Source organism: Massilia brevitalea, from assembly GCF_030711405.1.
Taxonomy (GTDB): domain Bacteria; phylum Pseudomonadota; class Gammaproteobacteria; order Burkholderiales; family Burkholderiaceae_D; genus Telluria; species Telluria brevitalea.
This window is the reverse complement of the sequence record NZ_JAULSI010000025.1, coordinates 1-90292: the sequence shown is the minus strand read 5'-3', so window position 1 is coordinate 90292 and position 90292 is coordinate 1. Positions and strand designations below refer to the sequence as shown.

The 90292-nt window shown below is 65.2% G+C and carries 71 protein-coding genes; 29 read left to right on the top strand and 42 right to left on the bottom strand.

The window, feature by feature from the left end; translation table 11 throughout:
• The 4 genes from QWL29_RS16735 to rpsL all read right to left on the bottom strand — a co-directional run.
• Positions 1–150, bottom strand: a 150-nt coding sequence (locus tag QWL29_RS16735; RefSeq protein ID WP_017455025.1) for a GTP-binding protein, incomplete at its 3' end; no start/stop codon positions are given.
• A gap of 80 nt (positions 151–230) precedes the next feature.
• The gene (fusA, locus tag QWL29_RS16730) at positions 231–2336 is read right to left on the bottom strand and encodes an elongation factor G (protein ID WP_305824009.1); all 2106 of its coding nucleotides are present in this window, start codon (positions 2334–2336) and stop codon (positions 231–233) included.
• 117 nt (positions 2337–2453) lie between these two features.
• The gene (gene rpsG, locus QWL29_RS16725) at positions 2454–2924 is read right to left on the bottom strand and encodes a 30S ribosomal protein S7 (protein ID WP_305824008.1); all 471 of its coding nucleotides are present in this window, start codon (positions 2922–2924) and stop codon (positions 2454–2456) included.
• A gap of 135 nt (positions 2925–3059) precedes the next feature.
• A complete protein-coding gene (rpsL, locus tag QWL29_RS16720; RefSeq protein WP_056336781.1) occupies positions 3060–3446 on the bottom strand; it encodes a 30S ribosomal protein S12 in 387 nt (128 codons plus the stop codon).
• 426 nt (positions 3447–3872) lie between these two features.
• Here rpsL and QWL29_RS16715 point away from each other — a divergent pair, with 426 nt between their 5' ends.
• Positions 3873–5711 (top strand): phosphoethanolamine transferase, encoded by a 1839-nt coding sequence (locus QWL29_RS16715; RefSeq protein WP_305824007.1) that lies wholly within the window; start codon positions 3873–3875, stop codon positions 5709–5711.
• Between the two features lie 100 nt (positions 5712–5811).
• Here QWL29_RS16715 and QWL29_RS16710 read toward each other — a convergent pair whose 3' ends face one another.
• Positions 5812–7407 (bottom strand): MutS-related protein, encoded by a 1596-nt coding sequence (locus tag QWL29_RS16710; protein ID WP_305824006.1) that lies wholly within the window; start codon positions 7405–7407, stop codon positions 5812–5814.
• Positions 7408–7584: 177 nt separating this feature from the next.
• Here QWL29_RS16710 and QWL29_RS16705 point away from each other — a divergent pair, with 177 nt between their 5' ends.
• The 9 genes from QWL29_RS16705 to QWL29_RS16665 all read left to right on the top strand — a co-directional run bounded on the left by QWL29_RS16705 (position 7585) and on the right by QWL29_RS16665 (position 18454).
• Entirely contained in the window at positions 7585–9369 is a 1785-nt protein-coding gene (locus QWL29_RS16705; RefSeq protein WP_305824005.1) for a YbhB/YbcL family Raf kinase inhibitor-like protein, read from the top strand.
• Positions 9370–9682: 313 nt separating this feature from the next.
• Positions 9683–10948 (top strand): efflux RND transporter periplasmic adaptor subunit, encoded by a 1266-nt coding sequence (locus QWL29_RS16700; protein ID WP_305824004.1) that lies wholly within the window; start codon positions 9683–9685, stop codon positions 10946–10948.
• Between the two features lie 29 nt (positions 10949–10977).
• Positions 10978–11700, top strand: coding sequence for an ABC transporter ATP-binding protein (locus tag QWL29_RS16695; RefSeq protein ID WP_305824003.1), 723 nt, complete (start codon positions 10978–10980; stop codon positions 11698–11700).
• 9 nt (positions 11701–11709) lie between these two features.
• On the top strand, positions 11710–13017 hold the full coding sequence (locus QWL29_RS16690; protein WP_305824002.1) for an ABC transporter permease: 1308 nt from the start codon (positions 11710–11712) through the stop codon (positions 13015–13017).
• Positions 13018–13053: 36 nt separating this feature from the next.
• Positions 13054–14286: an ABC transporter permease gene (locus tag QWL29_RS16685; protein WP_305824001.1), complete on the top strand. Its 1233-nt coding sequence runs from the start codon at positions 13054–13056 to the stop codon at positions 14284–14286.
• Between the two features lie 35 nt (positions 14287–14321).
• The gene (locus QWL29_RS16680) at positions 14322–15665 is read left to right on the top strand and encodes a sigma-54-dependent transcriptional regulator (RefSeq protein WP_305824000.1); all 1344 of its coding nucleotides are present in this window, start codon (positions 14322–14324) and stop codon (positions 15663–15665) included.
• A gap of 15 nt (positions 15666–15680) precedes the next feature.
• Positions 15681–16997 carry a sensor histidine kinase gene (locus QWL29_RS16675; protein ID WP_305823999.1) on the top strand — a complete coding sequence of 439 codons (1317 nt, stop codon included), beginning with the start codon at positions 15681–15683 and terminating at the stop codon, positions 16995–16997.
• A gap of 22 nt (positions 16998–17019) precedes the next feature.
• Positions 17020–17622 carry a glutathione S-transferase family protein gene (locus tag QWL29_RS16670; protein ID WP_305823998.1) on the top strand — a complete coding sequence of 201 codons (603 nt, stop codon included), beginning with the start codon at positions 17020–17022 and terminating at the stop codon, positions 17620–17622.
• Positions 17623–17677: 55 nt separating this feature from the next.
• Positions 17678–18454 carry a spermine/spermidine synthase domain-containing protein gene (locus QWL29_RS16665; protein ID WP_305823997.1) on the top strand — a complete coding sequence of 259 codons (777 nt, stop codon included), beginning with the start codon at positions 17678–17680 and terminating at the stop codon, positions 18452–18454.
• A gap of 30 nt (positions 18455–18484) precedes the next feature.
• On the opposite strand, the gene QWL29_RS16660 is transcribed toward QWL29_RS16665, so the two are convergent.
• Positions 18485–19696 (bottom strand): M48 family metalloprotease, encoded by a 1212-nt coding sequence (locus QWL29_RS16660; RefSeq protein ID WP_305823996.1) that lies wholly within the window; start codon positions 19694–19696, stop codon positions 18485–18487.
• 140 nt (positions 19697–19836) lie between these two features.
• Positions 19837–20286, bottom strand: a complete 450-nt coding sequence (locus QWL29_RS16655) for a hypothetical protein (protein ID WP_305823995.1) — start codon at positions 20284–20286, stop codon at positions 19837–19839.
• A 154-nt stretch (positions 20287–20440) separates the two neighbouring features.
• On the opposite strand from QWL29_RS16655, the gene QWL29_RS16650 reads away from it, so the two are divergent.
• Positions 20441–22327 carry an ABC transporter ATP-binding protein/permease gene (locus QWL29_RS16650; RefSeq protein ID WP_305823994.1) on the top strand — a complete coding sequence of 629 codons (1887 nt, stop codon included), beginning with the start codon at positions 20441–20443 and terminating at the stop codon, positions 22325–22327.
• A gap of 286 nt (positions 22328–22613) precedes the next feature.
• Entirely contained in the window at positions 22614–23060 is a 447-nt protein-coding gene (locus QWL29_RS16645) for an AEC family transporter (RefSeq protein ID WP_305823993.1), read from the top strand.
• A gap of 40 nt (positions 23061–23100) precedes the next feature.
• On the opposite strand, the gene QWL29_RS16640 is transcribed toward QWL29_RS16645, so the two are convergent.
• From QWL29_RS16640 to QWL29_RS16590, 11 genes are all read right to left on the bottom strand, one after another.
• Complete coding sequence (locus tag QWL29_RS16640) at positions 23101–23379, bottom strand: hypothetical protein (RefSeq protein WP_305823992.1); 279 nt, start codon at positions 23377–23379, stop codon at positions 23101–23103.
• A 50-nt stretch (positions 23380–23429) separates the two neighbouring features.
• Positions 23430–24959: a hypothetical protein gene (locus tag QWL29_RS16635; protein WP_305823991.1), complete on the bottom strand. Its 1530-nt coding sequence runs from the start codon at positions 24957–24959 to the stop codon at positions 23430–23432.
• Positions 24956–26956, bottom strand: a complete 2001-nt coding sequence (locus QWL29_RS16630) for a DUF4175 family protein (RefSeq protein ID WP_305823990.1) — start codon at positions 26954–26956, stop codon at positions 24956–24958. Before QWL29_RS16630 ends, QWL29_RS16635 begins: the two co-directional genes overlap by 4 nt.
• Positions 26940–27923 (bottom strand): BatA domain-containing protein, encoded by a 984-nt coding sequence (locus tag QWL29_RS16625; RefSeq protein WP_305823989.1) that lies wholly within the window; start codon positions 27921–27923, stop codon positions 26940–26942. The genes QWL29_RS16630 and QWL29_RS16625 overlap by 17 nt, the downstream gene beginning before the upstream one ends.
• A complete protein-coding gene (locus QWL29_RS16620) occupies positions 27920–28819 on the bottom strand; it encodes a DUF58 domain-containing protein (protein ID WP_305823988.1) in 900 nt (299 codons plus the stop codon). Before QWL29_RS16620 ends, QWL29_RS16625 begins: the two co-directional genes overlap by 4 nt.
• Positions 28820–28832: 13 nt before the next feature.
• Entirely contained in the window at positions 28833–29837 is a 1005-nt protein-coding gene (locus QWL29_RS16615; protein ID WP_305823987.1) for an AAA family ATPase, read from the bottom strand.
• A gap of 3 nt (positions 29838–29840) precedes the next feature.
• Complete coding sequence (locus QWL29_RS16610) at positions 29841–30461, bottom strand: DUF4159 domain-containing protein (RefSeq protein ID WP_305823986.1); 621 nt, start codon at positions 30459–30461, stop codon at positions 29841–29843.
• A gap of 14 nt (positions 30462–30475) precedes the next feature.
• The gene (locus QWL29_RS16605) at positions 30476–31813 is read right to left on the bottom strand and encodes a TldD/PmbA family protein (protein WP_305823985.1); all 1338 of its coding nucleotides are present in this window, start codon (positions 31811–31813) and stop codon (positions 30476–30478) included.
• A 127-nt stretch (positions 31814–31940) separates the two neighbouring features.
• Positions 31941–33578 carry a TldD/PmbA family protein gene (locus QWL29_RS16600; protein WP_305823984.1) on the bottom strand — a complete coding sequence of 546 codons (1638 nt, stop codon included), beginning with the start codon at positions 33576–33578 and terminating at the stop codon, positions 31941–31943.
• A 224-nt stretch (positions 33579–33802) separates the two neighbouring features.
• A complete protein-coding gene (locus QWL29_RS16595; protein WP_305823983.1) occupies positions 33803–35137 on the bottom strand; it encodes a TldD/PmbA family protein in 1335 nt (444 codons plus the stop codon).
• Between the two features lie 10 nt (positions 35138–35147).
• Positions 35148–36785, bottom strand: coding sequence for a TldD/PmbA family protein (locus QWL29_RS16590; protein ID WP_305823982.1), 1638 nt, complete (start codon positions 36783–36785; stop codon positions 35148–35150).
• Between the two features lie 325 nt (positions 36786–37110).
• Here QWL29_RS16590 and QWL29_RS16585 point away from each other — a divergent pair, with 325 nt between their 5' ends.
• Positions 37111–37902: a class I SAM-dependent methyltransferase gene (locus tag QWL29_RS16585; protein WP_305823981.1), complete on the top strand. Its 792-nt coding sequence runs from the start codon at positions 37111–37113 to the stop codon at positions 37900–37902.
• A gap of 334 nt (positions 37903–38236) precedes the next feature.
• On the opposite strand, the gene QWL29_RS16580 is transcribed toward QWL29_RS16585, so the two are convergent.
• A complete protein-coding gene (locus QWL29_RS16580) occupies positions 38237–39868 on the bottom strand; it encodes a serine hydrolase (protein ID WP_305824011.1) in 1632 nt (543 codons plus the stop codon).
• Positions 39869–39890: 22 nt separating this feature from the next.
• The gene (locus QWL29_RS16575) at positions 39891–41747 is read right to left on the bottom strand and encodes a M1 family metallopeptidase (RefSeq protein WP_305823980.1); all 1857 of its coding nucleotides are present in this window, start codon (positions 41745–41747) and stop codon (positions 39891–39893) included.
• 273 nt (positions 41748–42020) lie between these two features.
• Between QWL29_RS16575 and QWL29_RS16570 the strand changes: the two genes are divergently transcribed.
• Positions 42021–42596, top strand: coding sequence for a TMEM165/GDT1 family protein (locus tag QWL29_RS16570; protein WP_305823979.1), 576 nt, complete (start codon positions 42021–42023; stop codon positions 42594–42596).
• A 3-nt stretch (positions 42597–42599) separates the two neighbouring features.
• Here the strand turns inward: QWL29_RS16570 and QWL29_RS16565 are convergent, their stop codons facing one another.
• Positions 42600–43526 (bottom strand): PfkB family carbohydrate kinase, encoded by a 927-nt coding sequence (locus QWL29_RS16565; RefSeq protein ID WP_305823978.1) that lies wholly within the window; start codon positions 43524–43526, stop codon positions 42600–42602.
• A gap of 8 nt (positions 43527–43534) precedes the next feature.
• Positions 43535–44149: a glutathione S-transferase N-terminal domain-containing protein gene (locus QWL29_RS16560; protein WP_305823977.1), complete on the bottom strand. Its 615-nt coding sequence runs from the start codon at positions 44147–44149 to the stop codon at positions 43535–43537.
• 145 nt (positions 44150–44294) lie between these two features.
• On the opposite strand from QWL29_RS16560, the gene purB reads away from it, so the two are divergent.
• Positions 44295–45674 carry an adenylosuccinate lyase gene (gene purB, locus QWL29_RS16555; protein ID WP_305823976.1) on the top strand — a complete coding sequence of 460 codons (1380 nt, stop codon included), beginning with the start codon at positions 44295–44297 and terminating at the stop codon, positions 45672–45674.
• A 229-nt stretch (positions 45675–45903) separates the two neighbouring features.
• Here the strand turns inward: purB and QWL29_RS16550 are convergent, their stop codons facing one another.
• Positions 45904–47868, bottom strand: a complete 1965-nt coding sequence (locus tag QWL29_RS16550) for a TOL_0244 family TonB-dependent receptor (protein WP_305823975.1) — start codon at positions 47866–47868, stop codon at positions 45904–45906.
• Positions 47869–48067: 199 nt separating this feature from the next.
• On the opposite strand from QWL29_RS16550, the gene QWL29_RS16545 reads away from it, so the two are divergent.
• From QWL29_RS16545 to QWL29_RS16535, 3 genes are read left to right on the top strand one after another with little or no spacing between them, the layout of a single operon-like run.
• Positions 48068–48601, top strand: a complete 534-nt coding sequence (locus QWL29_RS16545) for a cytochrome b (protein ID WP_305823974.1) — start codon at positions 48068–48070, stop codon at positions 48599–48601.
• A gap of 10 nt (positions 48602–48611) precedes the next feature.
• Positions 48612–49163 carry a YceI family protein gene (locus tag QWL29_RS16540; protein WP_305823973.1) on the top strand — a complete coding sequence of 184 codons (552 nt, stop codon included), beginning with the start codon at positions 48612–48614 and terminating at the stop codon, positions 49161–49163.
• A gap of 21 nt (positions 49164–49184) precedes the next feature.
• Positions 49185–49754 (top strand): YceI family protein, encoded by a 570-nt coding sequence (locus QWL29_RS16535; RefSeq protein WP_305823972.1) that lies wholly within the window; start codon positions 49185–49187, stop codon positions 49752–49754.
• Between the two features lie 159 nt (positions 49755–49913).
• Here the strand turns inward: QWL29_RS16535 and QWL29_RS16530 are convergent, their stop codons facing one another.
• Entirely contained in the window at positions 49914–51410 is a 1497-nt protein-coding gene (locus QWL29_RS16530) for a hypothetical protein (protein ID WP_305823971.1), read from the bottom strand.
• 320 nt (positions 51411–51730) lie between these two features.
• On the opposite strand from QWL29_RS16530, the gene QWL29_RS16525 reads away from it, so the two are divergent.
• The 3 genes from QWL29_RS16525 (at position 51731) to QWL29_RS16515 (ending at position 55670) form a co-directional block, all read left to right on the top strand.
• Positions 51731–52000: a GlsB/YeaQ/YmgE family stress response membrane protein gene (locus tag QWL29_RS16525; RefSeq protein WP_020656446.1), complete on the top strand. Its 270-nt coding sequence runs from the start codon at positions 51731–51733 to the stop codon at positions 51998–52000.
• Between the two features lie 99 nt (positions 52001–52099).
• Positions 52100–53377, top strand: a complete 1278-nt coding sequence (cls, locus tag QWL29_RS16520) for a cardiolipin synthase (RefSeq protein WP_305823970.1) — start codon at positions 52100–52102, stop codon at positions 53375–53377.
• 133 nt (positions 53378–53510) lie between these two features.
• A complete protein-coding gene (locus QWL29_RS16515; protein ID WP_305823969.1) occupies positions 53511–55670 on the top strand; it encodes a S46 family peptidase in 2160 nt (719 codons plus the stop codon).
• A gap of 62 nt (positions 55671–55732) precedes the next feature.
• On the opposite strand, the gene QWL29_RS16510 is transcribed toward QWL29_RS16515, so the two are convergent.
• Positions 55733–56371 (bottom strand): hypothetical protein, encoded by a 639-nt coding sequence (locus QWL29_RS16510; protein ID WP_305823968.1) that lies wholly within the window; start codon positions 56369–56371, stop codon positions 55733–55735.
• On the bottom strand, positions 56368–56718 hold the full coding sequence (locus tag QWL29_RS16505) for a hypothetical protein (protein WP_305823967.1): 351 nt from the start codon (positions 56716–56718) through the stop codon (positions 56368–56370). The genes QWL29_RS16510 and QWL29_RS16505 overlap by 4 nt, the downstream gene beginning before the upstream one ends.
• A gap of 513 nt (positions 56719–57231) precedes the next feature.
• Between QWL29_RS16505 and QWL29_RS16500 the strand changes: the two genes are divergently transcribed.
• The gene (locus QWL29_RS16500; protein WP_305823966.1) at positions 57232–58320 is read left to right on the top strand and encodes an alpha/beta hydrolase; all 1089 of its coding nucleotides are present in this window, start codon (positions 57232–57234) and stop codon (positions 58318–58320) included.
• 2 nt (positions 58321–58322) lie between these two features.
• Here QWL29_RS16500 and QWL29_RS16495 read toward each other — a convergent pair whose 3' ends face one another.
• Positions 58323–60803, bottom strand: coding sequence for an MASE4 domain-containing protein (locus QWL29_RS16495; RefSeq protein WP_305823965.1), 2481 nt, complete (start codon positions 60801–60803; stop codon positions 58323–58325).
• Between the two features lie 165 nt (positions 60804–60968).
• Positions 60969–62438, bottom strand: coding sequence for an APC family permease (locus QWL29_RS16490; RefSeq protein ID WP_305823964.1), 1470 nt, complete (start codon positions 62436–62438; stop codon positions 60969–60971).
• A 188-nt stretch (positions 62439–62626) separates the two neighbouring features.
• On the opposite strand from QWL29_RS16490, the gene QWL29_RS16485 reads away from it, so the two are divergent.
• Both QWL29_RS16485 and QWL29_RS16480 read left to right on the top strand, forming a co-directional pair.
• Positions 62627–63088 carry an RrF2 family transcriptional regulator gene (locus QWL29_RS16485; protein WP_305823963.1) on the top strand — a complete coding sequence of 154 codons (462 nt, stop codon included), beginning with the start codon at positions 62627–62629 and terminating at the stop codon, positions 63086–63088.
• A 186-nt stretch (positions 63089–63274) separates the two neighbouring features.
• Positions 63275–64468, top strand: a complete 1194-nt coding sequence (locus QWL29_RS16480) for a globin domain-containing protein (RefSeq protein ID WP_305823962.1) — start codon at positions 63275–63277, stop codon at positions 64466–64468.
• Between the two features lie 269 nt (positions 64469–64737).
• Here the strand turns inward: QWL29_RS16480 and QWL29_RS16475 are convergent, their stop codons facing one another.
• From QWL29_RS16475 to astC, 9 genes are all read right to left on the bottom strand, one after another.
• Positions 64738–65607 (bottom strand): head GIN domain-containing protein, encoded by an 870-nt coding sequence (locus QWL29_RS16475; RefSeq protein ID WP_305823961.1) that lies wholly within the window; start codon positions 65605–65607, stop codon positions 64738–64740.
• A gap of 129 nt (positions 65608–65736) precedes the next feature.
• Entirely contained in the window at positions 65737–66855 is a 1119-nt protein-coding gene (locus QWL29_RS16470; RefSeq protein WP_305823960.1) for an NADH:flavin oxidoreductase/NADH oxidase, read from the bottom strand.
• A 1278-nt stretch (positions 66856–68133) separates the two neighbouring features.
• Positions 68134–69129 carry a succinylglutamate desuccinylase gene (locus tag QWL29_RS16465; protein ID WP_305823959.1) on the bottom strand — a complete coding sequence of 332 codons (996 nt, stop codon included), beginning with the start codon at positions 69127–69129 and terminating at the stop codon, positions 68134–68136.
• A gap of 3 nt (positions 69130–69132) precedes the next feature.
• Complete coding sequence (locus QWL29_RS16460; RefSeq protein WP_305823958.1) at positions 69133–73839, bottom strand: NAD-glutamate dehydrogenase domain-containing protein; 4707 nt, start codon at positions 73837–73839, stop codon at positions 69133–69135.
• 318 nt (positions 73840–74157) lie between these two features.
• Positions 74158–75501, bottom strand: a complete 1344-nt coding sequence (gene astB, locus QWL29_RS16455) for an N-succinylarginine dihydrolase (protein ID WP_305823957.1) — start codon at positions 75499–75501, stop codon at positions 74158–74160.
• Positions 75502–75515: 14 nt separating this feature from the next.
• Positions 75516–76985, bottom strand: a complete 1470-nt coding sequence (gene astD, locus QWL29_RS16450) for a succinylglutamate-semialdehyde dehydrogenase (protein ID WP_305823956.1) — start codon at positions 76983–76985, stop codon at positions 75516–75518.
• Complete coding sequence (gene astA / locus QWL29_RS16445; RefSeq protein WP_305823955.1) at positions 76978–78012, bottom strand: arginine N-succinyltransferase; 1035 nt, start codon at positions 78010–78012, stop codon at positions 76978–76980. Before astA ends, astD begins: the two co-directional genes overlap by 8 nt.
• A 10-nt stretch (positions 78013–78022) precedes the next feature.
• A complete protein-coding gene (locus tag QWL29_RS16440) occupies positions 78023–79045 on the bottom strand; it encodes an arginine N-succinyltransferase (RefSeq protein WP_305823954.1) in 1023 nt (340 codons plus the stop codon).
• 99 nt (positions 79046–79144) lie between these two features.
• Complete coding sequence (gene astC, locus QWL29_RS16435) at positions 79145–80389, bottom strand: acetylornithine/succinylornithine family transaminase (RefSeq protein ID WP_305823953.1); 1245 nt, start codon at positions 80387–80389, stop codon at positions 79145–79147.
• A 219-nt stretch (positions 80390–80608) separates the two neighbouring features.
• On the opposite strand from astC, the gene QWL29_RS16430 reads away from it, so the two are divergent.
• On the top strand, positions 80609–80875 hold the full coding sequence (locus tag QWL29_RS16430) for a hypothetical protein (RefSeq protein ID WP_305823952.1): 267 nt from the start codon (positions 80609–80611) through the stop codon (positions 80873–80875).
• A 181-nt stretch (positions 80876–81056) separates the two neighbouring features.
• Here QWL29_RS16430 and QWL29_RS16425 read toward each other — a convergent pair whose 3' ends face one another.
• Positions 81057–81998, bottom strand: coding sequence for a GlxA family transcriptional regulator (locus QWL29_RS16425; RefSeq protein WP_305823951.1), 942 nt, complete (start codon positions 81996–81998; stop codon positions 81057–81059).
• 21 nt (positions 81999–82019) lie between these two features.
• Complete coding sequence (locus QWL29_RS16420) at positions 82020–82922, bottom strand: DMT family transporter (protein ID WP_305823950.1); 903 nt, start codon at positions 82920–82922, stop codon at positions 82020–82022.
• Between the two features lie 121 nt (positions 82923–83043).
• Between QWL29_RS16420 and QWL29_RS16415 the strand changes: the two genes are divergently transcribed.
• The 3 genes from QWL29_RS16415 (at position 83044) to QWL29_RS16405 (ending at position 84707) form a co-directional block, all read left to right on the top strand.
• Positions 83044–83514, top strand: coding sequence for a MarR family winged helix-turn-helix transcriptional regulator (locus QWL29_RS16415; protein ID WP_305823949.1), 471 nt, complete (start codon positions 83044–83046; stop codon positions 83512–83514).
• The gene (locus QWL29_RS16410; RefSeq protein WP_305823948.1) at positions 83511–83792 is read left to right on the top strand and encodes a hypothetical protein; all 282 of its coding nucleotides are present in this window, start codon (positions 83511–83513) and stop codon (positions 83790–83792) included. Before QWL29_RS16415 ends, QWL29_RS16410 begins: the two co-directional genes overlap by 4 nt.
• An 81-nt stretch (positions 83793–83873) precedes the next feature.
• Entirely contained in the window at positions 83874–84707 is an 834-nt protein-coding gene (locus QWL29_RS16405) for an HDOD domain-containing protein (RefSeq protein WP_305823947.1), read from the top strand.
• A gap of 678 nt (positions 84708–85385) precedes the next feature.
• Here the strand turns inward: QWL29_RS16405 and secF are convergent.
• From secF to yajC, 3 genes are all read right to left on the bottom strand, one after another.
• A complete protein-coding gene (gene secF, locus QWL29_RS16400) occupies positions 85386–86405 on the bottom strand; it encodes a protein translocase subunit SecF (RefSeq protein ID WP_305823946.1) in 1020 nt (339 codons plus the stop codon).
• Between the two features lie 12 nt (positions 86406–86417).
• Positions 86418–88295 (bottom strand): protein translocase subunit SecD, encoded by a 1878-nt coding sequence (gene secD / locus QWL29_RS16395; RefSeq protein ID WP_305823945.1) that lies wholly within the window; start codon positions 88293–88295, stop codon positions 86418–86420.
• Positions 88296–88356: 61 nt separating this feature from the next.
• The gene (yajC, locus tag QWL29_RS16390; protein ID WP_441295510.1) at positions 88357–88692 is read right to left on the bottom strand and encodes a preprotein translocase subunit YajC; all 336 of its coding nucleotides are present in this window, start codon (positions 88690–88692) and stop codon (positions 88357–88359) included.
• A gap of 420 nt (positions 88693–89112) precedes the next feature.
• On the opposite strand from yajC, the gene QWL29_RS16385 reads away from it, so the two are divergent.
• A complete protein-coding gene (locus tag QWL29_RS16385) occupies positions 89113–90213 on the top strand; it encodes an NADH:flavin oxidoreductase/NADH oxidase (protein WP_305823944.1) in 1101 nt (366 codons plus the stop codon).
• Positions 90214–90292 lie beyond the last annotated feature (79 nt).

Here is a 90292-nt window from a genome sequence, read left to right as displayed (position 1 = left end):
GATCTGGTCGTATGCTTTTGCTTCGCCGCCGAATTTCTTCGACAGGACGGTAGCGATTGCTGCGGTCAGCGTGGTCTTGCCGTGGTCAACGTGACCGATGGTGCCGACGTTGACGTGCGGCTTGGTCCGCTCGAATTTACCTTTTGCCATTTTGATCTTCCTTTAAAAGAACGATTTATTTATTTAGTTATTGTAGCCGCGGCGGACACCCGCCGCGGCCGATACTTCAATTACTTGGCTTTTGCGGTCACGATTGCATCGATGACGTGCTTCGGCGCTTCCGAGTAGTGCTTGAATTCCATCGTGTAGGTTGCACGGCCCTGGGTCGCCGAACGCAGCGAGGTCGAGTAACCAAACATTTCCGACAGAGGCACTTCGGCTTTGATGATCTTGCCGCCGCCGCCTGGGATTTCGTCCATGCCCTGCACCATACCGCGACGCGACGACAGGTCGCCCATCACGTTACCGGCGTAGTCTTCCGGCGTTTCCACTTCCACCGACATCATCGGCTCCAGGATGACTGGCGATGCTTTACGGCAGCCGTCCTTGAATGCCATCGAACCGGCCATACGGAACGCGTTCTCGTTCGAGTCGACGTCGTGGTACGAACCGAAGGTGACGGTGACCTTGACGTCGACGACTGGGTAACCAGCCAGCACGCCGTTGGTCAGGGTTTCGCGCACACCTTTTTCGACCGCAGGGATGTATTCGCGAGGAATCACACCGCCCTTGATGGCGTCGACGAACTCGAAGCCCTTGCCCGGTTCTTGCGGTTCGATGGTCAGGACTGCGTGACCGTACTGGCCGCGACCGCCCGACTGCTTGACGAACTTGCCTTCGACATCGGTGACTGCCTTGCGGATGGTTTCGCGGTAGGCAACCTGTGGCTTGCCGACGGTTGCTTCGACGTTGAATTCACGCTTCATGCGGTCGACGATAATTTCCAGGTGCAGCTCGCCCATACCACCGATGATGGTCTGGCCCGATTCTTCATCGGTACGCACGCGGAACGACGGATCTTCCTGTGCCAGGCGGTTCAGCGCCAGGCCCATTTTTTCCTGGTCGGCCTTGGTCTTCGGCTCGACGGCCTGCTGGATGACCGGCTCAGGGAAGACCATTTTCTCCAGGGTGATCACAGCCGTTGGATCGCACAGGGTTTCGCCCGTGGTCGCATCCTTCAGGCCGACCGCTGCGGCGATGTCGCCGGCACGGACTTCCTTGATTTCTTCGCGCTGGTTCGCGTGCATCTGCAGGATGCGGCCCAGGCGTTCCTTCTTGCCCTTGATCGGGTTGTAGACGGTGTCGCCCGAATTGACCATGCCCGAGTAGACGCGGAAGAAGATCAGCTGGCCGACGAACGGGTCGGTCATGATCTTGAATGCCAGCGCAGCGAATTTCTCGTTGTCGTCGGCCTTGCGGGTGATCGGCTGGTCATCTTCATCGGTACCCGAGACTGGCGGGATGTCGATTGGCGATGGCAGGTATTCGACCACGGCGTCGAGCATGGCTTGCACGCCCTTGTTCTTGAACGCGGTGCCGCACATCATCGGGACGATTTCCGATGCGATGGTACGCTGGCGCAGGGCGGCCTTGATCTCTTCTTCCGAGAGTTCGCCTTCTTCCAGGTACTTGTTCATCAGCTCTTCCGACGCTTCAGCGGCGGTTTCGACCAGCTTTTCGCGCCATTCGTTGGCTTGGTCGACCAGTTCCGCAGGGATGTCGCGGTAGTCGAACTTCATGCCTTGCGAAGCGTCGTCCCAGATGATCGCTTTCATCTTGACCAGGTCGACCACGCCCAGGAAGTTCTCTTCCGCGCCGATCGGGATCTGCAGAGGGATCGGGTTGGCCTTCAGGCGCGCGCGCATCTGGTCGTAGACCTTGAAGAAGTTCGCACCGGTACGGTCCATCTTGTTGACGAAGGCCAGACGTGGGACTTTGTACTTGTTAGCCTGGCGCCACACGGTTTCCGACTGTGGCTGCACGCCGCCGACTGCGCAGTAAACCATGCAGGCGCCGTCGAGCACGCGCATCGAGCGTTCGACTTCAATGGTGAAGTCGACGTGGCCCGGGGTGTCGATGATGTTGATGTGGTGCGGCTCGAAGTTACCGGCCATACCTTTCCAGAAGCAGGTCGTCGCTGCCGAGGTAATGGTAATGCCGCGTTCCTGCTCCTGCTCCATCCAGTCCATCGTCGCCGCGCCATCGTGCACTTCGCCGATCTTGTGGTTCACGCCCGTGTAGAACAGGACGCGTTCGGTGGTGGTGGTCTTACCAGCATCGATGTGAGCGGAAATACCGATATTGCGGTAGCGCTCAATGGGGGTCTTGCGTGCCATAATTTTTCCTAAATCTTTGAATGGACAAAACCGGGCGGCATCTTGGTGATCAAAATGTGCCCGGCCTGAACAACAGATACTGCAGGGCCGCACTTCCGTAGAAGATTGGCCAATTTTTTAGAAGCGGAAGTGCGAGAACGCTTTGTTGGCTTCAGCCATACGGTGCACTTCGTCACGACGCTTCATCGCGCCGCCGCGCATTTCTGCGGCTTCCATCAGTTCACCACCCAGGCGTTGTGGCATGGATTTTTCGCTGCGCTTGTTTGCGGCTTCGCGCAACCAACGCATGGACAGCGCCATACGACGAACTGGACGAACTTCAACTGGCACCTGGTAGTTGGCGCCGCCGACGCGGCGGGACTTCACTTCCACCATTGGCTTGGCGTTGTTGATCGCAGCTGCGAACACTTCCAGCGGGTCCTTGCCCGATTTGGTCTGGATGTATTCGAACGCACCGTAGATGATGTTTTCTGCGACCGATTTTTTACCGGACAGCATCAGGACGTTGACAAACTTGGCGACATCGGTGTTACCGAATTTTGGATCCGGCAGGATATCGCGCTTGGGTACTTCACGACGACGTGGCATTTCAATTCCTTCCTATCTTCAGTTGAGTGCTTTTTCAGCACTCGCGAAAGACCCTCATGATCTTTCACTTACTCGGCCTCGCGGCCGGCTCAACTTAACTTTTCAATGTGACCTGTCGATGACAGGGCCGCAGGATTACTTCTTGGCGCCGGCCTTGGCGCGCTTTGCACCGTACTTCGAGCGAGCTTGCTTACGGTCTTTCACGCCCTGGGTATCCAGTGCGCCGCGGACCATGTGGTAACGCACACCTGGCAAATCCTTGACACGACCGCCGCGCAGCAGGACAACGCTGTGCTCTTGCAGGTTGTGGCCTTCACCGCCGATGTACGAAATGACTTCGAAACCGTTGGTCAGGCGAACTTTGGCGACTTTACGCAGAGCCGAGTTAGGCTTCTTCGGGGTCGTGGTGTACACACGGGTGCAAACACCGCGCTTTTGCGGGCAGTTTTCAAGTGCCGGCGACTTGCTCTTCACAACCGCAGCAACGCGCGGCTTGCGAATCAGTTGATTGATGGTTGGCATCGTTCCTAATCCAACAAAGTACTACAGTTGATGACCCGAACCGCGCAAAGGCGACCCGGGGACTGAAACCTAGTCCCGTTAAGACTGACAGCGGAGGCGACGAAAGCCACTCACCGAAAAGGAGCGGCTGCGAGAGCGTATACGATTGCCAGAATAAATCGAGAACTCGCGAGTATAGACTTCCCGCAAACTGAGGTCAACCGGTTTACTGGCGACGACGGGGGACGACCGGTCGAAAGCGCCGGTAAACGCCGTGGTGTGTGGTAGTCCTGACACAAGCGCCGATGCCTGGCAGAAGTGCCTTGCACGGCAGGAATAGCCTTTCCGGCGATAAAGATCGGATAATAGCCGACTTTCCTCTGCCGCCACTGCTCATCCCTGCTCATGCGTTTGCCTGTACGCCCGCCGCTGCGTTTGCCGCTGTGTTTGCCATTCTCTCCGGCGACCCTGTACCTCGTGCTTACGTATGCGGTGCTGTCGGCGATCCCCTTCTTCCCTCTGCTGCTGGGCTTGCCAGTCACGCGGCCGCTGCAGGTGCTCGGCGTCGAAGTCATCGCCTGGATCGCGGCCTGGGCCCTGTTCAAGCGCCCGGCCTGGTTCCATCCGCTGCTGCTGCCGGCCTTCCTGGCGCTGCCCACCGAGCTCTACTTATATACCTACTACGGCCAGGGCATCTCGACCCACCACCTCGGCATCATGGCCGAGACCGGCCCATTGGAGGCCATGGAATTCCTGGGTTCCAAGGCCTGGCTGCTGGTGGCGGTGCTGCTGGGCGTGCTGGCCTGGTGGGGCAGCAGCTGGCGTGCCGCCTTGCGCACCCGTGCGCTCGACTGGCGAGATGGTTCGCGCTGGGTGGTGCTGGGCGTGCTGGGGCTGGCGCTTGCCGTGTTTGCCTACGAAAAGCAGGTTGGCGTGGCGCCGGAACCGAAGCCTGCCGTTGCCTCCGCCGCGCGGGTACACCTGGCCGCCGCCGCCAGGCCAGCCGCATCGGCTACCGCGTCGGCTTCGGCTGATGCTTCAGCCGCCTCCTGGAGCGCGCCGCGCTTGCCGGGCTGGGCCAGGTTGCCGGTCGAGCTGGACGCCTTTGCCCGCTCCTGGCCCTTCGGCCTGGTGGCGCGCGGCGTCGACTTCTATAAAGAGCGCCAGTACCTGGCCGATCTGAACCGGCGCAGCGCCGCCTTCCGCTTCGACGCACGCCAGGCCGACCCGGCCAACGCCCCGGACGTGCTGGTGATGGTGCTGGGCGAATCGGCGCGCTACGACCGCTGGAGCATCAACGGCTACACGCGCGAGACCAATCCGCTGCTGGCGAAAGAAGAGAACCTGGTGCCGCTGCAGGACCTGATTACCTCGGTATCGGCCACGCGCCTGTCGGTGCCGGTCATCATTTCGCGTAAACCCGCGATGCAAAGCCTGAAGGACGGCTTTACCGAAAAATCCTTCCTCACCGCCTTCAAGGAAGCCGGTTATAAAACGTACTGGCTGTCGAACCAGATCTCCTTCGGCAAGTTCGACACGCCGGTGTCGGTGTTCGCCAAGGAAGCCGACACCGTCGAGTTCCTGAACCTGGGCGGCTTCACCACGCGCTCGAACCTTGACGAAGTGCTGTTCAACCCGCTGGCGCGGGCCTTGCAGGACCCGGCGCCGAAGAAGCTGATCGTGCTGCACACCCTGGGCAGCCACTGGAACTACGCGCACCGCTATCCGGCGCAATTCGACAAGTGGACGCCCTCGCTGCGCGGCGTCGACAAGCCGGTGGTCACCGACGACGCCATCGAGCCAATGATGAGCAATAGTTACGACAATTCGATCCTGTACACGGACTGGTTCCTGAGCCAGGTGATCGCCAGGCTGAAATCGCCCGAGAAGGCGGCGGCCCTGATGTATGTAGCCGACCACGGCCAGACCCTGTACGACAAGTCCTGCGACCTGGCCTTCCATGGCCATAACACGCAATACGAATTCCACGTGCCGGCCTTTGTCTGGTATTCGGATGTGTATGCCGCGCTCTATCCGGCCAAGGTGGCGCAGCTGAAGGGGCACCGCAAGGCGCGGCTGTCGACCGAGAACGTGTTCCATACGCTGGTGGACCTGGGCGACATCCGCTATCCGGGCGAGCGCCTGGAATGGAGCATCGCCAGCCCGCAGTGGAAGCGCCACAAGCGCTATGTCGACAGCTATGGCTGGACCGACTACGACAACGCGCGCATGCGCGGCGATTGCCGCGAGGTGATCGACAAGGGGACGCCGCTGCCGAGGAAGTGACACGCGGCGGATTCGTGTAGGGTGGGCACTTGTGCCCACGCGTGACGCTGGCACAGCCAACACTGCTCATCGTTCACGCGTGGGCACAGGGGCGCCCACCCTACGCCGGTGAATTCAACACATGCGCACCCGCCTCGGGCTGGCCTAGATACGACTCCAGCCAGGCCGCCACCTTCTGCGCCTTGCCTTCGATCTCCGCGCCAAAGCCCTGCGTCGCCAGCAGCGCGATGCCGTTCGTCTGCGCCAGCACGCCCGGCGCCAGCACCAGCTCGCCCTGCGCGTCACGCCCCAGGCACAAGGCCTCGAATCGATGCTCCAGCAATGAGGCCAGCACCAGGTTGTGCGACGACACCACCACCCGCGCCCGCGCCGCCAGCGTGTCGAGCACCGCCGCGCTCGACGCCACAGACTCCACGTGGTTGGTGCCCCGGAAGATCTCGTCGATCAGGCAGATGCCCGGATGCGGCCCCTCGGCCGCGGCAATCAGCTCCTTCGCCCGGCGCAGCTCGGCCATGTACAGGCTCTGGCCGTCGAGCAGCGAATCCTCGTTCTGCATGCTGGCATACACCGGCAGCGCCGGCAGCCGTGCGCGGCGCGCATGGCAGAAGCCAAAGGCGCGCGCCACTACCAGGTTCAGGCCCAGCATGCGCAGGAAGGTGCTCTTGCCGGAACCGTTCGGCCCAGAAATAAAGGCCCCCTTCTCTTCCAGCGCCACCGACAGCGCGGCCGGAGACGCCAGCAGCGGATGCACGCCGGCCTCGATCTCGATCGCCCCGCCGCTGCGCTCGGCCCAGCACCACGCCGGTGACGCGAGCAGCGTGCGCGCCAGCGCCAGGTCGGCCTCGGGCTCGGCGCAGGCCAGATAGCACCCAATCAGGAAATCGCGCTCCGCGAACACGATGGCTTGGGTACGGTAATAGTGCTTGACGTTGGAGAGCATGAACCAGTCGCCATAGGCCCCACCGTCCTGGCTCATGCGCGCGAACATCGAGCGCGCCAGGCTGCGGCTGAGCTTTGCTGCCTGCTGCGCGCCATCGCGCAGTGACGCCGGGGCTGCAAGGTCGCGCGTACCGACGGCACTGCTGGCCAGCAGCAGCATCTGCAGCGTGTTCAGCGCCCGCTTCCAGGCCTCGACGCGCTCGTGGTAGCGCATTTGCCCGGCGATCAGCAGATACAGCACGCCGGCCGTGGCCAGCCAGGACAGCGGCGTGAGGATAACGCCGGCAACCGACGCCAGCAGCGCCAGCGGCAGCAGCCAGGTCCAGCGCAGCCAGGCCGGCGGCGCGGACGCCTTCCCTTCGAACAGCAAAGCCGCCGTTTCAGTGTCGGCATCGCGCAAAGGGCGCAGCGCCGCCTCGAGTTGCGTGCGCCGCGCCGGATCGGCCATCAGCGCGCGCAGGCGTTCGGCCTGGTCCGCGCATTGCGCATCGTTCGCGCCGCCGCGCAGTCTCCGGTACAGGGCCTGCTTGCCGAAGATGCTCACGCCGCCGCCCAGGCGCTCGTGGTAGCGCGGCAGCAGCAGGTCGTTCCAGGTCTGGTCGTCGAGCGCGGCCTCACCCGTGGGCGCTACCCGGTGCAGCTGGGCGATGTCGCTGTCGGCAAACGGATAGTCGATCGGGGCCGCGTCCGGCCAGGCAAGCAGGCTGCGCGCGCCCCTCCTGAACGAGTCGAACAGCGTGGCGGCAAAGGCGGTCATGGTCGGTTCCAGGGAAAGTGGGGAAGTATTCCTGTCCCCATCTGTGGACAAGTTGACAAAAATCAACAGCGAGCGGACTCATCCAATGTTCGTTCCCCCACATACTGCCGCGCGCGTCTCTGGCACGATGAACCGACCAATACTCACACGACGACATCGACACGAAAGGACGGCACGATGAAACGCGCACTCGCGGCTCCCCTGATGGGCCTGGCCATTTCGGCCGCCTATGCCCAGCAAGGCGACGGCACCCAGTTCTCCACCAACATCAACATCTGGAAGCCGAACAAGGTCGAGCCGACGACGGAACGCATCCGCGCCATCAAGGCGCCGGGCGGCTTCAGCGTTACGCCCTTTGCCACCGGCCTGAAGAACGCGCGCATCATCGCGGTGGCGCCGAACGGCGACGTGTATGTGAGCCGGCGCGACCAGGGCGACGTGCTGCTGCTGAAGGATGCGAATGGCGATGGCCGTGCCGATGGTGCGCCGGTCACGGTGGCCAACCGCGCCGGCGCCCACGGCCTGGCGATCCGCGACAACAAGCTGTACCTGATTACTGCCAAGGAGCTGTTCGTCGCCGACATCCAGTCCGACGGGCGCCTGGGCGAGCTGAAGATGCTGATCGGCGATTTGCCCGACGCCGGCCAGCACGCCAACCGCACGATCGCCTTCGGCCCGGACGGCATGCTGTACATCAGCGTCGGCAGCACCTGCAATGCCTGCAACGAGAGCAATCCGGAAAACGCCACCCTGCTGCGCGCCTCCCCGGACGGCAAGCAGCGCAGCATCTTCGCCAGCGGCCTGCGCAACCTGATCGGCTATGCCTGGCATCCGCAGACTGGCGAACTGTGGGGCTTCGACCACGGCATTGACTTCCTGGGCGATAACCAGCAGCAGGAAGAGCTGAACAAGATCGAGATGGGCAAGCAGTACGGCTGGCCTCACGTCTTCGGCAACAACGAGGTCTACCCGCAAAGTACGCCGCAGGGCGAGATCAGCAAGGAAGAATGGAAGAAGCGCAGCACGCCGATGGTGCTGGGCTACACCGCGCACGCGGCGCCGATGCAGTTCGTCTTCGCCGACAAGAGCGCCTTCCCGGCGCAGTACCGCGGCGACGCCTTCGCGACCATGCGCGGCTCGTGGAACCGCAATCCGGCTTCCGGCTACGAGATCGTGCGCGTGCGCTTCGAGAATGGGCAGCCGAAAGGTGTCGAGCCGTTCGTCACCGGCTTCCTGACGGATGGCGGCAAGACGCACATCGCGCGGCCCGTCGGGCTGGCGTTTGCCAAGGATGGGGCGCTGCTGATGGCGGACGATGCGAACGGGGTGATCTATCGCGTGGCCTATACCGGGTCCGGGGCTTCGGCGCCGAGCGGTGCGGCTGCGGTGCCGCCCGCCGGGCCGATGGAGCAGCAGGCGAACAAGGGGAATGGCGTGCCGCTGGCGAACAAGCGGGCGGAGACGCAGGCGTCGGGGTCGGTGACGGTGACGTCGTCCAGCTTCCGCAGTGGCGGCATGATGGACCAGAAGTACAGCGAGTACGCCGATGGCGTGTCGCCGGCGCTGGCGTGGAAGGCGGTGCCGGGGGCGAAGTCGTACGCGATCATTGCGGAGGACCCGGATTCGAAACCGGTGGCGCCGTTCGTGCATTGGCTGGCGTGGAATATTCCGGCGAATGTCACCAGTTTGCCGGAGGGCGTGCAGGAGCAGCCGCGGCTGACCGATCCGGATGGGGTGCTGCAAGGGCGGAACACGCGCGGATCGGTGGGGTATTACGGGCCGAAGCCGCCGGTGGGCGAGGCGGCGCATCCGTATCACTTCCAGGTATATGCGCTGGACGCGATGCTGGAGGTGCCGTTCGGGTCGGACCGGGATACGCTGCTCAAGGCGATGCATGGGCATGTGATGGGCAAGGGCGAGATCGTCGGGAAGTATGGGCAGAAGCAGAAGCCGCAGAAGTGATGTCGTGATGGGGTTGTAAAAGCCCCATTGCGAATGTCGTGGGGCTGTTGCCTGTGCCGTTATTGGTTTGCTCGATCCGCGTGGGCACGAGTGCCCACGCGGATTCAACACACCGATAACATCACAGGCGACAGCCCCATTACCGCCCGTACACCACGCGGACACGCCCGTGTCCGCGAACGACCGCCGCCCCCGCCGCGGACACCCCGGACACGTCCGCCCGCACCCTCACTCCATGAAAAATCAATGACTTAACCCCTGGCACGGATCGTGCAATAACGACTGCATACAACGTCGTCAAAACGCACACACCATGATCCGCGATACCTCCCACCAGGACGCCGCCGTCACCGCGCCCCCGTCCCACAAACTCAAGCGCCCTGCGTTGTTCGTCGGCGCAGCCGTCGTGCTGGCGGCAACCGCCGCCCTGCTCTTTTCCAACTGGAGCAGCGCCGGCCACTCCGTCAGCGCCAGCCGCCTGCGCATTGCCGAAGTCGGCCGCGGCACCCTGTTGCGCGATGCCTCGGTCAACGGCCGCGTGGTCGCAGCCGTCAGCCCGACGCTGTTCGCCACCGCCCCCGCCATCGTCAACCTGCAGGTCGCCGCCGGCGACACGGTCAAGAAGGGCGACATCCTCGCCGTGCTCGAATCCCCCGATCTGTCCGACGCCCTCAAGCGCGAGCAATCCACCTACGAGCAGCTGAAAGCCGAAGTCGCGCGCCAGCAGATCCTCTCGCGCAAACAAAAGCTGCTGGCCCAGCGCGAAGCCGACACCGCCGAGATCGACCGCCTGTCCGCCCAGCGCACCCTGGAACGCTACGACAGCGTCGGCCAGGTCGGCATCATCGCCAAGATCGACTATCAAAAGGCCAAGGACGCCCTGAACTCGGCCCAGATCCGCGCGCGCCACGCCAGCCAGGCCGCCAACCTGGAAGGCGACGACGTCGCCCTGGCGATCCGCACCAAGGCCAACGAGCTGGAACGCGCGCGCCTGTCGATGGCGAACGCCCAGCGCCGCGTCGACGAACTTACCGTACGCGCGCCGGTCGACGGATTCATCGGCACCCTGAACGTCCAGAACCGCATGGTGGTGGCCGCCAACGCGCCGCTGATGACCCTGGTCGACTTGTCGCGCCTGGAAGTCGAGATCGAGGTCCCGGAAACCTATGTCTCCGACCTCGGCCTGGGCATGAACGCCGAGATCACCCTGCCCGCCGGCAGCGCCACCGGCAAGCTGACCGCGCTGTCGCCGGAAGTGGTGAAGAACCAGGTGCTGGCGCGGGTGCGCTTCGACGGCGCGCAACCGAAGGGCCTGCGCCAGAGCCAGCGCGTGTCGGCGCGCCTGCTGATCGAGGAAAAGCCGAACGTGGTGATGGTGCAGCGCGGCCCCTTCGTGGAAAACGAAGGCGGACGCTTCGCCTACGTGGTGCGCGATGGCGCCGCGGTGCGCACCCCGATCCGGATCGGCGCGACCAGCATGTCTGCGGTCGAGATCGTGTCCGGCCTGAAGCCGGGCGACCAGGTTGTAGTCTCGGGCACCGACGCTTTCAAGAACGCCGCACGCGTCACCATCAACTGACAACAACGAATAACCCGAAAGGACATCCCATGCTGCGCATGACCAAGCTCTCCAAGGTGTACCGCACCCACATGATCGAGACCCACGCCCTGCGCGGCTTCGAGATCGACGTCAAGCAGGGCGAGTTCGTCACCGTGACCGGCCCTTCCGGCTCGGGCAAGACCAGCTTCCTGAACATCGCCGGCCTGCTCGAGGAATTCACTTCCGGCGAATACATCCTCGACGGCGTGAACGTGAAAGGGCTGGACGACGCCGCGCGCTCGCGCCTGCGCAACGAAAAGCTCGGCTTCATTTTCCAGGGATTTAACCTGATCCCCGACCTGAATTTGTTCGACAACGTCGACGTGCCGCTGCGCTACCGCGGCTTCAATGCGCGCGAACGCAAGGAACGCATCGAGGATGCGCTGGCAAAAGTCGGCCTGGCCTCGCGCATGAAGCACTACCCGGCCGAACTGTCCGGCGGCCAGCAGCAGCGCGTGGCGATCGCACGCGCGCTGGCCGGTTCGCCCAAGCTGCTGCTGGCCGACGAACCGACCGGCAACCTGGATACGCAGATGGCGCGCGGCGTGATGGAACTGCTGGAAGAGATCAACGCTGCCGGCACCACCATCCTGATGGTGACCCACGACCCCGAGCTGGCGGTGCGCACCCACCGCAACGTCCACATCATCGACGGCCAGGTGTCCGACCTGGTGCGGCACGCGCCCTCGCTGGTGGATGCCGCGGCCGCATCGACCAGCGCGACTGCATAAGGAAGCGCCATGTTTGCCTACTACTTCAAGCTCGGCCTGCGCAATCTGCGCCGCAACCCGGCCCTCACCGCGCTGATGGTGCTGATCCTGGCCGTCGGCGTGGCGGCCAGCGTCTCCACGCTCGCCATCCTGCACGTGATGTCGGGCGACCCGATCCCCGGCAAGAGCGAACGCCTGTTCGTGCCCTTCGTCGACAACGGCCAGCCCGAGGAAGGCGCCACCTACGACCAACCCGAAGACATGCAGCTGTCCTACCAGGACGCGATGAACCTGCTGCGCAAGCATCCGGCCGAGCGCGCCACCGCCATGTTCGGCACCGGCATGCCGGTCGAGCCGCCGCGCAAGGACATCCCGGCTTTCCAGGCCTACGGCCTGGCGCCGACGCGCGACTTCTTCGCCATGTTCGAGGTTCCCTTCCTGCACGGCCAGCCCTGGAGCGCGGACGACGAAACGCGCGGCGCGAACGTCGTCGTACTCAATCGCACGGTGGCCGAAAAACTCTATGGCGACGCCAACCCGGTCGGCCAGCGCCTGGTCATGAAGGGCGAGCCCTTCACCGTGGTCGGCGTGCTGGGCGACTGGAACCCGATGCCGCGCTACTACAAGCTGATCGGCAGCGGCCCGGCCACCGGCGAGGAATTCATGATCCCGCTGGCCACCGCCGTGCGCAAGGAACTCACGCCCTACGGCAGCGTCAATTGCAGCCAGACCCGCGATCCGGGTTACGCCAGCCTGCTGGCCTCGGAATGCACCTGGGTCCAGGCCTGGTTCGAGACCCGCTCGGGCGCTGATCGCGCCGAGCTGCAATCCTTCCTCGACAACTACGCCAATGAGCAGCGCAAGCTCGGCCGCCTGAAGCGCAATGCGCCGAACCGCCTGTACGACGTGATGGAATGGATGGAACAGCGCAAGGTGGTCGGCAACGACACCCGGCTGTCGGCCTGGCTCGCCTTCGGCTTCCTGGTCCTGTGCCTGGTGAACACCGTCGGCCTGCTGCTGGCGAAGTTCTCGGCGCGCGCATCCGAAGTGGGCATCCGCCGCGCGCTGGGCGCCTCGCGCCGCGAGATCTTCCAGCAGTTCCTGATCGAGACCGGGGTGATCGGCCTGGCCGGCGGCCTGCTCGGCCTGCTGCTCGCCTTTGGCGCGCTGGCGCTGATCGGCATGCAGAGCCGCAGCATGGCGGCCATGGCGCGCATGGACTGGGAGATGCTGGGTATGACCTTCGTGATCTCGATCTGCGCCGCCCTGGTGGCCGGCCTGCTGCCGACCTGGCGCGCCTGCCAGGTGACGCCGGCCATGCAGCTTAAATCCCAGTGAGCACAATGAACGCCACCCCATAACGAGAGACCGACCATGGAAATCCGACCCATCCTGTCCGCGCTGTTGCGCAACAAGACCGGCCCGCTGCTGGTGGCGATGCAGGTCGCCCTCAGCCTGGCCATCCTGGCGAACGCCCTGCACATCGTGAGCGAGCGGCGCGAGGTGGCCGCCCGGCCCTCGGGCCTGCTGGACGAAGCTTCGACCTTTTATTTTTCGGTGCGTAACCTGAACCAGGACACCCCGGAGCAGATGCTGGCCACCATCAAGCGCGAGCTGGAGGTGCTGCGCGCGGTGCCCGGCGTGGTGTCGGTGGCGCAGGTGTCGCAGATGCCGATGTCGCAAAGCGGCGGCACCACCAGCGTCGCCGCCGACTATCGCCAGCAGCGCGAGAGCGGCTATGCCTCGACCTATTTCAGCGGCGATTCGCTGGTCAAGACCTTCGGCCTCAAGCTCGTCGAGGGACGCGACTTCCTGCCGCAGGAAGTCCCCGAGGTGAACGAGCAGACCAATGCCGAGGTGCCGAAACTGGTCATCCTCACCAAGCCGCTGGCCGACAAGCTGTGGCCGGGCGCCTCGGCCGTCGGCAAGACCATGTACTTCGGCACCGGCGACGGCGCCACCGGCGCCCAGGTGGTGGGCGTGGTCGAGCGCCTGATGAGCGCCCACGCCGAGCTGAGCGACACCGGCATCTCTTCGCTGATCATGCCGGCGCGCCAGTACGGGGGAGGCGGCGCCATGTACGCGCTGCGCAGCGAAGCCGGCCAGCGCGACCGCGTGATGCAGGAAGCCGAACAGGCGCTGCGCAAGTCCTCGGCCACGCCCATGATCCTGCGCATCAAGACCGTCGAGGACGACCGCAAGGACCGCTACCGCGCCGACACCGCGCTGTCGTGGATGCTGGTCACGGTCAGCGTGCTGCTGCTCCTGATCACCTGCAGCGGCATCGTCGGCATGGCCAGCCTGTGGGTCAACCAGCGCCGCAAGCAGATCGGCGTGCGGCGCGCGCTCGGCGCCCGCAAACTCGACATCCTGCGCTACTTCATCCTCGAGAACGTGATGATCACCAGCGCCGGCGTGCTGGGCGGCGTGCTGCTGGGCGTGGGCCTGAATGCGCTGCTGGTGTCGCGGCTGGAGATGTCGCGCCTGCCGCTGCCCTACCTGGTGGCCGGCGCCGTCGTGTTCTGGGCGATCGGCATCCTGTCGGCCTATGGGCCGGCCTGGCGCGCGGCCGGCATCTCGCCGGCGCTGGCCACCCGCAGCACATGAGCGCAGCACCTGAAGGCAGTGCTATGCTGGCGCCCATGCCCACTGTACTCATCATTGACGACAACGCCGCCGTCGGCGTCGCCCTCGACGTGCTGTTTTCGCTGCACGACATCGCGGCGCTGCACGCGGCCTCGCCCGAGGAGGGGCTGGCGCTGCTGGCGCGCGAGCCTGTCGACCTGGTGATCCAGGACATGAACTTCACGGCCGACACCACCTCGGGCGAGGAAGGCGTGGCCCTGTTCCGCGAGATCCGCGCGCGCCATCCGGACCTGCCGGTGATCCTGCTCACCGCCTGGACCCATCTCGATGCGGCGGTCGACCTGGTGAAAGCCGGCGCCGCCGATTACCTGCCCAAGCCCTGGAACGACGAGCGCCTGCTGGCCACGGTGACCAACCTGGTCGAACTCGGGCAAGCGAACCGCGCGCTGGCGCAGCGCGTGGGACGCGAACGGCGCGAGCGGCGCGAGCTGGAACAGCAATACGATTTGCGCGGCCTGGTCTGGGCCGATCCGGCCACCGAGCGCGTGCTGCAGCTGGCCTGCCAGGTGGCGCGCGCCGACGTGCCGGTGCTGATCACCGGCCCGAACGGCACCGGCAAGGAGCGCATCGCCGAGATCATCCAGGCCAACTCGCAAGTGAAGGATGGCCCCTTCGTGGTGCTCAACTGCGGCGCCCTGCCCTCGGAACTGATCGAGGCCGAATTGTTCGGCGCCGACGCCGGCGCCTACACCGGAGCTTCCAAAGCGCGCGAAGGCAAGTTCGAGGCGGCCGACGGCGGCACCCTGTTCCTCGACGAGATCGGCAATTTGCCGCTGGCCGGGCAAATGAAGCTGCTGCGCGTGCTGGAGACCGGCCGCTTCGAGCGCCTCGGATCGAACCGCGAGCGGCAAGTGAAGGTGCGCGTGGTCAGCGCCACGAATGCCGACCTGGCGGCGATGATCCGCGCCGGGACCTTCCGCGAAGACCTGTTCTACCGCCTGAACGTGATCGAGCTGCGCCTGCCGCCGCTGGCGGCGCGCCCGGGCGACATCCTGCCGCTGGCCGCCAGCTTCCTGGCGCCGGGCAAGCAGCTGGAGCGCGGCGCGGAAAGCGCGCTGCTGGCCCACGCCTGGCCCGGCAACGTGCGCGAACTGAAGAACGTGATGGCGCGCGCCACCCTGCTGGCCCAGGGCGAACTGATACGCGTGGCCGACCTCGGCCTGCCGGCGGCTACGGTGGCCGCGTCGCCGGCGCTGGAAGCGGAACCCGACCGCGACGCCATCGCCGCCGCCCTGGCGCGCGCCGGCGGCGTGGTGTCGCAGGCGGCCGCCGAACTCGGCCTGTCGCGCCAGGCCCTGTACCGGCGCATGGAACGCCTCGGCATCGGGCGCGGCGCCTGATTCGGCCGGCAAGCGATGCGCCTGTCCCTCGTCACCCGCTTTTCCGCCCTGGTCGGCACCTTGCTTGCGCTGGGCATCGTGCTGGCCCTGGCGCTGGATTACTTCCTGCCGGGCCGCCCGCTGCTGGTGTTCGTGCTCTGCCTGGCCTGCGTGGTGCCGCTCTCCATCATCACGGTACGCGCCCAGATGCAGCCCATCCTGTCGCTGTTCCGCGCACTGGAGGGCACGGTCAGCAGCTACCGCGACGCCGACTTTTCCTTCAGCCTGCACTGGCCCCAGAACGACGAGCTGGCCGACCTGGTCGCCTCGCACAATGCCCTCGGCGACGTGCTGCGCGAGCAGCGCCGCGACCTGGTGCAGCGCGAACTGCTGCTCGACACCATGGTGCAGAACACGCCGGTGGCGATGCTGCTGGCGGCCGACCTGCCGCAGCGTCCGGGCACGGTGGTGTATGCCAACCTGGCGGCGCGCCAGCTGCTGGCCGATGGCCGCAAGCTCGAAGGCCACCGCCTCGGCGACCTGCTCGACAGCGCCGCCCCGGCCTTGCGCGAAGCGCTGGCGCGCGGCGGCGACGGTCTGTTCACGGCCGGGGAAGGCGAGGACGAAGAGGTGTACCACCTGGCGCGCAGCCACTTCAGCCTGAACGGGCGCAGGCACGAACTGCTGCTGCTGCGCCACCTGACGGCCGAACTGCGGCGCCAGGAAGTGCAGACCTGGAAAAAGGTGATCCGCGTGATCAGCCACGAAATCAACAACTCGCTGGCGCCGCTCGCCTCGCTGGCCCGCTCCGGCGCGGAACTGGTGCGGCGCGGCCAGACCGAGCGCCTGCCGATGATCCTGGACACCATCGGCGAACGCACGCGCCACCTGGAAAGCTTCATCCTCGGCTACGCGCGCTTTGCCAAGCTGCCCGCGCCGCGCATCGACGCCTGCGCCTGGCCCGAACTGGTGGCGCATCTGCAGGCCCAGGTGCCGTTCCGCGTGGTGGGCGGCCTGCCCGAGGAGCCGGCCCGTTTCGACCGCGCCCAGATGGAGCAGGCCCTGCTCAACCTGCTGAAGAATGCCCATGAATCGGGCTCGCCGCCGGACGCCGTGGAACTGCAGGTGCGGCGCGGCCAGGACCTGCTGCGCATCGACGTCGCCGACCGCGGCAGCGGCATGAACGAGGCGGTGCTGACCAACGCCCTGGTGCCCTTTTATTCCACCAAGCGCAGCGGCACAGGCCTGGGCCTGGCGCTAGTGCGCGAAATCGCCGAAGCCCACGGCGGACGCGTGCTGCTGGCCAACCGCGAAGGCGGCGGGCTGGCGGTGACCATGATCCTTCCCACCTGAACCATTCACACGGAGCCGCCGCATGCTGAAGATTGTTGGAAAAGCCAGCTCGATCAACGTCCGCAAGGTGCTCTGGACTTGCGCCGAACTCGGCCTGCCTTTCGAACGCGAGGAATGGAACGACGCGGCGCATGCCGCACTGAACCCGAACCGCATGGTGCCGGTGCTGGTCGATGGCGACCTGGCACTGTGGGAATCGAACACGATCTGCCGCTACCTGTGCACGCAGTACGATGGCGAAGCGCTGCTGCCGCGCGAGGCCGAACCGCGCGCGCAGGTCGAACAGTGGATGGACTGGCAGGCCACGGAACTGAACACCGCCTGGCGCTACGCCTTCATGGCGCTGGTGCGCCAGAGTCCCGCCCACGCCGACGCCGCGCAGATCGACGCCAGCAGCGCCAGCTGGAACCGCCATATGGGCATCCTCGACGCCCGGCTGGGCCAGACCGGCGCTTACATAGCCGGCCCCGATTTCACGCTGGCCGACATCGTGCTCGGATTATCCGCCAACCGCTGGCTGATGACGCCGATGGCGCGCCCCGATTATCCGCACGTCGCGGCCTGGCTCGGGAAACTCGAAGCGCGTGCAGCCTGCCGCCTGTACGGCCGCAACGGCACGCCCTGAAACGGACAAACGCGGTGCTCTGGTAAGATCGGCCTTCACCGCCGATCCCTGCACCATGTCCAAGCCGCCTCCCTTCGATCCCCGTTTCGCCCAGCCAGGCCACCCGCCCGCCACCATCACCGAGTTCGGGGGTGTGCGCTCGCTGCATCTCGGTACCTCCTGGGAACAGGGCGCGATGCGTATTGCACGTCCGGATGCAATCGAGCTCGAATACGTGCAGATGATGATGGCCTGGCTGCTGTTCCTGGATGCGCCGCGCCACATCGTGCAGCTGGGCCTGGGCAGCGCGGCGCTGACCAAGTTCTGCCACCGCCGCTTGCCTGAGGCACGGGTGACGGCGGCCGAACTGAATCCGAACGTGATCGCCATCTGCCGCGCGCTGTTCGAGCTGCCGCCGAACGACGCGCGCCTGGATGTGCGCGAGATGAACGCCCTCGACTTCGTGCTCGACCCGGCCAACCACGGCAAGGTGGACGTATTGCAGGTGGATCTCTACGACGAGGAAGCGCGCGGCCCGGTGCTCGACACGCCGGAGTTCTACCAGGCCTGCGTCGACTGCCTGGCGCCGAACGGCATCATGACCACGAATGTGTTCGGCGACTTCGCCAGCTACGACAGGAACCTGGACGCGATGCGCGAGGTGTTCGACGCCGTGGTCTGGCTGCCCGAGGTGCACGACGCGAACATCGTGGTGATCGCCTTCAAGGATGCGCCGCAGATCGATTTCGCCGTGCTCTACGAGCGCGCCGGCGAGATCAAGCGGCGCTACAACCTGCCGGCAAAGGACTGGGTGAATGGCCTGAAGGAGTGGATGCGCGACCAGGCCGAGTAGTTGCCAAGTCCAGGCCGCGCGCCTGGAGCCTTATTGGCATTGCGCCGGCAGCGCCTTCGGCGCGATTCCCTCGCCGCTGCAGCTCCACGACACCTTCCCCTCCTTGTCGACCGACGGCTCGAACACCAGCACGCCGGCGCCCTCTTTCGTCTCGATGCTGGTCAGCACGCGCAGCACGGCGTTCTGCGGATCGATTGCGATCTCGCGCACCTGGCCGCCCGGATTGGCCGCGATGCCGGCCTGGGCCAGCGTCGGGATGCGGCCATGCTCGGCCAGGTAGCTTTCGACCTTGGCGCTGGCCTGCTGGCCGGTGGCGTAGGCGCCCATCACGACCGCCTTTTGCGTGTACTCCTGATAGGCCGGGATGGCGACCGCCGCCAGGATGCCGGCAACGGCCACCAGCGCAATCAGTCCACCGAGGCTGCCGGCAGCGGCGCCACCCAGGCGCGGTACGAACAGCGCCAGCAGGGTGGCCAGGAAATGGCGGCGCGGCTGCCGGGGTTCCTGGCCTGCGGCCAGGGCGCGTATCGCAGCCATGCGCTTGACCAGCCACGGGTAGTCGCCCACCAGCTCATGGAAGGACATCCAGAAGCCCTCGGTGTCGCGCGACTGCGCGATGAAGGCGCTGTTGTTCATGGTGCGCCAGCGCTTGCCGCCGGCGGCCAGGGCGGCCATGCCGAATTCGGCGTTCACCGGCTGCTCGCAGGCCGCCAGGCCGTGGCGGTCGCAGGTGTACTCGCGGGCGCGCGAATAGGCCGCACCGATCAGCGGCAGCACCGAGGCCGGCAGCAGCACGGTGCCCCAGCTCAGGTGCTTGCGCTTGATGTGGCCGATCTCGTGGCCGATGTAGAAATTCAGGGCATCCGGGTTGTCGTGCAGGCCGTCGACCACGTCCGAGTACAGCACCAGGAAGTCGCGTCCCAGGAAGCGGGTGGCAAAGGCATTCAGCGAACCGCCCATCTGCAGCAGGTAGGCGTCGGGCACCCGCTCCTGGCCGAGCTTGGCGCAACAGGCGTTGATCTGCGCGTCGAGATCGGGGAACTGGTCGGCGGTGATGCGTACGGCATTGCCCTTGATGTAGGAAATCAGGGCAGACTGCGCAAAGCAGTAAAACAGGAAGAACATCACCGCATACCCGACCACTGCCCCGCCCATGCCGGCCACCAGGCCGGCCCAGACGATCAGCGACAACACCAGCATCACAACGAACAGCGAGCGTTCGTTCTTGTACACCAAATCCATTCGATCCCCTTCGATTGTCTGATTATTATTACAACCTGGCAACTTTACAGTATTGCAAAGTAGAAATAAACAACTGGAAGTAGGAGGTGTTGTCGCTTAGATACAAGCTATTCGTGAAGACGCGTTTTGGAACAGCCTGATTATTTTTTAACCAGCCTGATCAAGGTTCTGCCATTCGCCATGGTCTCGAACGGGACGATGCGAAACACCGCTTCGTCGCGCGACAAGGGCTGGACTGCAGGCACCGGCACGAAGTCGCCATTCGCGCGGCTGTGGCGCACATAGCGCACGACCCGTCCCTGCGCCATGAAGGCCAGCGACATCTCGCCATCGTCCATGGATTCGAAGGGCACGGTGCGTTGGCACTCGTCGGCCTGCACGCCCAGCACGCCGCAGGCCCGTGCGCGCGACGTGTAGGGTTCGAAAATGACTACCCGGTCCCACTCGAAACGCGTGGCGTCGGCCAGGCGCAACGTGGCCGGCTTGTCCGCGCGGACCAGGCGCCCGATCGCCACGCTGGTATCGGATGCATCGGAACAGGCCGCGACGGCGAACGCGGTGGCCACGAACAGGACGGGGATGGAGCGCATGCAGGGGCTTTTGTGTTGACGGACAAGCAATGTAGCCTTGTTGCCCGGTAAAGACAAATACAGGCTGTGTTTGTTTCCGCACCGAACGCAGTCCTGCCCCGTCTTATGCTGGGGTCGTAACGCAGCCGCCGGTTGCACCTTGCAAGTGAAGATCATGAACACGCCCCGCTCCGCCACCACCGACACCCGGACCAACGAGGATCCGGCGTCGTCAAACGACAAGCGGCGGGCCGCTGCCTTGTCCCTCGCCGCCTGGAAGCAGTTCGTGAACGTGGCCAGGCCCTACTGGCTGGGCGACCAGAAACGAACGGCCTGGACCCTGCTGGTGCTGCTGATCGTGCTGATGCTGGTCGAGACCAAGCTGGCCGTCATGCTGAACGACCAGGCCGGCGAAATGACCTCGGCGCTGGCGGGCCGGAACGGCGACCGCTTCTGGAACGCGGTGCGCGCCTGCCTGCTGGTGCTGGCGTTTGCGGTGCCGGTGTATGCCTTCTATTACTACATGCGCGACCGCTTCGCCAACCAGTGGCGGCGCTGGCTCACCGGCCGCTTCCTCGACGGCTACCTGAAAGAGCGCAAGTACTACGCGCTGGGCGCCAACAGCGAGATCGACAACCCCGACCAGCGCATCAGCGAAGACATCAACACCTTCACCGGCCGCTCGATCCATTTCCTGCTGATCTTCCTCGGCTCGATCATGCAGCTGGTGGCCTTCAGCACCGTGCTGTGGTCGATCTCGCAGGTGCTGGTCGGCGTGCTGGCGGTGTATGCCATCACCGGCACCGTGGTCGCGCTCTACGTCTTCGGCAATCCGCTGATCCGGCTGAACTTCTGGCAGCTGCGGCGCGAAGCGGATTTCCGTTTCAGCCTGATCCGTCTGCGCGAAAACGCCGAGTCGATCGCCTTTTATCGCGGCGAAGCGCAGGAGCGCGCCCACATCGACGGCAAGTTCGACAGCGTGATCCAGAATTTCGCGCACCTGATCCGCAAGCAGTGCTCGCTGAACCTGTTCCAGCGCACCTTCAGCCAGCTGACCCTGGTGCTGCCCTTTATCATCCTGGCCCAGGGCGTGCTGTCGGGCGAGCTGGAAGTGGGCCGCGCCGTGCAGGCGGCCGGCGCGTTCACCGCGGTCCTGAGCGCGGTCGGCGTCATCGTCGACAACTTCGAGAGCCTGAGCCGTTTCGTGGCCGGCATCGGCCGCCTGCAGGGCTTGTCGGCGTTGGTGCTGGCCGATGCGCCGCCTGAAGCGCCCGCCGCCGGCCCGCACCCATGCATCCAGATGCGCCCCGGCGCGCACCTTGCGCTGGAAGCGCTGACCCTGCATCCGCCGCAATCGGAACGGGTGCTGATCCGCGAGCTGAACCTGGTCCTGAAGCCCGGCGACGCCCTCCTGATCACCGGCGACAGCGGCTGCGGCAAGAGTTCGCTGCTGCGCGCGATCGCGGGCCTGTGGAACACCGGCAGCGGCACCATCCAGCACCCGCCGCTGGAAAGCTGCTTCTTCCTGCCGCAACAGCCCTACCTGCAGGCCGGCACCCTGCGCAGCCAGCTGCTCTACCCGAGCGGCGAATCGAGCCTGGACGACGCCGCGCTGCTGGAGATCCTCGACCAGGCGCACCTGCCGCACCTGGCCGCGCGCGTCGGCGTCCTGGACGCCATGGAGGACTGGGAAAAGCTGCTGTCGGTCGGCGAACAGCAGCGCCTGGCCTTTGCCCGCGTGCTGGTGCACCGGCCTGCCATCGTCATCCTCGACGAAGCGACCAGTGCGCTCGACAGCGGCAACGAAGCCTCGCTGTATGCGCGCCTGCGCGCAAACGGCACCACCCTGATCAGCATCGCCCACCGCGCCGCAGTCCTGCGCCACCATACGCACGTGCTGCGCCTGCTGGGCGATGGCGCATGGGAGATGCATGACGCCGAAGGGTATCAGTTCGATGGGGCGGTCGTGCCGCTGCGTGGCAGCAGTGGCGGGACTGGCACCGGTACGGGCGCCAGCCTGCAGCTGGTTCCACCGGCGCCGGTGATGGCGGCTGCCGGCTGATTTCCGCCCCGTCAAACCACGCTACGCTTCGCCAGTCTCGGCCGCGCCAGGGTATCCTCTCGTGCTGTCCTGCGTTTTCGCCAACAGACGGAGTTATCCATGCGTGGCGCACGCTGAACCTGCTCTTTCCGGTCGTCCTCCTTGCCGGACTCGGCGCACTGCTGGTGCGCCTGCCCTGGCTGCGGTCTTCCTGGCAGGCCGGCGTAACCGAACTCAGCGCGAAATGCCTGGTTCCGGTCCTGGTGTTCGCCAGCGCCTACCCTACCCTACCGGCATTCCGGCCTCGATGTCATGGGCAACCCTGTGCGCCTTCTACCTGCCCCTGGCCCTGGTCTTTTGCGGCGCCCGCTTCCTGGCAAGGGGACGCGGCGCCGGCGCGGCGACGGCGCTGGCAGCGACCTATTCGAACACGGTGTTCATGGGTGTGCCGGTGCTGGTCCAGGTACTGGGGCCGGATTGCCTGCAGTTCGCCTATCCGGTGATCGCCTTCCACAGCCTGTTCTGCTTCACGCTGTATCACTTGGGCGATGACGAGGCGCCGGGCCGGCCGCCTTGGCGCGGTGCTGGTCGTGCTGGCATCCTGCCCGGTCGGCATCAATGCCGCCTTCGTGGTCAACCGGTCCGAAGGCGGCGCGCAGATCGTCAACGCGGCGATCCTGTTGTCGAGTCTTCTGTCGGCGGCGACGGTTCCGGGGTGGTTGTGGCTGCTGCATCCTTGAGCGCAAATCCTTAACCGGCAGTGACGTTTGCTACGACACGCCGTCCTGCTCCGGTCATCCCAAGGGAATGGTATTGAAATAGTGTTGCAGCACCAGGAGCATCGCTGCCACGCATGCGGCGTCGGCACCGACATTTAAGACCTTGACGAGTCTGTCAACAGTTTGGCGCCCTGGCCAGGTAGCGCTGACAAACGTGATCAGAAACTGTAGCGCCATGGCGACGGCGAAAAGCTTTATCGGCAGCGGCTTGGCGGTGACAAAACCGAATGCGGCAAACATCAGGACCAGCAACAGCAGAAGGAAAGAAACAACAGCCGACCATATCGTTTTCATAAACACTTTCGATGCTTACGTTCTCTGGCGCACGGATTGTCACGACGCCATCAGCGCCGCTCGCGCCACCACAGGCCGAGCATGGCCAGCGCGAACACGAGGCCGAACGGCCAGCCCGGCAGCGTGCCCCGGGTTTGTTCGGCCGCCACCGGCGTGCGCGCCGCATAGCGGGCCGTGGCGTCGCGCCGCTCGGCCGCTTGCCACTGCGGCCAGTCGCCGGGCGCATACACGTAGACCTGCCCCACCGCCGGCTTGATGCCCTGCGTTTCCATGCGCAGCCAGCCAGCCTGGCGCGGCCATACAGCCACGCAGGACGCATCGACGCGGTCGCCCCGGCGCTGCCAGGCCAGGGTCTGGTCCAGGGCCGGGAAATGGACCTTGCCCGTTACGCCCTGCGCGCAGATCTCGGTACGCTGGCCGGGCAGCGGCATCTCCTGCGGATCGAGCCAGTGCACTTCCTCGACGCGCTGCACGCCGAGCGTGTCGAGCACGCCCTGCCACCACAGCGCCAGCGCGCGCGGCTCGGCAATTGCCTGGCGGTGCCAGTCGGCGGCGCCGAGCCAGCCGATGCGGCCCTGGCCCCAGGCACGCGCCCACACGGCGTCCTTGCCGCTCCAGGCGCCGGCCTGCATGCTAGCCGGGTTCAGGGGCGCCGCCGTCAAGGCCAGCGAGCCGACCGTGGCATCGGCCGGCTGCGCACGCAGCGCCAGTTGCACGCTGCGCGACCAGACCGCGCTGTCGTTGGCGTTCCCGCCCAGTACCAGCAGCGCGGCGCCCGCCTTCACTTCTTCCAGCAGGGCGCTGCGCGCGGCGCCGGATGCACGTTCGAACCAGGCGGCGTCGATCAGCAGCAGGCCGGGCTGGTCCATCTTCTCGCGCGCGGTTTCGCTGCGGGTGACGGCTTTGCCAAGCGCCACCTGCCAGTCGATGATGGCATGGCTGCCGGCCAGCAGTTCGTTCAGCACGCGCAAGTCGAACGACGGCGCGCTGAAGCGGCCGCGCACCTGCAGCGGCGGCGTTGCGCTGACGACGACCGGCACCGGACCTTCGGTCACCAGCTTGCCTTGCGCATCGAGCAGGCGCGCCTTCAACTCCAGGGTTTCGGCCAGCGGCGGCAGCCAGTCGACCGTGAGCGCGCCGTCGCCGCGCGCCTCGGCCAGCACCTGTCCGTTTTCGGCCAGCAGTTGCAGGCGTGCCGGCGTCTTGTCCGTGCGCTGCACGGTGAGCGTGAACATGCGGCCCAGCGGCAGATGGCGCGGAAAGTCCAGGCGCAGCGTTTCCGACGCTGGCGGCGTCCAGGACAAGGGACGCGCCGGCAGGTCCTGCCATTGCGCGGCGCGCAGGCCGTCTCCCTCCAGGGTCAGGGCACGCACGCCGTCGAGCGTCGTGGGCGGTTTCGCGGGGTCGATGGCCAACGTGGTGCCCAGCTCGCCGGGCAGCTTCCAGCCGGTGGCCAGCAGGAACAGCGCGCCGGTGGCAATCGCCACCAGCAGCGCTTCAAACAGGCGCCGGCGCCACAGGTACAGCAGCAGGCTAAGGACGCCGATGATGACAATCGAGGCGCGCAATTCGATACTCACTTCGGCTCTCCTTTCGCATCTCTCTGATGCCAGGCCTTGGTGAACGGCGTCTGCGCCACCGGTTTCGCTTGCAGGATCACCGGCGCCTGCGCGACGCCGGCGCGCAGCCAGGCGCGCAAGGCCGGGCGGCAACGCAGGCAGCCGTCCGCCACGTCCTGGATCGCACGCTGGGCGGCCAGGCGCTGTTCGTCGTCAACCAGGCGCTCGCGTACCCAGTCGTGGGCGGTACGCGTCCACAGCGCCGGCAACGGTCCCTCGTTCAATAACGCCGTCACCAGTTCGCGCAGCGGCAGCGGGATCGCATCCTGGGACTCGCCCTGCTCGCGCCGGTAGCTGGCCGCGCCGACCACGTCGCCCGTCATGCGGATATCTTCCTTGATCGGCGGCGGCACGAAGGCGGTCTTGTGCAGGTAGATGCGGTCGGCCTGCTGCAGTTCCTTGATCGCTTCCAGGGCCTTGAGTTCGGGCGCCAGCGCGGTTTTCGGGGTGATGGCGCGCAGGGCCTTTTCGGCGTCCCACATCGCTACCAGCGCACGGCGCAGGATTTTTTTCGTTCCCTCGTCGTACATCGTCGCGTTCTCGGCTTCGTCGTGAGCATGGCCGAATTCGTGCAGCACGTCCAGCGGCTTGCCGGGCGCGGCGTGGTCGTCGTGGTCGTCGTGCTCTTCCTCGCCGCCGAACAGCGTCGATTCCTCGCCCAGGAACTGGCCGTAGCGGCGGCGCAGCTGGGCCTGGTCGGCGGCAATCGCCTCGCTGCGCGCGCGCACCTCGCCCGCGTTCATGCGGGTTGCTTTCATGTCGGCGATCAGCTGCTCGGTGTCGATGATGATCTGACGCTGGCTGCGCAGGCTCTGGGGCTTGACCAGCATCGGCATGGCCGAGGTCTGCTCGTCTTCTTCCTGTTCCGGCGCGGGCAGGCGCAGGGTATAGGTAGGCGACTGCACGGTGTGCGGTTTGGCGGCGTTGTCGACGGCGCGCACAAAGAAGTACAGCTCGTCGCCCGGCTCCATGCCCAGTTCCGCCAGCGTCCACTGCCTGGACCAGTTGCGCACGCGCGGGTCGTTCGATGCGGGAATCGGCAGCTCGCTGTCGGTGAACTTGATGTTCTCGCCGCTGCCGCGCGCCAGGGTCAGGTGCAGGGTGGCGCGGCGCACGGCGTAGTCGTCGCGCACCGTCAATGCCATGGCGGCGCCCTTCGCCTCGGGCTTGAGTTCCTGGATCATCTGGGTCGGTTGCGAGACCGTGATCTGCGGCGGCGCATCCGGGATCACCTTCAGCGTGTAGCGCGCGCCGCGCCAGCGCCAGAACAGCGATTCGGAAGCGCTCAGTTCCGCGCACTTGTCGCCCACGTTCAGGGTGCGGCCGTCGCTCAGTTCGAGGATGGTCTGGCCGGCTTCAGGATTCTTCAGGCACCACGTGGTCTTGCTCCCCTCCGGCAGTTCGAGGTGGCGCGGTGCGCCTTCGCTGCGTGCCAGGCCGGTGTAGAAAGGCGGAATCGCAGTGACGACCAGCTCCGGGACCACTGCGGCCTTGGCAACCGTTGCCGGCTTGCCCTGTGCTTGCGCTGTCGACGCCGCAGCGCCCTGCTGGCCGACGTACCAGACGATGGCGGCAAACACCAGCCAGGGCGCGAGCCAGCTCAGGCCCATGTCGACGTGGCGGCGTACGATGGCGCGCACCGTGCGCGCGTCGAGGCGCTCGGCGATGCGCGCCAGCAGGCGCTCGCGCTGCAGCTTGGCCAGCGGCGTGTCGGCATCGACCAATAAAGCGCTGCTGTCTTCCAGCTCGGGCATGTCGGCATCGAGCCAGCCGATCCAGCCAGCGTTGACGCGCTGGCGCAGGCGCGCGCCATCCCACATGCACCACGCGGCCCAGGCCAGCAGGCCAGGCAGCAGGCGCAGCGACAGCCAGGGCAAGGCGCCCAGTACCCACAGCGGCAGGCGCCGCAACAAGGCGGCACGCCAGATGCGCCGGGCGATGTCAGCGTCGGCGTGCATGGGTCACTATCCTCTCAAGGGCAAACAGGGCGACCAGCGCCATCATCAGGAAATCGCGCAGCGCGCCGTCCGCATGCTGCGCTGCCGGCACGCTGGATGCGGCAAAGGTATGTGCAGGCGCGGTATAGGCGCGCGGCGCGTAATGCAGGCTGCGCCAGCTTTCCAGCAGGCGGCGTGCGGCTGCCGGGTCGGCTGGCGGCCAGGCGCTTGAGGTCCACAGGCGGCCGCGCGCGCTATCGGCGTAGCGGATGCCATCGACGCTTGCCGCCTTGTTCAGTTCCGGGAAGGCGGCGGCATCCGCCGCCCACCACAGAGGCGCGCGCATGGATGCCGGCGGCGCCTCTGGTTTGTCCCAGACGATCAATTCGGTTTTCGCACCCGGCGCGGCATCGACCACGGCGCGCAGGGGGCCGTCCAGGGCCGCGAACATGCGGCGCCACTCGCCTGCCCGTTCGCTGACGATGGCCACGTGTACCTCGGCCGCTGCGGCAGGTTTCGCCAGCGTGCGCAGTTCGAGCGGATGGCGGAACTGCGGCAGCACGGCCGGCATCGGGATATCGCCCAGCACCAGCAGGCGCGCGTCCGGTTTCCATTCGCGCTCATGCGCGCGGACCCAGCCCAAGACCTCGGCTGCTGGAAGCGGCAGGCGCGCCCCATCCTTGAAGCCGGCCTGCGCTACCTGCTGCTCGACCCAAGCGGCATCCGTGCCCTCCGCCACCACGACCGTATTTCCGCGCCAAGGCAGCACCGGGTCGGCCAGCCAGGCGATCAGGCAGGCCAGCAGCAGGCAGCGCACGATCATCAGGATCACGTCGGCCCAGCGCCACACGCGCATCTGGCGCGGCTCGGTGCGCGGCAGGAAGCGCGCACTGGCCAGCGGCTCTGCTGCAACCTGGACGCGCTTCTTGCGATGCCACCAGATCGGCAGCAGCAAGGTCGGTAAAGCGAGCCACCACAAACTGTTCATTGCCGCCCTGCTTGGTGTAAATGCGGCCGCAGCCATTTGCGCAACACCTCACCCGGCGCCTGTTCGATGCGCGCATTCACCAGCGGCACGTCGCCGGCGCGGCAGGCCGCCGTCACGCTGGCAAAGTGGGCCTCGCGCTTGCGCAGGTAGCCTTCGCGCAGGTCGGCGCCAAAGCGGAACACGCCGCCGTCCTGTTCAGGATCGCGGTAGGCCGGGTCGGCATCGAAACCGCCCGTGCACTCGGCCTCGGTCTGGATGCAGGCCAGGCGCACGTCGTGGCGCATGTGGCGCAGGCGCAGCAGCGCTTCCGACAAGGGTGAAGGAAAATCGAGGAAGTCGCTGGCGGCGAACACCAGCGACGGTGCACCTGCAAAGCGCAGGCCGGATTTCAGCGCGGCGGCATCCGGCAACGCGCCTTCGGCCTGCGCCGCGTTCAAGCGCGCCAGCACGCGCTGCAGCTGGCGTGGCCCGCGCGCGGCGGGCGTGAACTGTACGCGCCCTCCAGACAGCACCACCAGGCCAAAGGCATCGCCCTGGCGCTGGGCAATCGCCGCCACGCAGGCGAGCAGCGTGCGCGCATAGGCGAGCTTGTCGAGGCCGGGAATGCTGCGGCTCGGCTCCATCATCGACGCGCTGGCGTCCAGCACCAGCCACAGGGCGACGTGACTGTCGCGCTCGGCCTCGCGCACATAGTAACGGTCGGCGCGCGCCAGCAGCTTCCAGTCCACGCGGCTCCACTCGTCGCCCGGTGCATAGGCGCGGTACTCGGAGAACTCGACGCCGGAGCCGCGTTCGCGGCCGGCGTGGATGCCCTGCCCCAGCCCGGCCAGCACGTGGCGGATGACGAGGTCGAGGTTGGTCGTGTGCGCGATCAGCGCGGAACTTGTCAGACCCATTGCTGAAGCCAATTCAGTCGACCTTGATCTCGCCCCGCAGCGCCTGCAGGATGTCGGCCATCGCCACGCCATCGGCCTCGGCTTCGAAGTTGCGCAGCACGCGGTGCGCCAGCACCGGCATCAACATGGCGCCAATGTCGTCGCGCGTCACGGCCAGGCGGCCCTGCATCAGCGCGCGCGCTTTCGAGGCCAGCACCAGTGCCTGGCCGGCGCGCGGACCGGCCCCCCAGCCGACGTGCTTCTTCACCGCGGCCACCGTCGTTTCCTGCGGCCGCGTGGCGCGCACCAGGCGGGTGGCGTAGCGCACCAGATGGTCGCCGATCTCGATGTCGCGCACCAGCTGCTGCAGGCGCAGCAGCGTTTCCACGTCCATCGCGGCTTCGGCATCCTGTAGCGCAGACTTGGTGGTCGCCGCCACCATCATGACCTCTTCGTCTTCGGTCGGATAGACCACGTCGATGCGCAGCAGGAAGCGGTCGAGCTGGGCTTCCGGCAGCGGATAGGTACCGCTCTGCTCGATCGGATTCTGCGTGGCGAGCACGAAGAAGGGACGCGGCAGCTTGTGGGTGGTGCCGGCAAAGGTGACCGAGCGCTCCTGCATCGCCTCTAACAGGGCGGACTGCGTCTTGGGCGGCGCGCGGTTGATCTCGTCGGCCAGCAGCACCTGGGTGAATACGGGGCCGGGCTGGAATCGGAAGGAACGCTGGCGCGTGGCTCCGTCTTCTTCCAGGATCTCGGTGCCGACGATATCCGAGGGCATCAGGTCGGGCGTAAACTGCACCCGGCGGAACTGCATGTCGGTGGCCTGGGCCAGCGACTTGACCAGCAAGGTCTTGCCGAGGCCCGGCACGCCTTCCACCAGCGCGTGGCCGCCGGCCAGCAGGCAGGTAATCAACAGCTCGACCACGTTTTCCTGGCCGATGATCACCCGGCCCATGCTTGCCTTCAGTGCGGCGGTCTTGGCCACCAGGCTTGCCACTTCCGCTTCATTCCACGCTACCGCATCTTGTTCAGCCACCGCTTACGCCCCTAACGCATATTGAATGATGTTCACCGCAAAGCGGGTGTTGTCTACCGCGAGAAACCGCTTGTTGCGGAAGTCGTAATCCCACTCGCAGCCATAGTCCTTGTTCGAGTACAGCACGCGCACGCGCCCGCCAATCTCGATCGCCTTCAGGTATTCGTGCACCAGGTCGTCGCCCCAGCCGTTCAGCTCCACCGAGGTATTCGGCGGACCGTCGAACTTGAAGAAGCTGGAATAGACAGCGTGGTTGTTCGGTATCTTCTTCAGGGCCGTGGCCCCGAAGATCTTCGCCATCTCGGCCTCGAACGACTTCGCGAACAGGCCGTCGATGTCGTGGTTGCAGTCGTCGACAAAAACGAAGCCGCCGCCCTTCACGTAGCGCTCGAAGTTCTTGCGCTCGGCCGGGGTGAACTGCACCAGCTTGTGCCCGGCCAGGTAGCAGAACGGCGCTTCCAGCATCTTCGGGTCCGACAGCGACACCATCCGCTCGGCCGGATCGACCTTCAGGGTGGTGTACTCGACCAGCGAATTGAGCACGTTGCTGGGCATGCGGATGTCTACGTCCCAGTCGCCCGACTCGTACATCAGGCGCGTAAAGTAAAAATCGAAACGTGCCATTCTTGAGCTTGAAGTTATACCGCGTCCGACAGCGACGTGAAGTTGAAGTCGCGTACCTTCATCGGCGGCAGCACCATCTGGTACGGCACCTCGTCGCCGCCGATGACTTCCGGCTTGCCCAGTTCATCGACGTTGTTGAGGATGCTGATCGGGCTTTCGTTGAAGCGGAAGTTCTTGATCGGGTACTTGATCTTGCCGTTCTCGACGTAGAAAGTGCCGTCGCGCGTCAGGCCCGTCAGCAGCAGCGACTGCGGGTCGACCATGCGGATGTACCAGGTGCGGGTCACGACCACACCCTTCTTGGTCGAGGCGATCAGCTCTTCCAGCGACTTGCTGCCGCCGGCCATGATCATGTTGCCGTGGCGCGCGGTTGGCGCCACGCCCTGCTTTTTCGCCCAGTACAGCGAGTAGTCGAGCGAGGCGATGCGGCCGTTCTTGATGATGTCGGTGCGCTTGCGCGCCAGGCCAGTCTGGCCATCCCAGGGCGCCACCGGCACGTCCGGGTTCCACGGGTCGGCCCAGACGTTGATCTGCTCGTCGAACAGCTTGTCGCCCAGGCGGTTCTTGCCACCGGATTTGGTGAGGAAGCTGCGGCCTTCGTCGGCGTCGCGCGCGTCGAAGGCGCCGAACATGTTGCCCAGCACTTCAGACGTCGCTGCCGGCTCCAGGATCACGGTGTAGCGGCCCGGCTCCAGCGCTTTCGCATCGACCGAACGCAGCGCCTTTTCAATCGCGACATTCGCCGCTTCGCGTGCGTCGAAACGCGATGCGTCGACCGCCGAGCGGGTAACCCAGCCCGAGCCGCGGCCGTCTTCGGTGCGCACGGTGCAGGTGTAGGCGAGATCGGTCATTTCCTGGAAGCCGAACACGCCGTTCGAATTGGCCACCGCGTTGAAGCGGGTGCTGTCGTTGAAGAAGCCGGCGCAGACCAGCTTGTTCTTCTTGGCGGCCTCGATGCTGTAGGCCGCCACTTGCGCGCGGTATTCCGGATCGATGGCGGCGGTGGCACGCACAAACGTCGGCGTGGCCTTGTATTCCTGCTTGCCGACGGCCGGCATGAATTCCGGATTTTCCGGCGCCAGGCGCGCGAGTTCCTCGGCGCGGCGCACGGCTTTCTCTAACGACTTGTCGTCGAACTCGTTCAGCTGGGCGATGCCCGATTTTTTACCGAAGGCGACTTGCACCGTCAGGGTCATGTCTTCGTTCAGGCCGGCGGTCGAGATGCTGTTGCGCGCGAAGCGCACGTTGCCGGCGCGGTTGCCGCTGATGTCGACGCTGCATTCATCGGCTTTCGAAAAGCCCATGACACGGTCGCAGATGCGTTTTGCTTCTTCCTGGTTCAGCTGTTTCATGTGTTTTCCTCAACCGATCTTGCGTGCGGTGTTGATGACATTGATGCCGTTGAAGCGCGTGGTGCTCGACCCGTGCGAGACCGCGCTGACCTGGCTCNTCCTGGTTCAGCTGTTTCATGTGTTTTCCTCAACCGATCTTGCGTGCGGTGTTGATGACATTGATGCCGTTGAAGCGCGTGGTGCTCGACCCGTGCGAGACCGCGCTGACCTGGCTCGGCTGGCCCTTGCCGTCGAAGAAGGAGCCGCCCATGCGCCAGTCGCGTTCGTCGCAGATGGCGCTGCAGGCGTTCCAGAATTCCTGGGTGTTCGACTGGTAGGCCACGTCTTCCAGCGGGTTCGTGATCTTGCCGTTCTTGATCTCGTAGAACAGCGTGCCGCCGAACTGGAAGTTGTAGCGCTGCTGGTCGATCGAGTAGGAGCCGCGGCCGACGATGTAGATGCCCTTCTTGACGTCGGCGACCATCTCGTCCGGTGTCAATTTCGCTTTGCCGGCGGCCAGCGACACGTTCGGCATGCGCTGGAACTGCACGCTGCTCCACGAATCCGCATACGAGCAGCCGTGCGATTCTTTTTCGCCGATGATGTGGACCTGGTCGCGCGTGGCCTGGTAATTCACCAATACGCCGTCCTTGATGATGTCCCATTCCTTGGCGCGCACGCCTTCATCGTCGTAGCCGATCAGGCCCAGCGAACCCGGCGTGGTACGGTCGGCGATGAAGTTCACGCGCTCGGCGCCGAACTTGAATTTCTTCGTCTGCCATTTATCCAGCGTAGCGAAACTGGTGCCGGCGTAGTTGGCCTCGTAGCCGAGCACGCGGTCCAGCTCCGTCGGGTGGCCGACGGCTTCGTGTATGGTCAGGAACAGGTGTTCCGGCGCCAGCACCAAATCGTACTTGCCGGGTTCGACCGATTTTGCGCTGAGCTTTTCGCGTGCCTGCTTGCCGGCGAGGCGGGCGTCTTCCACTACGTCGTACGATTTCGTGTACAGCGTGGTCACGCCGCCGGCGGCGCGCACCTTGTCTTGCGCGCGCACATCGAAGTATTCGTAGCCCATGCTCACCGGGGCGCCGAGGCCGCCGCGCGAGCGGAACTTGCCGGTGGCCTTGTCGACCGCGGTGGCGGTGATCGGCGCCCACAGGCGGTGGATGTCCTGGTCGATGTAGGAACCGTCGGTGGAGGCGAAGTACTTTTGCTGGTTAATCTGGAACAGGTTGGCCGTCATGAAGCTGGCGCCCGCCTCCAGGCCGACCTTGTTGGCGGCGATCAGCATGTCGGCCTTTTCCTTGACCGGGACCGCGCGCCAGTCTTTCTTGATCGGCGTGGCCCAGCTGACTTCGCCCACGCCCTTGACCGGCGCGAGTTGCACCGGCTCGGTTTGCAGGCGGGCATTGGCCTTGGCAATCGCCACGGCCTGGCGCGCGGCGGCGGCCACGGCGTCGGGGTGCAGGCTGTTGGTGGCGGCGAAACCGTAGGCGCCGCCGGCGATCACGCGCACGCCGACACCGGTCGATTCGGTGTTGGTGATGTTCTCGACGTTCAGGTCGCGCGTGGTGATGAACTGGTTCAGGTAGCGGCCGATGCGTACGTCGCAGTAGGACGCGCCGGCTTGCGTGGCGGCGTTCAGGGCGGCGTCGGCCAGGGATTTCTTGAAGCTCAGCGCCATCGGGTTGAGCAGGTCTTCGGCGGCGATGGCATTGCCGAAGATCGGGACCAGCATGGCGCCCGCCGTGCCGGCGCCGATTTTTAAGAAGCTACGTCGTTCCATCTTGTCTCCATATCGTGACCTGTGCGGTCACGTTTTTCGTAGGGTGGGCACTCGTGCCCACGCGGTACGACACGTCCATGTCGAAACCGAACCGCGGTGCGCCGATGTCCGGTGCAAATGGATATGCGGCCGTTCATGCGCCGCATCCGCGTGGGCTCGAGAGCCCACCCTACGATGCGCGACCGATTACCGGCTGGCAGCCATCGGCACGCGCTCGTTATTGCTTACACCGCGTCCGACAAGGACGTGAAGTTGAAGTCCCGTACCTTCATCGACGGAATCACCATCGGGTCCGGGCCTTCGTCGCCGCCGATCACCACCGGCTTGCCGATTTCCTCGATGTTGTTCAGCAGCGCCACCGGACTTTCGTTGAAGCGGAAGTTCTTGATCGGGTGCTTGATCTTGCCGTTCTCGATGTAGAAGGTGCCGTCGCGGGTCAGGCCGGTCAGGGCCACCGATTGCGGGTCGACCATGCGGATGTACCAGGTGCGGGTAACCAGCACGCCCTTCTTGGTGTTGGCGATCAGTTCGGCCGTGGTTTTATCCGTGCCGCCCATGATGTAGTTGCCGGCGCCGCCGATCGAGCGCACGCCCTTTTGCTGGGCCCAGTAGCGCGAGTAATCCATCGACGCCACGCGGCCGCCCTTGATCAGGTCGATGCGCTCGCGGGCGCGCATGGATTCATCCCACGGCAGCACCGGCACGTCCGGATTCCATGGGTCGGTCCAGATGTTCACCTGTTCGTCGAACAGCTTGTCGCCCAGGCGGTTCTTGCCTCCGGCCTTGGACAGGAAGCTGCGGCCTTCGTCGGCGCGGCGCGCGTCGAAGCCGTTGAACATAAAGGCGAGCAAATCGCTGGTGGCGGCCGGTTCCAGCACCACGGTGTAGCGGCCCGGTTCCAGCGCCTTGGCATCGACCGAGCGCAGCGCTTTTTCGATGGCGACGTCGGCCGCCTCGCGCGGATCGAATTTCGCCAGGTCGCGCGCCGAGCGCTTGACCCAGCCCGATCCGCGGCCGTCTTCGGTGCGGATGGTGCAGGTGAAGTCGAGCGAGGTCAGGACCTGGTGGCCGAAGACGCCGTTCGAATTCGCGATGGTCTCGAACGAGGTGGTGTCGGTCAGGAAGCCGGCAGCGACCAGGCCCTGCTTGCGGCAGGCCTCGATGCTGTAGGCGGCGGCCTGGGCGCGGATCTCGGGGTCGATGTCGGCGGTCTTCTGGACAAAGGTGTTCGATTGTTTGAACGCGGCCTTGGCGACGGCCGGCATGAACTCCGGGTTTTCCGGCGCCAGGCGCGCCAGCTCCTCGGCGCGGCGCACCACCCGTTCGAGCGACCTGTCGTCGAACTCGTTGATGCTGGCGGTGCCCTGGCGCTTGCCGAAGGCGACGCGCACGGTGATCGACGTGTCGTCGGTCAGGCCGGCGGTGGACACGGCATTCCGGGCGAAGCGGATGTTGCCGGCGCGTTTGCCGCCGATGCTGACGATGCATTCGTCGGCCTTGGTCAGCGACAGTACGCGGTCGCAGATGCGCTTGGTCTGTTCCTGGGTCAGGATGGTCATGTGCGTTTCCTTAACCGATCTTGCGGGCGGTGTTGATCACGTTGATGCCGTCGAAGCGCGCGGTCGACGACCCGTGCGACACGATGGAAATCTGCGGTGGCTGGCCCTTGCCGTCGAAGAAGGAGCCGCCCATGCGCCAGTCGCGCTCGTCGCAGATGCCGCTGCAGGCGCTCCAGAATTCCTGGGTGTTCGCCTGGTAGGCCACGTCTTCCAGCATCTCGCCGATCTTGCCGTCCTTGATTTCGTAGAACAGCTGGCCGCCGAACTGGAAGTTGTAGCGCTGCTGGTCGATCGAGAAGGAGCCGTCGCCGACGATGTAGATGCCCTTCTTGATGCCCTTGACCATCTCGTCCGGCGTCATTTTCTTTTTGCCGGCCGCGAGCGACACGTTCGGCATGCGCTGGAACTGCACGTTGCTCCACGAGTCGGCGTACGAGCAGCCATGCGATTCCTTTTCGCCGATGATGTGGGCCTGGTCGCGCGTGGCCTGGTAGTTCACCAGCACGCCGTCCTTGATGATGTCCCACTGCTTGCAGCGCACGCCTTCGTCGTCGTAGCCCACGGCGCCGAGCGAACCCGGGGTGGTCTTGTCGGCGACGATGTTGACGATCGGCGAGCCGTACTTGAATTTCTTCGACTCCCATTTGTCCAGCGTGGCGAAGCTGGTGCCGGCGTAGTTGGCTTCGTAGCCGAGCACGCGGTCGAGTTCCGTCGGGTGGCCCACCGATTCGTGGATGGTCAGGAACAGGTGCTCGGGGCTGAGCATCAGATCGTACTTGCCCGGGGTGACCGACTTGGCCGTGAGCTTGCGCTTGGCGTCGCGGCCGGCGGCGCGCGCGTCTTCGACGATGTCGTAGGAGTGCGTGTACAGGGTGGCGACGCCGCCGGCGGCCTTGATCTTGTGCTCGGGGCGGGCATCGAGGTATTCGTAGCCCATGCCGACCGGTGCGCCCAGGCCGGCGCGCGAGCGGAACTTGCCGCTGGCCTTGTCGACCGCGGTGGCCGTCATCGGCGCCCACAGGCGGTGCAGGTCCTGGTCGATGTAGGAGCCGTCGGTGGAAGCGAAGTACTTCTGCTGGTTCACCTGGAACAGCATCGACTGCATGAAGTTGGCGCCGCCGTCCATGCCGGCCTTGTTGGCGGCGATCAGCAGCTCGGCCTTGTCCTTGATCGGCACGGTGCGCCAGTCCTTCTTGATCGGCGTGGCCCAGGCCACTTCACCGACGCCCTTCACCGGCGCCAGCTGCACCGGTTCGGTCTGCAGCTTGGCGTTGGCCTTGGCGATGGCCACGGCCTGGCGCGCGGCGCCGGCGATGCCGTCGTTGGTCATGTCGGAGGTGGCGGCAAAGCCGTAAGCGCCGTTCACGATCACGCGCACGCCGACGCCGGCCGATTCGGTGTTGACCACGTTCTCGACGTTCAAATCTCGGGTGGTGACGAACTGGTTCAGGTAGCGCCCGATGCGCACGTCGCAGTAGGAAGCGCCGGCCTTGGTGGCGGCGTTCAGCGCGATGTCGGCCAGCGCCTTTTTCGCCGATGCGGCCATCGGATTGAGCAGCTCTTCGGCCGCGATTGCGCGGCCAGCCACCGGGATCAGCATCGAGCCAAAGGCGATGGTGCCGATGTTGAGGAAGGTACGACGTTCCATTCTGTCTCCTGAATTCAAGCTGCTTCTGGGGCGGCGTTCATACGGACCGTGCCGCGTATGTATATGGTGAACTCGTGGCTGCCGGCGTTGTGCGCGCATCGGCAAACTGCTGAACATTATCAGCAACCAAACGTTTTGAATAGGCAATCTTCACCCGCGATACAAACTGGCTACACGCCTCGCTACGCGGGTGCACACCGGTGCCACATACGAGGGCGTATTTGTATTGACACTCACCCCGGGAGTGCACGCGGATTCGCTTGACTGTGCGGTATGCATGCCTGATCATCGGGCGCGACCCACAATCACAATGGAGACGACACCGATGAAACGACTGATCCTGGCTGCCCTGTTGGCCACCGGTATTGCCGGCGCGGCACAGGCCGACGATGCACTGAAAACCGCCATCGCCGGCGAGCACCGCGCCGCCACCAACAGCGCGCGCGACGTGTACCGCCACCCTTACGAAACGCTGACCTTCTTTGGCATCAAGCCGACCATGACGGTGGTGGAACTGGTGCCCTCGGGGGGCTGGTACACCGAGATCCTGGCGCCCTACCTGCGCGACAAGGGCAAGCTGATCGGCGCTGGCCAGGCCGTCGCGCCGGGCAATCGTTACGGCGAAGCGTTCAAGAAGAAGCTCGATTCGAACCCGGCGCTGTACGACAAGGTCGTCACCAGCGTGTTCGAGCCGCCAAGCCGCTACGAGATCGCCCCACCGAACAGCGTCGACATGGTGCTTACCTTCCGCAACCTGCACAACTGGGTCGGGTATGGCGACGATTCGGTGAAGACGATTTTCAAGGAAATCCACAAAGTGCTGAAACCCGGTGGCGTGCTGGGCGTAGTGGACCACCGGCTGCCGGTGTCGATGAAGCAGGACGAGAAGGCGTCGAGCGGCTACGTACACGAGTCGTACGTGATCAAGATGGCCGAGAGCGCGGGCTTCAAGCTGGCGGGGCGTTCGGAAGTGAATGCGAATGCCAGGGACAAGGCCGACCACGACAAGGGCGTGTGGACGCTGCCGCCAGTGCTGGCCAATAAGGACAAGGACCGCGAGAAGTACATCGCGATCGGCGAGAGCGATCGGATGACGCTGAAGTTCGTGAAGCAATAAGTGAACGGGGCCGATGGCCCCGTTTTTGTTTGACCAGCAGGATGAGCAGAGACGTGCAATTCGTTCGACACGCAACGCTGGCTATCGTAGGGTGGGCACCCCGTGCCCACGCGGACGTGTGATACATGTTGGCTGCGTTTGATGCCGGCGCTCCGCGCAGAGTTGGCAGTCGCCGGAGATAGACGTTAGCGCCTATTCTTTGAGACACGCTGTCTCGCTTCCCTCAGCGCGCCCAAAATCCGGCCGCCGATGACATCACGTTCCGCGTGGGCACGGAGTGCCCACCGTACGATTGCAGCCAACAATGAAAACGGGGCCGCAGCCCCGTTTCGTTTTACTTCTTCGCCGCTGCCTTCACCGGCGTGAACAGCAAATCATGGAAGTCGTAGCTGAAGTCGGTCTCCTCCGACACCGCCTTCATCTTCACATGATCGATGCTGCCGTCGTGGTCCAGCGAGAACGTCGCGTACGCATCGGCGTTGAAGTTACGCTCCTTCCAGCGCACGATGAAGGTGTCGTGCTGGAAGTGTTCCATCTCGCCAGTCAGGTCCGGCGTCTTCGAAAACGACATCACCAGCTTGTTCCCGTTGCGCTTGACGTTCATGATGCCGTACCACGGGTCCTCGTACTGGCCTTCGTAGGCCGACAGCGCCAGCGATGGCCTGGAGGTCGATGCGCGCGTGGTCGATGCCGACTTCAGGCGCGCCAGTTCCTTGGCGTGCGCTTCTTCCTCGACGTCGGACACCAGCTTGATCCAGTCGGTCGGCGTGGCGCCGGTCATGTACTGGTCCATCAGGCGGTACTGCAGCGCGCTCAGGGCGCCGCCGCTTTCGGCATTCGTCAGGATGGCGATGCCCAGCTTCGATTCCGGCACCAGCAGCACGCGCGAATAAAAGCCCTGCAGCGCGCCGCCGTGCATGGCCACCAGCTGGCCCTTGTAGTCGCGCAGCTGGAAGCCCAGGCCGTAGGCGTAGAAGTTCGGCTTGGTGGACGCCAGCGGGCCTTTCGGGGTGCTGATCTTCATCGGCGTTTGCGCGGTCCACATCTCGCGCGACTGCGCCTCGGTCCACAGGCGCAGTTCCTTGCCGTCGGCACCCTTGGCGCCAGCCACGCGGCCGCCGTCGAGCAGCACCTGCATCCACTTGGCGATGTCTTCGGCATTCGTGTTGATGCCGACTGCGCCGACCGCGTTCGCCACCGGCATCGACTTCACGGCGCTGATCTTGTCCTTGATCTTGCTGTGCGCGTTGGAAGCGTTCGGGTTGCCTTCGTTCTCCGCCAGGCTGGTGGTGGTCGTGCTCATGCCGACCGGGTTCAGGATGCGCTCGCGCACCGTGTCGCCCCAGGATTTGCCCGACTTCTGGGCGATGATCTTGCCGGCCACGATGTACAGCAAATTGTCGTAGGCGTAGCTGCTGCGGAAGCTGGTGGCCGGACGGATGTAGCGCAGCTTCTCGATGATCTCGTCGGTGCTGAAGCTGGTGGTCGGCCACCACAGCAAATCGCCGGCGCCCAGGCCCAGGCCGCTGCGGTGGGTCAGCAAATCGCGCACCGTCATTTCGCGGGTGACGTAGGCGTCGTACATCTGGAAGTCCGGCAGGTGCTTGACCACCGGGTCGTCCCATTTCAGCTTGCCTTCGTCGACCAGCATCGCCAGGGCAGCGGCCGTGAAGGCTTTCGAGTTCGATGCGATCTCGAACAGGGTCTTGCCGTCGACCTTGGCCGGCTCGCCGAGCTTGCGCACGCCGAAGCCGCGCGCGGCGATCACTTTACCGTCCTTGACGACGGCAATCGCGATGCCGGGCACGTCGAAGGCCTTCATGGTGCGGGTAACGTCCTGTTCGAGGTCGTAGGCGCTGGCTGGCGCGATGGCTGCGATCGCCGGCGCTTGTGTTTGAGCGTAGGTGCCGGCGGCGGAAAATGCGATCAGGATTGCTGCGGCAAGGTGTTTGAAATGCGGTTTCATCTGTTGCACTCTCTAATTCCTTTTATTGTTTGGCCATCTGTTTGTCGACGCTTCCCTGCGTTTCAGGGTGATAGCGTTCGCGTGCGGATTTGTAGACGTTCTCGGCCCAGGCGCGGTCCTCGGCATTCGCGCGCAGCGCGGCGTACAGCGGCACCACGAACTTCTGGCGGCCGACGCTCATCAGGAAGGCGTTCATCTGCGGGCGGATGTCGCGGTAGCCGGCGTGCACGGCGGCGCGGTAGAAGCGGAAGGCGACTTCGTTGTTGCCGGTTTTCGCCAGCCTAAAGGCGGTATCGAGTTCCTTCAGGCGCTTGGCGTCGGCCTGGCTGTCGATGTCGTTCAGGAACTTCATCCACTCGGCGGCCGTCCACGCTTTGGTGTCGAGCTTCGCGGTCGGCAGCGCGCCCTTGATCCAGGCGGCGGTCGAGGCATCGAGTGCGGCCAGGCGCTGCGACTTGGCGTGTTTGGCGCCCGCCGGGATGCCGGGGCCGTACAGCCATTCGTCGAGTTCGGCGTCGCTCATCACCTTGGGGTGCTCCGCCAGCAGGTTGGAACGCAGGTAGGCGATGAACTGGTCGGTGGTCACGCTCTGGAAGGCGTGGCTGTCGAACCAGCCGCGCAGGAAGGGGTCGAACACGGCGCGGCCAGCGCGTTCTTCCAGCGTGCGCAGGAGCCAGGCACCCTTCGGATAGGCCAGGCCCTCGTCGGTGTAGGTGGCCGAGCCAGTATCGGCGGCGCGTGTGATCAGGGCCTGCTTGGCTGGCGGGATGTCTTTCAGCGAGTCGATCGCTTCTTCCTGCTCGAGCTGCAGGTTCATCAGCGCGACTTCTTCGCCGTACAGCACTTCGAGGATGCGGGTGGTCACGTAGGTAGTAAAACCTTCGTTCAGCCACCAGTGCTTCCACGAGGCGTTGGTCACCAGGTTGCCCGACCAGCTGTGCGCCAGTTCGTGGGCGATCAGGTCGACCAGGCTGCGGTCGCCGGCGATCATGGTCGGCGTGAGGAAGGTCAGGCGCGGGTTTTCCATGCCGCCGATCGGGAAGGACGGCGGCAGCACCAGCATGTCGTAACGTCCCCAGCGATAGGGGCCGTAGAGCGACTCGGCGGCTTCGACCATCTTTTCGGTGTCGGCCAGTTCGTAGGCGGCGGCCTCCATGCGCTGCGGCTCGGCGTAGACGCCGGTGCGTCCGCCCAGGGTGCGCGCTTCGAGTTCGCCGATGCCGATGGCCAGCAGGTAGGACGGAATCGGCTGCGGCATGTTGAACTTCCAGCCGCCCTTGCCGGTCGCCTTCGGGTCGTTATCGGCGCTCATCACCACGCGCAGGCCGCTTGGGGCTTCGATGCGGGCGGTGTAGGTGAAGCGCACCGATGGCGTGTCCTGCACCGGCACCCAGGAGCGGGCGTTGATCGACTGCGACTGGCTGAACATGAAGGGACGCTTGCCGGACAGGGTCTGGGCAGGCGTGAGCCATTGCAGGGCGCTGGCGGTGGGGGCGGTGCGGTAATGGATGCGCACTTTCGGCGACTGCGCGGCCAGTTGCACGTGCAGGGCCTGGCCTTTCTCTTCGTCGAATTTATCGAGGGTGTATTTCACCGGGGTCCAGCGGCCGGCTGCGTCCTGGGCTTCGATCTTCGAGATCGTCAGTTCGCGCGTGTCGAGATCGAGGGTGCGGGCGGATTTGTCGAGCCAGTCGAGCGAGAGTTCGGCGTAGCCGGACAGGGTCTTCTTCGCGAAGTCGGCCTTCAGGTCCATGTGCAGGGCGCGGGTGCGGACCTGGTCGTAGTTGGCGTAGCTTAAGGGGTCGAGTGCGAGGGCCTGGGCGCTGGCCGTGCCGAGGATGGCGCACAGGGTGGCGCGCAGCAGGGTACTGGTTTTCATGGTGTCTCGGTGGTGTTGGTGGCCCGGATCGTGGCCGGGCGGGCGCTGGGCAGGATAGCACTTTCGAATCGGTGGGGAAAGCGTGGGGGGAGTGCCTGGTGGGTTCGAGAACCCACCCTACCGAACGTTTTGTTCAACATTCAAAGGATGTACCGCGTGGGCAGTAGGGCTGGCTAGATGCCAGCACTACGAGTGCCCACCCTACAAACCCGTATTGACGCGCTTTGACTGGTCTGACTCTGCTATGATCCGCGCTTTTGCACGCACCATTTTATGGATGCCTTCCTGGTCGCTACCGGCATCGTCGGCCTCGCTGAAATCGGCGACAAGACGCAGCTCCTGGCCTTTCTGCTTGCCGCGCGCTTTCGCCGTCCGCTGCCCATCGTTGCCGGCATCTTTGTCGCTACCCTGCTGAACCACGCCTTTGCCGCCGCCGTCGGCGCGCTGGTGAGCGAGCTGCTGGGGCCATCGGTCATGCGCTGGGTGCTGGGGCTTTCGTTCCTCGGTATGGCGGTGTGGGCGATGATTCCCGATGAAGTCGACGAAACCGAGGCCTCGCTGGCCAGGTTCGGCGTGTTCTTCACGACCCTGCTGGCGTTCTTTGTCGCCGAGATGGGCGACAAGACGCAAGTCGCCACCGTGGCGCTGGCGGCGCGCTACCACGAGATCGCGGCGGTGGTGGCCGGCACCACCCTCGGCATGATGCTGGCGAACGTGCCGGCGGTGTACTTCGGCGAGCGGATTGCGAACAAGATTCCGCTCGGCCTGGTGCACGGGATTGCGGCGCTGATCTTTGCGGCGCTGGGTGTGGCGACGCTGCTCGGCGCAGGCGCAGGGTTCGGGTTTTAAAAACTACCGCCAGCGGCTCATCCACTTGTCGTAGAAGCCCAGATCGCGCGGTACGGCGCCGGTGACGGCGCAGATCGCGCCGGCGAATTCGTTGGCGCGCACCAGCGTCAGCTCCAGCGGCCAGCCGCGCGCGCGGCCGAGCAGGAAGATCGCCGAGAACGCATCCCCTGCCCCCACCGTGTCGATGACGAAGGGCGGCGCCGGCGTGTCGCGGGTGTCGATCGTGGTGCCGTCCCTGCCGAAGTACACCGAGCCGCGGTGGCCCAGCGTGACGATCAGCGCCTGCAGGCCGAACATCTGCAGCAGGCCGGCGCAGGCCGAGCGGGTTTCGCCGGCGGCCAGCGGCGGGTCGTTCGGGCCGAGCTGGAAGTACCACTGGAACAAAGCCTGCAGCTCTTCCTCGTTCACCTTCACGATATCGGCCGCGTGCAGCGCGTGGAACACGGTGCGCTCGGCGTACTGGCCTTCGCGCAGGTTCAGGTCGAGGAAGCGCGTGGCCCCGGTAGTGGAAAGCAGTGCCTGCAGCGTGCCGCGCGAGCGTTCGCCGCGCTGGGCCAGGGTGCCGAAGTAGATCGCGGACGGGTTCACCGACGCCATGGCCGCCAGCGCCGCCTCGCGCTCGATGTAGTCGTAGGCCTGGTTCGGCACGATCACGAAGCGGTGGCCCTTGGCCAGGCGCTCGACCAGCACGCGGCCGGTTTCCTCGATGGCGTCGCCCTGCAGGCCGGCCTGCGACATGGCGAAGCGTTCGAATTCGGCGCGCACGCTTTCGCCGTTGCGGTCTGCGCCGACACGCGTGATCATCAGCTGCGGCGCCATGAAGGCGGCCAGGTGGCGCGCGACGTTGAAGGGTGCGCCGCCCACCACCTGCTCGGTGGCGAAGTCGTCGACCAGGGCTTCGCCGAAGACGACGGTCGCCGTTTTGTCCAAGGGGCCGCTCACGCTTCGAAGGGCACGGTGTCCTTGAAGGACGCGCGCTCGGCGAGCTTGTCGTGCAGGCGGGCCAGGTTCGGATGCTCGCCGCGCCAGTCGATTTCCGGGAAGCGGAAGGTCAGCCAGCCCAGCGCGCAGCCCACGGCCACATCGGCCAGCGAATAGTTTTTCCCCATGCAGAAGGCGCCGTCGCCGAGCTTCTCGGACATCACCTGCAGGCCGGCCGTCACCTTGCCCAACTGGCGCGCTATCCACTGCGGGCTTTGCTGTTCCTGCGGGCGCAGTGTGCGTTCCAGGCGCACCAGCACGGCGGCATCGAGCACGCCGTCGGCCAGCGCTTCCCACACTTTCGCGTCGGCGCGGTCGCGGCCGTTCGGCGGCAGCAGCTTGCACACGGGCGTGAGGGTGTCGAGGTATTCGGCGATCACGCGCGAGTCGTAGAGCGCGCTGCCGTCTTCCATCACCAGGCAAGGCACCTTGCCGAGCGGGTTGGACTGGTGGACCTGGGTCTCGGCGCTCCACACGTTATCGAGCGCGAACGCATAGTCGAGCTTCTTTTCCGCCATCACGACGCGGACCTTGCGTACATAGGGACTGGTGGTCGAACCGATGAGTTTCATGGATGCTCGGAAAGGATAATTTGATAAGAGTATAACATTGGCCCTGCCGCGGAAAAGCGCCGCGGCAGCCGCTTTCGCCATGCCTGCAACACGGGGCGCGGGCCAGTCCAATGGTAAAATCGACGTTTTTGCACGGACGCCCGCCATGACCGCTACCGCCCCACTTTCCTCCCTGTCGGCCCTGTCGCCGCTCGACGGCCGCTACGCCGCCAAGACCGACAAGCTGCGCCCGATCCTGTCCGAAGCCGGCTTCATGCACCACCGCGTGAAGGTCGAGATCTCCTGGCTGCAGGCGCTGGCCCAGGCCGGCTTCGACGAGATCAAGCCGTTTTCGGCTGAAGCAATCGCCCACCTCGACAAGATGGCGGCGGACTTCAGCGAAGCCGATGCCGCGCGCATCAAGGAAATCGAGGCGGTCACGAACCACGACGTGAAGGCGGTCGAGTACTGGCTGAAGGAACAGGTGAAGGACGTGCCGGAACTGGTGGCGGCGTCGGAATTCATCCACTTCGGCTGCACCTCGGAAGACATCAACAACACCTCGCACGGCATGATGCTCAAAGCCGCGCGCGACGGCGTGATCGTGCCGGCCCTGCAAGGCCTTGTCAGCAAGCTGACCGAGATCGCCCACGTGAACGCCGAGCTGCCGATGCTCTCGCGCACCCACGGCCAGACCGCCAGCCCGACGACGCTGGGCAAGGAATTCGCCAACGTGGTGGCCCGCCTGCAGCGCGCCGTGAAGCGCATCGCCGACGTCGAAATCCTGGGCAAGATGAACGGTGCGGTCGGCAACTACAATGCCCACCTGTCGGCCTACCCGGGTTTTGACTGGCAGGCGTTCTCGAAGGACGTGATCGAATCGCGGCTTGGCTTGACGTTTAATCCGTACACCATCCAGATCGAGCCGCACGACTACATGGCCGAGATGTTCGATGCCATCGCGCGCGCCAACACGATTTTGCTGGATTTGAACCGCGACATCTGGACCTATGTTTCGCTGGGCTACTTCAAGCAGAAGCTGAAGGCCGGCGAAATCGGTTCGTCGACCATGCCGCATAAAGTGAACCCGATCGACTTCGAGAACTCGGAAGGCAACCTGGGCCTGGCGAACGCCGTGCTGCGCCACATGGCCGAGAAGTTGCCGGTCTCGCGCATGCAGCGCGATCTCACCGATTCGACCGTGCTGCGCAACATCGGCGTCGGTTTCGGCTACGCCCTGCTGGCTTACGACAGCTGCCTGCGCGGCCTGAACAAGCTGGAAGTGAACGCGGCCCGCCTGGCAGCGGACCTGGACGCCAGCTGGGAAGTGCTGGCCGAGCCGGTGCAGACCGTAATGCGCCGTTATGGCATCGAGAACCCGTACGAGCAGCTGAAGGAACTCACGCGCGGCAAGGGCATTACCCGCGAAGCGCTGCAGGAATTCATCGGCAAGCTGGCGATTCCGCAGGACGCCAAGGAACTGCTGCTGGCGATGACGCCGGCGAACTACACCGGGATTGCGGCGCAGCTGGCCAAGGCGATCTGAGTTTCGGTGACTGAATAAAAGCCCGCGTCAGCGATGACGCGGGCTTTTTTTATTCTGATCGCGAACCTTGCCGGGTTTGTAGGGTGGGCACTCGTGCCCACGCGGTAGAGCCGCTGGTCAGCCGCAAAACACGCGACGATCCATGGCAGCCAGTCATCGGGAAGCTTTCGACATGCATCCGTGGTACCGCGTGGGCCCGAGGGCCCACCCTACGAACCCCACCGCCGCATCAACGCGTCCACACAAGCTTGACGCCCACGCGCCTTTCCAGCTCCAGCCTGGTCGCCACCGGCCCATACTCCCCGTGGCTGCCGTTCAGATTCTGCCCCACTACCGACAGCTCCAGGTTCGGCCGCAAGCGCCAGCCGAAGCGCGCGTCCACCGTCCAATACCCCGGCACGCCAGGATTCTCCAGCGCCGCCACCTTGCGCAGCGCCACCTCCAGCTCACGCCGTTCGTCGAACGCATAGTTCGAGCGCAGCTGCAGCGTATGCTCCGGGTCCTTGCCCGCCGTGCCCGGCCCCGCCGCATCGTTGCTGCCCGCCTTCAGGCGCAGCCGCTCGTGCAGCGCGGTGAACCCGCCCGACAGGCGCCAGGCGCGACTCAGCTGGTAGCTGCCCCACATCTCGATGCCGGTCGCCCTGCCCTCCATCAGGCTGCCGAAGCTGAGGAAGGTATAGGTCGGGTCGATTTCCTGGGTGCGCAGGTGGTCGTAGTCGTTATGGAACAGCGTTGCCGAATACGACAGCCCCGGCAGCGGCTGGCCGCGGTAGCCGAGCTCGAACACCTGCGCCACCTCGGAGCGCACCTGGCGTCCACCCTGCAGCAGATAGGGCGGGCGGCCGGGGATGTAGGCGTCCACATCGAGCCGGGTCGGCGCGCGCACCGTGCGCGACACGGCCGTCCACAGCGTGTGGTGTGGGTCCATGCGCCAGGACAGGCGCGCGGTCGGCAGGAATTCGTTGCCGGTGTAATCGTTGCGCTCGATGCGGGCGCCGAGCGTCAGGTTCAGGTCCGGCCGCAATGCGATCTCGTCCTGGGCAAACAGGCTGGCCCAGGTCTGCTGGTCGCGCGCCGGCAGGAAGGCGATGGCCTCGCTGTTGGTGACGCGGTCCCAGCTGTGACGGTAGTTGGCGCCCCACACCAGGCTGTGCGCGCCGTACACCGGCAAGGTGTGCTGGAACTGGACATCGGCAATCGACAGCGATTCGGTAAAGGTGGGCGGCACTTCGCGCCGTGTGCGGTCGAGATAAGCCTGCATACCCAGGCTGCCGCCATCGGCGAGCGCATGCTGCCAGCGCCCGGTGAGGTTGGCGCCTTCGGTGCGGATGTCGCCCAGGCGCAGGTCGGCGCCGCTGACGGCGATCGCCCCCGGCTCCGGCTGCTCCAGCGCCCCGCGCACCACGTTGCCGTTGACGCTGAAGGTGTCCGCGCCGCGCTCCCAGTCGCTGCGGAAGCCGACCTGCGCCTGGCGCCAGGCATCGTTCACGCGCGCGCCGCCGGCCAGGTCGCCGGCGGAGCGGTGCAGCGCCTTGCCGTACACGCGCCAGCTGGCATCGGCGCTGCGCCCGCCCTGGCGGAAAGCCAGGTCGGCGCCGTCGCTGCCCGCGCCCAGCACGGCCAGGCTGCCCTGGGTCTCGCGCGCCGAGCGGGTCGTGATGTTGATCACGCCGTTCACCGCATTCACGCCCCACATCGTGCCGCCCGGCCCGCTGATGACTTCGATGCGCTCGACGTCTTCCAGCATCACGTCCTGCATGTCCCAGAACACGCCGGAAAACAGCGGCGCATACACCGAGCGGCCATCGATCATCACCAGCAGTTTATTCGGGGCGCTGTTGTTGCTGCCGTTCAGGCCACGCGCGCTGATGGCGTAGCCGTAGCTGCTGATCTGCGCCACCTGCAGGTTCGGCGCCAGGCGCAGCGCTTCGGGCAGGCTGCGTGCGCCGGCGCGGCGGATGTCCTCGGTGGTGATGACGAATACCGCGGCCGGCGCATCCTGCAGGCGCTCGGGTTTCCTGGAGACGGAGGTGACCTGGATGTTCGCCAGCTCCTCGATGCTCAGGTCGGCGAAATCGGCTTGCGGCGCCGGCAGCGCTTGCGACGCGACGGCCTGCGCGGACGTGGCGCCCAGCGTCATGGCGACCCAGACGGCCAGCGCGCGCGGACGCAACAAGAACAAGGGATGATGCATGACTTCCTTTACACGGTACGATGGAGCCGCGTCCAAATTATAAATTCACGCTTGCCTCGATTTTACATTCAGCGGCTTCACGGCTGTGCACGTTTAACAATCCATGCTAGTGTACAGAAAGAAACAACCGCCTCTCCCACATTGGCGTGGCTTTTTGTTATAGTCAGGCGCTCACCAGTACGAACACGGACAATCGACCATGCAGCGTTATTCTTCCGTCGCCATCGCCCTGCACTGGCTGATCGCCATCCTCATCATCGGCACGTTTACGCTCGGCCTGGTGATGACCGACATTCCCGGCCTCACGCCCACCAAGCTGCGCTACTTTTCCTGGCACAAATGGGCCGGCGTGACGGTACTGGCCCTGGCCGCGCTGCGCTTGCTGTGGCGCCTGCGTTCGCGCCCGCCGGCTTATCCGGCCCACATGCCCGCCTGGCAGCGCCATGCCGCCCATTCCCTGCACGGCCTGCTCTACGTGCTGATGTTCGCCGTGCCCCTGTCCGGTTATTTCTACAGCCTGGCGGCCGGCGTGCCGGTCGTCTATTTCGGTCTGTTCCCGCTGCCCACGCTGATCGAGGCCGATGCGGCCCTGAAGCCCACGCTGGACGCCCTGCACTACTGGCTCAACATGCTGCTGGCGGCCCTGGTGGCCCTCCACGTGCTGGCCGCGTTCAAGCACCTGCTGCTGGACCGCGACGGCGTGATGCAGCGCATGCTGCCCTTTTCAAAATAAGGAGTTCACCATGACACCCCTGCGCACCCTGCTCGCCGCCGCCCTGTTCACCGCCGCTGCCGCCCACGCTGCCCCGCTGAAGACCGATCTCGCCAAAAGCAGCGTCTCGGCCACCTTCAAACAGATGAACGTACCGGTCGAGGCCAAATTCAAGACCTTTGGCGCCCAGATCGACTACGACGCCGCCAAGCCGGAAGCCGCAAAGGCCACGGTCGACATCGGCACCGCCAGCATGGACCTGGGCGACCCGGAATATAACCGCGAGGTTGCCAAGAAAGAGTGGTTCAATACGGCGCAGTTCCCGAAAGCGACGTTTGTTTCGACTTCGATCAGGCCAGCCGGCGCGGACAAGCTGAACGTTGCCGGCAAGCTGACGATCAAGGGCAAGACTGCCGACGTGAACTTCCCCCTGACGGTGAAAACGGCAGGCAAGCAGCAGGTGTTCGAGGGCCAGTTGCCGATCAAGCGCCTGGCTTTTAACATTGGCGAAGGCGAGTGGAAAGACACCAGCATGGTCGCCGATGAAGTTGTCATCAAGTTCCGCGTCACCGCGGGCCAATAAACCCAACCAAGGGATGTACACATGAAACTCAAGTTCCTCGTCGCCGCCACCCTGGCCACCAGCGCCACCCTCGCCTTTGCCGCCACCGATACCTACGAGATCGAGCCAAACCACACTTACCCAAGCTTCGAAGCCGATCACATGGGTATCTCGGTCTGGCGCGGCAAGTTCACCAAGACCTCGGGCAAGATCACCCTCGATCGCGCCGCGAAGACCGGCAGCGTCGACATCACCGTGGACATGAACAGCGTCGACTTCGGCCACGAAAAGATGAACGAGCATGCGCGCAAGCCAGACATCTTCGACGTCGCCCAGTTCCCGACCGCGACCTTCAAAGGCAGCAAAGTGCGCTTCAACGGCGACACCCCGGTGGCGGTCGAAGGCCAGTTCACCCTGCACGGCGTGACGAAACCGCTGACCCTGACCATCAACAAGTTCAAGTGCATCGACCACCCGATGCTGAAACGCGAAGTCTGCGGCGCCGATGCCTCGGCCACTTTCCAGCGCAGCGATTTCGGCGTGAACTTCGGTTTGCCGCGCTTCTCGCCGGAAGTGAAGCTGGCGATTCAGGTGGAAGCAATCAAGCAATAATATGTAGGGTGGGCTCTCGAGCCCACGCGGTGATCGCTATCGCTCCGATTTCGCACCGGATGATCTTGCGGCTAATTATCACCGCGTGGGCTCTAGAGCCCACCCTACAAAAAAAGCCCCGCCACCCAAAGGTGACGGGGCTTTTTTACGTCCGGCTAATTACTTGCCGTCGCGGTCCGAGTCACCTGGAATCGCGCGCTCGACGCGGTCCCAGGCGGCGCGGCTGGCGACCTTGGCGTGATCCCACGACAGGCGCGAGGAGCCACGGGTGCTGTTCCACTCGTCCGACAGGTAGGACTCGTTCTGGTCGTAGCTGCCTGGGTAGCGGCCCTTGCCGTTGTAGCCCAGCGCGTAGGCCGGTGCGTAGTCGTCGTAGGTGTAGCCCGGGGTGTAGTGCGACTGGGTCTGGTAGTTGTTGCGCCAGTAGTCGTCTTCATGCGCTGGATTGACCAGGCCGCCGACGCCCTTGCCGGCCATGCCGCCGACAGCCGCGCCGATGCCGGCGCCAACCACCATGCCGACCGGGCCGCCCACCGCGCCCACCGCTGCGCCAGCCGCCGCGCCGCCGCCGGCGCCCACGCCCTTGGCCAGGTTATGGTCGTGCAGTTCGTCGCCAGGCGCCGAGTTCGCCACTTCTCCCACGCCCTTGCCGGCTGCGCCGCCAGCCAGGCCGCCAATCACGGCGCCGGCAGCCATGCCGACCGGGCCGCCAACTGCACCCACCGTGGCGCCAGCCACTGCGCCGCTGGCGCCGCCGACGCCTTGCGCCAGGTTATGGTCGTTCAGGTCGTCGGTCGCTTTTGGATTGACCACTTCGCCGGCGCCGCGGCCAGCTGCGCCGCCTGCCAGGCCGCCGACCACGGCGCCTGCCGCCATGCCGATCGGGCCGCCCACGGCGCCGATTGCCGCACCGGTGGCTGCACCGGCGCTGGCGCCGACGCCCTTGGCCAGGTGGTGTTCGGCGAGATCGTCGCCGGTTTTCGGATTCACGACTTCACCGGCGCCCTTGCCGGCGATGCCGCCGGTGACCGCGCCGATGGCCGCACCGGCCACCATGCCGATCGGGCCGGCTGCCGCGCCGATACCGGCGCCAACCAGCGCACCCGCCGTGCCGCCGACGCCGGCGCCGATCACGTGCGAACCGCCGCTTTCGGTCCACGAGCGGTGGATGTGGGCTGCGTCGTCGTCGGAACGGGCGTTCACGCCCATCAGGATGCCGCCGTTATGGATGCCTTCTTCATAGTGCTTGGCGCGCTCTTCCGGAATACCGGCGCCGATCAGTGCACCGATCAGGCCGCCGGTGATGCCGCCCGCGCCGGCGCCGGCCAGGGCCGCTGCCAGCGGACCCGCCACGACCAGGCCGACACCCGGCAGCACCAGCGTGGTGCCGACTGCGGCGATACCGGCCAGCACGGCGCCGATGGTGCCGCCGATGCCTGCGCCGATGCCCGCGCCTTCGGCTGCTTTGCTGCCCAGTTCAGTATCGGTGTCGCTGAAGTGGGTCTTGCGGGTCGAATCCGACATCATCAGGTTGACGTCGTCACGGCCATAGCCGCGGTCGGAAATCGAACCGTAGGCGCGCTCGGCGCTGGCACGATCGGGGAACAGGCCGGTGACCATGCGCGAATTCTGGTTGTTGTTGGTGTCGTAGCTCATGATGAATCCTTTCAAAAAGGGTCTGACTCGGTGTCGGGGTGCAACGCACTTGTCTGTCAGGCGTTGCCAGTCCGTGAACAATATGCCTGCCGAGCTATGCCCTTCTGTTCGTTCACGCACTCTGCCCAAGACATTCCAAGCGACAACTAAACCGGCATCCGGATCGGGATCAAACACCGCTTTGAAACATACGCACCAGATTCGTCGTCTAACGTTACTTGCCGCACCGACCCGCTTGGTGCGGAATCCGTAGACTTTTTCACATGGCCACTCAAACAATTGGCCTCAGGTAGATTTTTTCACTATGAGGAGGAACTAAAATGCTATTCATTATCTGGATCGTTGTCGGTGGTATCCTGGGCTGGCTTGCAAGCATGGTCATGAAGACCGATGCTGAACAAGGCATGATTCTGAACGTCGTGGTTGGTATCGTCGGCGCCTTCCTGGGTGGCTGGCTGCTGTCGCCACTGTTCGGTTCGGGCACCATCAATTCGGACGACTTCAGCGTGTCGTCGCTGCTGGTTTCCTTCCTGGGCGCTGTCATCCTGCTGGCCATCGTGAATCTGCTGCGTCGCGGCCGCGTTCGCTAATAAAGTGGCAAGCAATCGATAAAAAACCAACGCCCTCACGCGTTGGTTTTTTTTTCGCCGAATTCATCCAGGCTCTACCACGTTTTACCAAGACTGCCTATGCGCGCCAGAATCCTTACCATCGTCCTGATCACCAGCATCGTCACCCTGCTGGCCGGCTTCCTCGCCCTGAATTTCATGCCGAGCGAAAAGCAGATCGAGACCCAGCTGACGCGCCAGTACGATATCCACGACGCCCAGTTCCGCCGCTCGATGGGCGTGCTGCTCGGGCCGCCCATCATCGAGGGCAACAAGGTCGATGTGCTGTTGAACGGCGACCAGATCTTCCCGGCCATGCTGGATGCGATCCGCCAGGCCAAGACCAGCATCACCTTCGAAACCTATATCTATTGGTCCGGCACCATCGGCCACGAATTCCGCGATGCACTGGCCGAGCGCGCCCGCGCCGGCGTCAAGGTGCACGTGATGCTCGACTTTGTCGGCAGCATCAAGATGGACGACGACTCGCTGAAAACCATGCGCGACGCCGGCGTGCAGGTGCAGCGCTACCACAAGCCGGCCTGGTGGAAGCTGGCGCGCATGAACAACCGCACCCACCGCAAACTGCTGATCGTCGACGGGCAAGTCGGCTTCACGGGCGGCGTCGGCATTGCCGACCAGTGGCGCGGGAATGCCCAGGACGACGAGCACTGGCGCGACACCCATTTCCGCGTCGAAGGCCCGGTGGTCGGCCAGATGCAGGCCGTGTTCACCGATAACTGGACCAAGGCCACCGGCACCGTCCTCGACGGCCCCGATTATTTCCCGCCGCTCAAGGCGCGCGGCGAGATTCCCGCGCAAATGTTCTCCAGCTCGCCCACCGGCGGCAGCGCCAGCATGCACCTGATGTATTTGATGGCAATCACCGCCGCGCGTCAGTCGATCCTGCTGTCGGCCTCCTACTTCGTGCCGGACGAACTGGCGATCAAGGCCCTGGTGGCGGCCGCCAAGCGCGGCGTCGACGTGCGCATCATCACGCCGGGCAAGGACATCGATTCCGACCTCGTGCGCGTGGCCTCGCGCGAGCGCTGGGAGCCGCTGCTGAAGGCCGGCATCAAGATCGCAGAATTCCAGCCAACCATGTACCACGTAAAAGCGCTGATCGTCGACGACATGATGGTCTCGGTCGGTTCCACCAACTTCGATAACCGCTCGTTCAGCATCAACGACGAAGCCAACCTGAACCTGCTGGACCCGGCCTTTGCCAAGTCCCAGCGCGAGGTCTTCGACGACGACTGGAAACGCGCCAAGCCGATCACGCTGGAGGCCTGGCGCAATCGGTCGATGACCGAAAAACTGGCCGGCGAACTGGCCTCGCTGCTGGGCTCGCAGCTGTAACGTGCTGTCATTACCGCGTGTCACGAAACGGAAATAGTGGTTGACGCGGCAACAGTGGAGTACCCATACTCCGGGGTGCTCCGCGGAGCCCGCCGTACCAGAAGCAACCACTACAACCATCCCTGACACGCGAATGAAAAAGACCCTTCTCTCGCTCGCCATCCTGACCAGCTTCGCCGCACAAGCGGACGAAGGCATGTGGATGCCGCAGCAGCTGCCACAAGTAGCCCAGCAACTGAAAGCCGCCGGCCTGGAACTCGATCCGGCCACCCTCACCCAGCTGACCGAATTCCCGATGGGCGCCATCGTGAGCCTGGGCGGTTGCTCGGCTTCCTTCGTGTCGCCGCAGGGCCTGGTCATCACCAACCACCACTGCGTGTACAACAGCGTGGCCGTCAACTCGACCCCTGAACGCGACCTGCTGGCGAATGGCTTCCTGGCCAAGACCCTGGGCGAAGAAGTGCCGGCCGCGCCGGGCAGCCGCGTCTTCGTGACCGAGGAAGTGACCAACGTCACCGACCAGATCATCGACAAGAAAGTGGCCAGGCTGAACGGCAAGGCGCGCATCGACGCGATTGAAAAGAATCAGAAGGAAATGGTTGCCGCCTGCGAGAAGACCCCGGGCTACCGCTGCACCGTGGCCAGCTACTACGGCGGCCTCGAGTTCTACCGCCTGAAACAGCTGGAAATCCGCGACGTGCGCCTGGTACACGCGCCGCCATCGGGCGTGGGTAAATTCGGTGGCGACACCGACAACTGGATGTGGCCGCGCCACACCGGCGACTACGGTTTCTACCGCGCCTACGTGAGCAAGGACGGCAAGGCCGCCGACTTCGCCGCCGACAACGTCCCTTACGTGCCGAAGCACTTCCTGAAGCTGGCCACCGAAGGCTCGAAGGAAGGCGATTTCATCATGGTTGCCGGCTACCCTGGCCGCACCAACCGCCACCGCCTGCCGTCGGAAGTGCAGTACACCTTCGACTGGAACTACCCGGCCTTCGTGCAAGCCTCGGGTGAAGTGCTGGCCATCATCGAACGCGAAACCAAGAACGACCCGGCTGCCAAGCTGAAGTACGCTGGCCAGATCGCCAGCGTCAACAACTACTACAAGAACCGCAAGGGCATGCTGACCTCGTACAGCGAGAGCGACTTCCTGCAGCGCAAGACCGCCGAACACACTGCCCTGAAGGCATGGATGAACAGCGACGCCGCGCGTAAAAAGCAGTTCGGCGCCGACATCGATACCGCCGAGAAGCTGATCGCCGAGCGCGACGCCCACACCAAGCAAGGCTTCTACCTGGGTTACGCCCAGCCGCGCTTCCTGAGCTCGGCACGCAGCCTGTACCGCCTGGCCAACGAGCGCACCAAGCCGGACGCCCAGCGCAAGTCGGGCTACCAGGAACGCGACATGGCGCGCGTGACTTCGGTCATCACCGGCCAGGACCGCACCTACGACGAAAAAGTCGACAAGGCGCTGGTCACGAACTTCCTGACCAAGTACCTGGCCCAGCCAGCTGCCGAGCAGGACAAGGCCTTCAACGATGCCCTGGGCATCCGCGCCGGCATGAGCCAGGACGAACTGAAGGCCGCGCTGGACAAGGCCTACGCCGGTTCGAAGCTGGCCAACAAGGAAGAGCGCGTGACCTGGCTGAAGAAGTCGCCTGCCGACTTCAAGGCCAGCAACGACAGCTTCATCAAGGCAGCCGTGGCCATGTATGACGCCGACCTGAAGGACGAAGCCAAAGAGGAAGAACTCTCCGGCAAGATCCAGAAGGCCTACGGTGGCTACATGAAGGCCAAGATCGCCTACATGAACAGCAAGGGCCAGGCCGTGTATCCGGACGCCAACGGCACCCTGCGCGTGACCTTCGGCAAGATCATGGGCCGCGACCATGGCGCCGACGGCACCGGTTCCTGGACCGCGTTCACCACCGTCAAGGGCGTGGTCGCGAAGAACACCGGCGAAGGCGAGTTCAATGCACCGGCAGCCCAGCTGGCCGCGATCAAGGCCAAGGACTTCGGCAAGTACGTCGATCCAACGCTGAAGACCGTGCCGGTGAACTACCTGGCGACGCTGGACATCACCGGCGGCAACTCGGGTTCGGCAGCGCTGAACAAGCGCGGCGAACTGATCGGCCTGGCCTTCGACGGCACCCTGGATTCGATCATCTCGGACTGGGACTTCAACGCGGCCAATACCCGCGACATCCAGGTCGATGTGCGCTACATCCTGTGGAACATGAAGCACGTGGATAAAGCCGACAACTTGCTGAAGGAAATGAACGCGCTGTAATCCAGGCCGTTCGTTAAAACGAAAGCCACGTTGCCGAAAGGCGCGTGGCTTTTTTTCATGGCTTATTGCCCGTCCCAGGTGTACCAGGATTTCTTTCCGATACTGACGTCGACCAAATAGAGGGCGTCGTCCGGATCGTCGCAATGTTCCACGCACTTGATGCGAAGGAGAGACCGTAGATTGCGCTTGGGGACATCCAGAAACTGGTCGCTCTGGGAATAACGCATCAGTTCGGCACGCAGTGTCTTTCGCCCTTTCGGCGACAGGTCATACCACCCGTTCTGGTTTCCTACCCAGGGAACCCACCCACCGGCCTGGAAGCGTGCCTGGACTTGTCCCAGGATTTCCACGGCTTCAGGAAAGCGGCGCGCTTCCAGCATGGGCGAGGTCGAAATCGTTTCGAGAACGGACTTGCCAAAGGTAAGCGCGGCGAACGTCGTTGGAGGCAACTCGAAGCCATGGCGGGGATCGACGAACTTGATGATGACGGCAGGCTCGCGCACGTCGATTGTGGCAAATCCCGTGTCGGCAGTTGGCGCCATCCCGTGGGCGCGTGTCGGATAGCTGGACCGCTTCACAACCTCATCGTAGGACATATCGATATCGACAACCAGCACGGTCGGCTTCGGCGGATTCACCAGGAACACCGTGAATGCGATGCCGAGCAACGCAACAGGCAGCCACATCCATTTCGCACTCATGACACGCCGCCTCCATGATAGATATCCGATATCGCCTTTTCCACCAGGGGCCGCGCGCTGCTCTTCAACAAAAGGCTGAACTGTCGTGCGGTTCGGATGACGAAAGCCATGCGGTCGTTTTCGTCCCACAGATGAACCGAAGTCAAACGCGGTAGCCAGCTCGTGAAGATGCCATTCGGCTTGCATTGCGCCGATAATGTCAGCTGTATCTCGGCGGCGCCGCGCAGTCCATGCACCCAGGCGAACTGGTTTGCATCCAGGGCGAGTCGGGTGTCCTTGTCGTTGATGATTTCTGCGAACGGATATCCGAATTCGAGCCGCTTCTTCGCATCTTCGGGCCAGCGCACCTTGTCCTTGATAATGGCTGCTCATCGGATGCGCGGACCAACTGCAGCGGCGCGGCCTCGGTCTTGGCGGCGCTCGCCTGCATGTGGAAGAGTACGGCGTCCAGCGAGCTGCCGCTTGCACCGGCGCCGTCCACAAGCTGGCAGTTGTGCTGCTGGTTCGCGACCAGGCGTGGCGGCGGGCTACAGCCGCACAGGCACAAGTCGTGTTCCAGCGCATACGGTACCCCGTTGTACGACATGAAGGACGACGCAGTCTTTACCGTGCCGCCAGCCGTGGTCTGTGCGCCGAGCAAGATGAGATAGCGTTTGGGCATGCCGATTCCTGGGTCAGGTTCAGGGCATTCGGTTCAGGTCGGGCAGCCCAATCTAACGGAGACGGTTTCCCATGCATTGATGCGATGCAAGCACAATGCACCGTTCGCCGCCGCCATTCCTCCGTTCGCCGCAAGCGTGCCCCGCCCACGTCCAGCACCGGCGTATGCTGTGCACTCGACCGTTTGCCCGCGAGGCCCTATGAAGAACGCCCTGCTGTTCTGCGTCGCCCTGCTCAACCTGCCCCTTGCCCTGGCCCAGGACAGCGGAGCCGAGAAGCAACTTGCCAACGCCCGCGCCGCCATCGCCGACCTGCAGCGCATCGTCGCCCCGGCCGGCATCGAGGAATCGTACAAGACCACCATCGGCGGCATCGACCAATGGCTCAACGTGCGCGGCCAGGACCGGACCAATCCCATCATCCTGTTCGTGCACGGCGGCCCGGCCGCGCCGATTACGCCGACCATGTGGGAATTCCAGCGCCCGATCGAGGAATACTTCACCGTGGTGCACTGGGACCAGCGCGGCGCCGGCAAGACTTACCTGGAAAGCGCGCCGGAGAAGGTGGCGCCGACGATCCGCATCGAACGCTACGTCGACGACGCCATCGAAGTGGCCGAATACGTGCGCAAGCGCTACGGCAAGCGCAAGCTGATCCTGGTGGGGCACAGCTGGGGGACGATCGTCGGCATGGGTGCGGCGCTGAAGCGGCCCGATCTGTTCCACGCCTACGTCGGCATCGGCCAGGTGATCAATACGCGCGAAAACGAGCGCATCAGCTATGAGTACGCCGTAGAGCAGGCGCAGCTGCACAAGAACGAGGAAGCACTGAAGGAGCTGGCGTCGATCGCGCCCTACCCCGGCACGGCGCCCATCACGCGCGAACGCATCATCGTGGCGCGCAAATGGCCCCAGCATTACGGCGGCCTGAGCGCGTTCCGCAGCAACTCCACGTATTACTTCAACGGCCCGCTGCTCTCGCCCGACTACGACGCGGCGCAGGTGAAGGCAATCGACGCCGGCAGCCTGTTTACGCTCGGGCGCCTGCTGCCGGAATTCGTGCAGGTCGACTTTTCACAGGTCAAGACCTTCCCGATCCCGGTGGTGATGTTCCTCGGCCGCCACGACTACACCACGCCCACCCAGCCGACGCTGGACTGGCTGGCGCAGGTAAAAGCGCCGTCGAAGCAGGCCGTGTGGTTCGAGCGCTCGGCGCACATGGCGCCCTGGGAAGAGCCGGGCAAGACCCTGGTCAGCCTGCTGCACCATGTACGCCCGCTGGCGGACTAGACTCAGGCCGCCACAGCCACAGCCTGCGGCGCGGCGTCCGACAGCATGTTGCGCACCGCCGCCGCCAGCTCTTCGCGCGCATACGGTTTGCTGAGCAGGGTCACGCCTTCGCCCAGGCGGTCGTTGCGGATCACGGCGTTTTCGGTGTAGCCCGAGGTGAACAGCACGCGGATGCCGGAATGGCGCAGACGCGCATGCGCGGCCAGGTCGGTACTGCTCATCGTGCCCGGCATGATGACGTCGGTGAACAGCAGGTCGATGTGGGGCTCGGCGTCGAGCACGGGTGCGGCGGCGTCGGCACTGGCCGCTTCCAGCACGCGGTAGCCAAGCTGGCCCAGCATCGCGGCAACGTTGGCGCGGATCTCGGCTTCGTCGTCGACCACCAGGATCGTCTCGCTGCCGCCCGTCACCGCCCCGGTTTGCTCCTGCTTGCGCCCGCTGGCTGCCTGTCCCGTACGCGGCAGCAGGATATGCACCGTGGTGCCCTGGCCGGGTGCGCTTTCGATGTCGATGTGGCCGCCGCTCTGCTTGACGAAGCCATAGGCCATGCTCAGGCCCAGGCCGCTACCCTTGCCCACGCCCTTGGTCGAGAAGAAGGGCTCGAAGGCGCGCGCCTTGACCTCTTCGCTCATGCCGGTGCCGCTGTCGTGGAAGGACAGGCGCACGAAGCCGGCATCGCCTTCTTCGCCCGGGCTATTGATGCCGGACACCACGAAGCGGCCACCCTCGGGCATGGCGTCGCTGGCGTTCAGCACCAGGTTCAGGATCACGTTTTCCAGCTGTTGCGGATCGGCCTCGACGTTCCACAAGTCCGGGGCGAAGTCGAAGGCGACCTCGACCCGCTCGCCCAGCGCGCGCTTGAGCAGCACATCGATGCCATCGAACACGTCGGCCAGGCGCACAGGGATGGGCTGCAGCGGCTGCTTGCGGGCAAAGGCCAGCAATTGCGACGACAGCTTGGCGCCGCGCCGCACCGCCGTCTGTGCCGACTGGCAGCGCTCGGTCACCTTGGCGTTGGCGGCGCTGAACATCTTGATCAGGTCGAGGTTGCCGTTGATGATGTGCAGCACGTTGTTGAAATCGTGGGCCACGCCGCCGGTCAGCTTGCCGATCGCCTCCATTTTTTGCGCGTTCATGAGCGCGCTCTGGGTGTCTTCCAGCGAGCGCGTGCGTTTCTGGACCAGGCTTTCCAGGTGGCTCTGGTGGCGCTCGAGTTCGATGCGCGCCAAGTGTTCCTCGGTCACGTCCTGGCCCTGGATGAAGACGCCGGCCAGCTCGCCGTCCGGCCCCAGGTTGGGCTGGAACAGCACGTCGATGATCACTTCCTCGACGGCCCCACCAGCGCGCTGCAGCTGCAGTTTCATGCCGCTTTCGACGTGCGGCTTGCGGCTGTCGCAGACCTGCTCGATCAGCTCGAACCAGCCCTGCCCTGCAAGTTCCGGGAGCGCCTTGCGGATCGGCCTGCCGACCAGCTCGCGCGGGCCCACCAGGCGGCGGAAGGCCGCGTTCACGATCTGCAGGTGACACTCGTCGCTGCCGAGCATGGCGACAAAACCCGGAGCCTGCTCGAACATGCTCAGCAGGCGCGCGTGCTCGCTTTCCAGGCGTTCATGCGCCTGGGCCAGCAATTGCGCGTGCTCGGTGGCGCGCAGGTACACGCGGTTGATTTCTTTCAGATACAGGCCCAGCATCACCAGCGCGGCGAACAGGGCATTCAGGCGGCCAACGTACCAGCCGACCGACAGACGCGTGCCGCCCGCCATGGTGATGGCATTGTCAAAGGCGAGCGCCACCATGGCCACACCGATCCAGGCTGCAATCGGTGTGCGGAAACGGGTGGCGCGCCACATCATGATCAGCGCCGCCATGATCACGGCCTGGATGAAGGGTGCGTAGCCGCTATGCGTGATGCGGTTGAAGTCGCCGTTGATATCGACGATCGGCAGCGCCGCCTCAAACACGGTCACCGACGCCAGCGTGACGCCGACGATGACGCCGGTCCAGCCCAGGGCGCGCAGGAAAGCGGCGCGGGTGTCATCCACGCGGCGGCCCGGCGCGCGCAGCTCGGCCAGGGCGTAGCAGAACAGCATGCCGGTCGCGCCCAGGTGCCAGTAGAACCACAGCCAGCTGGTGGTTTGTCCGCCGCCCAGCAGGCGCTCGCCGGGCACAAAGGCGCCCGGCACCGACAGGAACTGGGCCAGCAGGATCAGCCCCGTGTAGACCGAGCCGCTCCACAGGTAGAGCACGGCATGGGTGCGCGTCTGCTTGAAGTAGCCGTAGAGCAGGTAGGCGGCCACCGTGTAGGCGACGATGATGGTGCTCTGGTAGGCCGGCAGGAAGGCGGGAATCGCCGGCCACTTGTCGGCCGCGATTGGCATCAGCGCCAGGGTCAGTACCGCAATGGCCAGTGCCGTGAGCGCCGCATAGCGCTGGAAAGGCAGGAGCGCAGGCGCGCTGCCGAGAGTAGTGTGAGTGTCGTTCATACTCGTCCTGATGATGGAGATCTCAACCCGGGCGAGACGAACAATGTCAACGGCAGCCGTGCAGAATGTCGCAGACTAACACTTATTTCACAATGTTCGTCATATTCATCATTCCTATGGGAAAATAAACGCCGCGTCTGGCGCGGCGTTTTTTATGCAAGGAGCTTAGTTCTTCCGGTTCAGCCGGCTATGCCGCACGCTGTACAGGAAATAGGTCGCCACTGCCGCCACCATCCAGATGATGAACACACGGTAGGTTGCCAGCGGCAGGTCCTTCATGATGTAGAGGCAGGCCAGCACCGACAGGCCCGGGATCACGTAAGGGCCGAACGGCACCTTGAAGCCGTGCTCGGCGCCCGGGCCCTGCTTGGCGCGGATCACCGGCACCGCGATCGACACCACGATAAAGGCGGTCAGCGTGCCCATGCTGACCATGTCCCAAAGAAAAGTAGCATCGACCAGGCCGGCCACCAGGCCCACCACCAGGCAGACAATCAGCGTGTTCGACACTGGCGCACCGGTGCGCGGATTGACCTTCTGGAAGGTCTTCGGGATCAACCCGTCGCGGCTGATGGCGTACAGGATGCGGGTCTGGCCGTAGATCGTCACCAGGGTCACCGAGAACACGGAAATCACCGCGCCGGCCGACAGCACCAGCGCCGGCCAGGCCTGGCCCGTCACGTTCTGCAGGATCACCGACAGCCCGGCCTGCTGGCCTTCGAACAGGTGGGCCGGCTGGGCGCCCATCGCGGCCATGGCCACCAGCAAATAAAACACGGTGACGATGATCAGGGCCGCCAGGATACCGATCGGCACGTTGCGGCGCGGGTCCTTCACTTCCTCACCGGCGGTGGCGATGGTGTCCAGGCCGATGAAGGAGAAGAACACGGTGCCGGCGGCAGCGGTCACACCGGCCATGCCGGCAAAGCCCTTGCTGTTATCGGTATTGAAGAAAGGCGTGAAGTTATTCGCGTCGAAGCCGGTAAAGGCAATCGCCGCGAAGAAGGCCAGGATCGCCAGCTTGATCACGACCATGACGGCGTTCGTGGTCGCCGATTCCTTGGTGCCGCGTATCAGCAGGATGCAGCACATGATCACCAGCAGCACCGGCGGCAGGTTGAAGTTGCCGGAGTGGACGGTCAGGTTGCTGTGGTCGGATACGAACATCGGCGAACGCAGCGAAGCCGGTATCTCCCAGCCAAAGGCGTTCTGCAAGAAATTGTTCAGGTAATCAGACCAGCCGATCGCCACCGCGCTCCCCGCCAGCCCGTATTCCAGCAGCAGGCAGGCCGCCACGATGAAGGCGGCGAATTCGCCGACGGTGGCGTAGGCAAACGAGTAGGACGAGCCCGAGGCCGGCACGCGCCCGGCCAGCTCGGCGTAGCACAAAGCCGTCAGGCCGGCGGTGAGGGCCGCGATCAGGAACGACAGGATGACGGCCGGGCCGGCTTTCGGCACCGCTTCGACCATGGTGAAGAAAATGCCGGTGCCGACCGTGGCGCCGACGCCGATCATGGTCAGCGGGAACAGGCCCAGCGTGCGGTTCAGGCCGGCGCCGCCGTGGGCGTGGCTGTCCTCGTGTGCGCGCTCAGCCGGTTTGGTGCGAAACAGCTTCTGGCCCAGTGTCAGATTCACGAAATGTCCTTTGGTCACGCGAAGAGCGCGATCTGAATAATGAAAACGGCTGAGCACATGCCGACAGCCAAAGTTCGCGATTATAGGACTGTTCTAGGGTTGTTGAGAAAATAGTTTTCAGAAAATATGCATTGCAGATGCGTATTTATCAGCCTAGAATATCCGGGTTACTTTCTGAACGGCATCTGATGCGTCTGACCCGCTTTTCCGACATCGGCCTGCGCGTGCTGATTTACCTCGAGCGCGCCGGCGAACGCCCGCACCCGGTGACGGTGGCGGAGATCGCCACGCAGTTCGACATCCCGCTGAACCACCTGGTGAAGGTCGTGGGCCACCTGGCCCGCGCCGGCTGGGTGCGCGCCATGCGCGGCCGCAACGGCGGCCTGCGCCTGGCCGCCGACCCGCAGCTGCTCACCGTTGGCCAGGTGCTGCGTGAGCTCGAAGGCGACGAGGAACTGGTCGACTGCGAAGGCACCAAGTGCGGCCTCAGCCTGGACTGCCAGCTGCGCGGCGCCTTGCAAGCCGGCATGCGCGCCTTCTACGCCGAGATGGACCGCTACACGCTGGCGCGCATGACCGAAGGCGGCACTGGCGAGCAGATCGTGCGGATGCACAAGATGTTCTGGAGTGGCGCAGGAGGAACAGCGTAGGGTGGTTCTCGAACCCACCGATGTACGCAAATCCTTAGCTCGTAGGGTGGGCCGGGCCGCGCAAGGCACTTGTGCCCACGAGGTACAACACCTCCGCACTCGCTCCATTATTTTTTCGCCAGACTCCGCACTGGCATTTTTTAACACTTTAAATATGCACTTCATTTGCATGAATAAGGAAACAACATGATCTCCGCCGCTTCCCGCCCCTACATCGATGCCAGCGTCCCGGTCCTGCGCGAGCACGGCCTCGCCATCACCAGCCTGTTCTACAAGAACATGCTGGGCGAGCACCCGGAACTGACGCGCCTGTTCAACATGGGCAACCAGGCACGTGGCGCGCAGCAGCAATCGCTGGCCTCGGCCGTGTTCGCCTACGCCGCGAACATCGGCACGCCGGAAGCGCTGGGGCCGGTAGTCAAGCGCATCGTGCACAAGCACGTCTCGGTCGGCATCCGCGCCGAGCACTACCCGATCGTCGGCCGCCACCTGCTGGCTTCCATTTCCACTACCCTGGGCGAGGCCGCGACGCCGCCGCTGCTGGCTGCCTGGGCCGAAGCCTATAACTCGCTGGCGAACCTGTTGATCGCCGCCGAAGCCGGGATGTACAGCACCGCCGGCATCGAGCCGGGCCAGACCCGTCCGATGCGCGTGACGGAAGTAACGCGCGAGAGCAACAACGTGCTGTCGATCCGCTTCGTGGCCGACGATGGTCAAGCGCTGCCCCCCTTCCAGGCCGGCCAGTACGTCAGCGTCGCCGTCGATTTGCCAGGCGGTCGCCACCAACTGCGCCAGTACAGCCTGTCCGACGCGTTTGGAAAGGAGAGCATGCGCATCTCGGTCAAGCGCGAGGATGCACTGGCCACCTCGCCGGCCGGCGAAGTGTCGAACTGGATCCACGCGAACGTGCAGGTCGGCAGCGTGCTGCAGGTGACGCACCCGTTCGGCGAGTTCACGCCGGATACCGAGTCGGATGCGCCTATCGTGCTGCTGTCGGCGGGCGTCGGTATCACGCCGATGGTGTCGGCGCTGAACCGCATCGCGCTGGTGAATCCAGGGCGCCGCGTGATCTTCGCACATGCGGCGCGCGATGCGCGGCATCATCCGCTGCAGGCCGACGTGGCGGCGGCGCAGGCCATCATGCCGAATCTGCAGGTGGCGACCTTTTACGAGGAAGTGGACGGCGAAGCCGGCGTGCTGGCCGGACGCATGGAGCTAGCGCGCCTGCCGCAGTGGGACGTCGATGCAGCCGAGATATGGGTGTGCGGTCCCTTGACATTCATGCAGGCGCAGTGGCTGGCGCTGCTCGATGCCGGCGTGCCGCCTGCGCGCCTGCACCGCGAAGTGTTCGGGCCGGAGTTGCTGGATCACTTGTTGTAATGCTCGAACGGTCGAGACCTGACCCGTACGGTGGGCACTCCGTGCCCACGCGGTTACGTCCGTCTCCTTTCACTACGTGCGGTGAAATGTCGCTCGCGCGGTATGCAACGGCCACGAACAAAGCGTTCGCGGCTCGCAGATATGTTGCGAGCGAACCATCACGGCACGTGGCCAAATAATTTAAGCACGTAACCGCGTGGGCACGGAGTGCCCACCGTACGGGATACGCCGCGTAGCGGTGTCCGATGGATCCGAGACACCCTGTCCGCTTACATCACCTGCACGCCACGTCCGCTGACCGTGCGCTGCGCCGGCTGCCCGTACACGCGGATCGGTCCCGAGCCGCTGGCCTGCGCCACCACCGACTGGCGCACCGTGGCCGAAATGCCGCCCGAGCCGCTGCTGCGCAACTCTCCCTGCTCGCTGCTGAGGTTCATCAGGTCGACGCTGCCCGAGCCGCTCACGCTCACGTTCAGGCGCTGCACGGCGCCACTGGCTTCCACGCTGCCCGAGCCGCTGACCGAGGCGCGCGCATACTCGCCGCGCACCTCGCCCACGCTCAGGCGCCCGGAACCGCTCACGCCCATGCGCGCGCTGCCGGCGCGCAGCGCGCTCGCTTCGATCTTACCCGAGCCGGCCACGCTGGCCTCGAGTTCGGCGACGTCGCCAACCAGGCGCGTCACGCCCGAGCCGCCCTGGCGCACCTCCAGCGGATCGCCCTTCAAATCGCGTACGGTTACCTGCCCAGAGCCGCCGGCGCGCAGCTCGGTCAGGCGCGGCGTGGTGTAGATGACCTTCAAGGGCGTGGTGCTGCGCAGGCGGGCCTCGGTGCCGATGTGCAGGGTCGAGCCGCGCGTCTCGGTCTGCACCAGGCGCACCAGGTTGCTGTCGCCCTCGACCACCAGCGACGGCGCCGCGCCGACCCGCACCTCGACGATCATCGACCCGCCCACCGTCAGGCCGGTCAGGGCCGCCACGCTGCGCACGTCGCGTGTCGCAACGCCGTCACCCTCCACCGTCTTGCCGCTGAACGGCGTGTGGACGGTGTAGTCGCTGCCCGGAGGACCGGCAACGATGATGCAGCCACCCAGGGTGGCAGTGAGAGCGGCTGCACAGGCAATGGCGAGCAACGTACGCATGGTGGGACCTTTCTGTTGTGATGGAGCGCCGCAGCGCCGATGTTGTCACTCTAGATAATGCCCACCCCGCTGTCGCGCATGCTGCGACAGACTGCACGTTTGCCGGGTCGAAACGTGCAAAGGCGCGGATCAGCGTTGCCCGAGCCGCGTGTCGCCGAACAGGTTCTTGAACTGGTGCGGCTGCGAGCGCCAGTACTGCTGCGGCGCGGCCACCTGGGCGCCCAGCTCGGCGGCGGCGTGCCATGGCCAGCGCGGGTTGTAGAGCATGGCGCGCGCCAGCGCCACCATGTCGGCCTGGCCCGATTGCAGGATGTGCTCGGCCTGCTGCGGCTCGGTGATCAGGCCCACGCCGACCGTCGGCATGCTCGTTTCGCGCTTGATCCGTTCGGCAAACGCGATCTGGTAGCCGGCGCCAACCGGGATCTTCTGCTGCGGCGACAGTCCGCCACTCGACACGTGGATGAAGTGGCAGCCGCGCGCCTCCAGCGCCTTGGCGAAGACCACGCTCTCTTCCAGGTTCCAGCCGCCCTCGACCCAGTCGGTGGCCGAGATGCGCATGCCGACGGCCATGGTCTCGGGTACAGCCGCCTGCACCGCCTCCAGCACTTCCAGCGGATAGCGCATGCGGTTTTCCAGCGAGCCGCCATATTCGTCCTCGCGCCGGTTCGACAGCGGCGACAGGAACTGGTGCAGCAGGTAGCCGTGGGCGCCGTGCAGCTCGATGCCGTCCAGGCCGAGGGCAGCGGCACGGCGGGCCGCATCGACGAAGCCCTGCTTGATGCGCGCCAGGCCGTCGGCATCGAGCGCCAGCGGCACGGTTTCGCCTTCGGCGTGCGGCACGGCCGATGGCGCCACCGTCTGCCAGCCGCGTTCTTCATCCGGCTTGATGTTGGCGCCACCAAGCCACGGCGCCGCGCTCGACGCCTTGCGGCCCGCATGCGCCAGCTGCACCGCGACCTTGATCGGCGAATGGCGGCGGATGGCAGCGACAATGGGTTGCAAGGCCTCGAGGTGGGCATCGGTCCACAGACCCAGGTCATCGGGCGAAATGCGGCCCTCGGGGGTGACGGCGGTGGCCTCGACGATCAGGAGCGCCGCGCCGGACAGGGCCAGCTGGCCGAGGTGGATCATGTGCCAGTCGGTGGCCAGGCCTTCGTCGGCCGAGTACTGGCACATCGGGGCGATGGCGATGCGGTTCGACAGCTCCATCGGCCCGAGTTTGTAAGGGGAAAACAACATGCTGCTCATGGACGGCTCCGGTCTTGTGCAAAGCACAAAGTCTATCGGAGCTTGTTCAATTGTGCAGATGCAAGGGAGTTTTTGGGGTGCGGGATGCGAAGTGCGGGGTGCGGGGTGCGGGGTGCGGGGTGCGGGGTGCGGGGTGCGGGGTGCGGGGTGCGGGGTGCGGGGTGCGGGGTGCGGGGTGCGGGGTGCGGGGTGCGGGGTGCGGGGTGCGGGGTGCGGGGTGCGGGGTGCGGGGTGCGGGGTGCGGGGTGCGGGGTGCGGGGTGCGGGGTGCGGGGTGCGGGGTGCGGGGTGCGGGGTGCGGGGTGCGGGGTGCGGGGTGCGGGGTGCGGGGTGCGGGGTGCGGGGTGCGGGGTGCGGGGTGCGGGGTGCGGGGTGCGGGGTGCGGGGTGCGGGGTGCGGGGTGCGGGGTGCGGGGTGCGGGGTGCGGGGTGCGGGGTGCGGGGTGCGGGGTGCGGGGTGCGGGGTGCGGGGTGCGGGGTGCGGGGTGCGGGGTGCGGGGTGCGGGGTGCGGGGTGCGGGGTGCGGGGTGCGGGGTGCGGGGTGCGGGGTGCGGGGTGCGGGGTGCGGGGTGCGGGGTGCGGGGTGCGGGGTGCGGGGTGCGGGGTGCGGGGTGCGGGGTGCGGGGTGCGGGGTGCGGGGTGCGGGGTGCGGGGTGCGGGGTGCGGGGTGCGGGGTGCGGGGTGCGGGGTGCGGGGTGCGGGGTGCGGGGTGCGGGGTGCGGGGTGCGGGGTGCGGGGTGCGGGGTGCGGGGTGCGGGGTGCGGGGTGCGGGGTGCGGGGTGCGGGGTGCGGGGTGCGGGGTGCGGGGTGCGGGGTGCGGGGTGCGGGGTGCGGGGTGCGGGGTGCGGGGTGCGGGGTGCGGGGTGCGGGGTGCGGGGTGCGGGGTGCGGGGTGCGGGGTGCGGGGTGCGGGGTGCGGGGTGCGGGGTGCGGGGTGCGGGGTGCGGGGTGCGGGGTGCGGGGTGCGGGGTGCGGGGTGCGGGGTGCGGGATCGTAGGGTGGGCACTCCGTGCCCACGCGGTTACGTGTTCGTCCTTTTGCCAGCGGCGGCGAATATTCGCCCGCGGCGTCAAGGATGGATGATGAGCCAACTCGGCGCCCAGGAGACGCCGTCGGGATGCCAAGGGCATGCCATCATTGGGCGTCAACAATGATCGGCGTTCCGCGTGGGCAGTAGGGCTGGCTAAATGCCAGCACTACAAAGTGCCCACCGTACGACATGCCCACCGCACGGAAGGCGCGGCCAAAATAAAAAAGCCGCGGTCTCTCGCGGCTTCGGTCTTAGCTGACGCGCACCACCATCAAGCCGGCACGCAATCCCACGCGCACATCGGGATTCGGAAACACCACCAGCTCCTCCTCATGGAACACGGTGTACACCGTCTCCCCATCCGTGGCGATGACCTCGCCGCGCTTGAGCGAAGCGAAGTTCGGCGTCTCTTTGGAAAACCCCATGGTGAAGCCATCCGACAGCTTCACCACTTCCTGCGCCACCTTGAACACATGCGGCGCGGCCCTGGCGGCAGGCGCCGGCAGGCCACGCAATAAGGCATCCAGCGCTGCCGAGGCATCGGCAAACTGGGCCATGTCGTTCTGCCCCAGCGTGCCGACCCGCCCCAGTTCCACCGTGCTGCCGGCGGCGCCATGGTATTCGCACGAATAGTAGCTGTAGGTGCCGGCCGATTTCGGGTTCATGATGACGGCCTGGATCGCCGCCTCGCCCAGCCACGTGATCAAAGCCGCCTTGCGCTCCTCGGCGATCAAATCCGGCACGATCGCGAACATCGGATAGTGCGAGGCGCGGATCGCGGTGTGCAGATCCAGGTGCCAGCGCACCGGACCGGCAGCTTCGAAGAAGGCATCGGTAGCGGCGATGATCTCGTCCGCACGCGCGCTCTCGAAGGTGCCGGCCAGCGCACCGCGGTCCGACTTGAACATGCGGTTCAAGTCGGCATCGATGAAACGCTTGCCGGCGGCGATGGCGTCGATATTCCCGACGCAGAGCATCAGGTCCACCGCCAAGGCTTGCGCCTCACGCGACAACGCCTCGATCACGTACGCGGCCATTTCGATCGGCCCGGTCTCGTCGCCGTGCACGCCGACCGACAGCAGTACCGCCGGCCGCGTACCAGCGCCACCCCTCACCGTCAGGATGCCCTTGGCAGGCGTCCCGACGGTAAACCCCGCGTCCGCGAAGCGCTGCGCGACCGTGCCGAAATCGGCCTCGGCCAGCGCGCGCACCGCGTCCGGCAATGCAGCCTGGTCGGGTGCGCTCATCGCTTATGCCGCCAGGCGCTCGGGGTTCGAGCCTTCCGACAGCGCCCAGACGTCCAGCATCGCCTGTTCGAGGTCGGTGACCGCTGCGTAGCCGGTCAGGCCACGCTCGGCCGCCACCGCTTCGACGGCCGCCAGCGCATCGCCGCTGCCGGCACGCTCGATCACCTGCAGAAGCAGGCGCTGCTGGGTGCGGCGCAGTGCCTGCATCGCGTAGTTGCGCAGCTGTTCCTGCGACTTGCTGGTGGCCGGCAGCTTCAGGCCGCGCTCCAGCGTGTCGATGCCGGCACGCTCGCGCAGCGCCATGCCCACTTGCAGGAACTGGGCCAGCGACATACCGGCCGGGCGCTGCACCGACACCGCGGCGAACAGGAAGGTGGCCAGCGACTCGATGGTCTCGACCGCCTTCCAGGCGCCAACGAAGTTCTTGCTCAGGCCAGCGTGGCCATCGGCTTCCGACTTCGCGTGATGCAGCTGGCGCAGCTGGTCGCCGTTGCTGAACAGGGCCGACAGTTCGTCCATGCCGTCGGCGCCTTGCGGCAGCGACAGCACGCCTTCCATCACGGCGCGCAGCAGTGCACGGGTGCGCGCATCGACCGCGATCGACACGTCACGCGGCACGTTCAGCGCGTCGGCATCGAGCGCGTCGAAGATCGGCGCCAGTTGCAGCGCCGACCAGCCACGGCCCCAGGCCTTGACCACTTCGGCGTCGTCGATGCGGTGCTCGGCGGCCAGGTCACGAATCATCAGCGGACCGCAGCGGTTCACCGCTTCGTTGGCGAGCACGGTGGCCAGGATGGTGTTGGCCAGCGGGTGATCCAGCGGATCGCGGGTGGCGACCAGCTGCGCCGGGAAGTAAGGACGCAGCACGGTGTCGGCCCATGGCTCGTCGGTCAGCGGCAGCGCGGCCAGGATGCGCTTGAAGCGGTTCTTGACGTTGGCTACCACGACCGCCAGTTCCGGCGCCGTCAAGCCTTCGCCCTGTGCCTTGCGGCGCTGCAGCTCAACGTCGGTCGGCAGCTGTTCCAGCTCGCGCGACACGGCGCCTTCGCTTTCCAGGCTGGTGATCAGCGCGGCGTAGGCGTCGACCGTCGAGGCGTTCGATTGCGCCTGCACTTCGCGCGTCAGCAGGTGGGTCTGCTGGGTGTTGTCGCGCAGGACCAGCTTTTCGACGTCGCCGGTCATCTCGTTCAGGATGCGGTTACGGTCGGCTTCGGGCAGCTTGCCGAGGTTGACTTCAGTGTCCAGCCAGATCTTGATGTTCACTTCATGGTCCGAGCAATCCACGCCGGCCGAGTTGTCGATCGCATCGGTGAAGATGCGGCCGCCATTCAGTGCGAACTCGATACGGCCGGCCTGGGTCGCGCCCAGGTTGCCGCCTTCCGACACCACCTTGCAGCGCAGTTCGTTGCCGCTGACGCGGATGCGATCGTTGGCGCGGTCCTTCACTTGCGCGTGGGTCTCGGTCGAGGCCTTGATGTAGGTACCGATGCCGCCGTTGTAGAACAGGTCCACCGGGGCCAGCAGGATGCGGTGCATCAGCTCTTCCGGCGCCAGCGCGGTTTCCTTGATGTCCAGCGCAGCGCGCACTTCAGGCGACAGCTCGATCGAACGGGCCGAACGCGGGAACACGCCGCCACCCTGCGAGATCAGCGACTTGTCGTAGTCTTCCCACGATGAACGCGGCAGCGCGAACATGCGCTGGCGTTCGGCGAAGGACACGGCGACGTCCGGGGTCGGATCGAGGAAGATGTGGCGGTGGTCGAACGCGGCCAGCACTTTCAGCTGGCGCGACAGCAGCACGCCGTTGCCGAACACGTCGCCCGACATGTCGCCCACGCCGACCATGGTGATCGGGGTGGTGCTCATGTCGTGGCCCAGTTCGTAGAAGTGGCGCTTGACGGCTTCGAACGCGCCCTTGGCGGTGATGCCCATCTTCTTGTGGTCGTAGCCGTTCGAGCCGCCCGACGCGAACGCGTCGCCCAGCCAGAAGCCGCGCTGCACGGCGATGCCGTTGGCGATGTCGGAGAAGGTTGCGGTGCCTTTGTCGGCAGCGACCACCAGGTAAGGGTCGTCCTGGTCGTAGCGCACGGTGTTCTGCGGCGGCACGATCTCGCCGCGCTCGCGGTTGTCGGTCACTTCCAGCAGGCTGGAGATGAACAGGCGATACACGGCTTCGCCTTCGGCTGCCACGACTTCACGCGCGGCGTCCTTCGGCATCTGCTTGCAGACAAAGCCGCCTTTCGAGCCGGCCGGCACGATGACGGCGTTCTTGACCATCTGCGCCTTCACCAGGCCCAGCACTTCGGTGCGGTAGTCTTCCATGCGGTCCGACCAGCGCAGGCCGCCGCGGGCGACCGGGCCGCCGCGCAGGTGCACGCCTTCGAAGCGGCGCGAGAACACGTAGATCTCGCGGTAAGGACGCGGCTCCGGCGCCAGCGCCAGGTTGCTCGTGTCGAACTTGAAGATGATCTTCTCGCCGCTGTTCTGGAAGTAGTTGGTGCGCACGGTGGCCAGGGCCAGGTCAACCAGGGCCGCCATGATTTCCTCGGTGTCGGCGTGGTTCACGCTCGACAGGCCGGCCTTCAGCGCGCTCAGCTTGGCGCTGCCGGCGTCGTGTTCCGACTGCGACAGCGCAGGGTCGAAGCGCTGCACGAAGCCGCCCACGAATTCCTTCACCAGGGCCGGCTGCATGCGCAGGGTCTCGGCCATGTAGCGCACCGAGAACTTCGAGCCCAGCTGGCGCCAGTAGCTGATGTAGCCGCGCACCAGCTGCACTTCGCGCATCGACAAACCGCCTTCGATGGTCAGGCCGTTCATGCGGCCGTCTTCGGCTTCGTCGTTGAACAGCGCGGTGAACAGCTCTTCGGCGACGGTGGCGATGCCGGCCTTCACCAGCTTGGCGCCGCTTTCGTCGTCCACTGCCAGGGCGGTCACATGGTGACGCACGCCGTCGGCGGTGGTGATCGCCCAGGTCTGTTCGCGGTCGACGGCGATGCCGGCGTTCTGCAGCGCTGGCAGGATGCGCGACAGCGACGGCACGTTCTCGTTCGAGTACAGGCGGATCGAGGCGTCGCGCGCGGCATTGCCTTCGCCGCTGCCCGGCTCGATGCGCACGGCCACGCGCTCGTGCTGGCCAATGTTCAGCATGGCCTGCAAATCGCGGAAGGCGACGTCCGGCGCGGTGGCGGTGACGAACGACACCGGCAGGTTGGTGCCGAGCTTGCGCAGGCTGCTGCGCCGGGCATGGTCTTCCACGCCGCCGGTCATGGCGGCAAAGCGGTCGTGCCAGCCGTCCAGCACGGCCAGCAGCGGCTGCTGGATGTCGGTTTCCAGGTCGAGCGGATTGCGCGCGGCGTGGGCGATCAGGTAGACGCGGGCCAGCGGGCCGTCGGCCACCAGGGTCTGCACGCGCACGTCATGCGCACCCGAGCTGTCCTTCAGGGCTTGCGCCAGGGCGGCGGCAACGGCGGCGCTGTAGCGCTCGCGCGGCAGGTAGACCAGGGCGTTCAGGTGGCGGCCGTACACGTCGCGGCGCGCGAATACTTTCGGGCGCGGCTGCTTGTACAGCGACACGACCGAGCTGCACACCTGCGCCAGCCATTCCGGATCGGCTTCCAGCGCTTCGGTGCGCGGCAGCGACTCCAGGATTTCCAGGAACTTCTCGGCGCGGAAGCCTTCCTGGCGCACGCCGGCCAGGCTCAGAACCTTGGCCACGCGGCCGCGCGCGAACGGCAGGCGCGCCAGCGGAGTCGAGGTAGCGGCGCGGGTGAACAGGCCGACGAAGCAGTGCTCGCCAAGGATGTTGCCTTGGGCGTCGGTGTGGCGCACGCCGATGAAGTCCAGCGGCTGGTCGCGGTGCAGGGTGCCTTCGACGTCGGCCTTGACGATCGACAGGGTCTCGGCGCGGGCGGACAAGGTAGCCAGTTCGCCCGGGATGTTGGCCAGGCAGGTGCCGTAGACCGGGTGCGCGGTGTCCTTCAGGACGCCGATGCGGCTCGGGATGTCGCGCACCAGCTGCGGCTGGCCAGCCTGCACTTCGTAGTAGGCGTAGCCGAAGGGCTCGAAGCCTTCGTTCTTGGCCCATTCGAGGAAGGCGGCCACTTCCTGGCCGGCCGGGGTGCCGTGGGCGCTGGCCGCGGCGGCGACTTCGGTCAGGCGGTCGCCCATGGCGACGGCGTCGCGGTGGACGACGGCGGCGTCGTTGGCGACCATGCGGATGCGCGCGGTCAGCGCGTCGAGTTCTTCAAAAGCGAGTTCGTCGTTCAGCAGGACCAGGACATAGGATTCGAGCGGCGCGCCGGCGGCGCCGACGGTGGTGACAACGCCGGCTGCGTCACGCTGGACCGGCAACACCGCGTTCATCACGCCGGCAGCCAGGATGCGCTCCTTGCGCAGGGCCATGACGAAGGAATCGACCAGGTAAGGCATGTCGTCGTTGACGATCAGCAGGGCCGTGGCGGTGCCGCCCTTGGTGTCGTTGTAGCGCAGCTGCGCGATCTGGCAACCTTGGGTGCGCTTCACGGCCTGGGTGAAGCCGTCCCACAGGACGGGCGCCAGGGCTTGCGGCGCGGTGTCGGCCAGGTCTTCCTCGTCGAGCGAGCGGATCCAGGCGGTGATCAGGGCCGTGACCGGCTCGCTGGCGCCGGCTGCCGGCTGGTTGGTCACCAGGGCCAGGGTCTGGGTGCGCAGATCTTGCGTCATGTCGTTCATTGTTGCTTCTCCAAGCTTGATGTTGTCGCTTGCGCGCGCTACGGCTTGTGGCTTTGCGTGCACCGGCGTTTGGTGGGCGGGGTTGTCCCGTCCAGGTCCTTGGCTTCCTTGTCCTGGAAGCGTGTAACTCGTTGATCGTTTCGACGATGGCGCGGTGTGCGCCGGGCGTCGGTTCTTTGCTGCTCTATCTCTGTGCTGCTGTCGTACCGCGTGGGCACGAGTGCCCACCCTACAACAGCGATGTATTTACCATCCGTTCATCCACCGTAGGGTGGGCTCTTGAGCCCACGCGGTCTTACCGGTTGATCATCGGCGCAATCAACCGAAATCGTACAACCCCGGCAAACCGAGAATCCGCTCCAACGCTTCGAGCGCCGCATGACACTCGATCGCCAGCTGCGGATCCATCAAATCCTTCGGCTCCACGCGGTCGCGGTAATGCTTCTCGACCCACTCGACCAATTGCGCGTACAAGACTTCGGTCATGATCACGCCACCGTGCATGCTTGCCGCCTGCTCGTCGGTCAACGCCACGCGCAAGCGCAGGCAGGCGGGCCCGCCGCCGTTGCGCATGCTCTGGCGCAGGTCGAATTCGATCAGTTCGTCGATCGGCCCGCCGCTCGTCACCAGCCCGTTCAGGTAGCGCGCCACCGCGTCATTCTCGCGGCATTCGTGCGGCACCACCAGCGCCATCTTGCCGTCCGGCTTGGACAACAATTGGCTGTTGAACAGGTAGCTCGCCACCGCATCCGCCACCGGCACCATGCCGGTATCGACGCGCACCGGCACGACATCAAAGCCGACGCCGCCCGCCGAACGGCGCAGCGCATCGATCGTCGCCGCTTCATCGGCAAAGGCCTGCTCGTGATAGAACAGCACGTTGCCGTTGCCGACCGCGATCACGTCGTTGTGGAACACACCCTGGTCGATCACGTCCGGGTTCTGCGAAGCAAACACGGTACGCGATGCATCCAGGCCGTGCAGCCGCGCCACGGCCTGCGACGCTTCCAGGGTCTGGCGCGCCGGGTATTTTTTCGGTGCAGGCGCCGACGGATCGAACTCGACCCGGCCGTACACGAAGAACTCGACACCCGGCGCGCCATGGTCGGCGGCAAAGCGGGTATGGTTCGCCGCGCCTTCGTCGCCGAATGCCGGCGTGGCCGGCAGCGTGTCGTGCACCACGAAGTGGTCATGGTCGGCAAAGATGTGGCGCAGCGTGCGCGTGGCCTGCACGTGCTCTTCCGAACGGTGCAGCTTGTTGTTCAGGTTAGCGGCGGTGAAGTGCACGCGGCCGTCGCGGGTGTCGGCCGATGGGCTGACGGTGGCGGCGTTCGCGGTCCACATCGGCGCGGCCGACCAGGCGCAGGAGAGAATGACAGGCGCCTCGCGCCAGGCTTGCGCCAGCACGTCGGCGTCGGTCCCCGAGAAGCCGAGGCTGCGCAGCAGGCGGAAGTTCGGACGCGCCTGCGGCGGCATCACGGCCTGGGCGAAGCCGCGCGCAGCCAGGGCGCGCATCTTGGCCAGGCCCTGCAGGGCGGCCTGGCGCGGGTTCGAGGCGCTCTTCACATTGCTGAACGAAGCGACGTTGCCGAACGAGAGGCCGGCGTAGTTGTGGGACGGGCCAACCAGGCCGTCGAAGTTGTATTCGCGCGCGTTAAACATGTTTACAAGCTCAATTAAAAACTCAGGCCAGGCGACAGCTTGGCCGGCATTTCCAGTTCGGATGTTTCGATCGAAGCGACCGGGTAGGCGCAGTAATCCGCCGCATAGTATGCGCTCGGACGGTGGTTGCCCGATTTACCCACGCCGCCGAACGGCGCCGAGCTGGCCGCGCCCGTGGTCGGACGGTTCCAGTTGACGATGCCGGCGCGGGCGCGCACGGCGAAGCGCTTCCACAATTCCTCCGACGGCGACAGCAGCGCAGCGGCCAGGCCGAATTCGGTAGCGTTCGCCACGTTCATCGCGCTGTCGAAGTCTTTGACGCGATTGACCTGCAGCAGAGGGCCGAACCATTCTTCGTCCGCGATGCCCTGTGCATCGGTCACATCGACGATGCCGGCCGTGACGAAGCCGGCGTTCGGGTCGAGCTGGCGCATCTGCAGCAGCACCTTGCCGCCCTTCTGCGCCATCTCGGCCTGCGCCTGCACCAGGCGCGCTGCCACCGCGCTTGATACCACTGGCCCCATGAATGGCTGCGGCTCGGCGTTCGAGGCGCCAACCTGCAGTTTGCTCGCCACTTCCACCAGGCGGTCGATGAAAGCCTGGCCTTGCGGCGTGTCCTGCACGATCAGGCGGCGCGCGCAGGTGCAGCGCTGGCCGGCCGAGATGAAGGCCGACATCACCGCGTGGTGCACGGCCGGATCGATGTCCTGGACGTCCCACACCACCAGCGGATTGTTCCCGCCCATTTCCAACGCCAGCATCTTGCCCGGCTGGCCGCCGAACTGTTTATGGAGGGCGGCGCCGGTCTGGCTGCTGCCGGTGAACAGTACGCCGTCGATCAGCGGATTGGCGCCGAGCGCGATGCCCGTGTCGCGGCCGCCGTTCACCAAATTCAGCACGCCCTTCGGCAGGCCGGCCTGTTCCCACAGCTGCACGGTTTTCACGGCGGTGCGCGGCGCGTATTCGCTCGGCTTGAACACCACCGTGTTCCCGGCGATCAGGGCCGGCACGATGTGGCCGTTCGGCAGATGGCCAGGGAAGTTGTACGGGCCATACACGGCGAACACGCCGTGCGGACGGTGGCGCAGCACGGCGTTGCCGTCAGCGACCTTGGCATTGGTTTCGCCGGTGCGCGCGCCATACGACTGGACCGAGATGTCGATCTTGTTGGCCATCGTCGCCACTTCGGTGCGCGCTTCCCACAGCGGCTTGCCGACTTCCTCGGCGATGATCGCGGCCAGTTCTTCGCTGTGCTCCTTCAGCAGGTCGCGGAAGCGCATGCAGATGGCGGTGCGTTCTTCCAAGGGCAGCAGTGCCCAGCCTTCGAAGGCGTCGCGCGCGGCCTGCGCGGCGCGCGCCACGTCGTCTGCGTTCGACTCCTTGCTGGTCCAGGTCTGGCGCCCGGTGGATGGATCGATGGTCGCCAGTTCCGCACCGCTGCCGGCGAGCCAGTCGCCGTTGATGTAGTTCGACAGATTAGCCATTGTTCTTCCTAACGTTGAGTGACAGCGTGCGCACCGGGTCGCCCGCTTCGCAATGCAGCAGCGCCAATTCCTCGGCCGACAGGATCGCCTCGGTACCGTCGATCGTAGTGTGGGCCAGCACCATGCGGAAATCGTGCAGCTTGGTGTTCGAGACCAGCAGGCATTCGGTCTCGCCTTCGGGCTTGCCTTCGACGGCCACGCGTAGCACGCTGTCGCGCACCGAGCGCAGGTCGGACACGCGGCCCTGCAGCACCGGGCCGGCGTCGAAGATGTCGACATAGCCGTCGTAATGCATGCCTTCCTGCTCCAGCAGCTTGCGCGCCGGCAGGGTCGAGCGGTGCACCTGGCCGATGACTTCGCGCGCCGAATCCGGCAGGTATTCCACGTACAGTGGCTGGCGCGGCATCAGCTCGGCGATAAAGGACTTCTTGCCGATGGCGGTCAGGCCGTCGACATGGTTGAAGTCCATCTTGAAGAAGTGGCGGCCCAGGCCTTCGTAGAAGGGGCTGGTGCCGTCTTCCAGCAAATAGCCGCGCATCTCGGCGATGATCTTCTCGGTGAACAGCTGCTGGAACTGGGCGATGAACAGGAAGCGGCTTTTCGACAGCCACTTGCCGTTGTAGCCGCCGCTGCGGTAATCCGGCTGCAGGAACAGCGAGCACAGTTCGGTGGCGCCGGTCAGGTCGTTCGACAGGTACAGGGTTTCCATGCGCGTGAACACGTTCAGCTCGCGGCTGGAATGCACCAGGGTGCCGATGCGGTAGTTATAGAACGGCTCGGTCAGGCCGACCGCGCCCTTGATGGCGCAGATGCCGGCCAGGCGGCCGTTCTCGGTGTCTTCGAGCACGAACATGTAGTCGCGCTCTTCGGGCGGAATCGATTCGGAGAACGAAGCGACGGCGCATTCCACGCGGTCGCCCAGCATCTTGCGGTCGGGTTTCAGGGTGGTCATGCCGCTGCCGACCTGGGTGGCCAGGTCGATCAGGGCGTCGAGGTCGGAGGCAGCGATGGAGCGGATGACGAGCATGGTGCCTCTCTCAGATTCTGACGCAGATGACGGTGTCGCCCGGCGCCACGCCCAGCGCCTGCTGGATGTCAAGCGGCAGGCAGATGGCGTCGGAGGTATCGCAGGGCGGGCAGGCCACGGTGACGGCGCGGAAGCGGTCGGCGCTGGTGGCCACCGCGTAGGTGACGGTGGCGCCATTGCCGCGCGACGCGGTATCGACGCGGCGCTGCTGCGACCCACAGAACGAGCGCAGCGACAGCTTGTGCGCCGCCAGGATCGGGCCGCCGTCGAAGATGTCGACATATTCGTCCGCTTCGAAGCCCTCTTCGGTGAGCAGCTTGAAGGCCAGCTGGCCGCTCGGATGGATCTGGCCCATGGCCGCCTGGGCGTCGCCCGGCAGCAGCGGCACGTAGACCGGATAGTGCGGCATCAGCTCGACGATGAGGGTGCGGTTGCGCGCCCCGCCGATGATGCGCTCGGCCTCGAGGAAATCCATCTTGAAGAACTTGCGGCCCAGCGCATTCCAGAACGGCGACTGGCCGTCGCCATCGGTCACGCCCGGCATCGGCACGAAGAAACGGTCGCCGAAGCGGTGCGGCGCCAGCGCCGCGTACAGCAGGCGTGCACGCGACAGCAGCGCGGCCTCGATGCCGGCGCGTTCGCGGTCGCGCAGGTTGAAGCCGGCCAGCTGCGAGCAGGCGGTCAGTTCCGAGCACAGCGTGAGCGCATGCACGCTGTGGCTGATGTTCAGGTCGCGCGAGACTTGCTGGATGACGTCGTTGCGGAAGGCGAAATAGGTGCCGTTCGAGCCGGCCGAGGCGTGTACGGCGGCGGTGCCGACGACTTCGCTGCTGGCCGTGTCTTCGAGCACGAACAGGTAGGACTCTTCGCTCGGGATATCGACCTGCGCCGCAAACGACGCAATGGAGCGCTCGACGAATGCCGTGATCGCATCGCGCGTGCGCGGCAGCGTGTGCACTCCCGGCGTCGTCACGGCGGCCAGGCTCTCCAGCGCGCCGATATCCGACAGTTCTACCGGACGGACAACATACATGTGAACTCCCCCAAAAACCCCATCAGTACGAACGGCCATGGCCCGCGCTGCTCAGCGGGCCATGGGTTACAGCGACTTATGTATGCGGCTTTTCGCGGATCAGGCGGCGGCCAGGAACTCGTCGACGGCGGCGCGCATGATGCGGTCCGCCTCAAGAATCTGTTCGTCCGAGACGATCAGCGCCGGCGCCAGGCGCACCACGTCGAAGCCGGCCACCAGCAGCATCAGGCCCATCTTCTCGGCGACCTTGGTCAGGTCCTTGGCGCGGCCCTTGTAGCCTTCGGCCATCGGCAGGCCGATGAGCAGGCCCATGCCGCGCGCCTTGCCGAACAGCTGAGGATAGTCGGCGGACAGCTTATCCAGGTTGGCGAAGATCTTGGCGCTGGCATCTTTGACGCGCGCCAGGAAGGCCGGCTGGTTGATCGTTTCGATCACGTTCAGCGCGACGGTCGTGGCCAGCGGATTGCCGCCATAGGTGGTGCCGTGCGAACCGACGTTGAAGTGCTCGGCGATGGCGTTCGTGGTGAGCATGGCGCCGATCGGGTAGCCATTGCCCAGGGCCTTGGCGCTGGTCAGGATGTCCGGCGTGACGCCGGTTTCCATGTAGGTGTACAGGGTGCCGGTACGGCCCACGCCCGACTGCACTTCGTCGAAGATCAGCAGCGCGCCGGTCTTGTCGCACAGTTCGCGCAGGGCTTGCAGGTAGTCCTTGTCGCCCGGGATGACGCCGCCCTCGCCCTGGATCGGCTCGACGATCACGGCCGCCACGTCATCGAGGATGGCGGCGCGCGCCGCGTCGATGTCGTTGTACGGGATGTGGTTGATTTCCTGCGGCAGCGGCTCGAAGCCTTCGGTGTATTTCGGCTGGCCGCCGACCGAGACGGTGAACAGGGTGCGGCCGTGGAACGACGACAGGCAGGAAATGATGCGCGACTTGTGCGGGCCGAACTTGGTGTGCGCATATTTACGCGCCAGTTTCAGGGCCGCTTCGTTCGCTTCCGCGCCCGAGTTGCAGAAGAAGGCGCGGTCGGCGAAGGTGGCTTCGGTCAGGGCCGACGCCAGGCGCAGCACCGGCTCGTTGGTGTAGCCGTTGCCCAGGTGCCAGAGGGTGTTGATCTGCTTGGTCATCGCATCGACCAGCACCGGGTTGCAATGGCCCAGGCTCGAGACGGCGATGCCGGAGGTGAAGTCGAGGTAGTGCTTGCCTTCCTGGTCCCACACGTCCAGGCCCGCGGCGCGCACCGGCACCATCGCAGCCGGAGCGTAGGTCGGGACGAGGACTTCGTCGAAGGTCTGCCGAGTGACAGGCCGCGTTGTGACACCCGAATCAAGCTTTGCGTTCATGACTTTTTCCTCATCCTAAGTTCGTGACAGGCGCGCCAAGGGCCGGGCGCCGAGTCTGGTCATTATAGGAAGGGTACCAGGCAAGTTCTTGCAGAAGTGCGACGGGGATTTTCATTTTTGGCCGGAAGTAAATGCGGTATCCGCGCATCCCGCGATGAGGCACGGCAAGCCCTGCGCGCTGTAGAATTATCAAATTCACCACTCAACCTGCGGATCGCCATGCGCCCACCACACAACCGCACGAAATTCATCCTGCTGCATCAGGTTGTCGTGCTTGTATTCGGCGGCTTGCTTGCCATTGGCGTGGGCTCGCCGTTTCCGCCATTTTTCCTTGCACTGGCGCCCTTGCTGGGATTGCTGGAAGCGCAGCCGCGAGATAAGCGGACTTATTGGATCAGCGTGGGCGTAGCCTTGGTGGTCGTTTGCGCGGCTGCGGTGGGAATTTTCTATCTTGCGCTGACAAGCTATGCACGCGGGCGCTGGTGAGTAGTGAGCGTCAAAACGTGCGGTCTCGTGCGATATCGCGGTATTGCGGAAGCGTCCTGCCCCGACCCGCTCACGCTTGAGCGCGCCATGTCGACGATCGAGGAGCATCATCCGGACGAACGTATCCGGGTCGAACGCAGCACATTCTAGTCAGCAGCACATCGGGACACGCTACAGGTGCTTATTCGGCCAGTCGCCGCTGCCGCTCTTCCCGCGGCGTATTCCCGAACAGCGCCCCGAACGCCGTCGAAAAATGCGACCCCGACGAAAACCCGCACATCAGCCCCACCTGCACGATCGAGTAATTGGTATCGAGCAGCAGCTGCCGCGCCCGCGTCAGACGCAGCTCCAAGTAATAGCGTGACGGCAAACTGCCGAGATACTGCTTGAACAGCCGCTCCAGCTGGCGCCGCGACACGCCGGCCAGCTGGGCAATCTCGTCGGTCGACAGCGGTTCCTCGATATTCGCCTCCATCAAGGTTACCGCCTCGGTCAGCTTCGGCTGCAGCGCACCAAAACGCGCCTGCAGGGCCACGCGCTGGCGCTCTTCTTTGCCGCGCACGCGGTCGACGCAGAGGATTTCCTTCACTTGCGCCTGCACGGTCGAGCCGAAAATGATGTCGATCAAGGTCAGCGCGAAATCCACGGACGCTGCCCCGCCACAGCAGGTCAAACGTTCGCCTTCGATTTCGTAGAGGTTCGGGGTGAAAACGGCCTGGTCGGCGCGGCTGTCGGCGCCGGCGTACAGCGACCATGGCAGCGCGGTGCGCACGCCGTTCAGCGCGCCCGCCTCGGCCAGCCACAGCACGCCGGCGCCCACGCCGCCCCAGAAGGGCGCGGCGCGGCAGCGCTCGACCAGGGCGCGGAAGTTGGCGGGCTTCAGGCCGGCCTGGGCTTCGTCGGCGGCGAGCAGCACCAGGTGCCAGTGGCGCTGGGCGTCGCTGGTGAATTTGTCGGGGCTGCGTACGTCCACGTGCAGGCGTTCGGGGCCGAGGATCTTGGCGGCCAGGCGCAGGGGCTGGGCCAGTCCCGACCAGCTCATCGTGTCCGGCTCGCCGGCGTTGATGAGCAGCACGCGCAGCGGCTTCTCCTGCGCCAGGCGGGACAGTTCAGCTTGCTGCATGCGGACGAATCGGGAGGTTGTTCACTCGGGAGCAAGCGCGGCGGATGGCCGGCGTTCGGAATTCCATTGACTGACTATCATACCGGAGATCAACAACAAGCCACCGAGCCAGCCCCGCGCCGTCAGGGCTTCGCCCAGCCAGAAGTAGCCGAAGAAGGCCGCCGCAGCCGGCTCGAAGGCGTACACCACCGCCGCTTCGTTGGCCGAGGTGCGCGACTGGCCCCAGGTTTGCAGCGAGATGATGGCGGCGGTGGCCACCACGCCCAGGTAGGCGAAGTTCCAGCCATGCTGGCCGAGTTGGCCGAACACACCGTCGAGATAGGCGGACCGGGCCACGGCCTCCATCGGCATTTCGCGCGCCAACAGCCACAGCGCGGCGCACAGGCCGACCGTGCCGATCTGGGCGGCGGTTACGGTGAGCAGGCGCGTGGCGCGCCGGGTCTGCACTTCCATGACCTTGATGTAGACGCCGAAGCACAGCGCGCTCATCAGGGCGAGCGAATCTCCCGTTCCCCAGGCGCCGCCGTCCCAGCATAAAGCGGCCAGGCCGGCGATCGACATCACCAGCGCCAGCACGATACGGCGCTCGGGCAGGCGCCCGGCCAGTACGCCCAACAATGGCACGACCAGCACGTTCAGGCCGCAGATGAAGGCGTTGCGGTTCGAGCTGGTCAGGGCCAGGCCTTCTACCTGGAACACGAAGCAGAAAAACAACAAAGCGCCGAGTATGGCGCCGGCACGCATATCTGCCAGCTTGCCGCGCCACAGGAAGGGCGACAACAATACGGCGGCAAGGACAAACCGCACGAGAATGATCCAGACGGCCGAGAAATGGCCGGTCAGGTCTTTCATTGCCGGGAAGGTCGTGCCCCAGACCAGCGTGACGAGCAGCAGAGCGAAGATGCCGTGGAGATGGCGGGTCATGGAAGGCGGTGCGGAGAAAAGCGGGTATGGTACGCGCCTCGGCCATAAGAAGCTATCTGAGATAGCTTCTAACAGCGAACCGTCGTCGCCGAAATGCTGCTCGCGGATATAATCTCGCTTCATGGGGGAACGATATTTAAAAAGCGTCCGCTTGCTGGCCGAATGCCTGCAGGGCTTCGAGCGGTATTCGGGCGAATCCGTGCGCCAGTATGGTTTGACGCACGCGCAATTCGACATCATCGCCACGCTCGGTAATACCAGCGGCATGAGCTACAAGGAACTCGGCGAACGCACCTTGATTACCAAGGGCACGCTGACCGGCGTCATCGAGCGGCTCGAACAGAAACACCTGGTGCTGCGCGAACGCAGTACCGAGGACAAGCGTTCGTATTTCGTGCGCCTGACCGATGCCGGCGACGCCGTGTTTCGCGAGGTGCTCCCGAAGGTGGTTGCACACGGCAAGCAATTGTTTGAAGGTTTCAGCGATGCCGAATTCGACGAGGTCGACGGCGCTTTGAAAAAATTGCGTGAGCGGATACTCGGGGCAGGACGCCCCTCCCCTTCATTAACACAACAAAAGGAATCATCTTGAAAACTTCCCTGATCGACGGCAAGAAGCCGGCCCATTTCGACAAGCACATCATTGGCAATATCCTGCTCGACGTGGCGCCGGAAGCCGAAGTGCGCGAGGAAGCCATGCTGATCGGCGTGCGCAACGAAGACGGCGAGATCTACCGCCTGATCGGCGCAACCAAGCTGAACAGCTTCATGAACGCCGTCGAGGAACTGTTCGACCTGGGCCTGGTCGACGAACTGCAGGACACCGAAGAGCCGAAGGAAGACTGCGACGCCATCTTCAGCGAGCCTTGAAGGCAGCGCCGGCGTTGTAAATAGATGCTCTGAGGCAAATAACCCCGGAGTGTGGCTGTTCGCAGGGAGTATAATTTTTCGATGGACAGACTAGACGCCCTCAAGAGCATCGCCGCCCAGGCCATCCGCGGCGAGCTCAGTTTCCCGACCAACGTCGACGCCACGCTCAAGCTGCAGCGTGCGCTCAACGATCCCGACTGCCACGCCGATGCGGCGGCGCGCCTGGTGCAGGCCGAGCCGCTGCTGGCGGCGCGCACGGTAGCGATTGCCAACTCCGTCACCTACAACCGCGCCGGCAACGACGTGACCAACGTGCGCGCCGCGGTGCAGCGCGTGGGCTTCCGCACGCTGGGTGCACTGGCGGCGTCGGTCATCGTGCGCCAGCTCAGTAGCGAGATCACCGATCCGGTACTGCGTACCAAGGCCGATCAATTGTGGCGCCACTCGGCACACGTGGCCGCGCTGGCCCAGGTGATTGCGCGCCGGGTGTCGTTCGTCGATCCGGAGACGGCGATGTTTGCCGGCATCGTGCACGAGGTGGGTGGCTTCTATCTGCTGTCGCGCGCGCACGACTATCCGGGGCTGCTGGAAGGCGGCGCCGAGGACTGGCTGGAGCATGGCGAAGTGGCGATCGGCCGCGGCGTGCTGCTCAAGCTGGGCGTGCCGGCGCCGGTGATGGGGGCGATCGAAGCCATGTGGAACGGCATGCGCGCGCTGCCGCCGGAGACCCTGGGCGATACCTTGTTGCTGGCGAACGATTTGTCGCCGGCGCAGTCGCCTTTGCTGGAACGGCCAGGGGCGACCAGTGTGCAGGCGGCGGCGACCATTGATTTTGCGGTGGGGGACGGGACCCTGGCGCGGATCATGGAAGAATCGGCGGAAGAGGTGCAGAGCCTGACGTCGGCGTTGTTGTAGGTTTTGGTTTTTTAAAACCGTACGCGGCGGTTAGTGGGGCTGTTGCCTGTTAGCGTTATCGGTGTTTTTGATCCGCGTGGGCACGAGTGCCCACCCTACAGGACACGCTGCGTATCCGGTTTTCGTATGAACTCGCTGTTAGCGGTGATGGTTTGTGTATGAACTCGCCGATAACGGTAACCGTAGGGTGGGCACTCGTGCCCACGCGGATTCAACCCACCGATAACGCAACAGGCAACAGCCCCAATAGCGCCCGCCACCCCGCCCTTCGCAAATCCACCCCACAAAAAAAATGCCCACTCCAAACGGAGCGGGCAAAGTCCAAAACTAGGGATGTCCTGAAAGAGACAGCTCCACTATAGTTCCCGGTTCCCGCACACTCTGTGCGCCATTTCACATTTATGTGACATTTTTATTTTATTCGCCGCGCAAGCAAACCGGGCAAAAAAAACCCGCTCCAAACGGAGCGGGTGAAGTCCAAAACTAGGGATGTCCTGAAAGAGACAGGTCCACTATACGGTCCACCCCTCCCCACTCTCTGTGCGTTAACTCACACAACTCCAGGAAATGTCACATATCGACAAATTCCTTGTAAAAATCGAGGTGTGGAAATGTTCAGCGAATAAAAAAAGCCGCTTCGGCCTTCACCGTGGCGGCTTTTTCATGCGCAGCAAATAATTACACCACGGCGCCGTCGGTCTCGTCCTTTTCCTTGACCGGCTTGATCAGGTCTTCGCGCTTCACGCCGAACCACATTGCCAGCGCGGCAGCCACGAACACCGACGAGTAAATACCGAAGCAGATACCGATCGTCAGCGCCATTGCAAAATAGTGCAGCGACGGGCCGCCGAAGAACAGCATCGACAGCACCATCATCTGGGTCGAGGCGTGCGTGATGATGGTACGCGAGATGGTGCTGGTGATTGCGTGGTCGATGACCTCGGTCACGCTCATCTTGCGCTGCTTGCGGAAGGTTTCGCGGATACGGTCGAAGATAACGACTGATTCGTTCACCGAGTAACCCAGCACCGCCAGGATCGCCGCCAGCACCGTCAGCGAGAATTCCCACTGGAAGAAGGCGAAGAAGCCCAGGATGATGACCACGTCGTGCAGGTTGGCCAGGATCGCGGCAACCGCGAATTTCCATTCGAAACGCACGGCCAGGTAGATCACCACGCCGACCACCACCATGATCAGCGCGTGCAGGCCGCTTTCGGCCAGCTCGTCGCCGACCTGCGGGCCGACGAAGTCCACGCGCTGCAGGCTCACCACTTCGGCGCCGGCCGCATTCGCGCAGCTGGTGCGTTCGATCTGCTGGCCCTTCTCCGTCACGCTGATCTGTTTCGGGGTGCCGCCTTCCGAGGCGCAGACCGCCTTGAAGGCTTCGCCCGACACGGTCGAGCCGGCTGCAGTCTTCACCGGAGGCAGGCGCAGCATGATGTCCTGGGCGGTGCCGAAGCTCGCCACTTCCGGCGCTTCATGGCCGATCGAACGCAGGGTCGCGCGGATTTTTTCCTGGTCGGCCGCATGCGGATAACGCAGTTCCATCACGGTGCCGCCGGTGAACTCCACCGAGAAGTGCAGCGGCTTGGTGATCAGGAAGAACACGGCAGCCACGAAGGTCAGCGCCGAGATCACGTTGAAGATCAACGCGTGGCGCATGAACGGGATGTCCCGTTTGATTTTGAAAAATTCCATGACAGTTCCTCGTTATTTCTTTTCAGCGGGCAGGCCCGGAGTCCAGACCGTACCGACCGACAGCTTGGTCACTTTCTTGCCGCGGCGGCCGTACCACAGGTTCACGAAACCGCGCGAAACGAACACGGCCGAGAACATCGAGGTCAGGATGCCCAGGGTGTGCACCACGGCGAAGCCGCGCACTGCACCGGTACCGAAGATCAGCAGCGCCAGGCCAACGATCAGGGTGGTCACGTTGGAGTCGAAAATCGTGTCCCAGGCGTGGCTGAAACCATGCGTGATCGCCTGTTGCGGCGTCGCGCCGGCACGCAGTTCCTCGCGAATACGCTCGTTGATCAGCACGTTGGCGTCAATTGCCATACCCAGCGCCAGTGCGATTGCGGCGATACCCGGCAGGGTCAGGGTTGCCTGCAGCATCGACAGCAGGGCCAGCAGGAACAGCACGTTGGCGGCCAGCGCCACGGCGCTGAAGACACCGAACATGTGGTAGTAGATGATCATGAAGACGGCAATCGCCACGAAGCCCCACAGGGTCGAGTGCAGGCCGCGCGAGATGTTTTCGGCGCCGAGCTGCGGGCCGACCACGCGTTCTTCGATGAATTCCATCGGGGCCGACAGCGCGCCCGAGCGCAGCAGCAGGGCCAGTTCGTTGGCTTCCTGGGCGTTGCCGATGCCGGTGATCTGGAAGGTCGAACCCAGTTCGCTCTGGATGGTCGGGGCCGACGGCACCGTGTACTTGCCCTTTTCTTTCAGCAAAATCGCCATGCGCTTGCCGACATTTTCGCGGGTCACCAGGCGGATCTTGCGGCCGCCGTCGCCGTTCAGGTCGACAGACACGGCCGGCTGCTGGTTCTGGTCGAAGCTGGCAACGGCGCCGGTGATGTAGTCGCCGGTCAGGATGATGTCCTTCGACACCACGACCGGGGCGCCGCGGCCTTCGGTGAACAGTTCCGAGTTCAGCGGAATCGTGCTGGAGAGTTCGGTGCCCGGGGTCACGCTGTTGTCGACCAGGCGCAGTTCCAGGGTGGCGGTGCGGCCGATCAGGTCTTTCGCACGGGCCACGTCTTGCACGCCCGGCAATTGCACGATGATGCGGTCGGCGCCCTGGCGCTGGATGACCGGCTCGGTCACGCCGAGTTCGTTGATCCGCTTCGAAAGGGTCGAGATGTTCTGGTTGACGCCTTCCTCGACGATGCGCTTGAGTGCATCGGCTTTCATGGTGGCGATCAGTTTCAGGTCGGTACCGTCGGCGGCGTCAGCCAGGGTCAGGTCGGCCATCTGCTTGCCCAGCACGGTGCGGGCGGCGGCGCGGGTCTGTTCGTCGCGGAAGGACACTTCGATGGCGTTGCCGTTGCGCTCGATACCGGCATGGCGCACGTTGGCGTCGCGCAGGACGCTGCGCACGCTGGTCTGGGTGCTCTTCACGCGGGTTTCGAGCACGGCTTTCGAGTCGACCTGCAGCAGGAAGTGGACGCCGCCGCGCAAGTCGAGGCCGAGGTTCATCGGCAGCGCGCGCAGGGACTGCATCCAGGCCGGGGTGTTCTTCACCAGGTTGACGGTGACGATGTAATCGGGGTCGCTGGCGTCACGGTTCAGCTGGCGCTCGAGCGCGAGCTTGGCCTTGAACTGGGCATCGGTGGTGTCGAAGCGGGCACGCACGGCGGTCGAGTTGCCGGAGCCGTCGAGCGTGACCTGGTTGGCCGGAACACCTTCGCGTTTCAGCACGTCGGCAATCTGGGCCGAGGTGTCGCTCGTGATCTTGACCGTGGTTTTGCCGGTCGTCACTTGCAGCGCCGGCGATTCGCCGAAGTAGTTGGGCGCCGTGTACAGCGCGCCCAGCAGGAGCGCGACAGCGATCAGTATGTATTTCCAGAGCGGATAGCGATTCATGATGTTCCAGCGTTCTATGTTGAGCGGCGTGCGGCCCTTGATCTGGGCCGCGGCGCTTGGCTTACAGGGACTTCAGGGTGCCCTTCGGCAGCAGCGTGGTCACGGCGTTCTTTTGCACCACCAGTTCGGTGTTGGTTGCAATTTCCAGGGTCACATAGGTCTCGGCAACCTTGGTCACACGGCCCAGGATGCCGCCGGCGGTGACCACTTCGTCGCCCTTGGCGAGCGCGTCCATCATGGCCTTGGCTTCTTTCTGGCGCTTCTGCTGTGGGCGAATCATCAGGAAGTACATGACCACGAACATGATCAGCAGCGGAGCGAAGGTCGTCAGGTTGCCCATCAGGCCAGGATCAGCGGCTGCAGTGGTGGTTTGCGCGTAAGCGTTGGAAATGAACACAAGGACTCCGATTATGAGATGAAAAAAACAGCGCTGTATTCTAGCACCGGCGCACTGCCAGCGGCCATTCCGCCGCATGTGGGGTTGGCTGTAAAAAATGCAAGTAGGAAATTCACAACAACGGGGGGTGTATGACTGGGGCTGCAGCGCATGCATACCGGCTGCTGGGGTTGCCCTTGTAGGGTGGGCACTCGTGCCCACGCGGTCGTACCTTTGCGCACCGTAACGGTCGAGCTCGCAAGGTTCGACTGATCACCTGGGGTACCGCGTGGGCACAAGTGCCCACCCTACGGAAAGTGAACGCTCACATTTAAGCGTCTCCAGCGAAGATTCCGACACGCGGTTATCATCCCCGTCCCGCGCCGCCAAGCTCAACGGCCGCGCCTGACCAGCTTATTTTTACAGAAGATCCCCACTCCCATGTCAGCACTTTTCACCCCCTTCACCCTCAAGGGCGTCACCCTGCGCAACCGCATTGCGGTGCCGCCGATGTGCCAGTACAGCGCCACCGATGGCTACACCAACGAATGGCACACCACCCACTATGAAAGCATCGCCCGCGGCGGCGCCGGCCTGGTGATCGTGGAAGCCACCGGCGTCTCGCCTGAAGGCCGCATCACCCCGGGCTGCCTGGGCCTGTGGTCCGACGAGCACGTGCCGGGCCTGGCGCGCATTGCCGCCGGCATCAAGGCGGGCGGCGCCGTCGCCGGCATCCAGATCGGCCACGCCGGCCGCAAGGCCAGCGCCCAGCGTCCATGGGAAGGCGACGACCACATCCCGACGACCGACCCGCGCAGCTGGGAAACCATCTCGCCGTCGGCAGTCGCCTTTGGCGCCAACCTGTCGCAGGTGCCGAAAGAGATGACGATTGCCGACATCGAGCGCGTGAAGGCCGACTTCGTCGCCGCCGCACGCCGCGCATTGGAAGCGGGCTTCGAATGGCTGGAACTGCACTTTGCCCACGGCTACCTGGGCCAGAGCTTCTTTTCAAGGCACGCCAACCAGCGTACCGATGCATACGGCGGCGACCTCGCCGGCCGCAGCCGCTTCCTGCTCGAGACACTGGCCGCCGTGCGCGCCGTCTGGCCAGACAATCTCCCGCTGACCGCGCGCTTTGGCGTGATCGAGTTCGACGGCCGCGACGAAGAGACGCTGGACGAAGCGATCGAACTGACGCGCCAGTTCCGCGCCGCCGGCCTGGACATGCTCAACGTGAGCGTCGGCTTCTCGACCCCGGATGCGAACATTCCATGGGGCTCGGGCTTCCTGGCGCCGATCGCCGAGCGCGTCAAGCGCGAAGCCGGGCTGCCGGTGGCATCGTCGTGGAATATCGACTCGCCGGCGGTGGCGAACCGCGTGGTGGAAGAAGGCCAGATGGACCTGGTCATGATCGGCCGCGCGCACCTGGGTAATCCGCATTACACGTATGCGGCAGCCAAGGCGCTGGGCCTCGACAAACCGTCGTGGACGCTGCCGGCGCCGTATGCGCACTGGCTGGAGCGCTATCGCGCGGCGGAATAATCAGTCGGATGGAATGAAAAACGCGGCTCGATGGCCGTAATGCCGTTCAGTTAAGGTCCTTCTTCAGGACGCGGACGGT

Excerpts from the sequence above, each read along its gene's own strand:
- fusA (WP_305824009.1), bottom strand. The coding sequence starts at position 2,336 with ATGGCACGCAAGACCCCCATTGAGCGCTACCGCAATATCGGTATTTCC.
- rpsG (WP_305824008.1), bottom strand. The coding sequence starts at position 2,924 with ATGCCACGTCGTCGTGAAGTACCCAAGCGCGATATCCTGCCGGATCCA.
- rpsL (WP_056336781.1), bottom strand. The coding sequence starts at position 3,446 with ATGCCAACCATCAATCAACTGATTCGCAAGCCGCGCGTTGCTGCGGTT.
- QWL29_RS16710 (WP_305824006.1), bottom strand. The coding sequence starts at position 7,407 with ATGACCGCCTTTGCCGCCACGCTGTTCGACTCGTTCAGGAGGGGCGCG.
- QWL29_RS16705 (WP_305824005.1), top strand. The coding sequence starts at position 7,585 with ATGAAACGCGCACTCGCGGCTCCCCTGATGGGCCTGGCCATTTCGGCC.
- QWL29_RS16700 (WP_305824004.1), top strand. The coding sequence starts at position 9,683 with ATGATCCGCGATACCTCCCACCAGGACGCCGCCGTCACCGCGCCCCCG.
- QWL29_RS16695 (WP_305824003.1), top strand. The coding sequence starts at position 10,978 with ATGCTGCGCATGACCAAGCTCTCCAAGGTGTACCGCACCCACATGATC.
- QWL29_RS16690 (WP_305824002.1), top strand. The coding sequence starts at position 11,710 with ATGTTTGCCTACTACTTCAAGCTCGGCCTGCGCAATCTGCGCCGCAAC.
- QWL29_RS16685 (WP_305824001.1), top strand. The coding sequence starts at position 13,054 with ATGGAAATCCGACCCATCCTGTCCGCGCTGTTGCGCAACAAGACCGGC.
- QWL29_RS16680 (WP_305824000.1), top strand. The coding sequence starts at position 14,322 with ATGCCCACTGTACTCATCATTGACGACAACGCCGCCGTCGGCGTCGCC.
- QWL29_RS16675 (WP_305823999.1), top strand. The coding sequence starts at position 15,681 with ATGCGCCTGTCCCTCGTCACCCGCTTTTCCGCCCTGGTCGGCACCTTG.
- QWL29_RS16670 (WP_305823998.1), top strand. The coding sequence starts at position 17,020 with ATGCTGAAGATTGTTGGAAAAGCCAGCTCGATCAACGTCCGCAAGGTG.
- QWL29_RS16665 (WP_305823997.1), top strand. The coding sequence starts at position 17,678 with ATGTCCAAGCCGCCTCCCTTCGATCCCCGTTTCGCCCAGCCAGGCCAC.
- QWL29_RS16660 (WP_305823996.1), bottom strand. The coding sequence starts at position 19,696 with ATGGATTTGGTGTACAAGAACGAACGCTCGCTGTTCGTTGTGATGCTG.
- QWL29_RS16655 (WP_305823995.1), bottom strand. The coding sequence starts at position 20,286 with ATGCGCTCCATCCCCGTCCTGTTCGTGGCCACCGCGTTCGCCGTCGCG.
- QWL29_RS16650 (WP_305823994.1), top strand. The coding sequence starts at position 20,441 with ATGAACACGCCCCGCTCCGCCACCACCGACACCCGGACCAACGAGGAT.
- QWL29_RS16645 (WP_305823993.1), top strand. The coding sequence starts at position 22,614 with ATGTCATGGGCAACCCTGTGCGCCTTCTACCTGCCCCTGGCCCTGGTC.
- QWL29_RS16640 (WP_305823992.1), bottom strand. The coding sequence starts at position 23,379 with ATGAAAACGATATGGTCGGCTGTTGTTTCTTTCCTTCTGCTGTTGCTG.
- QWL29_RS16630 (WP_305823990.1), bottom strand. The coding sequence starts at position 26,956 with ATGCACGCCGACGCTGACATCGCCCGGCGCATCTGGCGTGCCGCCTTG.
- QWL29_RS16625 (WP_305823989.1), bottom strand. The coding sequence starts at position 27,923 with ATGAACAGTTTGTGGTGGCTCGCTTTACCGACCTTGCTGCTGCCGATC.
- QWL29_RS16620 (WP_305823988.1), bottom strand. The coding sequence starts at position 28,819 with ATGGGTCTGACAAGTTCCGCGCTGATCGCGCACACGACCAACCTCGAC.
- QWL29_RS16610 (WP_305823986.1), bottom strand. The coding sequence starts at position 30,461 with ATGGCACGTTTCGATTTTTACTTTACGCGCCTGATGTACGAGTCGGGC.
- QWL29_RS16605 (WP_305823985.1), bottom strand. The coding sequence starts at position 31,813 with ATGAAACAGCTGAACCAGGAAGAAGCAAAACGCATCTGCGACCGTGTC.
- QWL29_RS16600 (WP_305823984.1), bottom strand. The coding sequence starts at position 33,578 with ATGGAACGACGTAGCTTCTTAAAAATCGGCGCCGGCACGGCGGGCGCC.
- QWL29_RS16595 (WP_305823983.1), bottom strand. The coding sequence starts at position 35,137 with ATGACCATCCTGACCCAGGAACAGACCAAGCGCATCTGCGACCGCGTA.
- QWL29_RS16590 (WP_305823982.1), bottom strand. The coding sequence starts at position 36,785 with ATGGAACGTCGTACCTTCCTCAACATCGGCACCATCGCCTTTGGCTCG.
- QWL29_RS16585 (WP_305823981.1), top strand. The coding sequence starts at position 37,111 with ATGAAACGACTGATCCTGGCTGCCCTGTTGGCCACCGGTATTGCCGGC.
- QWL29_RS16580 (WP_305824011.1), bottom strand. The coding sequence starts at position 39,868 with ATGAAACCGCATTTCAAACACCTTGCCGCAGCAATCCTGATCGCATTT.
- QWL29_RS16575 (WP_305823980.1), bottom strand. The coding sequence starts at position 41,747 with ATGAAAACCAGTACCCTGCTGCGCGCCACCCTGTGCGCCATCCTCGGC.
- QWL29_RS16570 (WP_305823979.1), top strand. The coding sequence starts at position 42,021 with ATGGATGCCTTCCTGGTCGCTACCGGCATCGTCGGCCTCGCTGAAATC.
- QWL29_RS16560 (WP_305823977.1), bottom strand. The coding sequence starts at position 44,149 with ATGAAACTCATCGGTTCGACCACCAGTCCCTATGTACGCAAGGTCCGC.
- purB (WP_305823976.1), top strand. The coding sequence starts at position 44,295 with ATGACCGCTACCGCCCCACTTTCCTCCCTGTCGGCCCTGTCGCCGCTC.
- QWL29_RS16550 (WP_305823975.1), bottom strand. The coding sequence starts at position 47,868 with ATGCATCATCCCTTGTTCTTGTTGCGTCCGCGCGCGCTGGCCGTCTGG.
- QWL29_RS16545 (WP_305823974.1), top strand. The coding sequence starts at position 48,068 with ATGCAGCGTTATTCTTCCGTCGCCATCGCCCTGCACTGGCTGATCGCC.
- QWL29_RS16540 (WP_305823973.1), top strand. The coding sequence starts at position 48,612 with ATGACACCCCTGCGCACCCTGCTCGCCGCCGCCCTGTTCACCGCCGCT.
- QWL29_RS16535 (WP_305823972.1), top strand. The coding sequence starts at position 49,185 with ATGAAACTCAAGTTCCTCGTCGCCGCCACCCTGGCCACCAGCGCCACC.
- QWL29_RS16530 (WP_305823971.1), bottom strand. The coding sequence starts at position 51,410 with ATGAGCTACGACACCAACAACAACCAGAATTCGCGCATGGTCACCGGC.
- QWL29_RS16525 (WP_020656446.1), top strand. The coding sequence starts at position 51,731 with ATGCTATTCATTATCTGGATCGTTGTCGGTGGTATCCTGGGCTGGCTT.
- cls (WP_305823970.1), top strand. The coding sequence starts at position 52,100 with ATGCGCGCCAGAATCCTTACCATCGTCCTGATCACCAGCATCGTCACC.
- QWL29_RS16515 (WP_305823969.1), top strand. The coding sequence starts at position 53,511 with ATGAAAAAGACCCTTCTCTCGCTCGCCATCCTGACCAGCTTCGCCGCA.
- QWL29_RS16510 (WP_305823968.1), bottom strand. The coding sequence starts at position 56,371 with ATGAGTGCGAAATGGATGTGGCTGCCTGTTGCGTTGCTCGGCATCGCA.
- QWL29_RS16500 (WP_305823966.1), top strand. The coding sequence starts at position 57,232 with ATGAAGAACGCCCTGCTGTTCTGCGTCGCCCTGCTCAACCTGCCCCTT.
- QWL29_RS16495 (WP_305823965.1), bottom strand. The coding sequence starts at position 60,803 with ATGAACGACACTCACACTACTCTCGGCAGCGCGCCTGCGCTCCTGCCT.
- QWL29_RS16485 (WP_305823963.1), top strand. The coding sequence starts at position 62,627 with ATGCGTCTGACCCGCTTTTCCGACATCGGCCTGCGCGTGCTGATTTAC.
- QWL29_RS16480 (WP_305823962.1), top strand. The coding sequence starts at position 63,275 with ATGATCTCCGCCGCTTCCCGCCCCTACATCGATGCCAGCGTCCCGGTC.
- QWL29_RS16475 (WP_305823961.1), bottom strand. The coding sequence starts at position 65,607 with ATGCGTACGTTGCTCGCCATTGCCTGTGCAGCCGCTCTCACTGCCACC.
- QWL29_RS16470 (WP_305823960.1), bottom strand. The coding sequence starts at position 66,855 with ATGAGCAGCATGTTGTTTTCCCCTTACAAACTCGGGCCGATGGAGCTG.
- QWL29_RS16465 (WP_305823959.1), bottom strand. The coding sequence starts at position 69,129 with ATGAGCGCACCCGACCAGGCTGCATTGCCGGACGCGGTGCGCGCGCTG.
- QWL29_RS16460 (WP_305823958.1), bottom strand. The coding sequence starts at position 73,839 with ATGAACGACATGACGCAAGATCTGCGCACCCAGACCCTGGCCCTGGTG.
- astB (WP_305823957.1), bottom strand. The coding sequence starts at position 75,501 with ATGTTTAACGCGCGCGAATACAACTTCGACGGCCTGGTTGGCCCGTCC.
- astD (WP_305823956.1), bottom strand. The coding sequence starts at position 76,985 with ATGGCTAATCTGTCGAACTACATCAACGGCGACTGGCTCGCCGGCAGC.
- astA (WP_305823955.1), bottom strand. The coding sequence starts at position 78,012 with ATGCTCGTCATCCGCTCCATCGCTGCCTCCGACCTCGACGCCCTGATC.
- QWL29_RS16440 (WP_305823954.1), bottom strand. The coding sequence starts at position 79,045 with ATGTATGTTGTCCGTCCGGTAGAACTGTCGGATATCGGCGCGCTGGAG.
- astC (WP_305823953.1), bottom strand. The coding sequence starts at position 80,389 with ATGAACGCAAAGCTTGATTCGGGTGTCACAACGCGGCCTGTCACTCGG.
- QWL29_RS16430 (WP_305823952.1), top strand. The coding sequence starts at position 80,609 with ATGCGCCCACCACACAACCGCACGAAATTCATCCTGCTGCATCAGGTT.
- QWL29_RS16425 (WP_305823951.1), bottom strand. The coding sequence starts at position 81,998 with ATGCAGCAAGCTGAACTGTCCCGCCTGGCGCAGGAGAAGCCGCTGCGC.
- QWL29_RS16420 (WP_305823950.1), bottom strand. The coding sequence starts at position 82,922 with ATGACCCGCCATCTCCACGGCATCTTCGCTCTGCTGCTCGTCACGCTG.
- QWL29_RS16415 (WP_305823949.1), top strand. The coding sequence starts at position 83,044 with ATGGGGGAACGATATTTAAAAAGCGTCCGCTTGCTGGCCGAATGCCTG.
- QWL29_RS16405 (WP_305823947.1), top strand. The coding sequence starts at position 83,874 with ATGGACAGACTAGACGCCCTCAAGAGCATCGCCGCCCAGGCCATCCGC.
- secF (WP_305823946.1), bottom strand. The coding sequence starts at position 86,405 with ATGGAATTTTTCAAAATCAAACGGGACATCCCGTTCATGCGCCACGCG.
- secD (WP_305823945.1), bottom strand. The coding sequence starts at position 88,295 with ATGAATCGCTATCCGCTCTGGAAATACATACTGATCGCTGTCGCGCTC.
- QWL29_RS16385 (WP_305823944.1), top strand. The coding sequence starts at position 89,113 with ATGTCAGCACTTTTCACCCCCTTCACCCTCAAGGGCGTCACCCTGCGC.